Origin of the sequence: Streptomyces sp. ICBB 8177 (assembly GCF_003144095.1) — a bacterium.
Lineage (GTDB): Bacteria > Actinomycetota > Actinomycetes > Streptomycetales > Streptomycetaceae > Streptantibioticus_D.
In genome coordinates, this window is sequence record NZ_NSKH01000003.1 from 418,786 (window position 1) to 534,128 (window position 115,343).

The 115,343-nt window shown below is 72.4% G+C and carries 95 protein-coding genes and 3 tRNA genes (2 of these 98 only partly in view); 54 read left to right on the forward strand and 44 right to left on the reverse strand.

Annotation, left to right across the window (positions count from 1 at the left end; genetic code table 11):
* The 3 genes from CK485_RS04800 to CK485_RS04810 form a co-directional block, all read right to left on the reverse strand.
* Window positions 1-79, reverse strand: partial view of a DUF4865 family protein gene (locus CK485_RS04800; protein WP_109447225.1) — the beginning only. Its footprint begins 530 nt before the window's first position; the window shows 79 of its 609 coding nt (coding positions 1-79); the start codon lies at window positions 77-79; its stop codon lies off the left edge, out of view.
* A 71-nt stretch (window positions 80-150) separates the two neighbouring features.
* On the reverse strand, window positions 151-711 hold the full coding sequence (locus CK485_RS04805) for a TetR/AcrR family transcriptional regulator (protein ID WP_158288158.1): 561 nt from the start codon (window positions 709-711) through the stop codon (window positions 151-153).
* 332 nt (window positions 712-1,043) lie between these two features.
* A tRNA-Arg gene (locus CK485_RS04810) sits at window positions 1,044-1,116 on the reverse strand.
* Between the two features lie 367 nt (window positions 1,117-1,483).
* On the opposite strand from CK485_RS04810, the gene CK485_RS04815 reads away from it, so the two are divergent.
* The 7 genes from CK485_RS04815 to CK485_RS04845 all read left to right on the forward strand — a co-directional run bounded on the left by CK485_RS04815 (window position 1,484) and on the right by CK485_RS04845 (window position 11,277).
* Window positions 1,484-3,148 carry a dynamin family protein gene (locus CK485_RS04815; RefSeq protein WP_109447229.1) on the forward strand — a complete coding sequence of 555 codons (1,665 nt, stop codon included), beginning with the start codon at window positions 1,484-1,486 and terminating at the stop codon, window positions 3,146-3,148.
* A gap of 179 nt (window positions 3,149-3,327) precedes the next feature.
* Complete coding sequence (locus CK485_RS04820) at window positions 3,328-5,019, forward strand: GTPase (protein WP_241968131.1); 1,692 nt, start codon at window positions 3,328-3,330, stop codon at window positions 5,017-5,019.
* 838 nt (window positions 5,020-5,857) lie between these two features.
* Complete coding sequence (gene ssb / locus CK485_RS04825) at window positions 5,858-6,511, forward strand: single-stranded DNA-binding protein (protein WP_241968132.1); 654 nt, start codon at window positions 5,858-5,860, stop codon at window positions 6,509-6,511.
* A 331-nt stretch (window positions 6,512-6,842) separates the two neighbouring features.
* Window positions 6,843-8,231: a Cys-Gln thioester bond-forming surface protein gene (locus CK485_RS04830; RefSeq protein ID WP_109447235.1), complete on the forward strand. Its 1,389-nt coding sequence runs from the start codon at window positions 6,843-6,845 to the stop codon at window positions 8,229-8,231.
* Between the two features lie 211 nt (window positions 8,232-8,442).
* Window positions 8,443-10,107 (forward strand): energy-dependent translational throttle protein EttA, encoded by a 1,665-nt coding sequence (gene ettA / locus CK485_RS04835; RefSeq protein WP_109447237.1) that lies wholly within the window; start codon window positions 8,443-8,445, stop codon window positions 10,105-10,107.
* Window positions 10,108-10,114: 7 nt separating this feature from the next.
* Window positions 10,115-10,576, forward strand: coding sequence for a thioesterase family protein (locus CK485_RS04840; protein ID WP_109447239.1), 462 nt, complete (start codon window positions 10,115-10,117; stop codon window positions 10,574-10,576).
* Window positions 10,573-11,277, forward strand: a complete 705-nt coding sequence (locus CK485_RS04845; protein WP_109447241.1) for a hypothetical protein — start codon at window positions 10,573-10,575, stop codon at window positions 11,275-11,277. Before CK485_RS04840 ends, CK485_RS04845 begins: the two co-directional genes overlap by 4 nt.
* Before the next feature lie 20 nt (window positions 11,278-11,297).
* On the opposite strand, the gene CK485_RS04850 is transcribed toward CK485_RS04845, so the two are convergent.
* Window positions 11,298-11,702, reverse strand: coding sequence for a globin (locus CK485_RS04850; protein ID WP_109447243.1), 405 nt, complete (start codon window positions 11,700-11,702; stop codon window positions 11,298-11,300).
* 70 nt (window positions 11,703-11,772) lie between these two features.
* On the opposite strand from CK485_RS04850, the gene CK485_RS04855 reads away from it, so the two are divergent.
* Together CK485_RS04855 and CK485_RS04860 are read left to right on the forward strand one after the other, a co-directional pair.
* Window positions 11,773-12,918 carry a methyltransferase domain-containing protein gene (locus CK485_RS04855; RefSeq protein WP_241968133.1) on the forward strand — a complete coding sequence of 382 codons (1,146 nt, stop codon included), beginning with the start codon at window positions 11,773-11,775 and terminating at the stop codon, window positions 12,916-12,918.
* Window positions 12,919-13,074: 156 nt separating this feature from the next.
* Window positions 13,075-13,527 (forward strand): lamin tail domain-containing protein, encoded by a 453-nt coding sequence (locus tag CK485_RS04860; protein WP_109447245.1) that lies wholly within the window; start codon window positions 13,075-13,077, stop codon window positions 13,525-13,527.
* A gap of 95 nt (window positions 13,528-13,622) precedes the next feature.
* Here CK485_RS04860 and CK485_RS04865 read toward each other — a convergent pair whose 3' ends face one another.
* The 7 genes from CK485_RS04865 to CK485_RS04890 all read right to left on the reverse strand — a co-directional run bounded on the left by CK485_RS04865 (window position 13,623) and on the right by CK485_RS04890 (window position 23,006).
* The gene (locus CK485_RS04865; RefSeq protein ID WP_109447247.1) at window positions 13,623-14,558 is read right to left on the reverse strand and encodes an FHA domain-containing protein; all 936 of its coding nucleotides are present in this window, start codon (window positions 14,556-14,558) and stop codon (window positions 13,623-13,625) included.
* 46 nt (window positions 14,559-14,604) lie between these two features.
* Window positions 14,605-15,216 (reverse strand): hypothetical protein, encoded by a 612-nt coding sequence (locus CK485_RS04870; protein WP_109447249.1) that lies wholly within the window; start codon window positions 15,214-15,216, stop codon window positions 14,605-14,607.
* 86 nt (window positions 15,217-15,302) lie between these two features.
* Window positions 15,303-16,643 (reverse strand): protein phosphatase 2C domain-containing protein, encoded by a 1,341-nt coding sequence (locus CK485_RS28955; protein ID WP_199239224.1) that lies wholly within the window; start codon window positions 16,641-16,643, stop codon window positions 15,303-15,305.
* Window positions 16,644-16,646: 3 nt separating this feature from the next.
* Window positions 16,647-19,169 (reverse strand): serine/threonine-protein kinase, encoded by a 2,523-nt coding sequence (locus CK485_RS04875; protein ID WP_199239225.1) that lies wholly within the window; start codon window positions 19,167-19,169, stop codon window positions 16,647-16,649.
* Complete coding sequence (locus tag CK485_RS04880) at window positions 19,166-20,473, reverse strand: hypothetical protein (RefSeq protein WP_109447251.1); 1,308 nt, start codon at window positions 20,471-20,473, stop codon at window positions 19,166-19,168. The genes CK485_RS04875 and CK485_RS04880 overlap by 4 nt, the downstream gene beginning before the upstream one ends.
* Before the next feature lie 56 nt (window positions 20,474-20,529).
* Window positions 20,530-21,543 (reverse strand): glutamate ABC transporter substrate-binding protein, encoded by a 1,014-nt coding sequence (locus CK485_RS04885; protein WP_241968134.1) that lies wholly within the window; start codon window positions 21,541-21,543, stop codon window positions 20,530-20,532.
* Between the two features lie 92 nt (window positions 21,544-21,635).
* Window positions 21,636-23,006 carry a hypothetical protein gene (locus tag CK485_RS04890; protein WP_241968135.1) on the reverse strand — a complete coding sequence of 457 codons (1,371 nt, stop codon included), beginning with the start codon at window positions 23,004-23,006 and terminating at the stop codon, window positions 21,636-21,638.
* A gap of 461 nt (window positions 23,007-23,467) precedes the next feature.
* Here CK485_RS04890 and CK485_RS04895 point away from each other — a divergent pair, with 461 nt between their 5' ends.
* On the forward strand, window positions 23,468-24,394 hold the full coding sequence (locus tag CK485_RS04895) for an amidohydrolase family protein (RefSeq protein WP_109447255.1): 927 nt from the start codon (window positions 23,468-23,470) through the stop codon (window positions 24,392-24,394).
* Window positions 24,395-24,489: 95 nt separating this feature from the next.
* Here CK485_RS04895 and CK485_RS04900 read toward each other — a convergent pair whose 3' ends face one another.
* From CK485_RS04900 to CK485_RS04930, 7 genes are all read right to left on the reverse strand, one after another.
* A complete protein-coding gene (locus tag CK485_RS04900) occupies window positions 24,490-25,551 on the reverse strand; it encodes a BadF/BadG/BcrA/BcrD ATPase family protein (protein WP_241968157.1) in 1,062 nt (353 codons plus the stop codon).
* Complete coding sequence (locus CK485_RS04905; protein WP_109447257.1) at window positions 25,548-26,810, reverse strand: 6-phospho-beta-glucosidase; 1,263 nt, start codon at window positions 26,808-26,810, stop codon at window positions 25,548-25,550. Before CK485_RS04905 ends, CK485_RS04900 begins: the two co-directional genes overlap by 4 nt.
* Window positions 26,810-27,712 carry a carbohydrate ABC transporter permease gene (locus tag CK485_RS04910; protein ID WP_109447259.1) on the reverse strand — a complete coding sequence of 301 codons (903 nt, stop codon included), beginning with the start codon at window positions 27,710-27,712 and terminating at the stop codon, window positions 26,810-26,812. The genes CK485_RS04905 and CK485_RS04910 overlap by 1 nt, the downstream gene beginning before the upstream one ends.
* Window positions 27,713-27,718: 6 nt before the next feature.
* Window positions 27,719-28,699: a sugar ABC transporter permease gene (locus tag CK485_RS04915; protein WP_109447261.1), complete on the reverse strand. Its 981-nt coding sequence runs from the start codon at window positions 28,697-28,699 to the stop codon at window positions 27,719-27,721.
* A gap of 2 nt (window positions 28,700-28,701) precedes the next feature.
* Complete coding sequence (locus CK485_RS04920) at window positions 28,702-30,045, reverse strand: ABC transporter substrate-binding protein (RefSeq protein WP_109447263.1); 1,344 nt, start codon at window positions 30,043-30,045, stop codon at window positions 28,702-28,704.
* Window positions 30,046-30,165: 120 nt separating this feature from the next.
* A complete protein-coding gene (locus CK485_RS04925) occupies window positions 30,166-31,305 on the reverse strand; it encodes an ROK family transcriptional regulator (protein ID WP_109447631.1) in 1,140 nt (379 codons plus the stop codon).
* A 292-nt stretch (window positions 31,306-31,597) separates the two neighbouring features.
* On the reverse strand, window positions 31,598-32,821 hold the full coding sequence (locus CK485_RS04930; protein ID WP_199239239.1) for a mechanosensitive ion channel family protein: 1,224 nt from the start codon (window positions 32,819-32,821) through the stop codon (window positions 31,598-31,600).
* A gap of 320 nt (window positions 32,822-33,141) precedes the next feature.
* Between CK485_RS04930 and CK485_RS04935 the strand changes: the two genes are divergently transcribed.
* Window positions 33,142-33,678 carry an HNH endonuclease gene (locus CK485_RS04935; protein ID WP_109447267.1) on the forward strand — a complete coding sequence of 179 codons (537 nt, stop codon included), beginning with the start codon at window positions 33,142-33,144 and terminating at the stop codon, window positions 33,676-33,678.
* A gap of 94 nt (window positions 33,679-33,772) precedes the next feature.
* Here CK485_RS04935 and CK485_RS04940 read toward each other — a convergent pair whose 3' ends face one another.
* Window positions 33,773-34,282: a DinB family protein gene (locus tag CK485_RS04940; RefSeq protein ID WP_109447269.1), complete on the reverse strand. Its 510-nt coding sequence runs from the start codon at window positions 34,280-34,282 to the stop codon at window positions 33,773-33,775.
* Between the two features lie 100 nt (window positions 34,283-34,382).
* Here CK485_RS04940 and CK485_RS04945 point away from each other — a divergent pair, with 100 nt between their 5' ends.
* The 6 genes from CK485_RS04945 to CK485_RS04970 all read left to right on the forward strand — a co-directional run bounded on the left by CK485_RS04945 (window position 34,383) and on the right by CK485_RS04970 (window position 41,100).
* Entirely contained in the window at window positions 34,383-35,561 is a 1,179-nt protein-coding gene (locus CK485_RS04945) for a DUF5954 family protein (protein WP_109447271.1), read from the forward strand.
* Between the two features lie 146 nt (window positions 35,562-35,707).
* Window positions 35,708-36,886: an FAD-dependent monooxygenase gene (locus tag CK485_RS04950; protein WP_109447273.1), complete on the forward strand. Its 1,179-nt coding sequence runs from the start codon at window positions 35,708-35,710 to the stop codon at window positions 36,884-36,886.
* 27 nt (window positions 36,887-36,913) lie between these two features.
* Complete coding sequence (locus CK485_RS04955) at window positions 36,914-38,329, forward strand: amidase (RefSeq protein WP_199239226.1); 1,416 nt, start codon at window positions 36,914-36,916, stop codon at window positions 38,327-38,329.
* A gap of 183 nt (window positions 38,330-38,512) precedes the next feature.
* Window positions 38,513-38,698, forward strand: coding sequence for a hypothetical protein (locus CK485_RS04960; protein WP_109447275.1), 186 nt, complete (start codon window positions 38,513-38,515; stop codon window positions 38,696-38,698).
* A gap of 10 nt (window positions 38,699-38,708) precedes the next feature.
* Window positions 38,709-40,817 (forward strand): 4-alpha-glucanotransferase, encoded by a 2,109-nt coding sequence (malQ, locus tag CK485_RS04965; RefSeq protein WP_109447277.1) that lies wholly within the window; start codon window positions 38,709-38,711, stop codon window positions 40,815-40,817.
* A gap of 58 nt (window positions 40,818-40,875) precedes the next feature.
* Window positions 40,876-41,100 carry a hypothetical protein gene (locus CK485_RS04970; RefSeq protein WP_109447279.1) on the forward strand — a complete coding sequence of 75 codons (225 nt, stop codon included), beginning with the start codon at window positions 40,876-40,878 and terminating at the stop codon, window positions 41,098-41,100.
* A 203-nt stretch (window positions 41,101-41,303) separates the two neighbouring features.
* Here the strand turns inward: CK485_RS04970 and pepN (CK485_RS04975) are convergent, their stop codons facing one another.
* From pepN (CK485_RS04975) to pepN (CK485_RS04985), 3 genes are all read right to left on the reverse strand, one after another.
* Window positions 41,304-43,883, reverse strand: a complete 2,580-nt coding sequence (gene pepN, locus CK485_RS04975) for an aminopeptidase N (RefSeq protein ID WP_109447281.1) — start codon at window positions 43,881-43,883, stop codon at window positions 41,304-41,306.
* Window positions 43,884-44,004: 121 nt separating this feature from the next.
* Window positions 44,005-45,009, reverse strand: coding sequence for a hypothetical protein (locus CK485_RS04980; RefSeq protein ID WP_109447283.1), 1,005 nt, complete (start codon window positions 45,007-45,009; stop codon window positions 44,005-44,007).
* A 188-nt stretch (window positions 45,010-45,197) separates the two neighbouring features.
* Window positions 45,198-47,789 carry an aminopeptidase N gene (gene pepN, locus CK485_RS04985; RefSeq protein ID WP_109447285.1) on the reverse strand — a complete coding sequence of 864 codons (2,592 nt, stop codon included), beginning with the start codon at window positions 47,787-47,789 and terminating at the stop codon, window positions 45,198-45,200.
* A 182-nt stretch (window positions 47,790-47,971) separates the two neighbouring features.
* Between pepN (CK485_RS04985) and CK485_RS04990 the strand changes: the two genes are divergently transcribed.
* Window positions 47,972-48,601, forward strand: coding sequence for a DsbA family protein (locus CK485_RS04990; RefSeq protein WP_109447287.1), 630 nt, complete (start codon window positions 47,972-47,974; stop codon window positions 48,599-48,601).
* Window positions 48,602-48,665: 64 nt separating this feature from the next.
* Here the strand turns inward: CK485_RS04990 and CK485_RS04995 are convergent, their stop codons facing one another.
* Window positions 48,666-49,973, reverse strand: coding sequence for an amino acid permease (locus CK485_RS04995; RefSeq protein WP_199239240.1), 1,308 nt, complete (start codon window positions 49,971-49,973; stop codon window positions 48,666-48,668).
* A gap of 406 nt (window positions 49,974-50,379) precedes the next feature.
* Here CK485_RS04995 and CK485_RS05000 point away from each other — a divergent pair, with 406 nt between their 5' ends.
* Window positions 50,380-50,982, forward strand: coding sequence for a biotin transporter BioY (locus CK485_RS05000; protein WP_109447289.1), 603 nt, complete (start codon window positions 50,380-50,382; stop codon window positions 50,980-50,982).
* Between the two features lie 86 nt (window positions 50,983-51,068).
* On the opposite strand, the gene CK485_RS05005 is transcribed toward CK485_RS05000, so the two are convergent.
* Complete coding sequence (locus CK485_RS05005) at window positions 51,069-52,508, reverse strand: amino acid permease (protein WP_109447291.1); 1,440 nt, start codon at window positions 52,506-52,508, stop codon at window positions 51,069-51,071.
* A gap of 176 nt (window positions 52,509-52,684) precedes the next feature.
* On the opposite strand from CK485_RS05005, the gene CK485_RS05010 reads away from it, so the two are divergent.
* Both CK485_RS05010 and CK485_RS05015 read left to right on the forward strand, forming a co-directional pair.
* Window positions 52,685-53,176: a ribose-5-phosphate isomerase gene (locus CK485_RS05010; protein WP_109447293.1), complete on the forward strand. Its 492-nt coding sequence runs from the start codon at window positions 52,685-52,687 to the stop codon at window positions 53,174-53,176.
* A gap of 7 nt (window positions 53,177-53,183) precedes the next feature.
* Entirely contained in the window at window positions 53,184-53,993 is an 810-nt protein-coding gene (locus CK485_RS05015) for a DNA-formamidopyrimidine glycosylase family protein (protein ID WP_109447295.1), read from the forward strand.
* A gap of 94 nt (window positions 53,994-54,087) precedes the next feature.
* Here CK485_RS05015 and CK485_RS05020 read toward each other — a convergent pair whose 3' ends face one another.
* Window positions 54,088-55,338: a GNAT family N-acetyltransferase gene (locus tag CK485_RS05020; protein ID WP_109447297.1), complete on the reverse strand. Its 1,251-nt coding sequence runs from the start codon at window positions 55,336-55,338 to the stop codon at window positions 54,088-54,090.
* A gap of 156 nt (window positions 55,339-55,494) precedes the next feature.
* Here CK485_RS05020 and CK485_RS05025 point away from each other — a divergent pair, with 156 nt between their 5' ends.
* From CK485_RS05025 to CK485_RS05035, 3 genes are all read left to right on the forward strand, one after another.
* Complete coding sequence (locus CK485_RS05025; protein ID WP_109447299.1) at window positions 55,495-56,655, forward strand: PP2C family protein-serine/threonine phosphatase; 1,161 nt, start codon at window positions 55,495-55,497, stop codon at window positions 56,653-56,655.
* A 128-nt stretch (window positions 56,656-56,783) separates the two neighbouring features.
* A complete protein-coding gene (locus CK485_RS05030; RefSeq protein WP_109447301.1) occupies window positions 56,784-56,978 on the forward strand; it encodes a hypothetical protein in 195 nt (64 codons plus the stop codon).
* Window positions 56,979-57,097: 119 nt separating this feature from the next.
* Window positions 57,098-57,298 carry a hypothetical protein gene (locus tag CK485_RS05035; protein WP_109447303.1) on the forward strand — a complete coding sequence of 67 codons (201 nt, stop codon included), beginning with the start codon at window positions 57,098-57,100 and terminating at the stop codon, window positions 57,296-57,298.
* Window positions 57,299-57,539: 241 nt separating this feature from the next.
* Here the strand turns inward: CK485_RS05035 and CK485_RS05040 are convergent.
* Window positions 57,540-57,610, reverse strand: a tRNA-Gly gene (locus tag CK485_RS05040).
* 135 nt (window positions 57,611-57,745) lie between these two features.
* On the opposite strand from CK485_RS05040, the gene CK485_RS05045 reads away from it, so the two are divergent.
* From CK485_RS05045 to clpX, 5 genes are all read left to right on the forward strand, one after another.
* Window positions 57,746-57,822 (forward strand) — tRNA-Pro (locus CK485_RS05045).
* A 169-nt stretch (window positions 57,823-57,991) separates the two neighbouring features.
* Window positions 57,992-59,386: a trigger factor gene (tig, locus tag CK485_RS05050; RefSeq protein WP_158288159.1), complete on the forward strand. Its 1,395-nt coding sequence runs from the start codon at window positions 57,992-57,994 to the stop codon at window positions 59,384-59,386.
* A gap of 395 nt (window positions 59,387-59,781) precedes the next feature.
* Window positions 59,782-60,384 carry an ATP-dependent Clp protease proteolytic subunit gene (locus CK485_RS05055; protein WP_199239241.1) on the forward strand — a complete coding sequence of 201 codons (603 nt, stop codon included), beginning with the start codon at window positions 59,782-59,784 and terminating at the stop codon, window positions 60,382-60,384.
* A gap of 145 nt (window positions 60,385-60,529) precedes the next feature.
* Entirely contained in the window at window positions 60,530-61,198 is a 669-nt protein-coding gene (locus tag CK485_RS05060; protein ID WP_109447637.1) for an ATP-dependent Clp protease proteolytic subunit, read from the forward strand.
* Window positions 61,199-61,357: 159 nt separating this feature from the next.
* A complete protein-coding gene (gene clpX, locus CK485_RS05065) occupies window positions 61,358-62,641 on the forward strand; it encodes an ATP-dependent Clp protease ATP-binding subunit ClpX (protein ID WP_109447309.1) in 1,284 nt (427 codons plus the stop codon).
* A gap of 63 nt (window positions 62,642-62,704) precedes the next feature.
* Here clpX and CK485_RS05070 read toward each other — a convergent pair whose 3' ends face one another.
* Window positions 62,705-63,688 (reverse strand): hypothetical protein, encoded by a 984-nt coding sequence (locus CK485_RS05070; protein ID WP_109447311.1) that lies wholly within the window; start codon window positions 63,686-63,688, stop codon window positions 62,705-62,707.
* A 137-nt stretch (window positions 63,689-63,825) separates the two neighbouring features.
* On the opposite strand from CK485_RS05070, the gene CK485_RS05075 reads away from it, so the two are divergent.
* From CK485_RS05075 to CK485_RS05125, 10 genes are all read left to right on the forward strand, one after another.
* The gene (locus CK485_RS05075) at window positions 63,826-66,459 is read left to right on the forward strand and encodes a valine--tRNA ligase (protein ID WP_109447312.1); all 2,634 of its coding nucleotides are present in this window, start codon (window positions 63,826-63,828) and stop codon (window positions 66,457-66,459) included.
* Between the two features lie 106 nt (window positions 66,460-66,565).
* Window positions 66,566-68,119 (forward strand): folylpolyglutamate synthase/dihydrofolate synthase family protein, encoded by a 1,554-nt coding sequence (locus CK485_RS05080; RefSeq protein WP_109447314.1) that lies wholly within the window; start codon window positions 66,566-66,568, stop codon window positions 68,117-68,119.
* A gap of 10 nt (window positions 68,120-68,129) precedes the next feature.
* The gene (locus CK485_RS05085; protein ID WP_109447316.1) at window positions 68,130-68,474 is read left to right on the forward strand and encodes a DUF4233 domain-containing protein; all 345 of its coding nucleotides are present in this window, start codon (window positions 68,130-68,132) and stop codon (window positions 68,472-68,474) included.
* A gap of 122 nt (window positions 68,475-68,596) precedes the next feature.
* Window positions 68,597-69,010 (forward strand): nucleoside-diphosphate kinase, encoded by a 414-nt coding sequence (ndk, locus tag CK485_RS05090; protein ID WP_109447318.1) that lies wholly within the window; start codon window positions 68,597-68,599, stop codon window positions 69,008-69,010.
* Window positions 69,011-69,426: 416 nt separating this feature from the next.
* Window positions 69,427-70,446, forward strand: a complete 1,020-nt coding sequence (locus CK485_RS05095; protein WP_109447639.1) for a rod shape-determining protein — start codon at window positions 69,427-69,429, stop codon at window positions 70,444-70,446.
* A gap of 116 nt (window positions 70,447-70,562) precedes the next feature.
* The gene (mreC, locus tag CK485_RS05100; RefSeq protein ID WP_109447320.1) at window positions 70,563-71,558 is read left to right on the forward strand and encodes a rod shape-determining protein MreC; all 996 of its coding nucleotides are present in this window, start codon (window positions 70,563-70,565) and stop codon (window positions 71,556-71,558) included.
* Between the two features lie 3 nt (window positions 71,559-71,561).
* On the forward strand, window positions 71,562-72,209 hold the full coding sequence (gene mreD, locus CK485_RS05105; RefSeq protein ID WP_109447322.1) for a rod shape-determining protein MreD: 648 nt from the start codon (window positions 71,562-71,564) through the stop codon (window positions 72,207-72,209).
* A gap of 96 nt (window positions 72,210-72,305) precedes the next feature.
* On the forward strand, window positions 72,306-74,534 hold the full coding sequence (gene mrdA, locus CK485_RS05115) for a penicillin-binding protein 2 (RefSeq protein ID WP_109447324.1): 2,229 nt from the start codon (window positions 72,306-72,308) through the stop codon (window positions 74,532-74,534).
* Window positions 74,531-75,739 carry a rod shape-determining protein RodA gene (gene rodA / locus CK485_RS05120; protein WP_199239227.1) on the forward strand — a complete coding sequence of 403 codons (1,209 nt, stop codon included), beginning with the start codon at window positions 74,531-74,533 and terminating at the stop codon, window positions 75,737-75,739. Before mrdA ends, rodA begins: the two co-directional genes overlap by 4 nt.
* A 116-nt stretch (window positions 75,740-75,855) precedes the next feature.
* Window positions 75,856-77,817, forward strand: a complete 1,962-nt coding sequence (locus CK485_RS05125; RefSeq protein WP_109447326.1) for a TIGR03960 family B12-binding radical SAM protein — start codon at window positions 75,856-75,858, stop codon at window positions 77,815-77,817.
* 98 nt (window positions 77,818-77,915) lie between these two features.
* Here CK485_RS05125 and CK485_RS05130 read toward each other — a convergent pair whose 3' ends face one another.
* A complete protein-coding gene (locus CK485_RS05130; RefSeq protein ID WP_109447643.1) occupies window positions 77,916-79,505 on the reverse strand; it encodes an MFS transporter in 1,590 nt (529 codons plus the stop codon).
* A gap of 199 nt (window positions 79,506-79,704) precedes the next feature.
* The gene (locus tag CK485_RS05135) at window positions 79,705-80,484 is read right to left on the reverse strand and encodes a YhjD/YihY/BrkB family envelope integrity protein (RefSeq protein WP_241968136.1); all 780 of its coding nucleotides are present in this window, start codon (window positions 80,482-80,484) and stop codon (window positions 79,705-79,707) included.
* A gap of 248 nt (window positions 80,485-80,732) precedes the next feature.
* On the opposite strand from CK485_RS05135, the gene CK485_RS05140 reads away from it, so the two are divergent.
* From CK485_RS05140 to CK485_RS05200, 13 genes are all read left to right on the forward strand, one after another.
* On the forward strand, window positions 80,733-81,140 hold the full coding sequence (locus tag CK485_RS05140; RefSeq protein WP_109447330.1) for an SHOCT domain-containing protein: 408 nt from the start codon (window positions 80,733-80,735) through the stop codon (window positions 81,138-81,140).
* A gap of 705 nt (window positions 81,141-81,845) precedes the next feature.
* Window positions 81,846-82,133: a LysR family transcriptional regulator gene (locus CK485_RS05145; protein ID WP_109447332.1), complete on the forward strand. Its 288-nt coding sequence runs from the start codon at window positions 81,846-81,848 to the stop codon at window positions 82,131-82,133.
* A 410-nt stretch (window positions 82,134-82,543) separates the two neighbouring features.
* Complete coding sequence (locus CK485_RS05150; protein WP_109447334.1) at window positions 82,544-83,794, forward strand: FAD-dependent monooxygenase; 1,251 nt, start codon at window positions 82,544-82,546, stop codon at window positions 83,792-83,794.
* 60 nt (window positions 83,795-83,854) lie between these two features.
* Window positions 83,855-84,196, forward strand: coding sequence for a cupin domain-containing protein (locus tag CK485_RS05155; protein ID WP_109447335.1), 342 nt, complete (start codon window positions 83,855-83,857; stop codon window positions 84,194-84,196).
* An 11-nt stretch (window positions 84,197-84,207) separates the two neighbouring features.
* On the forward strand, window positions 84,208-85,806 hold the full coding sequence (locus tag CK485_RS05160; RefSeq protein WP_109447336.1) for a class I tRNA ligase family protein: 1,599 nt from the start codon (window positions 84,208-84,210) through the stop codon (window positions 85,804-85,806).
* A gap of 134 nt (window positions 85,807-85,940) precedes the next feature.
* On the forward strand, window positions 85,941-86,309 hold the full coding sequence (panD, locus tag CK485_RS05165) for an aspartate 1-decarboxylase (RefSeq protein ID WP_109447337.1): 369 nt from the start codon (window positions 85,941-85,943) through the stop codon (window positions 86,307-86,309).
* A gap of 71 nt (window positions 86,310-86,380) precedes the next feature.
* Window positions 86,381-87,724 (forward strand): SidA/IucD/PvdA family monooxygenase, encoded by a 1,344-nt coding sequence (locus CK485_RS05170; RefSeq protein ID WP_109447338.1) that lies wholly within the window; start codon window positions 86,381-86,383, stop codon window positions 87,722-87,724.
* Window positions 87,721-88,824: an FAD-dependent oxidoreductase gene (locus CK485_RS05175; RefSeq protein WP_241968137.1), complete on the forward strand. Its 1,104-nt coding sequence runs from the start codon at window positions 87,721-87,723 to the stop codon at window positions 88,822-88,824. Before CK485_RS05170 ends, CK485_RS05175 begins: the two co-directional genes overlap by 4 nt.
* On the forward strand, window positions 88,821-90,245 hold the full coding sequence (locus CK485_RS05180) for a hypothetical protein (protein ID WP_199239228.1): 1,425 nt from the start codon (window positions 88,821-88,823) through the stop codon (window positions 90,243-90,245). Before CK485_RS05175 ends, CK485_RS05180 begins: the two co-directional genes overlap by 4 nt.
* Window positions 90,242-91,114: a VOC family protein gene (locus CK485_RS05185; protein WP_109447339.1), complete on the forward strand. Its 873-nt coding sequence runs from the start codon at window positions 90,242-90,244 to the stop codon at window positions 91,112-91,114. Before CK485_RS05180 ends, CK485_RS05185 begins: the two co-directional genes overlap by 4 nt.
* Before the next feature lie 69 nt (window positions 91,115-91,183).
* Window positions 91,184-93,082, forward strand: a complete 1,899-nt coding sequence (locus CK485_RS05190; RefSeq protein WP_109447341.1) for a 2-oxoacid:acceptor oxidoreductase subunit alpha — start codon at window positions 91,184-91,186, stop codon at window positions 93,080-93,082.
* Window positions 93,075-94,223, forward strand: coding sequence for a 2-oxoacid:ferredoxin oxidoreductase subunit beta (locus tag CK485_RS05195; RefSeq protein WP_109447343.1), 1,149 nt, complete (start codon window positions 93,075-93,077; stop codon window positions 94,221-94,223). The genes CK485_RS05190 and CK485_RS05195 overlap by 8 nt, the downstream gene beginning before the upstream one ends.
* Window positions 94,224-94,337: 114 nt before the next feature.
* The gene (locus tag CK485_RS05200) at window positions 94,338-96,317 is read left to right on the forward strand and encodes an APC family permease (RefSeq protein ID WP_109447345.1); all 1,980 of its coding nucleotides are present in this window, start codon (window positions 94,338-94,340) and stop codon (window positions 96,315-96,317) included.
* A gap of 12 nt (window positions 96,318-96,329) precedes the next feature.
* Here CK485_RS05200 and CK485_RS05205 read toward each other — a convergent pair whose 3' ends face one another.
* Genes CK485_RS05205 through CK485_RS05215 form a run of 3 tightly spaced genes read right to left on the reverse strand, consistent with a single transcriptional unit; the run spans window position 96,330 to window position 99,651 of the window.
* The gene (locus CK485_RS05205; protein WP_109447347.1) at window positions 96,330-97,286 is read right to left on the reverse strand and encodes an ABC transporter permease; all 957 of its coding nucleotides are present in this window, start codon (window positions 97,284-97,286) and stop codon (window positions 96,330-96,332) included.
* Window positions 97,273-98,223 carry an ABC transporter ATP-binding protein gene (locus CK485_RS05210; protein ID WP_109447349.1) on the reverse strand — a complete coding sequence of 317 codons (951 nt, stop codon included), beginning with the start codon at window positions 98,221-98,223 and terminating at the stop codon, window positions 97,273-97,275. The genes CK485_RS05205 and CK485_RS05210 overlap by 14 nt, the downstream gene beginning before the upstream one ends.
* A gap of 57 nt (window positions 98,224-98,280) precedes the next feature.
* Window positions 98,281-99,651, reverse strand: a complete 1,371-nt coding sequence (locus CK485_RS05215; protein ID WP_109447351.1) for a DUF2092 domain-containing protein — start codon at window positions 99,649-99,651, stop codon at window positions 98,281-98,283.
* A gap of 287 nt (window positions 99,652-99,938) precedes the next feature.
* Between CK485_RS05215 and CK485_RS05220 the strand changes: the two genes are divergently transcribed.
* Window positions 99,939-100,466 (forward strand): sigma factor-like helix-turn-helix DNA-binding protein, encoded by a 528-nt coding sequence (locus tag CK485_RS05220; protein ID WP_241968138.1) that lies wholly within the window; start codon window positions 99,939-99,941, stop codon window positions 100,464-100,466.
* Window positions 100,463-100,696 (forward strand): zf-HC2 domain-containing protein, encoded by a 234-nt coding sequence (locus CK485_RS05225; protein WP_109447355.1) that lies wholly within the window; start codon window positions 100,463-100,465, stop codon window positions 100,694-100,696. Before CK485_RS05220 ends, CK485_RS05225 begins: the two co-directional genes overlap by 4 nt.
* Window positions 100,697-101,085: 389 nt before the next feature.
* Here CK485_RS05225 and CK485_RS05230 read toward each other — a convergent pair whose 3' ends face one another.
* The 12 genes from CK485_RS05230 to CK485_RS05285 form a co-directional block, all read right to left on the reverse strand.
* Window positions 101,086-102,090, reverse strand: coding sequence for a polyprenyl synthetase family protein (locus CK485_RS05230; RefSeq protein WP_109447357.1), 1,005 nt, complete (start codon window positions 102,088-102,090; stop codon window positions 101,086-101,088).
* 175 nt (window positions 102,091-102,265) lie between these two features.
* Entirely contained in the window at window positions 102,266-103,501 is a 1,236-nt protein-coding gene (locus CK485_RS05235) for an NAD(P)/FAD-dependent oxidoreductase (RefSeq protein ID WP_109447647.1), read from the reverse strand.
* Window positions 103,498-104,835: an ATP-grasp domain-containing protein gene (locus tag CK485_RS05240; RefSeq protein ID WP_241968139.1), complete on the reverse strand. Its 1,338-nt coding sequence runs from the start codon at window positions 104,833-104,835 to the stop codon at window positions 103,498-103,500. The genes CK485_RS05235 and CK485_RS05240 overlap by 4 nt, the downstream gene beginning before the upstream one ends.
* A 238-nt stretch (window positions 104,836-105,073) precedes the next feature.
* A complete protein-coding gene (locus CK485_RS05245; RefSeq protein WP_109447358.1) occupies window positions 105,074-105,529 on the reverse strand; it encodes a hypothetical protein in 456 nt (151 codons plus the stop codon).
* A 163-nt stretch (window positions 105,530-105,692) separates the two neighbouring features.
* A complete protein-coding gene (gene nuoN / locus CK485_RS05250; RefSeq protein WP_109447360.1) occupies window positions 105,693-107,357 on the reverse strand; it encodes an NADH-quinone oxidoreductase subunit NuoN in 1,665 nt (554 codons plus the stop codon).
* Window positions 107,354-108,970, reverse strand: a complete 1,617-nt coding sequence (locus CK485_RS05255) for an NADH-quinone oxidoreductase subunit M (RefSeq protein ID WP_109447362.1) — start codon at window positions 108,968-108,970, stop codon at window positions 107,354-107,356. Before CK485_RS05255 ends, nuoN begins: the two co-directional genes overlap by 4 nt.
* 1 nt (window position 108,971) lies before the next feature.
* On the reverse strand, window positions 108,972-110,951 hold the full coding sequence (nuoL, locus tag CK485_RS05260; protein WP_109447364.1) for an NADH-quinone oxidoreductase subunit L: 1,980 nt from the start codon (window positions 110,949-110,951) through the stop codon (window positions 108,972-108,974).
* 15 nt (window positions 110,952-110,966) lie between these two features.
* Window positions 110,967-111,266: an NADH-quinone oxidoreductase subunit NuoK gene (gene nuoK, locus CK485_RS05265; protein WP_109447366.1), complete on the reverse strand. Its 300-nt coding sequence runs from the start codon at window positions 111,264-111,266 to the stop codon at window positions 110,967-110,969.
* The gene (locus tag CK485_RS05270; protein WP_109447367.1) at window positions 111,263-112,123 is read right to left on the reverse strand and encodes an NADH-quinone oxidoreductase subunit J; all 861 of its coding nucleotides are present in this window, start codon (window positions 112,121-112,123) and stop codon (window positions 111,263-111,265) included. Before CK485_RS05270 ends, nuoK begins: the two co-directional genes overlap by 4 nt.
* Window positions 112,120-112,752: an NADH-quinone oxidoreductase subunit NuoI gene (gene nuoI, locus CK485_RS05275; protein ID WP_109447369.1), complete on the reverse strand. Its 633-nt coding sequence runs from the start codon at window positions 112,750-112,752 to the stop codon at window positions 112,120-112,122. Before nuoI ends, CK485_RS05270 begins: the two co-directional genes overlap by 4 nt.
* Window positions 112,745-114,091: an NADH-quinone oxidoreductase subunit NuoH gene (nuoH, locus tag CK485_RS05280; protein ID WP_109447371.1), complete on the reverse strand. Its 1,347-nt coding sequence runs from the start codon at window positions 114,089-114,091 to the stop codon at window positions 112,745-112,747. The genes nuoI and nuoH overlap by 8 nt, the downstream gene beginning before the upstream one ends.
* A protein-coding gene (locus tag CK485_RS05285) for an NADH-quinone oxidoreductase subunit G (RefSeq protein WP_109447373.1) crosses the window boundary here: on the reverse strand, window positions 114,088-115,343 show its 3' portion. 1,234 nt of this gene lie beyond the right edge of the window; only the last 1,256 of its 2,490 coding nucleotides appear in the window; its start codon lies beyond the right edge, outside the window — the gene reads right to left on this strand; it ends in the stop codon at window positions 114,088-114,090. The genes nuoH and CK485_RS05285 overlap by 4 nt, the downstream gene beginning before the upstream one ends.

The window sequence follows — 115,343 nt, forward strand, 5'->3', positions numbered from 1 at the left end:
CCCGGGACGCCACCCGGCGCCGGATGATCCCCATGTCGTAGTCGGCGGGCAGGGTGATCTCGTACTGCATGGCGTACACGGGTCCCCCTGAGGACGTGAATGGCACGAACGCGGACGCTGACCGGCGCGGCCCCTCCGGCGGGCGGTCCGTCAACGAGTGGCGCCGAGCAGGGCGAGGATCCCGGAGATCGCCCGGTCGAACGGTTCGGCCGAGGCCGAGGCGCGGGCCAGCACGTAGCCGCCCTGCAAGGTCGCCGCGATCGCCGCCGCGGTGTCGGCGGGGTCGAGACCAAGCGCGAACTCGCCGGCCGCCTGCCCCTCGGCGACCAGTGCGCTCAGCCGCTCCCGCAGCCAGGCGAACAACTCCTCCACAGGCCCGCGCAGTTCGGGACTCGCGACGACGTCGGGATCCATGGTGAGCCGTCCGACCGGGCAGCCGCGCAGCACGTCGCGCTCCCGGCGCAGGTAGGCCGTGACCCGTTCCCGCGCGGTCCCGGGCCCGGACAGCAGGGCGTCGACGGTCGCGCGCATCTCGTCCACCGTCCGGCGTTCCGCGGCCAGCGCGAGGTCGGGCTTGCCGGTGAAGTGGTGGTACATGCTGCCCTGCCCGGCCCCCGACCGCTGGAGGATCGCCTTGGGGCTCGTGCCCACGTAGCCGCGCTCCCAGAGGAGTTCGCGTGTGCTCTCGATCAGCCGGTCAGCGGTGTCCATGAGTCGACCGTACATACTAGTAGATACAGATTCAACCCCGGGGTCGCGCCGATGGGCGCCGTACGGGGCCTGGGTGTCGTACGGGACCGGGCTGATGGCGCGAGGAGCGCCGAGGGCGGGGCGCGGCGGCGCGCCAACTGCCGTGGAAGGCGAAGAAATTGCCGACCGGGGGGCCCGGTGTCGGTATCGACGGGCGGTGGTCGCGGCTGCGGGGAGCGGCCGTGGCCGTGCCGAGAACGGGGGCCGGGGCCTCGCCCGGGCCGAGCCTCGGTGGTGTACGCGGAAAGCCCCCTCGCGCGGGTTCGCGGAGGGGCTCGTGGGGGAATGGTGCGTGCCCCCGGCAGGACTCGAACCTGCGGCCAAGCGCTTAGAAGGCGCCTGCTCTATCCACTGAGCTACGGGGGCCGGGACGCGGCCGCGGCGCGGTCTGGGTCCTTGGCCCTGGGGGCTGGGGGCCGACCGGGCCTGAGGGCTCGGTGGGTCCTTGACCTTGCCGGGGACAAGGATAGAGCGCTGCGGACGCCATACCGGTTGCTTCACCTCCGTACCACGATGTGTAGGTTCGGTGAAGCGATCTGATAATCGCAGGGGAGTCCGAATCCCGCACCGCTTTTCGCGCCTTCCGAGCCGGGTGTTGTGCACTCGTTATGCCCGGGGCGCAAGCGACCCTCAGGCCACAGCTGGCTCACGGCGCTCAGCCGCACGGGTCCTGGTCCGTCCGCAGGCGGCGGGTGTGCTTCAAAACAACCTCAAATTCGGTCATTCTTCGCATGTGGCGATCCTCGACGTACGGCCCGAGTTGATTGACGCGTTGACGGTGTTGCGCGACCGAGTCGACGCCGCGCGCTTTCCTCTGGCGCTGCCGGGCGCGGCGCGAGCCCGCAGGACGCGGCGCGAGTTGCTCGACCAGCTCGACGACTACCTGATGCCCCGGTTGCGTTCGCCCGGGGCGCCGTTGCTCGCCGTCGTCGGCGGGTCGACCGGGGCGGGCAAGTCCACGCTGGTCAACTCGCTCGTCGGACGCCGGGTCAGCGAGGCCGGCGTACTGCGGCCGACGACCCGCACGCCGGTGCTGGTCTGCCACCCGCACGACCGGGAGTGGTTCGCCGACGCTCGCGTACTGCCGGGGCTGCCACGCGCTGACGCGGCCAACGCCACCGCCAGCGGTGACGACACCCCCTCGCCGGGCGAACGGCCCGCGCTGTGGCTGGAAGTCGCCGATTCGCTGCCACCCGGCATCGCGCTGCTGGACGCGCCCGACATCGACTCGCTCGTCGGCGCCAACCGCGAACTCGCCGCCGAGCTGCTGTGCGCCGCCGACATCTGGATCCTCGTGACCACCGCCTCCCGCTATGCCGACGCGCTGCCGTGGCACCTGCTGCGCTCCGCCAAGGAGTACGACGTGACGCTCGGCACCGTGCTCGACCGGGTGCCGCACCAGATCGCCGGCGAGGTCTCGGACCACTACGCGGCGCTCCTGGCGCGGGCGGGTCTGGGCGACGTACCCCGGTTCACCGTGCCGGAGTTGCCGGAATCGGCGGACGGCGGCGGGCTGCTGCCGCGCACCGCCGTCGCCCAACTCGCCGACTGGCTGCGGCACTGCGCCGAGGACCCGGCCGCCCGGCACGTCGCCGTACACCGGACCGCGGACGGCGTGCTGGACTCCCTGCGCACCCGGATGCCCGCGCTGGCCGGTGCGTCGGCCGCCCAACACGCCGCCGTCGTCCGCCTGTCGGGCCATGTCGCCGCCGCGTACACCGGCGCCGCCGACCTCGTCGCCGACGCCCTGCGGGACGGCGAGGTGCTGGCCGGGCAGGCGCAGGCGCTGTGGCGGGGGTATCCGGCGTGCGGCCCCGAGGCGTTGCAGGGCGCGCTCGCCGACGGGCTCGCGACGCTGCTGCGGACCGCGGTGGCGGCGGCGGACGAGACGGCGGCCGCGAGTTGGCGCCGGGACCGCGCGGGCTCGGCGGCGCCGCCGTACGACGCCGAACCGCGTGAGGTGGCGGCCCGCATCGCGCGGGCGGTGGAGCGCTGGCGTACCGCGCTCACCGATCTCGCGTACGAGGAGGTGCGTTTCGCCCGCGACGGGACGCGCGTCCCGGCGGACCCGGAGGACGTCGCCGCCCTGCTCGGCGCCGTGCTGCTGGGGGCCCGCCGGGCGGACGGGGCCGGGGAACGGCTGGCGCGACTGCTCGGCGCGCAGGCCGCCGTACGCATGCGGGACCGGGCGCGCCACGAACTCGATGCCGTGCTGGAGGAGTTGATGGACGCAGAGCGGGCCGCGCGGCTCGCGGCGCTGGACGCCCTCGACGTCGCGCCCGGCCAGCAGGCCGCGCTGATCAGCCAGTACTCGGTGCTGCGCAAGTGCTGGACGCGATCGCGGGAGCGGCGGGGGAGCGTGGAGACGATGAGCGGATTTTCGGACAAGTTGTACTGACAAGTGTCGTCATGTGTGGCAGGTCGGTCGATGAGCGAGATGCGCGAGGTGTGTGCCCGGTGACCACGACAGTCGAACCCGCACGACGGGGACCCTCCGGATCCGGGACGGGAGCGGGAGCGGGAGCCGGGCCGGGCGCGGAGGCCGGGGGCCGGACGGGTACGGAGGCCGGTACCGGGTTGGCTCGGCGCGACCCCCTGCAACGGCGTGTCGACGCGCTCGGCGAACTGCTCGGGCTCTCGCGCACCCGGGTCGAACCCGACGCGCTCGTGGCGGCCGGCGCGCTGCTCGACCGGGTCGCGGAGCGCCGCAGACTCTCCCTCGACCACACCGTCGTCGCGCTCGCGGGAGCGACCGGGAGCGGGAAGTCCTCACTGTTCAACGCGCTGACGGGGCTGGAGCTGTCCGAGGTGGGCGTGCGGCGGCCGACCACCGGCGAGCCGTTCGCCTGCGCCTGGGACCCGCGAGGCGCGGCGCCGCTGCTGGACCGGCTGGGCATCGCGCCGCACGCGCGGTTCGCCCGCCGCAGCCTGCTGGACGGCGTGCACACGCGCCCGGGCGGGTCGGACACCGGTCTCACCGGCCTCGTCCTGCTCGACCTGCCCGACCACGACTCCGCGACCGACGAGCACCGGCGGCAGGTGGACCGCGTGCTCGAACTCGTCGACGCCGTGGTGTGGGTGGTCGATCCGGAGAAGTACGCGGACGCCGCGCTGCACGAGCGCTACCTGCGGCCGCTGGCCGGACTCGCCGACGTGACGCTCGTCGTGCTCAACCAGGTGGACCGGCTGCCCACGGAGGCGGCCGAAGCGGTGCTGGACGATCTGCGGGGACTGCTGGACGAGGACGGCCTCGCGCTGGGCGAACACGGCGAGGCGGGCGCGGTGGTGCTGGCCACGTCCGCGCTCACCGGCGAGGGCGTCGCCGAACTGCGGGCCGCGCTGGGCGAGGTGGTCGCCGCCAGCGACGCCGCCGACCGCCGTCTGACCGCCGACCTGGACGACGTGACGGATCGGCTGCGGCCGGTGTACGTCGGGCACGGGGTGACGGGGCTGACGGACGCGGCACGGGAAGGGTTCGTCGCCCGGCTCGCCGACGCGGTGGGCGCCGAGGCGGTCGGCCGCACGACGGAACGCGCCTGGACGGACGCGGGCCGCAGGGCGTGCGGGGTCAGATGGGGGCGGATGAGGCGGCCGTTCAACGGGGGAGGGGCTTCCGGGGCGGCGTCGGGGACGGCGTCGGGAAGCGCGCATGGGGGCGCGGGTTCGGGCGGCCGGGGCGGGCGGCCTCGCGGAGAGCGCCTGGAGCTGCTGGAACGCCCGGAGCGGCTGGAACGCCTGAGCGCCGCACGACCGGTCGTGGCCGAGGCGACCCGCTCGCTGGCCGAGGCCGCCGCGCAGGGGCTGCCGCTGCCATGGGCCCACGCGGTCCACGACGCGGCACGGCGAGGCGAACGAGGGCTTCCTGAGGCGCTGGACGCGGCGATGGCGAAGGCGGACCCCGGCGCCGTGGCCGCTCCGCGCTGGTGGTCCGCCGTGGCCGTGACGCAATGGTGCCTGACGCTGTTGACGGCCGTGGCGGCGGTGGCCTTCGTGGCCGTCGCGGCGAGTACGTCGTCGGTGCCGCTGTGGGTGCCGGCGGGGCTGTGCGGCGTGGGCGCGGCGGGTGGCCCGCTCCTGTCGTGGACCTGCCGCTCCGTCAACCGCGCCCCGGCCCGCCGCCTCGGCCAGCAGGCGGAACGCGCCCTGCGCGACGCCGCGGCGGACTGCGGGAGAGCGCGAGTACTGGAGCCGGTGGCGGCGGAGTTGCTGCGGTATCAGGAGGTCCGCGACCAGTACGCGGTCGCCGCGCTGGGCACGACGGACGTCTGAGGCGGGGGTTTGCGGCGGGCGGGTGGGTGGCCCGGTCCCGGCCCCGGGCCCGTGGGGGCCGGGTAGCGGAGGCGTGAGCGGGAGGGCCCAGCAGCCGCGGCGTCGGCGGCGGCGGCGTGAGGCCGGGGGCGCGGCGGGCGTGCGTCGATCGCAGGGGCGTGGCGGGCGTGCGTCGATCGCGGAGGCGCGAGCCGGAGGCCCGGCAGCGGTGCCGCCGATGGCGGGGGCGCGGGCCGGAGGGCGGGCAGGCGTTCTTCCCGATCGCGGGGGCCAGGGGGCCTGGAGGGCGGGCAGCCGCAGCGTCGATGGCGGGGGCCGCAGGGCCTCAGGGCGAAGGGCCGGAGGCCCAGCAGCCTTGCCGCTGATGGCGGGGGCGTGGGACCGGAGGGCAGGCGGGCGTACCGCCGATCGCGTGGGCCACGGGCCCGGAGGGCTGTCAGCCGCAGCGTTGATGGAAGGGCCGCAAGGCCCCAAGGCGAAGAGCCGCAAAGCCGGAGGCCTGCAGCCGTGCCGCCGATCGCAGGGCCCTGAAGCCGCAGGTGGCAGGCGCTCCACCGCTCTCGTTCCCCCTCCCGGATGGCCAAGTTTTCCACAGATGTTGGCTCATCCCCAGAAATCGGCTGGTTCTCCCACCTCTTGCCAAATCGGCGCAAGCTGGTCCCAACGCGAAGGCAGAAGCAGCACCGGCACCGGCGCGGTCAGCCGGGCCGGAGTCGGCAGAAGTGGAGCGAGAAGCAACAACGGGCCAGAAGCACGAAGCAGGAGGCGCGAAGCAAGACACACAAGCAGGAAGCAAGACGCACGGCCACGAAGCGCGAAGCGCGATGCACGAAGCGCCATGCACGAAGCGGGAAGCGCAAAGCGCAAAGCGCCAAGCACGAAGCGCGAAGCACGACTCAAAAGCCAGAGACAAGAAGCAAAACGCATCCGAAGCAGCGACCGCGGCACCGTCGAAGTGCCGGAGGCCGCCGTGGAGGGGCCAGACCTGAGGGGGATCACCGCCATGGGCGAGACCTTGGTGACCATCGTCGGAAACGTCGCGACGCAGCCCGAGCTGAAGCAGACCTCGACCGGAGTGCCCGTCACCCGGTTCCGGCTGGCGACGACCGAACGCCGCTACGACCGTTCCGAAGAGCGTTGGAGCGACGGCCACACGTCGTTCTACACCGTGTGGGCGTGGCGCACGCTCGGCGAGAACGTCGCGGGATCCGTAGGCATCGGCGAACCGCTTGTCGTCCAAGGGCGACTGCGCGTGCACGAACGGGAGGACAAGGGGCAGAGTTTCGTGTCGGCCAGTATCGACGCCGTAGCCGTTGGCCACGACATGTCGAGGGGGACTTCCGCCTTCCGGCGGGTACTCAAAGCCCGTGCGGATCTGGTGGATCCGCTCCCCGATCCGTCACCGCCCGCCAAGGCGCAGGCCAAGTCCACGAAGGCCGACGCCCAGGAACCCCAACCGCCTGCCAAGGAACGGGAGTTGGTGCCGTCCTGATCGTCCGGAACGCGGGCGCATGCACCGGATCGGGAGTGCTGGCGGAGAATGCTGTTCTTCGCCAGCAGTTAGCCGGATAAAATCCCTGAGGGGCAATTTGCGGCGAGGGCCTGCGAATTCATCCCTTTTGGCGCGACGGAAGTCACCCAACGGATTTATCGATAATCCCGGAATCATGCGTGATTCAAATAACGATTCAGATTCGAATGGGTTCCCGGCTGTGATTACCGATGGTCATGGTGCGGCGGGTTCCTAGGATCCGTCAGGTAGCACGGGGGTCGGATCTGGAGGCGGAACGCCCCGCGGTCTGTCTCGCTCGGAGGGGAAATCCATGTTCACTGTACGGAGGCGGGCCGCCACCCGTCTTGCCGCGGCCGCTCTGGCCTCCGGCCTGGTCGCGGTCGGCGCGGTCACCGGTGCCGGGACCGCGTTCGCCGACCAGACCCCGCAGGCCGGCGGTGCCACGGGCACACTCGGCGGCCTCGTGGCGAAGGGCGCGGCGTACGTCCAGGGCGAGGGCGAGGTCGAGGCCGGCCTCTTCGACATGACGATCGACGGCGGCGGGCACCTCACCACCTACTGCATAGACATCCACCACCCGACCAGCGCGGGCGAGACGTACCAGGAGACCCCCTGGAGCGGCACCTCGCTGGCCACCAACTCCAACGCCGGCAAGATCCGCTGGATCCTCCAGAACTCCTACCCCCAGGTCGACGACCTCTCCAAGCTCGCCTCCGAAGCCGGCGTCGCCCACCTGACCAAGGACGAGGCCGCCGCCGGCACCCAGGTCGCCATCTGGCGCTACTCGGACAATGCCCAGGTCACGGCCGAGGACGCCAAGGCCCAGAAGTTGTCGAAGTGGCTGGACGCGCAGGCCCAGGACCTCTCCGAGCCGTCCGCGTCGCTGACCGTCGGCCCGCCCTCGGTCTCCGGCAAGGCCGGTACCGAGATCGGCCCGGTCACCGTCCACACCAACGCCGCCACGGCCCAGCTCAGCCTGGGCGCCGGGGCGCCCGCCGGTGTGAAGCTGGTCGACAGGAGCGGTCACGCGATCACCAGCGCGACCAACGGCACGCAGGTCTACTTCGACGTTCCGGCCGGTACCGCTCCGAGCAGCGCCGGCCTGACGGTGCAGGCCACCACGACCGTGCCGATCGGGCGGGCGTTCATCGGCGTCGGCCGGTCGGTGGGCAAGCAGACCCAGATCCTCGCGGGCTCTTCCGCCTCGACGGTCGCCGCCCAGGCCACCGCGAGCTGGGCGAAGCAGGGGGCGATACCGGCGGTCTCCGCGATGGTCGACTGCGCCAAGAGCGGCGTGGACGTCACGGCGACCGACCAGGGCGACGACGCGTTCACCTTCTCGCTGGCCGGCAAGACCTACACGATCCAGCCGGGCAAGTCGCAGACCATCACCGTCCCGGTGAAGGAGGGGCAGGCCTACTCCATCACCATCAGCGGTCCGAACGGCTTCAAGAAGACGTTCTCCGGTGTGCTGGACTGCAAGAACACCGGTGGCGGCGGCACCCCGAGCCCGGTCCCGTCGTCGAGCATCACCTCGTCGACCACCGGTGGGGGCACCAGCGGCACCAGCGGCGGCCTGGCCGAGACCGGTAGCAGCAGCGCCACCCCGATCATCGGCGGCATAGCGGTCGTGCTGGTCGTGGTGGGCGGCGGCACCGTCTTCTTCCTGCGCAAGCGCAAGGGCGGCGGCGCGGCCTGATCCGGCCCGGACGCAGGCCCCGGGCCGCCCCCTCCAGGGTGTACCGGGGCCTTCGCGTTATCGCGCGGCCGGAGGATGACGCTGGGTGACCGGCCCGGCCGGGGGCGGGACGCCGGTGGGGGCGGGGCCGGGCGCGGGTTTCCGTGCGGTGCGGGGCGTACGGCAAGATGGGTGTATCTGCCCATCCCCAGATCTGTCCGGACGGTTTCTCTTGGCTGAGTACATCTACACCATGCGCAAGGCCCGCAAGGCCCACGGCGACAAGGTGATCCTCGATGATGTCACGTTGAGCTTCCTGCCCGGAGCGAAGATCGGCGTCGTCGGCCCCAACGGCGCGGGAAAGTCGACCGTCCTGAAGATCATGGCCGGTCTGGAGCAGCCGTCCAACGGTGACGCGTTCCTCGCCCCCGGCTACTCGGTCGGCATGCTGCTGCAGGAGCCGCCGCTGGACGACTCCAAGACCGTGCTGGAGAACGTGCAGGACGGCGCCGCGGACACGATGGCCAAGCTCAAGCGGTTCAACGAGATCGCCGAGCAGATGGCCACCGACTACAGCGACGAGCTGCTGGAGGAGATGGGCAAGCTCCAGGAGCAGCTCGACCACGTCAACGGCTGGGACCTGGACGCGCAGCTGGAGCAGGCGATGGACGCGCTGGGCTGCCCGCCCGGCGACTGGCCGGTGACCAACCTCTCCGGTGGTGAGCGCCGCCGCGTCGCGCTGTGCAAGCTGCTGCTGGAGGCGCCCGACCTGCTGCTGCTCGACGAGCCCACCAACCACCTGGACGCCGAGTCCGTGCAGTGGCTGGAGCAGCACCTCGCCAAGTACGCCGGCACCGTCGTCGCCGTCACCCACGACCGGTACTTCCTGGACAACGTCGCCCAGTGGATCCTGGAGCTGGACCGCGGCCGGGCGCTGCCGTACGAGGGCAACTACTCCACCTACCTGGAGAACAAGGCCGCCCGTCTGAAGGTCGAGGGCCAAAAAGACGCCAAGCGGCAGAAGCGCCTCAAGGAAGAGCTGGAGTGGGTGCGCTCCAACGCCAAGGGGCGGCAGGCCAAGTCCAAGGCGCGTCTGGCGCGTTACGAGGAGATGGCCGCCGAGGCGGACAAGATGCGCAAGCTGGACTTCGAGGAGATCCAGATCCCGCCGGGCCCGCGGCTGGGCAACGTCGTGGTCGAGGTGAGCAACCTGTCCAAGGCGTTCGGCGAGAAGGTCCTCATCGACGACCTGTCCTTCACCCTCCCGCGCAACGGCATCGTCGGCGTGATCGGCCCCAACGGCGCCGGCAAGACCACGCTGTTCAAGATGATCCAGGGCCTGGAGACCCCGGACTCCGGCGAGATCAAGGTCGGCGACACCGTCAAGATCTCCTACGTCGACCAGGGCCGCGCCAACATCGACCCGAAGAAGACGCTGTGGGCCGTCGTCTCCGACGAGCTGGACTACATCAACGTCGGCCAGGTCGAGATGCCGTCGCGCGCCTACGTCTCGGCGTTCGGCTTCAAGGGCCCGGACCAGCAGAAGCCGGCCGGCGTGCTGTCCGGCGGTGAGCGCAACCGCCTCAACCTCGCGCTCACCCTCAAGCAGGGCGGCAACCTGCTGCTCCTCGACGAGCCGACCAACGACCTCGACGTCGAGACCCTCTCGTCGCTGGAGAACGCGCTGCTGGACTTCCCCGGCTGCGCCGTGGTCGTCTCCCACGACCGCTGGTTCCTCGACCGGGTCGCCACCCACATCCTCGCCTACGAGGGCGACTCCAAGTGGTTCTGGTTCGAGGGCAACTTCGAGTCGTACGAGAAGAACAAGGTCGAGCGCCTCGGTGCCGACGCCGCGCGTCCGCACCGGGCCACCTACAAGAAGCTCACCCGGGGCTGAGGACGCGATGGCACGCCACATCTACCGCTGCCCGCTGCGGTGGTCGGACATGGACGCCTTCGGCCACGTCAACAACGCCGTCTTCCTGCGGTACCTGGAGGAGGCGCGCATCGACCTGACGTTCCGGCGGGCGCCCGGCGAGGGGCGCGGGTCGTTCGCGGGCGGCTCGGTGGTCGCCCGGCACGAGATCGACTACCTGCGCCCGCTGGTGCACTCCTACGAGCCGGTGACCATCGAGACGTGGGTGACGCGGATGACCGCCGCGTCGGTGACCTACGCCTACGAGATCAAGGACGCCGAGCAGGTGTACGTGCGGGCCAGGACGGTCGTCGTGCCCTACGACCTGACCGAGGGCCGGCCGCGCCGCCTCACGCCGGAGGAGCGGGAGTTCCTCGAGGGCTACCGGGACGACGAGTGCGCCGGGCCCGACAGCGGTGAGCGCGCGCCGGAGGAGGCCGTGGCGGTATGACCGTGCTCCGGCTGGCCGACGCCGGGGAGGCGGCGGACCTCGCCGCCTTCCTCGGCAGGCTGGTCCGCTGGGACAAGGCCGCGGTGGTGCGCCTGCGGGGGCCGGGGGCGACGCTCGCGGTCTTCGGGCGGCCACCGTTCGGCGAGGTGCTGGCCGTGCGGGCCTACGCGTTCGCCGGGCCCGGAGCGGTCGACGCGACCGTCTCCGCCGGTCAACTCCTGGACGGCGTCGAGGAGTCGGCGGGCGCGGTGGCCGTTCCGCCCGGGGTGACCGGACCGTCGTGGGCCGGCTTGCTGCCGCCGCGCGGCGGCTGGCGCCGGGTCGCCGGCCTCGACCCCGAGGCGCTGCGCCAGCGGGCGCTTGAGGTTGTCGCGGAGTTCAGGACGCGCACCGAGGCGCTGGCGCCGCGGGAGCGGACACGCGCCGGACTGGACGCGCTGGCCGAGGAGATCTGGTCGCGCGGGTACGCGGGCACGCCGCTGCCGTTGCGGGCCGTGCACGCGGCGTACGCGCTGGGCCTGTTGCGCCCGGTGCGCGCCGCGGTCGCCGCCGGGGCCACGGGGGCCCAGGAGGCCGCCGGGCAGGACGAGGGGGTGGCGCTGTTCGCCTCGTGGCCGTGGCTGCGGCTGCGCACTGCGTACGGCTCGATCGTGGTGCGGGCGGGCGGGCCCGGCGTCGGTCTCACCGTCAGCCCGCTCTAGCGGCAGGCCGCCGGGCGCCCTCAGTCCGCGGTGTTGATCATCGAGTTGGCGGCGTACACCAGGTAGTCCCACAACTGCCGCTCGTACTCGGGCGCGAGGTCCAGCTCGTCCACCGCGACCCGCATGTGGCGCAGCCAGGCGTCGTGCGCCGCGCGGTCCACCCGGAACGGGACGTGGCGCATGCGCAGCCGGGGGTGGCCGCGGTTGTCGCTGTAGGTGCGCGGGCCGCCCCAGTACTGCATCAGGAAGAGCGTGAGGCGCTCCTCGGCGGGTCCGAGGTCCTCCTCCGGGTACATCGGCCGCAGCACCGGGTCCTGCGCGACCCCCTCGTAGAAGCGGTGCACGAGCCGCCGGAAGACGGGCTCTCCGCCGACCGCCTCGAAGAACGTCTGCTGCTGCACCGTGCCGCGCGGGATCTCATTCACCCGTCCATGGTGTCAGACGAAGGCGTCCGGTGACTTGGGCCGCCGCTGGATCAGGCCGCACGATGGAGGGGTGAGGACCGATCGCTGGGCGCACACCGCCGACGCGCTGCGGACCCGGCTGGTGCGCCGGATCACCGACTCGGGGCGGCTGGCCGACCCGGCCTGGCGAGCGGCGTTCGAGGCGGTCCCGCGCCACCTGTTCGTGCCGTGCTACTTCCGCCCGCTGCCCGGCGGTGCCGGATACGACCGGCTCGCGGCGGACGACCCCGACGCGCGGCGCAGGACGCGCTGGCTGGCCGGGGCGTACGAGGACGCGCCGCTGGTGACGCGGGTGAGCGGGGGCAGGCTGGTCTCCTCCAGCAGTCAGCCGTCGCTGATGGCGATGATGCTGGAGGCGCTGGAGGTGCGAGAGGGGCACCGGGTGCTGGAGATCGGTGCGGGCACCGGCTACAACGCCGCGCTGCTCGCGCACCGCCTCGGGCCGGAGGCGGTCACCACCGTGGACCTCGACCCGGAGATCACCGACGCCGCGCGCGAGCACCTGGCGGCGGCGGGCTTCGTCCCCCGCCCCGACGGCCCCGGCACGGTGGCCGTGGTGACCGGCGACGGCGCGCTCGGCTGCCCCGAACGCGGCCCCTACGACCGGATCATCGCCACCTGCGAACTCGCCGCGGTCCCGGCGCCGTGGACCCGGCAGTGCGCGCCGGGCGGCGTGGTGCTCGCGCCGCTGGCGAGCGGACTGATCGCGCTGCGGGTGGCGGGGAGGGGGCGGGCGTGGGGCCGCTTCCTGGACACGCCCGCGTGCTTCGTGGCGCTGCGCGGGCCCGGTGCGCACGTGCCGCCGCCGGTCGTGCTCGGCGACGGCGAGCGGGTGCGGCGGACCGGGACGCCGCCCGCGGTGCTGGACGACGACTCCTTCCGCTTCCTGCTGACGCTGGCCGTGGGAGAGCTGGACGTCAACTGGGCCTACGGGGGCCGGGGCGTCGCGCTGAGCGCGGGCGACGGGGCGACCGCGCGGGCCGACCGGGACGGCACCGTCCACCTGGCCGGACCGTACGACCTGTGGACCGAGGTGGAGCGCTGCCACGCGCTGTGGCGGGAGGCCGGGATGCCGGGCCGGGAGCGGTTCGGGCTGACGGTGGAGGGGGACCGGCAGTGGGCGTGGCTGGACGACCCGGACGGCCCGCACACCTGGGAGCTGACCGGGCGCGGCTGAGTCCCGGCACGCCCCCGGATGCCGTAGGTCGCTCGTCCGAAATCCTTATTCTCTGTCCGTTGTGTGGAGATTTGAAGGGGAAATGGCGCTTCGCGTCCGTACGCTCCGTCCGACCACCCTTGAGGTGGCCGCCACACGAGAGCAAGGGAACCGATCATGCGCGCTGTTCGCTTCTTCGGCGTCGGCATCGCCGCCCTCGGCATCGCCGCGACCGCCGCCGCGCCGGTCGCGGCCGAGCCGGGCAGGCCCCAGGCCAACGTCTTCATCGCCCAGGTCCGCTACCTCTCCCCGCCCGGCACCGGCGTCAACGGGGAGTACGTGAAGCTCACCAACGGCCACAACTACAACATCAACCTGGCGAACTGGACGCTCCACGAGCGTGTGCACAACCGCACCTACCGCCTTCCTTCGCACTGGCTGGGCCCCGACGACTCGGTGTGGATCTACTCCGGCCACGGCCGCAACGGCGGAGCCAACCTCTTCTGGGGCTCGAACACCACGGTCTGGGACAACAACGCCGACACCGCGACCGTCCGCAACGGCCGCAACACCACCATCGACACCTGCTCCTGGCGGACGAAGGGTCCGGGGTTCACCAACTGCCCGTAGCCGTTCGTGGGGAAGCGCCGCCGCGAGGGTGCCACGTGGAGGGGTGACCGGACCGGCCGGTCACCTCCGGCCGTGTCACTCCCGGCGTGCCCGCGTCAGTCGCGGCGCAGCGTGATCGTCGTCCAGGCGCCCACGTGCACGCGGTCGCCGTCGGCCAGGTCGACCGGCTGGTAGGGCGCGATGGGGTCGGCGGCGCCGTTGACCGTGGTGCCGTTGGTCGAACTCTGGTCCACCACCGACCAGCCGCCGTCCGGCCTGCGCACCAGCACCGCGTGCCGGTGCGAGACGCCCGGGTCCTCCGGCGGGCGCGACAGGTCGATCTCGGGGGCCTCGCCGGTGCTGTTGCGGCGCCGCCCGATCGCCACCTGCTGCCCGGTGAGGGCGACGCGCAGCTCGGGGGAGTAGGACGGGAAGTACAGGCCCTCGCCCTCCGGACCGCTGCGGGCCATCATCGCCGTGAAGTACGCGCGGTCGGGGGCCACCACCGCGGTCCAGGCCGGCGGCGCCGACGGCTCGGCCGCGGGGGCGGCGGGCTTGCGGCCCGCGCCGGGCGGCGGGAGCAGGAAGTCACCGTCGTCGGCGCCCTCGGCGGCGGAGGAGGTCGTGGCCGCCCGCGCCAGGCTCTCGCCGGTGATCGTGGCGTCCTCCGGGAGCGGTTCCGCGGTGCGGTTGGTCTGCGACGGCCGCGAGGTGGTCCGCTCGTACAGGGGAGAAAAGCCGCCGCCGGGGAAGGTCGCGCCCTGAAACCGCGGCGGGGGCGTCGTGGCGCCGGCCGCACCCGCGCTCGCCGCGCCCGCGTCGGGGAAGTGGTGGCTGCACTCCTCGCAGAACGCCGCCCGCTCCTCGCGCGGGGTGCCGCAGCGCGGGCAGGGCTCGGCGGCGGCCGGGGCGCCGGAGGGCGTCGGGTCGAGGACGGGCAGCGGCTCCGTGGGAGGCAGCGGTGCCGGGGTGGCCGCGCCGGGTATGGGCCGGCCGCACACCTCGCACCACTGGGCGTTCCGTGACGCGTGACCGCCAGGACAAGTCGCCATGTCGATGTATCCCCTCCGGACGCGCGGGCGGGCTCCCGCCGCCCACCTACTTCCTGACGCGGACCGTCACGACCGACCGCGTCGGCGCGCCCGGCCCGCCGGTGTCCGCGACCTCGCGCCTCAGTCGCACAGTACCGTCCGCCGCTCGGCCCTCGTCACCCCCGCCGTCCACCGTGGCCGGCGGCTTCGCGGTCCGCTCCGCGTCTGGCCGGGCCCCGGCCCACACCGCCCGCACCAGCGCCTGGCACAGGACGTGCGGCGTGCCGTCAGGATCGGGCGACGGCGCCAGCAGCGACAGGCGGGCCGCCAGCATCTCCTGCCCCGCTCCGGCGGGCGGCACCCGCACCTGGAGGTCGTAGGCCCTGGCCCCGGAGTCCCAGCGGCCGAGCGGGTAGTCGCCGGTGCGCGGCCCGGTCTCCTCGCGGCGGCCGGTCAGGTCGTCGGGCACGGGCGCCACTTGGCGCAGCCACCGCACCCGCGCGCCGCGCGGCGTCCACAACCGCAGCGCGAGACCGCCGAGCCCGGGCCCGTCGCCTCCCTCGTCGCGTGACGACACCGTCACGACCGCGTGGACGTCCCCGCCGCCCTCCGGCAGGTACGCGTCCTGCCGGACCTCCGCGGTGAAACGCGGAGTCTCCGCTTCGGCACGGCCGTTCATCCGTCAAGCACTCCCCCCGGAGAGGACGGGCGCCCCCGCCCGTCCGCCCGTGCGCGCCGCCTGCACCCCCGCATCCCTCGCGTCCTCTAGACCCGCGCGGGGAAGGGCACCACCGCGACCGTTATGTTGTCGTGCCCGCCGCCGTCGAGTGCCACGCCGACCAGGGCCTGGGCGGCCCGCAGCGGACGGGCGCGGGCGTCCGCCGGGACGACGGCCGCCAACTCGGCGGCGGACTCCGCGTAGTTCCACAGTCCGTCGCTGCACACCACGACCACGCCCGGCAGGTCCGGCTGGAACGAGGCGGTGTGCGGGTCGAGTTCGACCGCGTCGGCGCCGAGCCAGCCGGTGATGGCGTGCGCCCGGGGGTCCGCGTACGCCTCTTCCTGCGACATCAGCCCGGCCTCGACCATCCTGGCCGCCCACGAGTCGTCCTCGGTGAGCCGCGACGGGCGCTCGCCGATACGGTCGTCCGGGATCCAGTACGCGCGGCTGTCGCCGATCCAGCCCACCGTCAGCAGGTCGCCGGTGACGACAGCGCTGACGCAGGTGCAGGCCGGGGCGTTGTGGTGCGGGTCGTCGCGGGTCTCCGGGTCGGCCAGGGCGTTGACCGCCTCCGCCGCGCTCAGCAGCGCGTCGCGCATCGCGGTGCCCGGGTCGCCGCCCGCGGCCAGCGCGATCCGCAGCGACGCCTCGGCCGCCTCGCAGGCCGCGGCGGACGCCTCGTCGGGCCGGGTCGCCGAGGACACGCCGTCGCAGACGACCGCGATCACGGCGGGGGCGCCGTCCGGCAGGTCGGTGCGCGAGACGGCGAAGGCGTCCTCGTTGCGGTGGTGCCGCAGGCCCCGGTCGGTCACCGCGGCGACCTCGGCCAACTCCCGCTCCACGTGATCGCGTTCCTTGGGCTGGACGTGGCCGCAGCGGCGGCAGACGCCGTCCTCGCCCACACCCGGCCCGCCGCCGGAATCGTCCGCGCCGCACGCCACGCAGGCGTCCGGCGCGCCGGCCTCCGTCATCAGCAACTCCTGTCGCGGGTCGGCGGCGCCGGGACGCGGCTGCGGAACGGCGGACGCCGGTTGTCGCGGCGCCGCCGCCGCGACGGGGGGCACCGGGGGCTCCGCGGGCGGTCGCGGCCCGCGCGCGCCGGCACTCTGCGCCGGGGGCGCGAGCCCGTAGTCACCGGAGTGCGCGTCGTCCTCGCCGACGGCCCCGGCCCCGGCCCCGGCCCCGGCCCCGGCCGCGCCGCCGTCGGACGCCGTGCCGTCGGACGGCGCCGTGGCGGGCGCCTGCTGCTGGCGCGGGATCTCCTGACCGGACGCGGGCGCCGCCCCCTGGGGGGAGGCGGCGAGCGCCGTACCGCAGTTGCCGCAGAACCTGTCCTCGGGTTCGAGGTGTTCCGCGCAGGAGGGGCAGACGGTCATTTGCGGCATCGGTCACACCCACGTCCGGGGGCGGAAGCGGTTGGCCGCCTCCACCAGGTTGATCCTGTCCTCACCCCGCTGAGCGAGCCGGGCGAGCGTGCGATACGAGCGCTCCAGGCCGAAGCGCAGATCGCGTTCCTCCACGGCGTCCCCCAGCAGGGCGGTCCGCGGAACGGTACCGGGCGGCGCGCCGTCGCGTCCGGCCAGCACCCAGTCCAGGGCGCTGCCCAGCAACTCCGCCCGCAACGTCTCCCGCCGTACCGCGTCGATTCCCAAACGTCCGAGTTGCTCGATACGTTCCGCCGCGCTCAGCAGATCCGGCAGCAACGGCTCCCGGGGCGAGCGGGCGCGCAGCCGGGCCCGGACGGAGGCGGCGCACGCGGCCGCGTGGTGGACGGAGGACTCAGGCACCGACTCCAGCGCGGCCACCGCGCCCCGCCGGTCGCCCGCCGCCAGCCGCACCCGGGCGAGTCCGAAGGCGGCGCTGACGTAGCCGCGGTCGGTCGTCCACACCAGGTCGTAGTACTCGGCCGCGTTGTCCGCCTGGCCCAGCGCCTCCGCGCAGACCGCCAGCGCCAGCTTCGGCGCGGTCTCGCCGGGGAACGCGTCGTAGACCGCGTCGAAGGCGATCGCGGCGCTCGCGTGGTCGCGGGTCGCCAGCGACACCAGGCCGCGGTACCACACCACCCGCCAGTCGTCGGGCCGTTCGGCCTCCAGCGCGGCCAGCGTCGCCGCGGTGCCCGCGTGGTCGTCCAGCTCCAGCAGGGCGCGCAGTTGGCGCAACCGCTTCTCCGGCGAGGTACCGGGGGAGGCGGCCAGCGCGGTCAGCGTCTCGGCGGGACCGGCGCCGGACAGCCCGGCCAGCAGGCCCGTTTCGGGGTCCTCCGGATCCGGGTAGGGGCGGGGCAGCGCGAGCGCGCAGGCGCGCGGGTCGAGTTCCGCGACGGTGCCGGGCGGCACGGCACCGGGTGGCGCGCCGAAGAGCGGTGCGGCACCGGGGGGCGCGGGGGCGGACGCCTCGTCGCCGTCCGACGTGCGCTGCGCCGGTACGGCCGTACGGCCGCCGAGACGGCGCCGGCGCGGCCTCCTCGCGCCGAGCGCCGAGTGGTTTCCCCGCAGCGGTCGTACCAGCTCGGTGTCAGGGACGCGCAGTTCCGGGCCGAACAGCACCGACAGCGCGGGCCGCGGCTGCCCGGTGTTCAGCGCGACGACCTCCCGCAGCACCCCGGTCAGCTGCTCGGCCATCTCCCGCGCCGACCCGAAGCGCCGCCGCGGATCGGGGTCGGTGGCGCGCACCAGCAGCCGGTAGAACGACTCGTAGCGGGAGAAGACCTCGATCTCGTCCGGCGGCGGCAGGCTGTCGGCGAAGACGCTGGAGTAGCCCTGGAAGTCGAAGGTCAGCACCGCGAGCGTGCGCGCCACGGTGTACAGGTCGGAGGCGACCGAGGGGCCGGCGCTCGCGACCTCGGGGGCCTGGTAGCCGATCGTGCCGTAGACGGGGCTGACCGCGTCGTCCATCCTGCGCACCGCGCCGAGGTCGATCAGCTTGAGCGTGCTGCCCTGCTGGATGGCGTTGTCGACCTTGAAGTCGCAGTACAGCAGCCCGCGTTCGTGCAGGTGGCCGATCGCGTCCAGCGCCTCGATGCCGTACGCGACGGCCTGTTCGACCGGCAGCGGCTCGCGGTGTCCCGAGTCGTCCCGGCTCGCGGCGGCGATCTCCTTCAGCGACCGGCCGCCGACGTACTCCATGACGATGTACCCGTCGAGGCTGCCGGTGCGCGGGTCGAGGTGCTCGACGAAGTTGTAGATGCGCACGATGGTGGCGTGCTCGATCTCGGCGAGGAAGCGCCGTTCGGAGACCGCCGCCGCCAGCGCGTCCTTGTCGCCGGTGTCCAGCAGCCCCTTGAGCACCACCCAGCGGTCGCCGACCGCGTGGTCGAGGGCGAGGTAGATCCAGCCGAGGCCGCCGTGCGCGATGCACCCCGCGACCTCGTACTGCCCGCGCACCACGTCGCCCGGGCGCAACTTGGGCGTGAACGAGTAGGGGTGGCCGCAGCGCGTGCAGTAGCCCTCGGTGCGCCCGGGGCGCTCCCCGCGCGAGCGGCCGACCGGCGCGCCGCACGCGCTGTTGCCGCACCACCGCTTGCGCTCGGCCACCTGGGGGTCGGCCAGCACGGCCGCGCGCGGATCGCTCCTGGGCACCGGCGGCACGGTCACCAGACCGGCGCCCAGCTCACCGCGGCCCGAGGAGCCGCCGCGCGAGTGCGAACCGGAGCCGCGCACCGACACCGAACGCTCGCCGCCCGCGCCAAGGGACCGCGACAACCGCCCGGGGACCGACCGGCGCGAGGACGACGAACGCGACGGCCACGAGCCGCCCGACGAGGCGCTGTCACCGCGGACGGTGGGCTCCCCTTCGTCCATTTCGCCCGGGTCGCCGCCCGGGCCCGGCGCCAGGCCGCAGACGTCGCAGTACGGCGTGGTGCCACCGACGTCCTCGAGACGCCCGTCGCAGCCCGGTCTGCCGCACCTCATCCCTCGGTCCCTCCCCCGTCCGCCGCCCCCTCGGCGGCCGGCGCCTCGGCGACCGCCTCCTGGAAGCGCAGCACCGCGCTCTCCGCCGCCCGCAGATCGCAGGGCGCGCTCCACAACAGACGCCGTGCCTGGTCATAGCGTTCCATCAGCAGCGGATCGTCCGCCGTGCCCTGCCGAATGGCCCGCGCCTTGTACGCGTCGAGCCTGCCGCGCAGTTCCGCGCGGACCGCCAGCGGGGCGGTCACCGCGGTCAACGAGGCCCGTGCGCGCTGGAGTTCCTCGTCGGCCTGCTCCTCCAGGTCGTCAAGGAGCGGGGAGAGCCGGTGCCAGTGGCCCGCCCGGTGGTAGCCGACCGCGACCGCCAGCCGTTCGTGCAGCGCGGCGGACGGACCGCTCACCGCGGGCACCACGGATCCGGCGATCCTCGCCAGCACCTCGCCGCGCGCGGACCTCGCCTCGGTCAGCGTGCGGTCGGCCCGCGAGAGCACGTCGCGCAGGCGCATCAACCGGTGCTCGGCGTCCTCCCGGACGTGCAGCACCGCCTCCACCTCGCGTCGGATGTCCTCCAGTTCGCGTTCCGCCCGCTCGTAGCGCCGGGTGTCGGGGCGGCCGCCGCCCGCCCGGCGGCCCTTGGCGGGCAGCCAGTACGCCAGCGGGTCGGCGACCACCTCGGCGCGCAGCGCGGCGAGTTCGGCGATCAGTTGCTCCAGGTCGTCCCCGGCCGGGTGCTCCGACGGCCGTACGCCCACCGACCGGGCCAGCGACTCGACCCTGCGGGCCTCCGCCGACAGCAGGTCGATCCGGGCGGGCAGCGCCGACCACACCGCGTCGGCCGCCGTGACCACCGCGATGACCTCGGCGTACCAGTCGTTCATCCGCTCGGCCAGCCGCTCCAGGCCGATCGGCTCGGGCAGCAGCACCGGATCTCCCGGCGCGTCGTGCCCGACGTCCGGCAGGACGCCGCCGGGCACCGTGACGCCGTCGCCGCGCAACGTCCGGGTCAGCCGCGCCAGATCGCCGGACGGCGGCCAGCGCCGGTCGCCACGCAGCTCGCGGGCGGTGCGCAGGGCGGCGCCGTAGACCTCGAAGTGGTCCCACAGCGCGGGGATCACGGGCTCGACCGACGCCCAGCGCTCCTTGGTGAGCCCGCTGAGCGCGGTGCCCTCCAGCAGCCTGCGGCCCGCGTGGTCCTGGAGCGCCAGCAGCGAGGCCTCGATCGCCTCGTGCTCGCTGGCCAGCCGCGCCAGGGCGCGGTCGACCTCCTCCCGGCTCATCACCGGCCCGGTGGATCCCGCCACCGTCATCGCACTCCCTTCCCGGCCTCGTCCCCCGCCCCGGCGGCGTCCGCCGCGCGGCGCGGTCAGTCCTCGTAGAGCGGCGCCGGGGGGCCGCTGATCCCCGGCAGGTCGTGCGCGAGCCACTTGTCGTAGGACCGCGTCCACGGGCTGTGCGCGCCACCGGCGCGGTAGGCGTCGAGGACGGCGTTGACCCGGCGTATCAGGTCCGTGTCGCCGAGGTTCATCGCCACGCCGTACGGCTCATGGGTGAGCGGTTGTCCGATCAGATGGACGGCCGGGTCCTGGGCGGCCTGACCTGCGGCGAGCGCGTTGTCCGTCAACACGGCGTCCACCTGACCGAGTTGAAGCCGCACCAGGCAGTCGATCTGATTGGCGACCAGCACGATCCGGGCGCCGTGCGGCTCGGCACGCAGCAGGGCCTCGCCCGTCGAACCGGACGCGGTGCACACCCGCTTCCCCCGCAGGCTGTCGTCGAACCCGGTCACCGTGGTGCCGGTCCTGGGCACCAGCAGCTGCTGGCCCGCCTCGAAGTACGCGGTGGAGAACGCCACTTGCCGGATCCGGTCGCAGGTGACCGACATCGTGCGCACCACCATGTCCACCTCGTGCGAACGCACCGCGGGGATGCGCTGGTCGGTGGGGACGGTGCGGTAGACGATCCTCGGATCGGGGCCAAGGATGTCGCGCGCTATGGCCTTGACCAGGTCGATGTCGAAGCCGACGAGCTGGTTGGTGTTCGGGTCGCGGTACCCCCACAGGTAACTGTCCTGGTCCACACCGACGACGAGGTAGCCACGCTTCTGGATGCGCCGGACCGCGGGGCCCGCCGCGGACGACGGGCGCAGGCTCGCCTCCGGGTGCGCGCACGTCTCGTCGGACGCCGGGCGAGCCCGCGCCACGTCCGGCGCTCCGGGTCCGTCCGCCACGGCCGCCGTTCCGGCCGGCGCGTCCATGGCGGGCTCGCACGGCACGAGCACCAGCGCCGCGGTCAGCGCGAGCGCGCAGGCACCGGCCATCGCGCCCACACCGCCCCAGCCGCGCAGCCGCCGCGTCCGCCTCCCGGCCGCACCGCTCATCGTCGCGTCACCCCGGCCTCCCCGTCGCTCCCGCGTGCCCTGCCGTCCCGTCGCCCCCATCCCTGTACCCACCTCACCGGTGCTCCCAAAGCTCACCGGTACTCCGAAAGCCGCCGGGAGACGCCCATCAGCGAAGCGGCCACGGCCAGCGCCGCGAGCGCCGCCGCACCCTCGGGCAGCCCGGCCAGCGCGTCCCGCGCGGCACCCGCCGACCGCTGGAACTCACCGGTCTCGTGGTCCAGCGCCTGCCGCAGTCCCGCGTCCACCGCGTCGAACGACTGGCCCGTCGTCGCCGATATCAGGTGACCGGCCGAGTCCGTGCCGCCGATGGCGCCCGCCACCGCGGAGACGTAGTCGCCCTTGGTGTCGTCGGCCCGCACGACCTGGTGGCGGGCGCGCCAGGTGACCACGTCGGCGGCCACCGCGCGCACCGGCGCGCGGCCGCCGTTCTCGTCGGCCAGCGCCAGCGCCCGCCCCAGCAGCCCGCCGTCGCCGCCCGGGCCCGGCCCGGCCAGGTCGGTCATCTCCCGTTCGTAGAGCGTCTCGTACTGGGTGTCGCCGCCCCGGGCGACCAACGTCAGGTTCTCGTCGCCGCGGGCTTGGAGGGCGTCGATCCGGGCCGCGTCGAGCACGTCGAGGGAGCGCGCGCCGTGCGCCCAGGAGTCGTGCAGGTCGACGCGCGCGGTCAACTGGCCCCCGGCCAGCCACAGCAGCGCCGCGGCGGTGGCCACGAAGCCCGCCAGCAGGCCCGGGTTGAACACCCTGCGGGTGCGCCGGTACAGCCGCCGCTGCGCCCAGGCGAGCGCGGCCAGCGCGACCGCGCCCAGGCAGAGCGCCGCCCAGGGCACCTGCTCGGCGTGCGCGTAGTCCACGCCGAGGCTGCCGGTCTCGGCCCGGTACAGCTTCTGTGCGGCGGGCAGCAGCGTCCCGGCCATCTGCTCGTTGGCGTAGCGCAGGTAGGCGCCGCCGAGCGGCAGGCCCTGCCGGTTGTCGGCCCGCGCGGTCTCCACCAGGCCGGTGTAGACCGGCAGTCGCTCGCTCAGCAACGTCACCTGGGCCTGCCCGAGCGGCGAACCGGCGTTGTGCGCGGCCGCCTTGGCTATCAGCTGCGCGGCGGTGCGCACGTCCGTGCTGTAGCGGCTGGTCACGTCGGCGGGGGCCGCGCCGCCCACCAGGAAGCCGGTCGCGGCCGTGGTGTCGGCGTCGGCGAGGCTGCGGTAGATCTCGGCCGCGTCGGCGGACAGCGGCTGACTGCTGGTGGCCACCGCCCGGGCCGCGCCGACGCGTTGCGCGGTCTGCCAGGCGGCGACCGCGCCGAACGCCAGCAGCAGCGCCGCCAGCAGCGTGGCGATCAGCCGCAGCCGCCCCGGTTCCGTCGTCGCGGCGGCGCGCAGCCGCTCGGCGCGCGCGGCCCACACGGGGCGGCGCGGTGCGGGCAGCCCGGACAAGGCGGTCGGGCCCACGGGCACCGCACGGCCGCCCGAACCGCGTGACGCCACAAGGCCGTTGCCCGGGGCCGCTGTCGGGCTGCCGCTGGGGGACGCCGCCGGGCCGTCGTTACCGGCGTGCGTCGGCATGCCTGCCACCGTGACCCTCCCCCCTGGGCGCCGCCCTCGCCGTCCGCTCCTGCCGAGCGGACGCCGTACCCGTCACTTCTTACCCAGCAGTATGGCCACCCCCACTGACATCCTCCTAGGCATTTCCGTGATCTTGCCCGGAACGCACGGCCGCGCCCCGGCACGCGACCCGGCACGACGCCCGCGGGACGCCCCGTGGCGTGGCCACCGAGCGGCACCCCCGATCGGGGACCGACGAGCAGGACCACCGAGCAGGATCACAGAGCAGGACCACCGAGCAGGACCACCGAGCAGGATCACAGAGCAGGACCACCGAGCAGGACCACCGAGCAGGACGGAGACGGCCGATGGCGGTGCGGGACCCGGGCGAGGACGACGCCCAGCGCGAGCGCGACGACGCTCAGCGCGACCGTGTGGGCGCGTTCCTGCGGGCGGCCGGCCTGACCTCGCTGGTCGACGTGCACACCCATTTCATGCCCGAACGCGTCCTGGCGAAGGTCCGGGCGTACTTCGACGCCGCGGGGCCGCTGATCGGGCGGGAGTGGCCGATCGCCTACCGCGAGGACGAGGAGACGCGGCTGGCGATCCTGCGCGGCTTCGGCGTGCGGGCGTTCACCTCGATGATCTACCCGCACAAACCCGGCATGGCCGCCTGGCTCAACGACTGGGCCGCCGGGTTCGCCGACCGCGTGCCGGACTGCCTGCACACCGCGACCCTGTATCCGGAGCCGGGCGTCGCCGGATACGTGCGCGAGGCGCTGGAGTCGGGGGCGCGGGTGTTCAAGGCGCACCTCCAGGTCGGCGACTACGACCCCGGCGATCCGTTGCTGGACGGCGCGTGGGGGCTGCTGGAGGACAGCGGCACGCCGGTCGTCACGCACTGCGGTTCGGGCCCCGCGCCGGGCAGGTTCACCGGGCCGGGGCCGATGCGCGCGCTGCTGGCCAGGCATCCGCGGCTGCCGGTGATCGTGGCCCACCTCGGCATGCCGCAGTACGCGGACTTCCTCGCGCTGGCCGAGCGGTACGAGCACGTCCGGCTGGACACCACGATGGCGTTCACGGACTTCGCCGAGCGCACGACGCCGTTCCCGCGCGACCTGCTGCCGAGGCTCGCGGCGCTGGGCGACCGCGTGCTGTTCGGCAGCGACTTCCCCAACATCCCCTATCCGTACGCCCACGCGCTTCAGGCGCTGGCCCGCCTCGACCTCGGCGACGCGTGGCTGCACGCGGTCTGCCACGACAACGCGGCACGGCTGTTCGGGATCAAGGGCTGAAGGCGGCGGGGTCGCCGGACGCCGCCGCTCCCCCCACGGGGCGACGGCGTCCGGCGGCCTGGAGGGCGCTCACGGCCCACGGCGGCCCCGGGACCTCAACACCCCGCCGTATCAACCGCGTCGGCGGGCGCGTCGGCGCCGAAGTGCTCGCGCAGCCGTGCCGAGGCAGCCGGGCCCGCGCCCACCCGGTCCATCCCCAGCAGCGCCGCCCCCAGCACCGGCGGCGCGCTGACCACCCGGGCCACCGCCCGCGGCGCCACCGCCGCCAGCCGGGCGGCGACGTCGTCCAGCAGCAGCGGGTGCCGGGCCGCCAGCACGCCGCCGCCCAGCACCACCACCGCGTCGGACTCCAGCAGGTCCAGCCTGCGCAGCGCCACCCGCGCCAGCGCCGTGATCTCCTGTGCCTGCCGCTCCACGATGCGCCGGGCGACCGGGTCGCCGCCGTCCGCGACGCGGAAGAGCACCGGCACGAGTTCGTGCCGGGCGGCCGCCGGGACCACCTCCAGGTGCAGCGCCTCGATCAGCGCGTACATCGAGGACAGGCCGAAGTGGGCGGGCAGCGCGGTGGCCAGCGCGGTCGGCTCGCCGCGCCCGTCCTCGGCACGCGCCGCCCACCACAGCGCCTCCTCCGACAGGTACGCGCCGCCTCCCCAGTCGCCGGAGATCCGGCCGACGGCGGGGAAGCGCGCGGTGCGCCCGTCGGGCAGCATGCCCACGCAGTTGATGCCCGCCCCGCACACCACGGCGACGCCGCGCGGCTCGGCCACCCCGGCCCGCAGGATCGCGAAGGTGTCGTTGGCGACGTGGGTGCGCCGTCCCCAGCCGTAGGCGCGCAGGGCGAGTTCGAGCTGCTGCTCCTCCACGGGGAAGTCGGCGTTGGCCAGGCACGCGCAGACCTGCTCGACCAGCGGCGGCGCGTCCACCGCGATCCCGGCCTCGTGCGCGGCGAGCGCCACCAGCGGGGCGAGCCCGGCGACCGCCTCGGCCACGCCGACCACCGGGGGCTGGAAGCCGCCGCCGCGGGCGGTGCCGAGCACGGTGCCGTCGGCTGCGACGATGGCCACGTCGGTCTTGCTGTTGCCCGCGTCGATCGCCAGCACGCCGCCCGGCACGGCCGGCCGCTCGGAGGGCGCCGACGGCGGACGGGAAGGGGTCAGGCCCACGCCAGGTGCTCCCGGTTGTGCGCGATCAACTGGTCCGTCAGCGCCTCGGCGTACGCGTACTGGCCGATCAACGGGTGGGCGAGCAGGGCCCGGAAGACCCGCTCGCGCCCGCCGCGCAGCGCCGCGTCCAGCGCCAGGTCCTCGTACGCCGTGACGCCCGCGACCAGTCCCGCGTACAGCGGGTCGAGCGCGGGTACCGGCAGCGGCGCCACCCCCTCGGCGCCCACCGTCGCCTGTGTCTCGATGACCGCGTCGTCGGGCAGGAAGGGCAGCGTGCCGTTGTTGAACGCGTTGACCACCTGGACGTCGCCGGTACCGCGCAGCAGGGACGAGGCGAGGGCGACGGCGGCCTCGGAGTAGAACGCGCCGCCGCGCTTGGCCAGCAGGTCCGGCTTGGTGTCCAGCGCGGGGTCGGCGTACAGGGCGAGCAGTTCGCGTTCCATCGCGGCGACCTCGGCGGCCCGTGACGGCTTCTGGCGCAGTTCGCCCACCACCTCGTCGTGCGCGTAGTAGTAGCGCAGGTAGTACGAGGGCACCACGCCGAGCCGCTCCAGCAGGGGGCGCGGCAGGCTCAGGTCGGCGGCGACCGCGTCCCCGTGCTCGGCGAGCAGCCTGGGCAGCACGTCCTCGCCGCCCGGGCCGCCGAGCCGCACCCCCAGCTCCCAGGTGAGGTGGTTGAGGCCCACGTGGTCCAGGTGCACGTCGGCGGGCGCGACGTCCAGCAGCGCGGCGAACCTGCGCTGGAAGCCGATCGCCACGTTGCACAGCCCCACCGCGCGGTGCCCGGCCTTCAGCAGCGCGCGGGTGACGATGCCGACCGGATTGGTGAAGTCGACGATCCACGCGTCGGGCGCCGCCCGGCGGACCCGGTCGGCGATGTCCAGCACCACCGGGACCGTGCGCAGCGCCTTCGCGAGGCCGCCCGCGCCGGTGGTCTCCTGGCCGACGCAGCCGCACTCCAGCGGCCAGGTCTCGTCCTGCTGCCTGGCCGCCTGGCCGCCGACGCGCAGTTGCAGCAGCACCGCGTCGGCGCCCGCGACGCCGGCGTCCAGGTCGCCGGTGGTCACGACGCGGCCGGGGTGGCCCTGGCGGGCGAAGATCCGCCGGGCCAGTGCCCCGATCAGCTCCAGCCGGTCGGCGGCCGGGTCGATCAGCGTCAGCTCCTCGATGGGCAGCGTCTCGCGCAACCGGGCGAAACCGTCGATGAGTTCGGGGGTGTAGGTGGAACCGCCCCCTACTACGGCGAGCTTCATCAGCCCTTCACTCCTGTCAGTGTGACGCCTTCGACGAACGCCTTCTGGGCGAAGAAGAAGACGATGATCACCGGTGCCATCACGAGCATCGTGGCCGCCATGGTGAGGTTCCAGCTGGTCTGGTGGGCGCCCTTGAACGACTCCAGTCCGTAACTGAGCGTCCAGGCCGCGGGGTTCTCGCTCGCGTAGATCTGCGGGCCGAAGTAGTCGTTCCAGCAGTAGAAGAACTGGAAGAGCGCCACGGCCGCGATCGCGGGCCTGGCCATCGGCAGGATCACCCGCAGCAGGGTGCGCAGCTCACCGCAGCCGTCCACGCGGGCGGCGTCCACGTACTCGTTCGGGATGGTCACCAGGAACTGCCGCAGCAGGAAGATGGTGAACGCGTCGCCGAACGCCATCGGGATGATCAGCGGCCACAGGGTGCCGGTCAGGTGCATCTGGTTGGCCCAGAACAGGTACATCGGCACGATGACCACCTGCGGCGGCAGCATCATCGTCGCGACCACCAGCATCAGCGCGGTGTTGCGGCCCCGGAAGCGGAACTTGGCGAGCGCGTAGGCCACCGGCACGCTGGAGACCACGGTCAGCACGGTGCCCGAGACCGCGTAGACGAGGCTGTTCTTCCACCACGTCAGGAAGCCCGCGGTGTGGAAGACGGTCACGTAGTTGTGCCATGCGAACGGGTGCGGCCACAGCGAGCGGGTCAGCGCCTGGTTGTCGCTCATCAGCGAGGTCAGCAGCACGAAGACGAACGGCAGCACGAAGAACAGCGCCGCGGCGACTGCGAGGGAGTGGACCGCGACCCACTCCAGCGCGGCCCTGCGCCGGGCCGAGCGGGCGGCGCCGCCGGGCGGGGAGGCCGGCGCGGACGCCGGGGCCGGGGCCTTGAGGACGTCGGTCATGGCGGTTCAGTCTCCCGCCTGGATCAGGCCGCCACGGCGGCGCATCAGCAGCGCGGTGAAGGCCATGGCGAGGGCGAACAGGACGAGCGCGATGACACAGGCCGAGCCGGTGTCGAAGTGCTGGAAGCCGAGGTTGTAGACGAGCTGCGGCAGCGTCAGCGTCGACTTGTCGGGGTAGCCGGGCTCGAACTGCTGCCCGGAGTTGCCGATGATCCCGCTGGCGACCTGACCGGCGATCATCGGCTGGGTGTAGTACTGCATGGTCTGGATGACGCCGGTGACGACGGCGAACATCACGATGGGCGAGATGTTCGGCAGCGTGACGAAGCGGAACCGCTGCCAGGCGCCCGCGCCGTCCAGCTCGGCGGCCTCGTACTGCTCCTTCGGCACGTCGAGCAGCGCGGCCATGAAGATCACCATCAGGTCGCCGACGCCCCACAGCGCCAGCATGGTCAGCGCGGGCTTGGACCAGCTCGGGTCGTTGAACCAGCCCGGCTGCGGCAGCCCGACGTCGCCGAGCAGGTGGTCGACCGGCCCGGTGCCGGGGTTGAGCAGGAAGGCGAACGCCATGGTGGCGGCGACCGGGGGCGCCAGGTAGGGCAGGTAGAACGCGGTGCGGAACAGCCCGGTGCCCAGCTTGATCTTCGTGATCAGCAGTCCGACACCCAGCCCGAAGACCACTCGGGTGGTGACCATCACCAGCACCAGCCACAGCGTGTTGCGCAACGCGGGCCAGAACAGCGGGTATTCGGTGAAGACGTACGACCAGTTGCGGGTGCCGTTCCAGGTCGGCGGCCGGAAGCCGTCGTAGTGCATGAAGGAGAAGTACACGGTCGAGACCAGGGGGTAGGCGAAGAAGAACGCGAACCCGATCAGCCAGGGCGCGAGGAACGCCAGCGTGACCAGGGCCGAGCGGCGGCGCTTGGCCTTCGGCGTGACCGTGCGCGCGCAGCGCCCGGCCGACGGGGTGGTGAGGGAGGCGGCCATCGTCACTTCGCCTGCGCGGTGTCTTCGTCGACCTGCTTGTCCACGCCCTTCAGGCCCGCTTCGAGGTCCCGCACCTTGCCCGCCTCGTAGTTGTAGGCGAAGTCCTGCAAAGTGACCTGGTACTGGCCGCCGTTGGGGCTCGCGGGCGTGGTGTTGCTGTTGGGGTTCTCCGCGATGTCCACGAACGTCTGGAAGTTCGGGTCCTGGTCGAGCTTCGGCGACTTGAGCGCGGCCAGGGTGGAGGGCACGTTGTGGATCTCGTTGGAGAAGTTCACCACCGCGTCGGTGTCGGTGGTGATGAACTTGACGAACTCCCAGGCGGCGTTCTGCTTCTGGCTGTGCGCGGCGATGCCGACGATGGTGCCGGTGATGTACCCCTTGCCGTAGGTGTCGGCCTGGTCGTCCGGCACCGGCAGCGGCGCCACCCCGATCGGGAACTTCACGCCCGCCTGCTGGGCCATCCCCAGCCGCCACTCGCCGTCCATGGCCATCGCGACCTGCCCGGTCTGGAACGGGTTCTTCGCGCCGAACTCGTCCCCGAAGGTGCTGCGGTACTTCTCCAGCCTGGTGAACCCGCCGAGCGCGTTCACCAGCCCCTTCTGGTAGGTGAACATCTGGGCGAAGGCGGGGTCCCTGGCGACCTCGGAGTCGCCCTTGGAGTCGAAGTAGGCCGGGCTCCACTGGGCGGCGTAGTGCGCGGGCGTCGACTCGTAGCCGTGGAAGTCCGGCATGAAGCCCAGTTGGGAGTACGAGTCCCCGCTGGACCTGGTCAGCTTGACCGCGTCGGCCTGGAACTGCGACCAGGTGTGCGGTGGCGAGGTGATACCGGCGGCCTTGAACGCGTCCTTGTTGTAGTACAGCCCGTAGGCGTCCCCGAGCAGCGGCAGCGTGCAGCGTGTCCCGTCGTACTGGGTGTAGTCCAGCATCGGCTTGGGGAACGTGCTCTGCGGGTCGATGCCGGACTTCTTCAGGAACGGCCCGAGATCCGCCATCGCCCCCGACGAGCAGAACTTGCCGACGTTGTCGGTGGTGAACGACGAGACCACGTCCGGCGCGTCCGGACCGCCCGCGCGCAGCGCCTGGTTGATCTTGTCGTCGTTGACGTTGGGCACCGCGTGGACGTGGATGTTGGGGTGCGCCTTCTCGAACGCGGCGATGTCGTCGTTGATCGCCTTCAGCTCGCTCGGCGCGCTCCAGCCGTGCCAGAAGTTGATCGTGACGTCCTTGTTCGGGTTGTCGCCCGCCTGGTCGGTGCTCTGCCCGGTACAGGCACTGGCCAGCAGTGTCATCGCGGCGCCGGTGGCGAGGGCGGTGCATATGCGGGCGAATCTGCGGGATGTGGACATGCGGATCCTCCAGGAGGGCATGCGGAAGCAGGGCTCGGTGCGCGGGGGGGTGGGACGAGGTGCGGATGTCGCGCCCGGGGCGCGGTAAGGGGCGGGCCCGGGGTCGTGCTGTCTGCGGCCTTATTCGGCCGTGGTGTCGAAGATCTCGTCGCGGGCGGCGGCCAGCGCCCGCTGGACCGCGCCGACCAGCACCGGGTTGCCGGTCAGCTCGCTGAGCCGCAACGCGGGCTGCGGGATGGCCAGTTCGCGCAGGTGCCGCTCGACCCGGGAGCGCAGTTCCTCGCCGCCCGCGGTCACCACGCCGCCGGACAGCACGACGAGCTGCGGGTCCAGCACGGCGACGACGGAGGCGAGTCCGGTGGCCATCCGGACGGCCAGTTCGTCCAGCACCGCGGCGCCGTCCTGACCGTCGGCCACCGCCTTGGCGATCGCCTCCTGGGGGGTGCGGGCCTTGATGCCGCCCTGCCGGGCGAGCTTCAACACCGCTTCGCCGCCCGCCAGTTCCTGGAAGCCGCCGGTGTTGGCGCGGCTGACGTTGTGCAGGACCGGCGCCCCCGGCAGCGGCATGTAGCCGACCTCGCCCGCGCCGCCGGTGGCGCCGCGGTGCAGCCGGCCGCCGAGCACGACGGCCGCGCCGATGCCCTCCTCGGCCCAGAAGAGCACGAAGTCCTCGCAGCCGACCGCCGCGCCGAGGCGCTGCTCGGCGACGGCCGCCAGGTTGACGTCGTTCTCCACCGTGAGCGGCACGCCCAGGGCGGCGCCGAGTTCGTCGAGCAGGTCGGGGGAGTGCCAGCCCGGCACGTGGCCCGCGTACCGCAGCACGTTGGTCACCGGGTCGAAGGCGCCGGGGAAGCCGATGACGACCCGGTTGAGCCGGGAACGGTCCACCCCGGCCGCCGCGGCCGCCGTGTCGATCGCCTCGGTGACCTGGCTGACGGTGCGGGTGGTGCGCCGGCCCTTGGTCGTCACGGTGTGCTCGCCGCGCACGTCGCCCGCGATGTCGGCGACGGCCGCGGTGATGCGGTCGGGGGTCACGTCCAGCGCCGCGACGTGGCCCGCGTCGGGGTTCACCCGGTACAGCTGGGCGCTCGGGCCCGGCCGGCCGGCCGTCGTGCCGGTGGCGACGACCAGCCCGGCGGCCTCCAGGCGGCCGAGCAACTGGGAGGCGGTGGGCTTGGACAGTCCGGTCAGCTCGCCGATCCGGGTGCGGGAGAGCGGGCCGTGTTCCAGCAGCAGGTCGAGCGCGGCACGGTCGTTCATGGCGCGCAGCACGCGCGGCGTTCCCGGTGTCCCGGCCACGGTCCTGATCCCTCCCTCGTACGGCGTCGACGGCTAACGGTAATGGTCGCGGGCACCGCGCGGCGTGGTGACCGCGAGTGCTCTATTAGGAAACTTTCCTATCGGTGACTGGAAAGTTAAGCCTCCGCATCGGACCCGTCAAGGGGCTACCCGTGAGTACCCGGGCCGTCTCGACCAAAGCGTTACCCGGGGAAACGCCGACGGCCCCCGCGACCGGTGTCGCGGGGGCCGTCGGGGCGGCGGGAACGTGAGGTCACCGCCGCCGGAAGAGCGAGTGGCGGCCGGGGCGCTTCTCGTCGCCCTCCGGGCCCTCGCCGTCCCCGCCGTCCTTTCCGGACGCGCCGGAGGCCTCCGGCGCCTGCGAGGGGTGCGGCGCCTGCGAGACGTGCGGCGGGGTGGACGGGTGCGGTACCGACGTGCCGCCGGTGGTCTCCGGCGCGGGAACGGGGGCGGGGGCGGCCGGGACGGAGACCGCGGCGGCGGAGGCGGGGCCGGTCTCGACCACCGGCGCCTGGGCCGGGTCGGTGCTGGTGGCGTCGGAGGCCGTCGCGCTGCCGCCTGCGATCGTGATGCCCTCCTCGTCGAAGGCCCGCTTGATCCGCCAGCGCAGCTCGCGCGCCACGCCGGTCGCCCTGCCCGGCATGGTCTTCGCCTGCGCCCTTATCACCACGGAGTCCGCGCTGACCGTCTCCAGGCCCAGGACCTGCACCGGCTCCCAGAGCGCCTCGTCCCAGGGCTCCTCCTTGGCCATCTGCTCCGCCGCCGAGGTGATGACGTCCCTGGCCCGGTCCAGGTCCTCGCCGTAGCCGACCTGGATGTCGACCATCGCGGTCGCCCAGCCCTGGCTGAGGTTGCCGATCCGCTTGACCTCGCCGTTGCGCACGTACCAGATCTCGCCGTTGTCGCCGCGCAGCTTGGTCACCCGCAGGCCGACCTCGATCACGGTGCCGGAGGCCACGCCGGCGTCGATCGTGTCGCCGACGCCGTACTGGTCCTCAAGGATCATGAAGACGCCGGAGAGGAAGTCGGTGACCAGGTTGCGGGCGCCGAAGCCGACCGCGACGCCCGCCACCCCGGCGCTGGCCAGCAGCGGGGCCAGGTTGATCTGGAGCACCGACAGCACGGTCAGCGCCGCCGTGCCCAGGATCAGGAACGACGCCACGCTGCGCAGCACCGAGCCGATCGCCTCACTGCGCTGCCTGCGCCGCTCCGCGTTGACCAGCAGCCCGCCGAGGGCGGCGCTGGCGCGGGACTCCGCGGTGCGGTTCATCCGCGCGATCAGCTGGGTGATCATGCGGCGGACCATGGCTCGCAGGACGATCGCGATCGCCAGGATGAGGATGATCCGCAGGGCCGCCTCGACCCAGTTCGCCCAGTGGACCTGCACGTAGTTGGCCGCGTTGGTGGCGGACCGCTGGGCGTGGTCGAGCGTGACGTCGCCCGGGTCGCCGGGACCCGGCGAGGCGGCGGCGATCATGGACCAGGACCAGGACACGGTGGGGGACCTTCCCTAGGGACGGGGGCTTCGGGCTGCGCCGTCCGGACGGGCCCGGAGGGGCCCCGGTCTGCGAACGGCCGGTCAACCACCCTAACGGGGCAATCGCCGCGCCCCCGGACGACGACCGAACGCCTCTCCGGTGACCGGGGGCGTAATGCGTGGATATAAAGAGGTGTGCGGGAAAACACCCTGAGGTCGTTACCCGGTCATGGTGGCGCCACGACCAGGAGTGCGGCGACACTGAGGGGAGATCGTCCCGGCGCGAGCCACGCGCCGCCGGCGTATTAAGGGAGGCATCCGTGCCGCATGTCCTTGTCCTCAACGCGTCGTACGAGCCGCTCGGCGTCGTACCGCTCCGCCGCGCGCTCGTTCTCGTCCTCAACAACAAGGCCGTCTGCCTTGAGGAGTCCGGCGCCCTCATGCACAGCGCGACCCGCGTACTTCCCGCGCCCAGTGTCGTAAAACTCACGAAATTCGTGCGCGTCCCGTTCCGCGGGCCGGTCCCGCTCACCCGGCGCGCGCTCTTCGCCCGGGACGGCGGCAAGTGCGCCTACTGTGGCAGCGCCGCAACCAGCGTCGACCACGTCATCCCGCGCAGCCGGGGCGGCCAGCACTCCTGGGACAACGTGGTGGCGGCCTGCCGCCGCTGCAACCACGTCAAGGCCGACCGCCACGTCGCGGAACTCGGCTGGCGCCTGCGCCATCAGCCCGCCCCGCCCTCCGGCCTGGCCTGGCGCATCATCGGCACCGGCCATAGGGACCCGCGCTGGCTGCCATACCTGCAAGCGTATGGCGCCGAGGACGCCATGGCCCGGATCGACGGCATCTCCGCCTGAGGTCCGGGCCTTCGTCGTAGGTACGCGGAGCACGCCTTCCGAAGGCGGACACGTGGTGGGGGACCGGACCGCGCGGCCCGGCTCCCCACCACCGCTACGCGCCCACCTCGCCGTCGATCGCCTCGCGCAGGAAGTCCGCGTGGCCGTTGTGCCGGGCGTACTCCAGCAGGACGTGGACCATCGCCAGCCGCAGCGAGACCTCCTCGCCCCAGCGCGGCTGGAGCCCGCGGACGTCCAGTGTGGCCGCCGCGCGCTCCACGCGACGGGAGACCTCCACCTCGGCACGCCACGTGCCGAACGCCTCCTCGCGCGTCGAGCCGCTCGCGTCGTACGCAGCCTGGAAGTCCACCTCGTCGGACCACACCATCGGCGCGTCGTTGTCCTCGAAGACCCGGCGGAACCAGGCCCGCTCGACCTCGGCCATGTGCCGCACCAGCCCCAGCAGGGTCAGCGCGGACGGCGGGCAGGAGCGGGTGCGCAGCGCCTCGTCGTCCAGCGCCGCGCACTTCATCTCCAGCGTCGCGCGGTGGTAGTCGAGGAACGCGCGCAGCGTCTCGCGTTCGTCGCCGAAGTGCGGTGGGCCGGTGCGGATGTCGGGGATCACGGCCGGAAGCCAACCACATCCGGCCCGAAATCCCCCTTCCGGGTGCCGAGTTCACCGAATCCCGAAGCGCTCCCCGGCACGCTTCGGGCACAGTCGGTACATGAGCGGCTACAGCAACGGCGGGCCGGGCGGCTTCGAGGACAGCGTGCCCGCCTACCTGACGATCCGGGTCACTGCGCAAAGCGGCCCGATCGCGGCCTTCGCCGAGCAGGAGGCATGGCAGGCCAGGGAGCGCTATCCGCAGGTGATGGGTGTCGGTGCGCCGGAGTTCTTCTGGGCCCGGGAGCACGAGGCGGGCGGATGGGAGCTGTCGGAGTGCGGCGCCGACGCGCCGCAGCAGGCCCGCGACTCGCTGGGTTCGCAGTTCCGCATGCGGTCGCAGGCCGCCGAGCAGGAGGGCGACGCCGAGGCCGCCCGCCGGTGGATGGCCGCCGCGCTGCGCATGGACCGCGAGGTGGTCGACGAACTGGCTGTGCGCGGCGAGCGGTTCAGGATCGTGCGCGCCTCGCACTTCGTGCGCATGGGTCCGAGTGGACCCGAGCCGCCTCGCCCGTCCGATCCCGACCCGGGCGAGGTGGGCGACGGTGACCGGCCCGTCAGCGGCGCCAAGGGCTTCGTCGTGGACCCGTTCACCGGCACCGGCCTGTCTGACGGCCTGCTCAAGCTGGATCTGATGCGCTTCGTGGGCGTCGTGCGCGGCGCGCCGCCCGAGGTGTCCCGGGACGCCCGGCGCGCGGCGCAGGAGTATCCGGGCGGGGTGCTGCTGCCTGCCGTCTTCGCGCTGTCCGAACGGGTCGACGGCGAGTGGCGCAGCCACCGGCCCGGTGTCACGTACGCCACCCCGCAGGGCGCGCGGGACGGTCTGGCGTCCTGGATGCGGGTGATGGCGCCGTTCTCGATGCGGCTGGACGACGAGGAGCGCGCCGTCTACGCGGCCGCCGCCGACCGGCTGGACGGCAAGCGCGCCAACGTCGCCACCGTCGCGGGCCGCCGCTTCCGGGTGACCCGGGTCGAACGGATGGTCCGCGTCGGCCCGGACGGCCCCGAGGGACCGCGCCCGTCGGACTTCGACCCGGAGCCGCCCATCGAGGTCCACGTGCGGCAGCTGAAGGAGGCGGGGGAGTGGAAGGACGAGGACGAGCCGATCGAACTGGACGCCCGCACCCTGGAGTTGAAGGCGCTGTGGGAGCAGGAGGAGGCCCGCAGGATCGCCGCGAAGGAGAAGCGGGAGCGTGAGCGCGGGGAGCGACGCGGGCGGGGGGCCGGGCCGGGGGGCTGAGCCCTCGCGGGCTGAGCGCCTGACAGCCCGCTGACACCGCGGGCGCGGCCCAGCGGGGCTCCCGTCAGCCCACGGTCAGCCCGTTGTCAGCGGCCCGGGGGAGGTTGGACGCGTTAACCCCGGACGACCTCGAACGGAGCATTCCCATGACCGTCGGCACCCGCACCCGTGTCCTGATCTCGGGGTCCGGCATCGCCGGATCCTCCCTCGCCCACTGGCTCGCCCGCCACGGCGGCTTCGACGTCACCGTCGTCGAGCGCGCCCCCGCCTTCCGGCCCGGCGGCCAGGCCATCGACGTGCGCGGCCCCGCCCTGGACGTCGCGGAACGGATGGGAATACTGCCGTCGTTGCGGGAGCACGCCACCGACATGCTCGGGATGTCGGTGGTCGACGGCTCCGGCCGTGAGGTCTACCGCAGCACCGAACGCACACTCACCGGCGGTGAGTTGGCGAGCCCGGACGTCGAGATCATGCGCGATGACCTCAACGAGATCATCCAGCGGGCCTGCCCGGGCGGCGTCGCCTACCGCTACGGCGACTGGGTGATCGCCCTCGACGACCGGGACGAGGAGGGCGTGCGCGTCGCGTTCCGCGAGGCGCCGCCGGAGACCTTCGACCTGGTCGTCGGCGCCGACGGGCTGCACTCGGCGGTGCGCGCGGCCGCCTTCGGGCCGGAGCGGGGCTTCATCCACCACCTCGGCAGCTACCTGGCCGTCTTCACCGCTCCCAACTTCCTGAACCTGGATCGCTGGCAGGTCTTCTGCCGGGCCGGGGAGCCCGGCGCCGAGGTGTTCGGCGGCGTCATGAGCGCCCGGGACAACTCCGAGTCGCGGGTCTACCTCGGCTTCGGGAGCGAGGAGCCGCTGGAGTACGACGTGCGGGACGTCGCCGCCCAGCGGCGGCTGGTAGCCGAGCGGTTGACGGGCGCGGGCTGGGAGTTCGACCGGATCGTGAAGTACCTGTGGGACGCCGCGGACTTCCACTTCGACTCCATGAGCCAGATCCACATGGACAGCTGGTCACGCGGCCGGGTGGTGCTGCTGGGCGACGCGGGCTACTGCGGATCGCCGATGTCGGGCCAGGGCACCAGCATGGCCATGGTCGGCGCGTACGTCCTGGCGGGCGAGCTGAAGACCGCGGCGGGGGAGCACCGGGCCGCGTTCGCCGCGTACGAGGGGGAGTTGCGCGAGTACGTCGCGGGGAACCAGGCGATCGCGCTGACCAGCCGGCAGCGGATGGCCGCGGAGGTGGACGGCACGGCGGACGCCCTCGACCTGCCCCGCCTGGAGGACGTCGTGCACGGCCTGCGGCTCAAGGATTACTGAGCGGCGCGGGCGGCGTAGGGTCGGCCCATGGCGGAACCCCACGAGCTGACCCTGCTGGAACAGGCCGCCGCCGTACGGCACGGCGAGATCTCCGCGGTCGCGCTGACCGAGCACTACCTCGCCCGGATCGAGCGCTTCGACGCCGCCGTGGGCGCGTACCTCACGGTCACCGCCGACCTGGCGCTGGAGCAGGCCCGGCAGGCCGACCGGCTGCGCGCCGCGGGCGGGCCGCTGCCGCCGCTGCTGGGCGTGCCGGTGCCGGTCAAGGACCTGACGCCGGTCGCCGGGGTCCGCTTCACCTCCGGGTCCGCCGCCTTCGCGGACCGCGTGACGCAGGCGTCCGCCCGGGTCCCCGAGCTGCTGCGCGAGGCGGGCACGGTGATGCCGGGCAAGACCAACACCCCGGAGTTCGGGCTGCCCGCCTACACCGAGAGCCGGGTCGGCCCGCCCGCGCGCACGCCGTACGACACCAGCCGCGGCGCCGGGGGCTCCAGCGGGGGCGCCGCGGCGGCGGTGGCGGCCCGGCTCGCCCCGGCGGCGGTCGGCAGCGACGGGGGCGGCTCGATCCGCATCCCGGCGAGCTGCTGCGGCCTGGTCGGGCTCAAGCCCAGCAGGGGCCGGGTCAGCCCCGCACCGCGCGGCGACGTCAGCGGCCTGGCCACGGACGGCCCGCTGGCCCGCACGGTGCGCGACGCCGCCGCGCTGCTCGACGTCATCGCGGCGCGGGTGCCGGGCGACCCGTGGCCCGCGGGCGGGCCGGACCGGCTCTTCCTCGACTGGTGCGGCAGCCGCCCGCGCCGCCTGACGATCGCCCGCTGGGCGGACCCCGACCCGGCCGGGGTCGTGGTCGACCCCGAGGTGCTGGCCGCCTACGACCGCACGGCCGCGCTCCTCGCCGACCTGGGCCACGAGGTCCGCGAGATCCCGCAGCCGCTCGCCCCCGGCGACCGCGACGCGTTCACGCCGGTGTGGTCGGTGCTGGCCGCCCTCACCCCGGTGCCCAGGCGGGACGAGGCGCTACTGATGCCGATGACCCGCTGGTTGCGCGAGCGCGGCGAGGCGGTGACCGGCGTCGAGTACGCGCGGGCGCTGGCCGCGATGCAGACGATCGGGCGGAAGTTCGCCACCGCGATCGACGGCTACGACGCCGTGCTCACCCCGACGCTCGCCCAACTGCCGCAAGCCGTGGGCGCGTTGCGCGACGACGCCGATCCGGAGGCGGACTTCGCGGCGCAGACCGCGTTCACACCCTTCACCGCGCCGTGGAACATCGCCGGGCTGCCCGCCGTTTCGCTGCCGCTGGGCTGGTCGCGCGACGGCCTGCCGATCGGCGTGATGCTGGGTGCCCGGCACGGCGAGGAGGGCCCGCTGCTGGCGCTGGCCGCACAGCTGGAGGAGGCGGCGCCGTGGGCGGAGCGCGCGGTGCCGGAGGGGTTCGCGTAGCGGCCGGACCGGGGACGCGGCACAGGGGGCGCGGCGCCGCGTCGAGCCGTACGCACGACTGGCGTTGATATGACCTAGCGTGTGCGGGCGGTCGCGTGTGGTGAGTGTGGGATGTGCCCGCGGACAGTGGGTAGGGCTCAGACGTCCGACCGTCTCGACCGATCCACCCACCGGAGGCACTCCGTGGCCGTCCCAGCCGATCTTCTGCTGTCCGCTCTGAGCGAGTGCGACTGCGGCTTCGAGGAGCCGCTGACCTCGGAGCCCGCGATGGCGGAGGACGTCCCGCTCACCAGCGAGCCCCCGCTCGCCGTGGAGCCGGCGCTGACCAGCGAGCCCACCGCCGTGGTCGGCGTCGGCGCGGAAGGCTGAGCGGGACGCGATGGGCGGACCCGAGCGGCCGGACCCGGCGTCCGGCCCGGTGGCGGGCGACGCTCTGCGGCGGCTGGCCGCCGCGCACGGAGTGCAGATCCGCTACGAGACCACCCCCGGCACCGTCGTCGACGCCCCCGAAGCGGGCGTCGTCGCCGCGTTGCGGGCCCTGGGCGTCGACGCGTCAGGGCCGGACGCGGTCGCCCGGGCGCTGGCCCGCCACGAGGAGCTGCTCGCGGCGAGGCTGCTGCCGCCCTGCGTGGTGCTGCGCGAGGGCGCGCCGCTCAAGCCGGACGTGCCCGAGGGCACCGCGCTCACCGTCGAGCTGGAGGACGGTACGACGGCCACCCGGGGACCGCTGCCGCTCGGCTACCACCGGCTGCGGGCCCGCGCCGCGGACGGGCGCGAGGCCGACGCCGCCCTGATCGTCGTGCCCGAGCGGCTGCCGGGGCCGCCCCGGCGCGGCTTCGGGTTCATGGTGCAGCTGTACTCACTGCTGTCGGAACGCTCGTGGGGCATGGGTGACCTCGGCGACCTGGCGGAGCTCGCCGCCTGGGCCGGACGGACGCTCGGAGCCGACTTCCTCACCGTCAACCCCCTGCACACCGCCGTCCCGGCCCGTGAGGGCGCGGCCACCGACCCCTCGCCGTACCGCCCCTCCACCCGGCGCTTCCCCGACCCGGTCTACCTTCGGGTGCGGGACGTGCCCGAGTACGCCTACCTGCCCGCCGCCGCCCGCGCCCGGGTGGACCGACTGCTGGAGCGGGCGGGCGAGTTGCGGCGGGCGGTGCTGGAGGACGACGCGCTCATCGACCGGGACGCGGTGTGGCGGCTCAAGCACGAGGCGCTGCGGGCGGTGCGCGAGGTGCCGCTGCCGCCCGGCAGGCGCGCCGCGTACTGCGACTTCCTCGCCGAACGCGGCCGGGAGCTGGAGGACCACGCCACCTGGAGCGCGCTGGCCGAACTCCACGGCCCCGACTGGCGCTCCTGGCCCGAGGACCTGCGCGACCCGCGTTCGGCCGGCACCGAGCGGGCCCGCGCCGAGGTGCTCGACCGGGTGGACTTCCACAGCTGGCTGGCCTGGCTCACCGACGAGCAGCTGACCCGGGCCGCGCGCGCCGCCGAGGACGCCGGGATGGCGGTCGGCGTCGTCCACGACCTCGCGGTGGGCGTGCACCCGGACGGCTCCGACGCGTGGGCCGGACAGGACGTGCTCGCCCCCGGCATGTCGATCGGCGCCCCGCCGGACGCCTTCAACCCGCTCGGCCAGGACTGGGCCCTGCCGCCCTGGCGCCCCGACGCGCTGGCCGCCGCCGGGTACGCGCCCTACCGGGAGCTGCTGCGGTCGGTGCTGCGCCGGGCCGGCGGCCTGCGGGTGGACCACGTGATGGGGCTGTTCCGGCTGTGGTGGGTGCCCGCGGGCCGCCCGCCCTCCGAGGGCGTCTACGTGCGCTACGACGCCGAGGCGATGCTGGGCGTGCTGGCCCTGGAGGCGCACCGGGCCGGCGCGGTCGTCATCGGCGAGGACCTGGGCACCGTCGCGCCTGGTGTCCGCGAACGCCTCGCGGAACGCGGCGTGCTGGGCACCTCCGTGCTGTGGTTCGAACGCGCCGGGGACGGCTCGGGGGCGCCGCTGGCGCCGGAGCGCTGGCGCGCCGACTGCCTGGCCACCGTCACCACGCACGACCTGCCCAGCACCGCCTCCCGCCTGACCGGCGACCACGTGGGGCTGCGCCACCGGCTGGGGCTGCTGACCCGCCCGCTGGAGCAGGAACGCGCCGCCGACGCGGCCGACGTCACCGAGTGGCTGGAACTGCTGCGCGCCGAGGGGCTGCTGCCGGAGGGACCGGACGACGAGGAGGGCGCCATCAAGGCGGTGCACCGCTTCCTGCTGCGCACCCCCGCCCGGATGGTCGGCGTCTGGCTGCCCGACGCGGTCGGCGACCGGCGCCCGCAGAACGTGCCCGGCACGTCCGACGCCTACCCCAACTGGCGGCTGCCGGTCGCGGACGGCCGCGGTCACCCGGTCACGCTGGAGCGGCTGGTGTCCTGCGAGCGGCTGTACGCGCTGGTGGACGAGGTGCGCCGGGGTCTTGGGCGGCCCGTGCCGGACCGGTAGCCCCGCCAAGGAGGACCCCGGGCGCGCGGGCCCGGCGAGGCTTCGCTACGTTTGGACCGTGGTCAACAAGAACGCTCTGCGCGCCGGCACCCTCGCGGCCGGTACGGCACTGATGATGCTGCTGTCGTCCCCCGCCTTCGCGACGGGCGGCGACGACCCCGGCCCCGGTCTGAGCCTCGGCCAGACCCTCGGGCTCTACGTGGGCATTCCCGTCGCCCTCTTCGTGATCATCGCCGGTCTGGTCATCGTGACCGACAAGTCGCGCAAGAAGCCGCAGGACTGAGCCCGCGCGACCGGGCCCGGGGCTGGGTTCCAGGGCCGGCCCGACCGGCTCGGGCGCCCTCGTGAACGACGAAGGCGCCCGGGGGCCGGCCCCCCGGCGGGGCCGCGCCCCCGGGCGCCTTCACGCGTGCCCGGCCCCGGTCGTCACGCGAACGCCGAGAGCCCCCGCGCACCGCTGAACGGTGTGCGGGGGCTCTCGCGACGTCAGGCCCGCCCGCCCGCGGCGCGGTCGGCGGCACGGGCCCGCAGGGCGCGCTCGACGCCCGCGCGCTCCTCGGTCACCAGCCGCCGCAGCGCCGCACCCGGCCCGGCGGAGGCCAGCCAGGTGTCGGTCGCCTCCAGCGTCCGCGGCGCCACCTGGAGCGTCGGGTAGAGCCGGATGGCGATCTGCTGGGCCAGCTCGTGCGAACGCGACTCCCACACGCCCTTGAGGGCCGCGAAGTAGCGGTCCGCGTACGGCGCGATCAGGTCGCGCTGGTCGGCCTGGACGAAGCCGTCGATCACCGCCTCCTGCACCGCGTTCGGCAGCGGCTCGGCGGCCTCCACGACCGCCGCCCACGCCGCGGCCTTCGCCTGCTCGGTCGGGATCGCCGCCCGGCAGGTCGCCGCGTGCCGCTCACCGGCGGCCGTGGCGTCCCGGGCCAGCTCCGCGTCGATCGACGCCTCGTCGGCCCTGCCGGTCGCCGCCAGCCGCTCCAGCAGCGCCCAGCGCAGCTCGTCGTCGACCACGAGGCCGTCCACGCTCGCCGAGCCGTCCAGCAGCCCGGCCAGCAGGTCCAGCTGCTCGTCGGTGCGGGCGGTGGCGGCCAGCGCGCGGGCCCAGGCCAGCTGGTGGTCGCCGCCCGGGGCGGCCGCGCGCAGCCCCTCCACCGTGGCCTCGCTCCACCGGGCGAGCCCGGCCGGACGCCAGGCGGGGTCCGCGTACAGGTCGAGCGCCAGCTTCGCCTGCCGGTGCAGCGACTGCACCACGCCGATGTCGGTCTCCCTGCCGATGCCGGACAGCACCAGCTCCAGGTAGTCGCGGGCGGGCAGTTCGCCGTCGCGGGTCATGTCCCACGCCGACGCCCAGCACAGGGCGCGCGGCAGCGACTCGGTGAAGTCCGCGATGTGCTCGGTGACCACCGCGAGCGACTCCGGGTCGAGGCGGACCTTGGCGTACGACAGGTCGTCGTCGTTGAGCAGGACGACCGCCGGACGGGCCTTGCCGGTGAACTGCGGCACCTCGGTCAGCTCGCCGTCCACGTCCAGCTCGACGCGGTCGGTGCGCACCAGCTTCCCGTCCCGCAGGTCGTACGCGCCGATCGCGATGCGGTGCGGGCGCAGCACCGGCTCGCCCTTCGCGCCCTCCGGCAGCGCGGGCGCCTCCTGCCGCACCGCGAGCGAGGCGATCGTGCCGTCCTCGGCGAGGGTGATCCCGGGCCGCAGCACGTTGATGCCCGCGGTCTCCAGCCACGCCGCCGACCACGCCTTCAGGTCGCGCCCCGAGGTCTCCTCCAGCGCGCCCAGCAGGTCGGTCAACCGGGTGTTGCTCCAGGCGTGCCGCTTGAAGTAGGTCTGCACGCCGCGGAAGAACGCGTCCTCGCCGACGTAGGCCACCAGCTGCTTGAGGACGGAGGCGCCCTTGGCGTACGTGATGCCGTCGAAGTTGACGAGCACGTCGTCCAGGTCGCGGATCTCGGCCATGATCGGGTGGGTGGACGGCAGCTGGTCCTGCCGGTACGCCCAGGTCTTCATGGAGTTGGCGAACGTCGTCCACGAGTGCGGCCAGCGGCTGCCGGGGGCGGCGGCCTGGCAGGCGATGGAGGTGTAGGTGGCGAACGACTCGTTCAGCCACAGGTCGTTCCACCACTCCATGGTGACCAGGTCGCCGAACCACATGTGGGCCAGCTCGTGCAGGATGGTCTCGGCGCGCAGCTCGTACGACGCGTCGGTCACCTTGGAACGGAAGACGTACTGGTCGCGGATGGTCACCGCGCCCGCGTTCTCCATCGCGCCCGCGTTGAACTCCGGCACGAACAGCTGGTCGTACTTGGCGAACGGGTAGTCGTGGTCGAACTTCTCCTGGAACCAGTCGAAGCCCTGCCGGGTGACTTCGAAGATCGCCTCGGCGTCCAGGTGCTCCGCGAGCGAGGGACGGCAGTACAGACCGAGCGGGACGCTGCGGCCGGCGCCCTCCCACGTGCTGTGCACGGCGTGGTACGGGCCGGCGATCAGAGCGGTGATGTACGAGGAGATGCGCGGCGTCGCCTCGAACGTCCACACCCCGTCCACCGGCTCGGGCGTCGGGGAGTTGGACACGACCGTCCAGCCCGCCGGGGCCTTCACGGTGAACTGGAACGACGCCTTGAGGTCCGGCTGCTCGAAGGAGGCGAACACCCGGCGGGCGTCCGGCACCTCGAACTGCGTGTAGAGGTAGGTCTCCTTGTCCACCGGGTCCACGAACCGGTGCAGGCCCTCGCCGCTGTTGGTGTACGCGCAGTCGGCGACGACCGTCAGCTCGTTGCGGCCCCCGCGCAGCGACGGCAGCGCGATGCGGCTGTCGGCGAACACCTCGGCCGGGTCGAGGGACACGCCGTTGAGGGTGACCTCGGCGACGCTCGGCGCGACCAGGTCGATGAAGGTCTCGGCGCCCGCCTCGGCGCTGTCGAAGCGCACCACGGTGACCGAGCGGAAGGTGCCGCCCTCCTTGGCCCCGCTCAGATCCAGATCGACCGCGTAGGAGTCGACGGTCAGCAGGCGCGCCCTGCGGCGCGCCTCGTCACGGGTGAGGTTGGTACCCGGCACGTGTGAGCTCCTTCTGGGAGTGTGCTGTGATCGTCCGATCGGTGGACTGTGGCGCCATCCTGCCACGCGCCCCGGCCGGGCCGACCTGCGCGCCCTCGGCGCCGTCACGCCCCGCCGGGCCTCACCGGGGCAGCACCGCCACGTAGCCGTGCGGCCGCCGGTCGCCCGCCGACAGCAGCGCGGTGCGCACCACCGCCGCCTGCGTCTCCAGCGAGGTCCGCAGCTTCTTCGGGGTGGTGCGGACCACCTCGATGCCGAGCCGGTCCAGGTGCTCGCGGGCCCGGCGCGCCTGCGTCCACAGCTGCGGGTCGTCGTGCCGGGGCGCCCGGGCGTCCAGCTCCAGGGCGACCGCGTGGTCCGGCCAGTAGGCGTCCACGCTGCCCAGGTACGGCCCGCCGGGCAGCCTGAGGTCGACGTTCCACACCGGGTCGGGCAGGCCGTAGCGGCGCACCATCTCGTACAGCCTGCTCTCCGCGATCGCGCGGCCCTCGGCGAGCAGCGCGTCGACCGCGTTCACCACGTGCGGGCGGTCCAGCAGCCGTGCGGTGTTCAACTCCCGCACCACGGCGGCCGGTTCGCAGTCCCCGGTGCGCACCGCCTCGGTGAGCAGCGCCCGTACCGCGGCCGCGTCGTCCAGCATCGCGACGGCGTCGGCCACCGCGCGGGCCACCGGGGCGCACGGCAGTCCCGCGACGTGCAGCGGGCGCGGCAGGGTGTGCGCCCCGCGCACCCGGACCTCCCCGGCGTCCTTGACCTTCCGGCCCCGGCTCACCAGTACGTCGACGCGGTCGAGCGCCTCCAGCGGCGGCACCCCGGCGAGGCCGTGCAGCGCCAGCGCGGCGAGACCGGTGACCATCGCGTCGCCACCGCCCTCCTGCCCCTTCGGCGGCAGGCCCGCGTACAGCAGCGCGGCGTGCACCCGCTCCTCGCCGGAAGCCGGGCCCGCGTGGAGCAGGAAGACCTCCGGCAGGACCTGCTGCCAGGGGCCGCCCGGGCGGCAGCGCTCCTGGAGGACGGCCGCGGGGACGCCGTGCGCACGCAGTTCGCGGGCGGTCATCACCCTGCGGCGGGTGCGCTCCAGGTGAACGAGGGGACGAGGGCCGAGTGGTGTGGCGTCATGGTTCATGCCCTCGCGATTCCCGCCAACTCCCCGTGCTTTAACCGTCGTTACGATCCCGTCGACAAACCGGGACGGTTCAGGGCTAAAGTACGCGCGTTCGATGGCCGACAATGCGCACCGTCAACTCCGGCCGCCGATTCGCCCGTTCGCGGTAGGGAGAGAGGGCCCCTCCCGCCGCCGGTCCCGGGGGCCCCTTACGCCCCCGCCCGCGCGTCGCACTCCTGCGCCCGCAGCGCGCGGGCCAGGTCGTCGCGGCCCTCCGCCACCAGCCTGCGCAGCGCCGCGGGGGCGTCCGCGTGCGCGGCCAGCCACGCGTCGGCCGCGTCCAGCGTGCCGGGGTGCGCCTGGAGCTCGGGGAACAGCCCGCGTACGACGGCCATCCCGATCTCGATCGACCGGCTCGCCCACACGTCCGCGATCGCCTCGAAGTAGCGTGGCGCGTACGGCGCCAGCAGCTCGCGCTGCCCTGGCTGGGCGAAGCCCGCGATGGTGGCCTCCACCAGCGCGTTGGAGAGCGTGTCGGTCTCCACCACGTCGTGCCACGCCGCCGCCTTCACCTCGGCGGACGGCCGCGCGGCCAGACAGCGCACCTGGTGGCGCTTGCCGGAGGCGGTGTCGTCGCGGGCCAGCTCGGCGGCCACCTCCGCCTCCCCGGCGGCGCCCTCGGCGACCAGCGGTTCCAGGAACGCCCAGCGCAGCTCCTGGTCCACGTCGAGCCCGTCGATCGTCTCGCCGCCGTCCAGCAGCCCGGACAGCAGCCGCAGGTCCGCGGCGGAGGAGGCCGCCGACGCGAAGAAGCGGGCCCACGCCAGCTGGTGGCCGCTGCCCGGCGCGGCGGCCCGCAGCTCGCGCAGCGCGCCCTCGGCGACCAGCCGGGCGCCCTCGGGCCGCCAGCCGGGTGCCGCGTAGTGGTCCAGGGCGACGTGCGCCCAGGAGTGCAGCATCTGGAGCACCCCGATGTCCGACTCGCGCCCCGCGAAGCGCAGCACCATGCCCAGGTACTCCCGCGCGGGCAGCAGCCCGTCCCGGGTGAGGTTCCACAGCGCCGACCACACCAGCGCCCGGGCCATCGGGTCGGCCAGGTCGCCCAGGTGGTCGCGGAGGGTGTCCAGCGAGGTCTCGTCGAACCGCACCTTGCAGTACGTCAGGTCCTCGTCGTTGACGAGGATCAGCTCCGGCCGCTCGGCGCCGGCCAGCTCCGTGATCACGGTGCGCTCGCCCGCCACGTCCGCCTCGGCGCGGGCGTAGCGCTCCAGCGCGCCGCTCGCCCCGCGCCGGTACAGGCCGATCGCGACCCGGTGCGGGCGCAGCGTCGGGTGGTCTTCCGACGCGCCCTGGAGCACGGCGAGTTCGGCGATCCGGCCCTGCGCGTCGTCGTACACCGCCTCGGGCGTCAGCGAGTTGACGCCCGCCGTCTGCAACCACGCCCGCGACCAGGTGGCCATGTCCCGCCCCGAGGTCTCCGCCAGCACCGACAGCAGGTCCTCCAGCCGGGTGTTGCCGAAGGCGTGCCGCTTGAAGTACCGGCGGCTCCCCTCGAGGAACGCGTCCCGTCCCACGTAGGCGACCAGTTGCTTGAGGACGGAGGCGCCCTTGGCGTAGGTGATGCCGTCGAAGTTGAGCTTGGCGTCCTGAAGGTCGTGGATGTCGGCGGTGATCGGGTGGGTGGACGGCAACTGGTCGGCGCGGTACGCCCACGCCTTGCGGCGGTTGGCGAAGGTGATCCAGCCGCCGGTGAACCGGGTCGCCTCCACCTGCGAGAAGGCGCCCATGAAGTCGGCGAACGACTCCTTGAGCCACAGGTCGTCCCACCACTTCGGGGTCACCAGGTCGCCGAACCACATGTGCGCCATCTCGTGCAGGATGACGTTGGCCCGGCTCTCGTACGACGACTGCGTGACCTTGCCGCGGAAGACGAACTCCTCGCGGAAGGTGACAAGGCCCGGGTTCTCCATCGCGCCGATGTTGTACTCCGGCACGAACGCCTGGTCGTACTTGCCCCACGGGTAGGGGTAGTCGAAGTGGTCGTGGAAGAAGTCCAGGCCCTGCTTGGTGACGGTGAAGATGTCGTCGGCGTCGAAGTGCTTCGCCAGCGACCTGCGGCACAGCGCGCCGAGCGGGACCCGCAGCCGGGTGCCGTCGGCGAACTCCCTTGTGTACTCGTCGCGTTCGACGTGGTACGGGCCGGCGAGCACCGCGGTGATGTACGTGGACATCGGCTCGGTGGTGGCGAACCGCCAGGTCGCCGCGTCGGTGCCGACCGGCTCCGTCGCGCCCTCCTGCTCGCCGTTGCCCAGCACCGTCCAGCCCGCCGGGGCGGTCACGGTGAGGGTGAACGGCGCCTTGAGGTCGGGCTGTTCGAAGTTGGCGAAGACGCGGCGGGAGTCGGCCGGTTCGTACTGCGTGTAGAGGTAGACCTCGCCGTCCTCGGGGTCGGCGAACCGGTGCAGCCCCTCGCCGGTCCTGCTGTAGGCGGGGCGCGCGTCCACCGTCAGCTCGTTGGTCGCGGCGAGGTCGTCCAGCCTGATCCGCGCGCCGTCGAAGACCTCGGCCGGGTCCAGCTCGCGCCCGTTGAGCGTCACCGTCTCCACGGAAGGGGCGATCAGGTCGACGAACGTGCTCTCGCCGGGCCGCGCGCAGCCGAACCTGACGGTGGTCACCGACCGGAAGGCGGGCTCCTCCAGCCGGACGGCCGAACGCAGGTCGAGTTCCACCTCGTAGCCGTCCACGCGGATCAGCCCGGCCCGCTCGTGGGCCTCGTCGCGGGTCAGGTTCTCGCCGGGCACGGTGACTCCTTCGTCTTCGCTGGCGGTCGCTGCGTTGCGGCACGGCGGGGTGCGCCGTGGTTCCTTCAGGACGGTGAAGGAATCGCATCATCGCATGCGGCACTGAGCAGCGGTATGCAGGGAATGTGGGCCTGGTCACGCGCGTTGCACCGGTCTGACGTGACGACTCACTGGGAGAGACCGTGACCGAGAAGACCCCCGCAGACTTCTGGTTCGACCCGCTGTGCCCCTGGGCCTGGATGACCTCGCGCTGGATGCTGGAGGTGGAGAAGGTCCGGCCCGTGCAGGTGCGCTGGCACGTGATGAGCCTCGCGGTGCTCAACGAGCCGCGCCTCGACGAACTTCCGGAGAAGTACCGCGAGGGCATGAAGCAGGCCTGGGGCCCGGTGCGGGTGTGCGTCGCGGCCGAGCAGAAGTACGGGTCCGACGTGCTCGGCCCGCTCTACACGGCGCTGGGCACCCGCTTCCACAACCGGCAGGAGCCGAAGACCAGGGAGACGCTGGTCGCCGCCCTGGAGGAGGCCGGGCTGCCGGCCGACCTGGCGGACGCCGCCGAGTCGGACGCCTACGACACCGAGCTGCGCGCCTCGCACGAGGCGGGCATCAGCCTGGTCGGCACCGAGGTCGGCACCCCGGTCATCGCGGTGCCCGGTTCGGACGGCGAGCAGATCGCGTTCTTCGGCCCGGTCGTCACCCCCGCCCCGAAGGGCGAGCAGGCGGCCAAGCTGTGGGACGGCACGCTGATGGTCGCCTCGATCCCGGGCTTCTACGAGATCAAGCGGACCCGTACCGTCGGCCCGATCTTCGACTGACCCCCTCGCACGCGGACGGTGTTCCGCGTACGAAGGCCCGCGCGCGGGCCGCCGGGCGGCGCTGTCAGCCCCGGCGGCCCGCGCGCTGCCGCAGGTAGCCGGCCGCCGCGAGCGCCAGCGTCGCGCCACCGGTGAAGTACAGCTGGGTGCGGGTGTCCGGCTGCCGGGCCATCAGCGCCAGCACCGCACCGATGCCCGCCAGCGCCGCCCAGGTCAGGTACGGGTAGGCCCACATCCGCACCACCAGCTTGTGCGGCGCCTCCCGCTCCAGCCGCCGCCGGGTGCGCAGTTGGGCCACCGCGATGAACGCCCAGACCACCAGCACCGCGGCGCCGACCATGTTCAGCAGCCAGCTGAAGACGGTCGTGGGCCACCAGTAGCTCAGCAGGACCGCCAGGAAGCCGAAGGCGCAGGAGGCCACCACCGCCCGGCGCGGCACCCCGCCTGAGGTGCGCCGCAGCGCCCGCGGGCCCTGCCCCCGGTCGACCAGCGAGTACGCCATGCGCGAGGCGCCGTAGACGTTGGCGTTCATCGCGGACATCAGCGCGACCAGGATGACCACGTCCATCACCCGCCCCGCGCCCGGGATGCCGAGGTGGTCCAGCACCGCGACGTACGGGCCGTGGCCGACGACCGCCGGGTCGTTCCACGGGACCAGCGTCACGATGACGGCCATCGAGCCCACGTAGAACACGGCGATCCGCCACATCGCGGTGCGCACCGCGCGCCCCACCCCGGCCACCGGGTCCCGCGACTCCGCCGCCGCGATGGTGACCGTCTCCAGCCCGCCGTACGCGAACACCGACGCCAGCAGTCCGACGATCAGGCCGTTCGCCCCCTTCGGCAGGAATCCGCCGTCACCGGTGAGGTTGGCGGCACCGGGGGCGTGGGCGCCGGGCAGCACGCCGCAGATCGCCAGCACGCACACGATCAGGAAGAGCGAGATCGCCGCGATCTTCAGGGCGGCGAACCAGAACTCGAACTCGCCGAAGTTGCTGACCGCCGCCAGGTTGGAGCCGCAGAAGGCGGCCATCAGGACCGCCACCCACAGCCAGGACGGCGTGCCCGGCAGCCAGCCGCTGACGATCCCGGCCGCACCGATCGCCTCCACCGCCACGCCCACGCACAGCAGCACCCAGAACAGCCAGCCCACCGCGAACCCGGCCCACGGCCCGATCGCGCGCTCGGCGTGCACCGAGAACGAGCCGGACGCCGGACGCGCCGCCGACATCTCGCCCAGCATCCGCATCACCAGCATGACCAGCAGCCCGGACAGCGCGTAGGCGACGACGACGGACGGCCCGGCCGCGGCGATGCCCGCGCCGGAGCCGACGAAGAGCCCGGCGCCGATCACGCCGCCGAGCGCGATCATCGACAGGTGCCGCTGCTTGAGCCCGTGTCCGAGGTGTTCGCCCGCGACCGGTCCGGTCGCCGGGGCCGCCTCGGTGGGCCCGGATATCCGCTTCAAGGCTCGATCCGTCCAGGGGGTCGGGGGCGGTTCGGGACCGCCACAGTCTGCGGGAAGGCACCGCCCGGCAGGCCGTCCGGTTCGCTATCCGGACACTTCGTTGACGCAATGTGTCCGGAACGTCGTCAGCTGTTGACCACCACTCGCAGTGGTGGCGGGATCCGGTGTCACCGGCCGCGCCGGCCGGGAGTTTGTACGGATGCCACCAAGCCGCCCGAGCGGCCTTGTGGCCGACTGACCGTGTTCCGCTCGAGTGCGCCGGGTTACGGTCACCTGGTCCGACCCGTACCTCGCCCCGACCGGAGACCCGATGACCACCGCCACCGCAGCCGCCCGCCCCGGAACGGTCCTCGCCGACCTGCTCCCCGCCTCCACCGACGTCCGCGCCCGGTTGCGGGACGTCGCGCTGGTGGCCGGTGGCGCGGCGCTCACCGGGCTCGCCGCGCAGCTGTCCGTGCACATCCCCGGCTCCCCGGTCCCGGTGACCGGCCAGACCTTCGCCGCGCTGCTGGTCGGCACCGCGCTCGGCGCCCGGCGCGGCATGCTCTCGCTGCTGCTGTACGCGGTCGCGGGCGTCGCGGGCGTGCCGTGGTTCGCCGGCGGCGCCTCGGGTGCCGCGGGCGTCAGCTTCGGCTACGTGCTCGGCATGGTGCTGGCCTCCGCCGCGGTCGGCGCGCTGGCCCGGCGCGGCGCGGACCGCTCGGTGGCGCGCACCGCGGGCGTGATGGTCCTGGGCGAGGCGATCATCTACGCGGTCGGCGTGCCCTACCTGGCGGTGGCCGCCCACCTGTCGGTGAACCAGGCGATCGCCGAGGGCCTGACCCCGTTCCTGCTGGGTGACGCGGTGAAGGCGGCGCTGGCCATGGGCGCGCTGCCGGCCGCCTGGAAGCTGCTGGAGCGCCGCGGCCGGTGAGCCGAGGCGGCAAGCGGTAGGCCGCACGACGCGGAAGGGCCCCGGAGGAAACGATCCTCCGGGGCCCTTCGCCGTCGTCCGCGGGGTCAGTCCTGCGGTGCCCGCTTGCGCATCCGGTCCCGCACCACCGCCACGACCAGCACGATCGCCGCGGCCAGCAGCGACATGACCATCTGCTCGCGACCGCTGGAGTCGGTGAACATGTAGCCGATCACGAAGAGGATCAGCGCGATCGTCGCCCAGGTCAGGTACGGGTAGCCCCACATCCGCACGGTCAGCCGCTCCGGGGCCTCCCGCTCGATGATCCGCCGCATCCGCAGCTGCGAGAAGCAGATGACCAGCCACACGAACAGCGCGACCGCGCCGGAGGAGTTCAGCAGGAACTGGAAGACGGAGTTCGGATAGGCGTAGTCGAAGAAGACCGCGACGAAGCCGAAGACCACCGAGGACAGGATCGCCACCGCGGGCACGCCGCGCGAGGTGGTCCTGGTGAACGCCCGCGGCGCGTCCCCGCGCCCGCCGAGCGAGAACGCCATCCGGGAGGCGGTGTAGAGCCCGGAGTTGAGGCAGGAGAGCACCGCGGTCAGCACGATCACGTTCATCGCCTGACCGGCGTGCGCGATCCCGATGTGGTCCAGCACCGCCACGTACGGGCTCTTGGCGACCGCCGGGCTGTCCCACGGCAGCACGCTGACGATGATCAGGATCGAGCCCAGGTAGAACACCGCGATCCGCCAGATCACGCTGTTGGTGGCCTTGGTGACCGCCTTGCGCGGGTCGGGCGACTCGCCCGCGGCCAGCGTGACGATCTCACTGCCCATGAAGGAGAAGACCACCAGCAGCACACCGGTGAGCACCGCGCCCGGGCCCTTGGGGAAGAAGCCGTGGTGCCCGGTGAGGTTGGTCAGTCCCACCGCCTGGTCGTGCGTGCCCGGCAGCACGCCGAACGCGGCCAGCCCGCCCAGCACCACGAACGCGGCGATCGCCACGACCTTGATGCCGGCGAACCAGAACTCGAACTCGCCGTAGGAGGCGACCGAGAAGAGGTTGGTGGCGGTCAGCACGACCATCACGATCAGCGCCCAGGCCCACTGCGGCACCGCGGAGACCCAGCCGTGCAGGATGCCCGCGCCCGCGGTCGCCTCGACCGCCAGCACCACCACCCAGAAGAACCAGTACAGCCAGCCGATGGTGAAGCCCGCCCAGCGGCCGAGCGCCCGGTCGGCGTACGCGGAGAACGAGCCGGAGACCGGGTGGGCCGCGGCCATCTCGCCCAGCATCCGCATCACCAGGACGACCAGCGCGCCCACCAGCGCGTAGGACAGCAGGATCGCCGGGCCGGCGGCCGCGATGCCCGCGCCCGACCCCACGAACAGGCCGGCGCCGATCACCCCGCCGATGGCGATCATGGACAGGTGGCGGTTCTTCAGTCCGGCCTGGAGGCCGTGCCCGGTGGGGGCGGAAGCGGCGGTTCCGGGGTGACCGGAGTCCAGGCCGTCCTTTGTTACGGGTGGCTGCGCGCCCATGCGCCGTTTCCTTCTCTCTCGGGTCACGAGTTCAGGCATGGAATCGCAGGCGTGACCGCGAATGGAATACCTGTGTCCGAATCGTTGCGTCCACTACCCGTTTGTGTCACCGGTATGTGCGGAGGGTGTCGCGGGGGTCCGCGCGGGGCCGCCGGGGCGCATGACAGACTGCACGCATGCGCGTGTACCTCGGCTCCGACCATGCCGGTTACGAACTCAAGAACCACCTCGTCGAATGGCTCAAGGGCGCCGGCCACGAGCCGGTCGACTGCGGCCCGCACGTCTACGACGCCCAGGACGACTACCCGCCCTTCTGCCTGCGCGCCGCCGAGCGCACCGCGGCGGACGACGACGGCGCCCTCGGCATCGTGATCGGCGGCTCCGGCAACGGCGAGGCCATGGCCGCCAACAAGGTCAAGGGGGTGCGCGCGGCCCTGGCCTGGAGCGAGGAGACCGCCGCCCTCGGCCGCGAGCACAACAACGCCAACGTGGTCAGCATCGGCGCCCGCATGCACACCACCGAGGAGGCGGTGCGCTTCGTCGAGGTCTTCCTCGACACCCCGTTCTCCGAGGGCGAGCGGCACATCCGCCGCATCGACATGCTCAGCTCCTACGAGCTGACCGGCAAGCTCCCCGAGATCCCGGCGCACCACCCGCGCCAGGACTGAGCGGCGCATGCCGGAGGGGCACACCATCCACCGGCTGGCCGCCGACCACCGCGAGCGGTTCGGCGGCCGCCCGGTGCGGGCGTCCAGCCCGCAGGGCAAGTTCGCGGACGGCGCCGCCCTCGTCGACGGCCAGGTGCTCGACGGCGCCGAGGCGCACGGCAAGCACCTGTTCCTCGACTTCGGCCCCACCGGCTGGATCCACGTCCACCTCGGCCTGTTCGGCAAGTACGCGCACGGCCCCGGAACCGCGCCGCCCGCCGGCGACACCGTGCGGCTGCGGCTGACCGGCCCCGGCGGCTGGGCCGACCTGCGCGGGCCGACCGCCTGCGAGCTGATCACCGACGCCGACAAGGCCGCGATACACGACCGCCTCGGCCCCGACCCGCTGCGCGAGGACGACGACGGCGAGCGGGCCTGGACCCGCATCTCCCGCAGCCGCACCACGGTCGCCGCGCTGCTGATGGACCAGAAGGTCGTCGCGGGCGTCGGCAACGTCTACCGCGCCGAAGTCCTCTTCCGGCACGGCATCGACCCGTACCGCACCGGCCGTGAGCTGCGGCGCGCCGAATGGGACGCCGTCTGGGACGATTTGGCGGCCCTGATGCGCGAGGGCGTGAAGGCGAACCGCATCGACACCGTCCGCCCCGAGCACACCCCCGAGGCGATGGGACGGCCGCCCAGGGTGGACGACCACGGCGGCGAGGTCTACGTCTACCGGCGCGCCGGGCAGCCCTGCCTGGTCTGCGGCACCGAGGTGCGCACCGCCGACCTCGGCAACCGCAACCTCTTCTGGTGCCCGCGCTGCCAGAGCCGCTGAAACCCGGGCCCGCGGGCCCGCGGCGATTTTCGGCCAGAAGCACCGCGCGCGACGACGACGGCCCACGCCCACGCCCGCGCCGGGCCCGCGCCCGTCAGAAGCCGTGCGGCAGCCACGGCTCCACGTCCGAGCCGAACGCCAGGGACGCCGCCGCCAGCGCGCCCGGCCGCTCCTCGACGACCCGCCCGGCCCCCGCGAGCGACGCCAGCGAAGGACCGCCCAGGTAGGCGGCGGCCAACGCGCCCGTCGGCAACGACAGTTCGGCCGCGTCCGAGGTCCGCTCGCACACCGCGCCCTTCGCGTCCCCGGTCAGCCGCCAACGCCCCGCGTTCCACGGGCAGAACGCGTCCGCCACCTCCAGCACCACGTCCACCGGCGCCGCGTAGGCCCGCGCCGACAGGGCGGCGCCGAGGTCCACCAGCCGCAGGTGCAGCGAGTCCACCACGCGCAGGCGCAGCCGCCGGATGTCGGGGACCAGGTGCAGCAGCGGGTCGTCGACCGGCCGGTCGCGGCACGTGAGTGCCGAGACCAGGTCCAGCGCGAACAGGTAGCGCCACAGCGCCGCGTACGAGGCCGCGTCCAGCGCGTCGACAACCTCCACCCGCGCCGTGCCGTCCTGCCCGCCGGGGGAGTGGTCGAGCCGCGTGGCGTACCGCGCGTAGCCGCTCACCCGGCCGTCCCGCTCGGCCAGCACGCACACCCGTTCCCCGAATCCCTCGCGATCGCGCTCCGGATCGAGCAGCGGCAGCTCCTCCCAGCCCGGCCGCCGCGCGAGCATCCCCGGCCTGCGCGGCACCAGCGCCGCGTACACCGCCTCGCAGGCCCCGAGCGCCTCGCGCGGGTCGGCCAGCCGCAGCCGCACGTCGTCCGTGCCCTGCGGCCCGACCGGCGCCACCCGCCGCGTCTCCGCCTCGATCCGCAGCTTCCGGGTCGCCACGCCGTACCCGAACCGTCCGTAGATCGCCGGTTCCGAGGCGGTCAGCACCGCCAGCGACTCCCCGCGCTCGCGCACGTCGTCCAGTTGCCGCCGCATCAACGAGGTCAGCACCCCGCGCCGCCGGTACGTCGGGGTCACCGCGACCATCGTCACCCCGGCCGCCGGGACCACCATCCCGCCAGGCACCGACAGCCGGAACGAGAACGCCGAGGCGCCGCCCGCGACCACGTCGCCGTCCAGGGCAACCAGTGACCGGTCGCACTCGGTCAGCCCGCGCCACAGCGCCCGCTCCTCGGGAGCTTCGGGCGGACCGCCGAAGGCCCGCTCCAGGGCGCCGTACCACTCCTCCCACCGCCCGGGATCCAGCACCTCGATGCGCGGCCCGGTCGTCTGCGCTGCTGTCGTCATACCCCCTGCCTACCAGCGCCCTCAGCTGTCGCCCACCGAATTTCCCGCGCCCGCCCCCGGGACCCGTCCGGCGCCGCGAGCCCGGTCCGGATCCAGCCGGTACCCGGCGGGTCGCGAATCGACGCGCCGCCGAACGGGTGGATAGGGTCGCCGCACATGACTGACGGGCGGGTGACCGCGGAGGGTATCGTGGCGCGGTGGCGCGGGGCGCTGCACCGGGCCAGGACCGTCCTGCGCAAGTCCGCCGTCGACTACTTCCGGGGCGACGCCGCCGAGTGGCTGCCGCTGACCACCCTGCTGCTCACGGTGCCCGCCCTCGCCTGGACCACCACCGTGCTGCCCGCCTGGTGCCCGCCCACCGCGCTGGTCTTCCCCATGCTGCTGGGCGGGCTGCTGCTGCGCCCGGCGAGCCTGCTGCTGCTCTACACCGCCGCCGCCACCGCGCTCGTCGTCGAGGACGCCGTCCTCGGGCCCTACCCGGTCGCCGCCGCGCGGGCGGTGACCCCGGGCACGGTACTGGTGGTCAGCGCGGTCGCGTTCGCCGGGCTGCTGATCGCGCAGTTCCGCAGCAGGGTCGGCGTGCCCTGGCGGCGCGGCGGCACCATGCTGTTCGACCTGCGCGAACGCATCCGCGTCCAGAGCCAGTTGCCCGAACTGCCGCCCGGCTGGCACGCGCAGATGGCGCTGCGCCCGGCCGGCGGGCAGTCCTTCTCCGGCGACTTCGTGGTCGCGGGCCGCACCGGCGGCGGCGAGATCCTGGAGGCCGTCCTGACCGACGTCTCCGGCAAGGGGATGGACGCGGGCTCGCGGGCGCTGCTGCTGTCCGGCGCGTTCGGCGGGCTACTCGGCTCGCTGCCGCCGCACCGCTTCCTGCCGGCCGCCAACGGCTATCTGCTGCGGCAGGACTGGGACGAGGGGTTCGCCACCTCGATCCACCTGGTGCTCGATCTCGACAGCGGTGACTACGAGTTGCTCTCCGCCGGCCACCTGCCCGCCGTCCAGCTGCACGCGGGCACCGGACGCTGGGAGGAGAAGGCGGCCGAGGGACTGATGCTCGGGGTCCTGGACGAGGCCCAGTTCGACGGCGTGAAGGGGACGTTGCGACCGGGCGACGTACTGCTGCTGTTCACCGACGGACTGGTCGAGGCGCCCGGCCGCGAACTGGCCGAGGGGATCGACCGCTTGATCGGCGCGGCGGACCGTTTCGTGGCCCGCGGCTTCGACGGCGCGGCCTGGCCGCTGATCGACGCGGTCGCCAAGGACGTCAACGACGACCGTGCCCTTTTGATCATCTCGCGTGACCGATTGGCCAGTTGACCCCGTGTCAATGCGTGGTCGGGTCCACTGGAGGGCGCGTTGGTGGCACGATGGACGGCGCGGGGGAGCACGGTGGCGGCGCACCCCCGGTCCGGTGTGAGGCGTAGCGAGCGAGGATGTGATCCCTGGTGGCCATCTCCCTGTCCGTAGTGGTGCTGTTGGCGGTCGTGCTGGCGGTGATGATCCGCAGTGGGTCCATCAAGGGCGGAGGGGCGATCGTGGCGATCCTCTTCGGCTTCTTCCTGGCGTCGACCGGCATGGCCCCCGGCATCCAGCGCTTCCTCAACTCACTGGCCAGTTCCATCGCCCAGATAAAGTTCTGAGCCCCGCCTGCCCCCGCCGGGCGCGCGTATGCCGCGCGCCCGCGTTCCCGCGCGCCGCCCCGTACGGGCTCGGCCCTGGCCCGTACGGTGAGCGTGGGACGACGAGCGACGAGAGCCGCATGACCGTCACGTCCACGCGCCTGCTGTCGGGGGAGGCCGAGGACGGCGCCTGGATCGAGCGGGTCTTCGCCCTCGCCGAGCGCGAGGCGCCCGAGGACCTCACGCTCGAACTCGTCGAAGGGGAGATCGTCGTCAGCGGCGCTCCTGACGGCAACCACGAGCGGATCGTCTCCCGCGTCAACCGGCAGATCACCCGCTGAAGTGCAAGCGCCACTGCTGCGCCCGCGCGGACATCCCGCTGTACCTGCCGGCCGACCGCGAGCGCCGCGAGGCGGTCCTCTTCTCCGACCCCGAAGCGGGCGACCACACCCGGCGCCTCACGTTGCCGTTCGGCAAGGACGTCGACCTGCCGGAGCCCTTCGGCTTCGCGCTCTCCACCGCGGACTTCTGACCGCCGGAAACACGAAGACCCCCTGTCACCAGGGGGTCTTCGGCTTGCAGAGCGGGCGACGGGAATCGAACCCGCGTAGCCAGTTTGGAAGACTGGGGCTCTACCATTGAGCTACGCCCGCAACGGCCAGTCATTCTGGCACACCGAATCGTAGCCGGTCGATCCGCCCCCCGTCGCCACCCCGTCCCGCGTCACCGTCGCCATAATGTGGCGGCCGACGCGTGCGGAGGCATGTACTCTACGTGTCGCACTGAAACGGGGTGTGGCGCAGCTTGGTAGCGCGTCCGCTTTGGGAGCGGAAGGCCGTCGGTTCGAATCCGGCCACCCCGACCATTTGTTCGAGTCTTTCCGGGCGGCGGGACAGCTCTGCCGTGGCTACCGGTACTATGCAAGCTGGCCCTGTACACGGGGCGACGTAGGGGCGCGGGACTCCGGGAAGCCCCAGGCAGTACGTCTCGTCGGCCACGCAGACCCCCAAATGTCAGCCCAAGGAGACCCAACCGTGAAGAGCGCCGTCGAGACTCTGAACCCCACCCGGGTTCGACTCACCGTCGAGGTGCCCTTCGAGGAGCTCAAGCCCAGCCTCGACGCGGCGTACAAGAAGATCAACCAGCAGGTCACGGTGCCGGGATTCCGCAAGGGCAAGATCCCCGCGCGCATCATCGACCAGCGGTTCGGCCGCGGTGCGGTCCTCGAAGAGGCCATCAACGACGCGTTGCCGAAGTTCTACACGGAGGCGGTCAACGAGGGTGAGCTGAACGTCCTCGGACAGCCCGAGATCGACATCACCGAGTTCAACGACAACGAGGAGCTGAAGTTCACCGCCGAGGTGGACGTCCGCCCCGCGATCGAGATCCCGGACTTCTCCGGCATCGAGGTCACCGTCGACGCGGTCGAGGTCTCCGACGAGGACGTCGAGCAGTCGATCGAGCAGCTGCGTGAGCGCTTCGCCTCCACCTCCCCGGTCGAGCGCGCCGCCGCCGACGGCGACGTGGTCGTGGTCGACCTCGAGGCCAGGGTCGACGGCGAGGTGCTGGAGGACGGCGTCGCCAAGGGCGTCAGCTACACCATCGGCTCCGGCCAGCTGCTCGACGGCATCGACGAGGCCGTCACCGGCCTGGAGGCCGGCGGCTCCGCCACCTTCACCTCCGAGCTCAAGGGCGGCTCGGCGGCCGGCAAGAACGCCGAGGTCAAGGTCGACGTCACCGCCGTGCAGGCCCGCGAGCTGCCCGAGCTGGACGACGACTTCGCCCAGCTGGCGAGCGAGTTCGACACCCTCGAGGAGCTGCGCGCCGACAGCGTCAAGCGCCTGGAGCGGATGAAGAAGTACGACCAGGCCACCCAGGCCCAGGAGAAGGTGCTCGACGCCCTCCTGGAGCTCGTCGAGGTCCCGGTCCCGGAGAAGCTCCTCAAGGACGAGGTCGAGACCCGCAAGCACAACCTGGAGCACCACCAGTTCCCGATGATGGGGCTGACCTGGGAGAGCTTCCTGGAGCGCGAGGGCAAGACCCAGGAGGAGTACGACGCCGAGGTCGAGGAGCAGGCGAAGAAGGGCATCAAGACCCAGTTCGTCCTGGACGAGCTGGTGAAGAAGGAAGAGCTGTCGGTCAACCAGGAGGAGCTCACCGAGCACCTCATGCGCCGCGCCGCCTCCTCCGGCATGAGCCCCGACCAGTTCGCCCAGGCCGTCGTCGAGGGCGGCCAGGTGCCGCTGCTGGTCGGCGAGGTCGCCCGCGGCAAGGCCCTGGCCACCGTGGTCGAGGGCGCCAAGGTCGTCGACACCAACGGTGCCGAGGTCGACCTGGACGACGAGGAGGAGGACGAGACCGCCGAGACGGTCGAGGCCACCACCGAGGAGACCGCGAGCGCCGAGAGCGCCGAGGACACCGAGGCCTGACAGCCACCCCACCGGCGCCCCGGGGCGGACCACCCCCGGGGAGCCGCCGGTCCGGCGAAGGTCGACCGGTACTCCTGCCGCACCACGTACAACGGGCCCGAGCACGCATACGCGCGTGTCCGGGTCCGTTGTCGTACCGGCGACGGCACCGTCACCACAGCCTGCGCTCACAGCGAACAGTTCAGCGTGCGGGATCGCTGGGCCCGACCTGCGCGTTAGGGTCCGTAGTAACGAGGGCAGGGGAGACCCTTGAACGAAGCCGGAGCACGATGCGGGAACGCAGCGGCGAGGCTCTCCCCGGCACTCAGGTCAGAACGCGAAGACGGTGTGTCGCCGTCCGACAACGAGCAGGTGGATACGTGACGACTCCGCAGATCCAGACGCCGGGACATCTGATGCCCACCGCGAACGGCGCGCCGGCCGGAGCCGGCCTCGGCGACGCGGTCTACAACCGACTGCTCGACGAACGCATCATCTTCCTCGGCCAGGCCGTGGACGATGACATCGCGAACCGGATCTGCGCGCAGATGCTGCTGCTCGCCGCGGACCCGGACAAGGACATCTACCTCTACATCAACTCGCCCGGCGGCTCGGTCACCGCCGGCTTCGCGATCTACGACACCATGCAGTACATCAAGAACGACGTGGTGACGATCGCGATGGGCCTGGCGGCCTCCATGGGCCAGTTCCTGCTGACCGCGGGCACCCCGGGCAAGCGCTTCGCGCTGCCCAACGCGGACATCCTGATGCACCAGGGCTCGGCGGGCCTGGGCGGCTCCGCGTCCGACATCAAGATCCAGGCCGAGCAGCTGCTGCGCACCAAGAAGCGCATGGAGCAGCTGACCGCCATGCACAGCGGCCAGACCGTCGAGACGATCAACCGGGACGCCGACCGCGACCGCTGGTTCACCGCGGAAGAGGCCAAGGAGTACGGGCTGATCGACCAGGTGATGCACACCGCCGCCGACGTGCCCGGTGGCGGCGGCACCGGCGCGTGACCACCGCGGGAGAGCGCCCGGGCCCCTCGTGGCCCGCGGCGCCCGGCCCCCGCGTGTACCGCGCCGCAGTGACCGCACACCCCGTGTCCGCCCACGCCCCACTTCCAGGACGGTGAACCCCACCATGATCAACCCGGTGAACCCCATGGTCGCCCCCAGCCAGCTCGCCCAGCCGGGCCTGGCCCCCCGCGCCGCGTACGGCATGGAGTCGCGCTACATCGTGCCGCGCTTCGTCGAGCGCACCTCGCAGGGCGTGCGCGAGTACGACCCGTACGCCAAGCTCTTCGAGGAGCGGGTGATCTTCCTCGGCGTCCAGATCGACGACGCCTCCGCCAACGACGTGATGGCGCAGCTGCTGTGCCTGGAGTCGATGGACCCGGACCGCGACATCTCGATCTACATCAACTCGCCCGGCGGCTCCTTCACCGCCATGACGGCGATCTACGACACCATGCAGTTCGTCAAGCCGGACATCGCGACCGTCTGCCTGGGCCAGGCGGCCTCGGCGGCGGCGGTGCTGCTGGCCGCGGGCACCCCCGGCAAGCGCATGGCGCTGCCCAACGCCCGGGTGCTGATCCACCAGCCGTACACGGAGACCGGCCGGGCGCAGATCTCGGACCTGGAGATCCAGGCCAACGAGATCACCCGCATCCGCGCCCAGATGGAGGAGATGCTGGCCAAGCACAGCAACCGCTCCGCCGAACAGATCCGTGAGGACATCGAGCGCGACAACATCCTGACGGCCGAGGACGCCCTGTCCTACGGTTTCGTCGACCAGATCACGGCCTCCCGGAAGGCCGGGGTCTCGGCCTGACGGAGCCGGCGACCCCTTGAGCCGGCGTCGAACCGTGGCACGTCCCACGGACGAGTCGGCTCAAGGGGGGCCCGCACGAGGGCCTCGGCAAGGTACCGTCGGATATTAGGCACCAGGCCCTGTCGAACTGACGGGACCCAGGCGAAGGGGAAGCACCTCGTGGCACGCATCGGTGACGGCGGCGACCTGCTCAAGTGCTCGTTCTGCGGAAAGAGCCAGAAGCAGGTGAAGAAGCTCATCGCAGGGCCGGGTGTGTACATCTGCGACGAGTGCATCGACTTGTGCAACGAGATCATCGAGGAGGAGCTCGCCGAGTCCTCCGAGGTGCGGTGGGAGGACCTCCCCAAGCCCCGCGAGATCTACGAGTTCCTCGAGGGCTACGTCGTCGGCCAGGAGCCGGCGAAGAAGGCCCTGTCGGTCGCGGTCTACAACCACTACAAGCGCGTCCAGGCGGGCGAGAACGGCCGCCCCGGGCACGACGACGGCATCGAGCTGGCGAAGTCCAACATCCTGCTGCTCGGCCCGACCGGCTCCGGCAAGACGCTGCTGGCGCAGACCCTGGCCCGCATGCTGAACGTGCCGTTCGCCATCGCGGACGCCACGGCGCTCACCGAGGCGGGCTACGTCGGCGAGGACGTCGAGAACATCCTGCTCAAGCTGATCCAGGCGGCCGACTACGACGTCAAGAAGGCCGAGACCGGGATCATCTACATCGACGAGATCGACAAGGTCGCCCGCAAGAGTGAGAACCCGTCGATCACCCGTGACGTCTCAGGCGAGGGCGTCCAGCAGGCGCTGCTGAAGATCCTGGAGGGCACCACGGCCTCCGTGCCGCCGCAGGGCGGCCGCAAGCACCCGCACCAGGAGTTCATCCAGATCGACACGACGAACGTGCTGTTCATCGTGGGCGGCGCGTTCGCGGGCCTGGAGAAGATCATCGAGTCCCGGGCCGGTGCCAAGGGCATCGGCTTCGGCGCGACGATCCGCTCCAAGCGGGACCTGGACTCGGTGGACCAGTTCGCCGAGATCATGCCGGAGGACCTGGTGAAGTTCGGGATGATCCCGGAGTTCATCGGCCGCCTGCCGGTCATCACCTCGGTGCACAACCTCGACCGCGAGGCGCTGCTGAAGATCCTGGTCGAGCCGCGCAACGCGCTGGTCAAGCAGTACCAGCGGCTCTTCGAACTCGACGGTGTGGAGCTGGAGTTCGACCGTCCGGCGCTGGAGGCCATCGCCGACCAGGCGATCCTGCGCGGCACCGGCGCCCGGGGCCTGCGCGCCATCATGGAAGAGGTCCTGATGTCGGTGATGTACGAGGTGCCGTCCCGCAAGGACGTCGCCCGCGTCGTCATCACCCAGGATGTCGTCCACTCGAACGTGAACCCCACGCTGGTGCCGCGCAACCGCGGCGGCGAGACGGAGCGGCACGAGAAGAGCGCGTAGCACGGCATGGGAAAGGGGCGCCCGGACCGACGGTCCGGGCGCCCCTTCGTCGTACCCGTCAGGTCAGGACGCCTTGACCTCGGAGGCCTGCTTGATCTTCGCGGCCAGCGAGGCGGAGTCGCTCAGCGACATCGCACCGCCCGGCGTCATCTGGATCGGCACGACCTCGCCCTCGTCGCTGGAGTCCGCCCAGACGCAGACCGGGATCGTGCTGCCCGAACCGGCGCCGCTGCCCGTGATGGCGAAGGACTGGCACTTCATGACGCTGCCGGACGGCAACCCGGCCGGGCTCTCCTGCTGCGGCGAACCCTGCCCGGTCATGGTGAAGCCCGAGTTGCTGCCGTTGCTGGCCGCCATGCTCGCCTTGAGGGCCGTGAAGGTCCCGTCCACCGCGGACGCCGGGTCGCTGACGCTGCCGTACGAGCCCACGACGCTCATCGACGTGGTCCCCGCCGTGTAGCCCTTGGAGACGGCGGTGCCCCCGGAGACGCCCGCGAACAGCACGGCGGCCTTGGCCTGCTGGTCGGACTGCGACTGGCTGCTCTGGTTCGGCACCGCCGCGTAACCGCCCGGCAGCGAGTCCGGCAGGACCAGCTTGTACTTCACCGACGACGTGCCGCCGCCCCCGCCGCCTCCGGCGGTGCCGCCGCTGCCGCCCTTGGCGGTGTCACCGCTGCTGCCGCCGCTCGCGTCGACCGCGATCGCGACGCCGCCGCCGACCACCACGACCACCGCCGCGATGATGGCGATCACCTTGCCGGTGTTCTTCTTCGGCGGCCCCGGGGGCGGCGGGACCTGCTGGCCGCCCCAACCGGGCTGCTGGCCGTACGGGTTGGGCTGCGGCGGCTGGCCGTAGGGGCCCGGCGCGGGCGCGCCCTGCTGCGGATAGCCGTAGGGCTGCTGGGGCGGCGGGGGCTGCTGCGGGTAGCCGTACCCGGGCTGCGGGGGCTGGGCGCCGTAGCCGGGCTGCTGCGGGGGCTGACCGCCGTACCCGGGCTGCGGAGGCTGACCGCCGTAGGGGTTCGGCGGCGGCTGGTTGTAGCTCATGGACTTCCGGTTCCTCCCGTTGACTTCGTGCGCGCACATCCTTCCGGATGATCCGCGCCCGCAGAAACCCGGGGCCCGTGCTGTTACCCGGTTAAAGCCGTTCGAGGACACCGGCGTGCCGCCTCTAGAATTGCGGCGTGACCGACACGAACCAGCGCCCGGGCGGCGCCGCCCCCAGCTCTCCCGACGATCTGCCGACCCAGTACGTCCCGGCCGAGGTAGAGGGGACGCTGTACGAGCGCTGGGTGGAGCGCGGTTACTTCGAGGCCGACGCCAAGAGCGACAAGCCCCCGTACACCATCGTCATCCCGCCGCCGAACGTCACCGGCAGCCTGCACCTGGGCCACGCGTTCGAGCACACGCTGATCGACGCGCTGACCCGCCGCAAGCGCATGCAGGGCTTCGAGACGCTGTGGCAGCCCGGCATGGACCACGCCGGCATCGCCACGCAGAACGTGGTCGAGCGCGAGCTGGCCAAGGAGGGCAAGTCCCGCCACGACCTCGGCCGCGAGGCGTTCGTCGAGCGGGTCTGGCAGTGGAAGGCGGAGTCCGGCGGCCAGATCTCCGGGCAGATGCGCCGCCTCGGCGACGGCGTTGACTGGTCGCGCGAGCGCTTCACCATGGACGAGGGCCTGTCCCAGGCCGTCCAGACCATCTTCAAGAAGCTCTACGACGACGGCCTGATCTACCGCGCCGAGCGCATCATCAACTGGTGCCCGCGCTGTCTGACCGCCATCTCCGACATCGAGGTCGAATACCAGGACGACGACGGCGAACTGGTCTCCATCCGCTACGGCGACGGGGACGACGCGATCGTGGTCGCCACCACCCGGGCCGAGACGATGCTCGGTGACACCGCCGTCGCCGTCCATCCCGAGGACGAGCGCTACCGGCACCTGGTCGGCACCGAGATCGAGCTTCCGCTCACCGGTCGCCGCATCCCGATCGTCGCCGACGCCCACGTCGACCCGGAGTTCGGCACCGGTGCGGTCAAGGTCACCCCGGCCCACGACCCCAACGACTTCGAGATCGGGCAGCGCCACGACCTGCCGTCGCTCAACGTCCTGGACGAGCACGGCGTCATCACCGCGCACGGCCCGTTCCAGGGCCTGGACCGCTTCGAGGCCCGGTCCGCGATCGTCGCCGCGCTGCGCGCCGAGGGCCGGATCGTCGCCGAGAAGCGCCCGTACACCCACTCGGTGGGCCACTGCTCACGCTGCAAGACCACCATCGAACCGCGCCTGTCGCTCCAGTGGTGGGTCAAGGTCGGCCCGCTCGCCGAGGCCGCCGGTGACGCGGTGCGCGACGGCCGGGTCGCCATCCACCCCAAGGAGATGGAGTCCCGCTACTTCGGCTGGGTCGACAACCTCCACGACTGGTGCATCTCGCGGCAGTTGTGGTGGGGCCACCGCATCCCCGTCTGGTACGGGCCGAACGGCGAGGTCGTCTGCGTCGGACCGGACGAGGAACCGCCGTCCGGCGAGGGCTGGACGCAGGACTCCGACGTCCTCGACACCTGGTTCTCTTCCGGCCTGTGGCCGTTCTCCACCCTCGGCTGGCCGGAGAGCACCGAGAGCCTGGCGAAGTTCTACCCGAACTCCGTCCTGGTCACCGGCTACGACATCCTCTTCTTCTGGGTCGCCCGGATGATGATGTTCGGTCTGTACGCGATGGACGGCACGCCGCCGTTCCACACCATCGCGCTGCACGGCATGGTCCGCGACCAGTTCGGCAAGAAGATGTCGAAGTCCTTCGGCAACGCGGTCAACCCGCTGGACTGGATGGACGCCTACGGTTCCGACGCGGTCCGCTTCACGCTGGCCCGCGGCGCCAACCCGGGGACCGACGTGCCCATCGGCGAGGACTGGGTCCAGGGCTCGCGCAACTTCGCCAACAAGATCTGGAACGCCACCCGCTTCGCGCTGATGAACGGCGCCACGATCGAGGGCGAACTGCCGTCCGTCGAGCGGCAGTCGGCGGCCGACCGGTGGATCCTGTCCCGCCTCAACTCGGTCGTCGCCGAAGTCGACGCGTACTACGAGGACTTCCAGTTCGCGAAGCTGTCGGACGCGCTGTTCCACTTCGCGTGGGACGAGGTCTTCGACTGGTACGTGGAGCTGTCCAAGACCACGTTCGCGGCCGGCGGCGACGCGGCGGACGTCTCGCGGCGCGTCCTCGGTGAGGTGCTCGACGTGACGCTGCGCCTGCTTCACCCGATCGTGCCCTTCGTCACCGAGCAGTTGTGGACCACGCTGACCGGGCGCGAGTCCGTGGTGATCGCCGAGTGGCCGAAGGACAGCGGCTTCCGCGACGCCGCCGCGGAGGCCGAGATCGCCACCCTCCAGCAGGTCATCACCGAGGTCCGCCGCTTCCGCGCCGACCAGGGCCTCCAGCCCGGCCAGCGCGTCCCGGCCCGCCTCACGCTGGCCGGCACGCCGCTCGCGCCGCACGAGGACGCGATCCGCGCGCTGCTGCGCCTGCAACCGGTCGAGGAGGGCTTCACCGCGACCGCGTCGCTGCCGGTGGCCGGAGCCAGGGTCGAACTCGACCTGTCCGGCGCCATCGACTTCGCCGCCGAACGCAAGCGCCTGACGAAGGACCTGGCGGTGGCGGAGAAGGAGCAGAAGCAGGCGACCGCCAAGCTCGGCAACGCGGGCTTCCTCGCCAAGGCCCCGGAGAAGGTGGTCGAGGGCATCCGCGCCCGCCTGGCCACCGCCGAGGCGGACATCGAGCGCATCAACGCCCAGCTGGCCTCGCTGCCCGAGGCGTAGGACGGCAGGCGAACCGCCGCAGACGTCACCGGACCCCCGTCCGCCCCTCGCGGGGCGCGCGGGGGTCCGGCCGTTTTCGGGCGCGGGGCTCCGTAGACTGGTCCGCGTGAGCGAGCGCCCCCGTGACGAAGAGCCGGTTCCCGACGACTCCGCCCTCGACGCCTTCGACGAGATGGTGGACGACGAGACCCGGCGGGACCCCGATCTCGCGGTGATCGAGGCCGGCAGCCGCACCCTGCGCGCCGGCGTGCCGCTCAGCCAGGCCGCCGGCGCCCCCGCGGGCCCGCGCACCCCCGAGGAGGCCCAGGCGCTGCGCGAGGTGGAGGCGGAGCTGGCCGGCCGCTGGGGCGAGACCAAGCTCGAACCGTCGCTGACGCGCATCCGTCGCCTGATGGACATCCTCGGCGAGCCGCAGCGCGCCTACCCGGCGATCCACATCACCGGCACCAACGGCAAGACCAGCACCGCCCGCATGATCGAGACGCTGCTGCGCGCCTTCGAACTGCGCACCGGCCGCTACACCAGCCCGCACGTCGAGTCGGTCACCGAGCGCATCAGCCTGGACGGCGCGCCCATCCCCGTGGACCGCTTCGTCGCCACCTACCAGGACGTCAAGCCGTACGTGGAGATGGTCGACGCGGCGCAGGAGCACCGGCTGTCGTTCTTCGAGGTCCTGACCGGCATGGCCTACGCGGCGTTCGCCGACGCGCCGGTGGACGTGGCCGTGGTCGAGGTCGGCATGGGCGGCAGCTGGGACGCGACCAACGTGATCGACGGCCAGGTCGCCGTCGTCACCCCCATCTCGCTCGACCACACCGACCGGCTGGGCGGCACGCCCGGCGAGATCGCCCAGGAGAAGGCGGGCATCATCAAGCCCAGGGGCGACGCCGAGGGCGCGGCCGGGGCGACCGTGGTGCTGGCCCAGCAGCCGGTGGACGCGGCGCAGGTGCTGCTCAAGCGGGCGGTCGAGGCGGACGCCACGGTGGCGCGCGAGGGCATGGAGTTCGGCGTCACGGCGCGCGAGGTGGCGGTCGGCGGACAGATGCTGACGCTGCGCGGCCTGGGCGGCGACTACGAACAGGTCTTCCTGCCGCTGCACGGCGCCCACCAGGCGCACAACGCGGCGGTGGCGCTGGCGGCCGTCGAGGCGTTCTTCGGGGTCGGCGCGAACGGCCCGGCCCGGCCGCTGGACCTGGAGACGGTGCGCGGCGCGTTCGCCGCCGTCACCTCGCCGGGCCGCATGGAGGTGGTGCGCCGCAGCCCCACCGTCGTACTCGACGCCGCGCACAACCCCTCCGGCGCGCAGGCCACCGCCGAGGCCGTGCGGGAGGCGTTCGCCTTCACCCACCTCGTCGGCGTGATCGCGCCCAGCGCGGACAAGGACGTGCGCGGGGTGCTCGAAGCGTTCGAGCCGATCTTCGCCGAGGTCGTGGTGACCCGTAACTCCAGCTTCCGCGCGATGGACGTGGACGAACTGGCCGCGGTCGCCGTGGAGGTGTTCGGCGCCGAGCGGGTCCAGGTGGAGCCGCGGCTCGACGACGCGCTGGAGGCGGCGATCACCCTCGCCGAGGAGGAGGGTGAGTACGCGGGCGCCGGCGTCCTGGTCGCCGGGTCCGTGATCACCGTGGGAGAGGCCCGGCTGCTGCTGGGCCGGAAGTGAGACGGCGGACATGCGAACCCTGTGTGCCAGCACCCTGATCGGGGAGGCCTTCGTCATCGGCCTGGCCGGTCTGGTCGCGATGAACCTCTCCGGCTATGCCTCCGGCACCGTGTGGGCGGTGTGCGGCAGCGCGATGGCGCTGTGCGTGCTGCTGTGCGGCCTGGTGACGCGCCCGGGCGGGGTGGCGGTCGGCTGGGTGCTCCAGGCCGCGCTGGTGGCGTCCGGTCTGGTGATCCCGATGATGTTCTTCCTGGGCGCGTCGTTCGCCGGCCTGTGGTGGGCCGCGGTGCACTTCGGGCGCAGGATCGACGAGTTCAAGCGCCGAGCGGAGCAGCCCGCGGCGACGACCGCGTAGCCGCCGCTCGCCCGGACAGCTTCGCCCGGTAGGGTCGGCGGTCCGGGCCGCGGTGCCGACGCCGTGACCCCGTCCCACCAGGCAGTACGCAGCAACGTCGCAGTACGTCAAGGAGCCGCAGCATGAGCCAGCGCACCCTCGTCCTTCTCAAGCCCGACGCCGTTCGCCGGGGCCTGGTGGGCGAGATCATCGGCCGCATCGAGCGTAAGGCGGGATGGAGCCTGCGCGCGCTGGAGCTGCGCACGCTGGACCTGGCCACCCTTGAGCAGCACTACAGCGAACACCGGGGCAAGCCCTTCTACGAGCCCCTGGTGGAGTTCATGTCCTCCGGCCCCTCGGTCGCGCTGGTCGTCGAGGGGGAGCGGGTGATCGAGGGCCTGCGCGCGCTGGCCGGGTCGACCGACCCGATCGCCGCGGCGCCCGGCAGCATCCGCGGTGACTTCGGCACGATCGTGCGGGAGAACCTGGTGCACGCGTCCGACTCGCCGGAGTCCGCTGACCGCGAGATCAAGATCTTCTTCCCCGAACTGGGCTGACGGCGTCGAACGCGGCGCGTCGCAGGCGAGTGCGCGCCCGACCCCGACGGGGGAATCCGGGGTGCGCCGATCGGGCGGTTCCCGGCGGCGCCGGGCCGTGCGGGGGAGCCGGTGCCGGGCCGCCCGCCTACCTGACGAGTCGTCATGCGACGACCGGTTGACACCGGCCGCCGGGTGGCATATGCCGGAGGATTCAGGGAACCATTCGCTCCGACACGTCGTCACCATTACAGGGGAAGCGCGGTGTGTTCCGCTGACAATGGCCGAGGCGCCCTCACCCCCGGTCCGGCGGGCGCACTTAAGATGGAACCTCCGCTACGGACCCCGCAGCACGCAGCACCGTCGCGCCCTCACACCCCCCATCGCTCCAGTCGCTCCAGCTCGGGAAGGCCAGACGTATCCTCATGGCGAACAACATGTCGTTCATCGGCCGTGACATGGCTGTCGACCTCGGCACCGCCAACACGCTGGTGTACGTCAGGGGTCGCGGGATCGTCCTCAACGAACCGTCTGTCGTCGCCATCAACACCAACACCGGCGGCATCCTGGCGGTCGGCGCCGAAGCCAAGAAGATGATCGGCCGCACCCCTGGCAACATCGTGGCGGTCCGTCCGCTCAAGGACGGCGTCATCGCCGACTTCGAGATCACCGAGCGGATGCTCAGGTACTTCATCCTGAAGATCCACAAGCGCCGCTATCTCGCCCGCCCCCGCGTCGTCGTGTGCGTGCCCTCGGGCATCACCGGCGTCGAGCGCCGCGCCGTCATCGAGGCCTCCAGCCAGGCCGGCGCCCGCCAGGTGCACATCATCGAGGAGCCGATGGCCGCCGCGATCGGCGCGGGCCTGCCGGTGCACGAGGCCACCGGCAACATGGTCGTCGACATCGGCGGCGGCACCACCGAGGTCGCCGTCATCTCGCTGGGCGGCATCGTGACCGCGCAGTCCATCCGGGTCGCCGGCGACGAACTGGACAACGCCATCATCCAGCACGTCAAGAAGGAGTACAGCCTGCTGCTCGGCGAGCGCACCGCCGAACAGATCAAGATCACCATCGGTTCGGCCTACGACGTCGACCAGGACGAGCACACCGAGATCCGCGGCCGCGACCTGGTCAGCGGTCTGCCCAAGACCGTGGTCATCTCCGCGGGCGAGGTCCGCAAGGCCATCGAGGAGCCGGTCAACGCGATCGTCGACGCGGTCAAGACCACCCTCGACAAGTGCCCGCCCGAGCTGTCCGGCGACATCATGGACCGCGGCATCGTGCTGACCGGCGGCGGCGCCATGCTGCGCGGCCTGGACGAACGGCTGCGCCGCGAGACCGGCATGCCGATCCACATCGCAGAAGACCCGCTGGACTCGGTCGCCCTCGGGTCCGGCAAGTGCGTCGAGGAGTTCGAGGCGCTCCAGCAGGTACTGGACGCCCAGCCCCGCCGATAGGCACGCGGCGTCCGCCGGGCGTTCACCGCCCGGCGGACGCCGACCCGCACACGACATCGCTGACCGGCCTGGTCCCGTAGCCGACCGGTCCGACGAGGAAGGCACGGCCGCCGCACGTGAGGGACACGAAAGAGAGCCGGCTGCTCTTGGTCCTGCTGGTCGCCATCGCGTTCGCCCTGATCACCGCGGACATCCGCGGCGGCGACCAGTCCCCCCTGAACGGCGCGCGCAGCGCGGCCGCCGCCGTCTTCGGCCCGGTCGAGAACGGGGTCGCCTCCGCCGTCAACCCGGTCGGCAACGCCATAGCGGCCGTCCGGGACTCAGGCTCCCGCCACGACCGCATCGCCCAGCTGCAGTTGCAGAACGAGAAGCTCAAGCAGCAGCTCGGCTCCAGCGCGCTGACCCGCAACCGCGCGAACGAACTGGACAAGCTGCTCAAGACCGCGGGCGCCGGCCAGTACGGCATCAAGGGCGCCCAGGTCATCGCCATAGGAGCGGCCCAGGGCTTCTCCTGGACCATCACCATCGACGCGGGCACCAACGACGGCATCCAGCGCGACATGACCGTCATCAACGGCGACGGCCTGGTCGGCCGGGTCACCACGGCCAGCGCCACCACCTCCACCGTGCTGCTCGCCTGCGACCCCGACTTCACCGTCGGCACCCGCATGGAGAAGTCGATGGAGCTGGGCTTCGGCACCGGCCAGGGCGACCGCCCCATGAAGGTCCAACTGCTGGACGGCCGCGCCGACGTGCACGTCGGCGACCGCCTGGTCACCTTCGGCTCGCAAGGCGACAAGCCCTTCGTGCCCGGCGTGCCGGTCGGGAAGGTCGTGCGGATAGACCCGGGCGCGGGCGAGCTGACCCGCACCGTCGAGGTCCAGCCGTTCGTCTCCTTCTCCGAACTGGACATCGTCGGCGTGGTCGTCGTGCCGCCCAGGACCGACCCGCGCGACACCGTGCTGCCGCCCAAGCCGCAGGTGAAGCCGACGCCGACGGTCACCGTCACCGTCGGCCCCTCCGGCGCACCCTCGGGCAAGCCGTCCGGCGCGCCCTCCGGAGCGCCGAGCGACACACCGTCCGAGAGCCCCGACTCACAGGACGGATTCTGACCGATGCGCGTCAACCGGATCCTGCTCCCCGCCGTCCTCGTCGTCCTGGCCCTGGTGATCCAGGTCAGCGTGCTGGCCCGGCTGCACCTGCCGGGCGCGGTCCCCGACCTGCTGATGCTGGTCGTCCTGGGCCTGGCGATGACCTACGGGCACGTGGCGGGCTGCCTGATCGGCTTCTTCGCCGGGCTGCTGGCCGACCTCGCCCCGCCGGCCGACCACGCCGCCGGGCGCTACGCCCTCGTGCTGTGCGTCATCGGCTACCTGGCCGGCCTGGCCAAGCCGGAGAACGGGCAACTGCGCTCCGCCGCGCTGCCGATGACGGTCGTCGCAGGAGCCGCCGTGCTGTCCACCCTGCTGTACGCGAGCGTGGGCGCCCTGGTCGGTGACACCGCCGCCCGCCACGTCGGCATCGTCAGCCTGCTGTTCACCGCTCTCGTCTACGACCTGCTGCTGGCACCGTTCACCGTGCCGTGGATCATGGCGCTGGCGCGACGGCTGGACCGCGACCCGATGGCCGCGGACTCCGGCGCCGCGGGCGGCAGCCCGTACCGCTGGATGAGCCCGGGCAACGCCCGCTCGGGGAGCCGGCTGACCCGCATCCGCCCCGGCGGCCAGCGCGACAGCCTGCTCAAGGGAGGCCGCAAGCTGTGAGTTCCCACCCGTCGCCCGCCACCACCCTCAGCGGAAGCGCTACGCGCCATTCCCACCCGTCGCCCGCCACCACCCTCAGCGGAAGCGCTACGCGCCATGTCTAATATCCCCGAGACGGGTCGCACCCAGCGGGTGACGATCCGTCTGGTCATCCTCCAGATCCTCGTCGTCTCGCTGCTGCTGACGCTCGGCGGCAGGCTGTGGTACCTCCAGATCCGCGACGGGCAGCAGTACACCGCGGAAGCCGCGAGCAACAACATCCAGAACGTCGTCGACCCCGCCGTGCGCGGCTCGATACTCGACGACCGCGGCGTGCCGCTCGCGGACAACCAGACCAAGCTGGTCGTCACCGTCAACCGCACCGACATGATGCAGATGAAGGACGGCGGCAAGGCGGTGCTGACCCGGCTGGCCGGTGTGCTGGGCATGTCGTACCAGGACATCGCCGACCAGGTCCGGCTCTGCGACGCGCACACCCCCCGCCCGTGCTGGAACGGCTCGCCCTTCCAGCCGGTCCCGATCACCGACAAGGCCACCAGCCAGCAGGCGCTGGAGATCATGGAGCGCCGGGAGGACTTCCCCGGCATCACCGCCCAGCCCACCGCCGTACGGCACTACGGCGCCCCCAGCGGTGCCAGCGCCGCCCAGGTGCTCGGCTACCTCTCGCCGGTCACCGACCAGGAGATCCAGGCGTCCATGAAGAACGGACAGCCCACCCTGGAGCGCTCCGACCAGGTGGGCCGCTCGGGCCTGGAGCACACCTACGACAGCGAGCTGCGCGGCAAGAACGGTGTGACCCGCTACCAGGTCGACAACCGCGGCCGGGTCATCGGCAACGCCGGTGACACCCCGGCGCAGCCCGGCAACGACCTGGTCACCAGCCTCGACTCGCGCGTGCAGGCCCTCACCGAGAAGGACCTGAACCAGGCGATGCAGGAGGCCCGCAAGACCTACGACCCGGTCACCCACGAAAACTTCAAGGCGGACTCCGGCGCCGCGGTCGTGATGGACGTGCACACCGGCCAGGTCATCGCGATGGCCAGCGAGCCGACGTACGACCCCAACGAGTGGGTCGGCGGCATCTCGGAGAAGGACTACCAGGCACTGACCGACCCCTCCTCCGACTACCCGCTGCTCAACCGCGCGATCCAGGGCCAGTCGGCGCCCGGTTCGACCTTCAAGGTCATCTCCACCTCGGCCGCGGCACAGGCCGGTTACGACCTCGGCGCCAGCGACTACCCCTGCACCTCCAGCTTCTCCATCGGCAACCAGGTCTTCCACAACGACGAGAACGAGTCCTACGGCGACATCAGCATCGGCCGCGCGCTGGAGGTCTCCTGCGACACCGTCTTCTACCGGCTCGCCTACGACCAGTGGCTCAAGGACGGCGGGAACAACCCGAAGAACCCCAAGGACTGGTTCTACAAGACCGCCCACGAGTTCCACCTCGGCGAGCCGACCGGCATCGACCTGCCGGGCGAGGTGGGCGGCCGCGTCCCGGACCGGCAGTGGAAGAAGGACTACTACCAGGAGATGAAGAAGTCGTGGTGCGCCCAGGCCAAGACGGGCAAGCACGACTACAGCACCGACATCGCCCGCGAGGACTGCGCCGACGGCTACCTGATGCGCGCCGGTGACTCCGTCAACTACGCGATCGGTCAGGGCGACACCCTGGTCACCCCGATCCAGGAGGCGATGATCTACTCGGCCATCGCCAACGGCGGCACCCTCTACCAGCCGACCATAGGGAAGGCCGTGGTCAGCGCCGACGGCAAGAAGGTCAGCCCGATCGCGCCGAAGGCGGTCGGCAAGCTCCCGGACTCCCCGTCCACGCTGAAGTACATCGACAACGCGCTGGCCGGCGTCATCACCGACGGTACGGCGGAGTGGAAGTTCGGCGGCTGGCCGCAGAACAAGATCACCCTGCACGCCAAGACCGGTACCGCGGAGGTCTACGGCAAGCAGACCACCTCGTGGTTCTCCACGTACACCAAGGACTACGCGATCGTGATGACGATCTCGCAGGGTGGTACCGGTTCCGGTGGCTCCGGTCTGGCGGTGCGCGACATCTACAGCCACCTGTACGGCGTCCAGTCCAACGGCTCGATCGACCCCGGCAAGGGCATGATGCCCACGCCGCAGGTCGCGCTGCCGAAGATCAACGCCGACGGGCTCGTCTCCCAGGCGTCCTACGACGTCCCCGGCCCCGACGCCTTCGTCAACTCCCTGGAGGGCGGCTCGTCCGGGCCGGGCACGGACACCCTGACCGCGCTGGAACCCGACCGCCACCAGAAGCTGCCGTTCGCCCGGAGGTACCAGACGTGACGAGCGGCACCGGCTTCGGTGACTTCACCGTCCGCCGCTTCAGCCCCGAGCGCGGCACGCTGTCCAAGCTGCTGGCCCGCGACTCCGCGGTGCGGCGGATGGACTGGGTGATGCTGGCCGCGGCCCTCGCGCTGTCCGGCGTCGGCTCGCTGCTGGTGTGGTCGGCGACCCGCGGCCGTACCTCCATCAACCACGGCGACCCGCAGTACTTCCTGATCCGCCACCTGATGAACATGGCCATAGGGATAGGGCTGTGCGTCGGGACCATCGTGCTGGGCCACCGCAGGATGCGCGGGATAATCCCCATCCTCTACGGCATCGTGATCGTCATGCTGCTGGCGGTGCTCTCGCCGCTGGGCTCGACGGTCAACGGCGCGCACTCCTGGATCGTGCTGGGCGGCGGATTCTCGCTCCAGCCGTCCGAGTTCGCCAAGATCGCCATCGTGCTGAGCATGGCGATGGTGCTGTCGGCCAAGGTGGACGCGGGCGACCAGCTCAACCCCGACCACCGCACCGTGCTGCAGGCGCTGGGGTTCGCGGTGCTGCCGATGTGCATCATCCTGCTCATGCCCGACCTGGGCTCGACCATGGTGCTGGTCGTCATCGTGCTCGGCGTGCTGCTGTCCTCCGGTGCCTCCAAGCGCTGGGTCTTCGGGCTGATCGGCGCGGGCACGGCCGGGGCGCTGGCGGTCTGGAAGCTCGACCTGCTGAACAAGTACCAGATCGACCGCTTCGCCGCCTTCGCCAACCCCGCCCTCGACCCCTCCGGCGTCGGCTACAACACCGCGCAGGCCCGCATCGCCATCGGCTCCGGCGGGCTGCTCGGCGAGGGGCTGTTCCACGGTTCTCAGACCACCGGCCAGTTCGTGCCCGAGCAGCAGACCGACTTCGTCTTCACGGTCGCCGGCGAGGAACTGGGCTTCGTGGGCTCGATCGCGATCATCCTGCTGATCGGGGTCATCCTCTGGCGCGCCTGCCGGGTCGCCCGCCAGGCCACCGACCTGTACGGGACGATCATCGCGGCCGGCGTCGTCGCCTGGTTCTCCTTCCAGTCCTTCGAGAACATCGGGATGACGCTCGGCATCATGCCGGTCGCCGGCATCCCGCTGCCGTTCGTCAGTTACGGCGGGTCGTCGATGTTCGCGATCTGGATCGGGCTGGGTCTGCTCCAGTCGGTCCGCATGCAGCGTCCGATGTCCGCGTAAGGCACGCCCGAGGCGTGCGAGGGGCCCGGGGCCGCCCGCGAAGGCGCGGCCCCGGGCCCCGACGCGTTACGCTGGATGGTCCCCTGCCAGCACACGAGAGACACCGAGACACTCTGATGCCTGTCGAGTCGGTCTTCCCGCGCCTGGAAGCACTCCTCCCGCACGTCCAGAAGCCGATCCAGTACGTCGGAGGAGAGCTCAACTCCACCGTCAAGGACTGGGACGCCTGCGACGTGCGCTGGGCCCTGATGTACCCGGACGCGTACGAGGTGGGCCTGCCCAACCAGGGCGTCATGATCCTCTACGAGGTGCTCAACGAGCGCGAGGGCGTGCTGGCCGAGCGCACCTACAGCGTCTGGCCGGACCTCGAAGCGCTGATGCGCGAGCACGGCGTCCCGCAGTTCACCGTGGACGCGCACCGCCCGCTCAAGGCGTTCGACGTCTTCGGCGTCTCGTTCTCCACCGAGCTGGGCTACACCAACCTGCTCACCGCCCTCGACCTGGCCGGCATCCCGCTGAACGCCGAGGACCGCGGCATCGACGACCCGGTGGTGCTCGCCGGCGGGCACGCCGCGTTCAACCCGGAGCCGATCGCCGACTTCATCGACGCCGCCGTCATCGGTGACGGCGAGCAGGCGGTCCTGGAGATCACCGACGTCGTGCGCGCGTGGAAGGCGGAGGGCCGCCCCGGCGGGCGCGAGGAGCTGCTGCTGCGCCTGGCGAAGACCGGCGGCGTCTACGTGCCGCGCTTCTACGACGTCGAGTACCTGCCGGACGGCCGCATCGCGCGGGTCGTGCCGAACGCGTCGGGCGTGCCGTGGCGTGTGTCCAAGCACACCGTGATGGACCTGGACGAGTGGCCGTACCCGAAGCAGCCGCTGGTGCCGCTGGCCGAGACGGTGCACGAGCGGATGTCGGTGGAGATCTTCCGCGGCTGCACCCGCGGCTGCCGTTTCTGCCAGGCGGGCATGATCACCAGGCCGGTGCGCGAGCGCAGCATCACCGGCATCGGCGACATGGTCGAGAAGGGCCTGAAGGCGACCGGCTTCGAGGAGGTCGGCCTGCTGTCGCTGTCGTCGGCCGACCACAGCGAGATCGGCGACATCGCCAAGGGCCTGGCCGACCGCTACACCGACGACAAGATCGGCCTGTCCCTGCCGTCGACCCGGGTCGACGCGTTCAACATCGACCTGGCCGACGAACTGACCCGCAACGGCCGCCGCTCCGGCCTGACCTTCGCCCCCGAGGGCGGCAGCGAGCGCATCCGCAAGGTCATCAACAAGATGGTCTCGGAGGAGGACCTGATCCGCACGGTCGCCACGGCCTACGGCAACGGCTGGCGTCAGGTGAAGCTGTACTTCATGTGCGGTCTGCCCACCGAGACCGACGAGGACGTCCTCCAGATCGCCGACATGGCGACCAGGGTGATCGCCAAGGGCCGCGAGGTCTCCGGCTCCAACGACATCCGCTGCACGGTCTCCATCGGCGGTTTCGTGCCCAAGCCGCACACGCCGTTCCAGTGGGCCCCGCAGCTCAGCTCCGAGGAGACCGACGCGCGGCTGGAGAAGCTGCGCGACAAGATCCGCGGTGACAAGAAGTACGGCCGGTCCATCGGCTTCCGCTACCACGACGGCAAGCCCGGCATCGTCGAGGGCCTGCTGTCGCGCGGCGACCGCCGCCTCGGCGCGGTGATCCGCGCGGTCTACGAGGACGGCGGCCGCTTCGACGGCTGGCGCGAGTTCTTCTCGTACGACCGCTGGATGGAGTGCGCGGGCAAGGTGCTGCCCGCCTTCGGCGTGGACGTCGACTGGTACACCACCCGCGAGCGCGGCTACGAGGAGGTCCTGCCCTGGGACCACCTGGACTCCGGTCTGGACAAGGACTGGCTCTGGGAGGACTGGCAGGACTCCCTCGACGAGACCGAGGTCGAGGACTGCCGCTGGACCCCGTGCTTCGACTGCGGGGTGTGCCCGCAGATGGACACCCACATCCAGATCGGGCCCACGGGCAAGAAGCTGCTGCCGCTGACGGTGAAGAACGCCGGCCCGGAACCCGCGTCGAGCGGCCACGCCCACTGACACGAGGGGGGCTCGGGACTTCGCCGACGTTGCCGTGGTCCGCCGCAGACGCGCCCTTGAGTAAGTGAAGACGGGTTTGGACAGGCACGGGCCTTCGGTCAGGAGGCCGTCGGACTCGTGAACCGGTTATCGGGCAGGCTGCGGGTGAACGCGAAGCCGGTGAGCGTGATGGCGGCGACCGCGAGGATGGCAGCCTTGAGACTGTCGAGTTGAGCGGTGGCGTAGGCATCGGCGATGGCATCGACCTCTTGCTGCGGCAGCTTGGCGTGTTCGGCGGCAGCGCGCACCTGGTCGGTGCTGACGAAGCTGACGCCGGCTTCGACGGCGATTCCGGTCTGCTGCCGTGCGGCGTCGGAGATGAGGGGGTTGTCGGCGATCCGGGTTGTGAACGCGTTCACCAAGGCGCCGATGAGAATCGCGCCGATGAGAGCGGTGCCGAGGGAGGATCCCAGGTTCTGGGCGGTGTACTGGAGGCCGCCCGCCTCGCTGCGTTCCGATTCCCCGACAGCGGACTGGACCACGTTGCCGAGTTGCGAGGCGAGGAGGCCCATCCCGAGGCCCAGGACAGCCATCGCGAGCGCGAACGAGAGATCATCGATGTGGGGCCTGATGGTCGCCAGCAGCCACACGGCGGCGATGAGCAGCACCAGCAGGCCGATCCGTACTACGGTGCGCGGGCCGGCGATGCGGCCCAGGAGCGGGCCGGTCATGGAGGACACCAGCATGGTGACCGACACCGGCAGCAGTCGCAGGCCCGTCTGGAAGGCATCGAAGCCCTGGACGACCTGAAGGTAGAGGGGGACGACGAAGAACAGTCCGAGCAGGATGAGGTTCTGGTTGAGCAGCATGGCCAGGCCGGAGCGCAGGGGCCGGATGGCGAACAACGAGAATCGGATGAGTGGTTCGCGCCCCCGAGCTTCCTGGCGCCGTTCCCAGGCCCGGAACAGGCCCAGGACGACGGCTCCGGCCGCGATGACGAAGACGGTGAGGGAGAAGCCGACGATCGTGATCGGGGAGTTGCGGGGCTTGAGCCACCCCCAGGAGCTGCTCTGCAGGACGCCCAGCACCACCAGAGCCAGTCCGAGGGCGGACAGCACGGTGCCGCCCGTGTCCAGGCGGGGCCGTGGCTCAGGGCGGGGGTGATCCTCGATCAACCGCACGAAGCAGAGAAGGGCCGCCACCACGACGACCTCAGCGGCGAAGACGAGCCGCCAGGTCAGGTATGTCGTGACCCATCCACCGAGCAGCGGACCGACAGCGATGCCCGCCCCCGCCAGACCGCCGATGACCCCGTAAGCCACGGCACGGTCCCGGCCGGTGTAGGCGCCGGCCACCAGTGCAGCCAGCGCCGGAAGAACGAGTGCGGCGCCGAGTCCCTCGATGATCGACCACCCGAGCGCGAGCACCCAGAGCACAGGCGCCGCCGCGGTGAGCGCTGATCCGGTGCCGTACACCACCAGCCCGATGCCGAAGGCGCGGCGGCGCCCGAGCATGTCGCCGAGCTTGCCGCCAGTGATCATGAAGGCGGCCATGACCAGGGTGTAGAGGGTGATGACGGCCTGGATCGCGGTGACCTCTGTGTGGAAGTCCTCGACGAGTCGGCTGATCGAGACGTTCATCACCGAGGTGTCCAGAACCATCAGGAACTGGGCTGTGCCGAGAATGATCAGAGCCCGCCAGCGTCCCACCGCGTGCACCTCCACAGATCCCGGCCTGCCCACACCGCGAGCCGCGGCGCAATCATAGAGTGACGGGGGTCGTACGTTTCGCAGTCGTGGCGGTCAAGTCACCCGGCCAGGCCTTCGGACGCTCGCCTCGGGCCCACCGGAGCGGGCCGGCATCTCAGACCGGACAACCGGTCTGCAAGCGCCTCCGCCTGACTCGCAGTCAGGAGGCTGTCCGGGAGCGGTGCTCGAGATACAGGCACCCGACGACCGATCCCAGGTGCACGACCACGCCGACCGCGACCAGCCAGGACAGGATGACCATGACCACACCGATGGGACCGTAGCTCTGCTCGTTGGCCACGATCGTCGCGGAGAAGTAGTGGGCGGAGAACCCGCCGAGGCCCACCCAGCACACACCTGTGGCCAGGGCGGCGGGGAACAAGGTGCGCCAGCGCACCGCGCCGGAAAGGAGCAGTTTCATGCTCCACCACCAGAAGAACGTCGCCAGGGCGAATCCGAACAGGCCCTGCCACACGGGCCCGCCGACGGTACCGATCGTGCGTCCGGCGAAAGTCTGCGCAGCGGAGTAGGCGAGAAGTGCCCCGAGCCAGTACAGGCAGGCGGCGAGGTCGTGCCAGCCCCGGCGGGGGACGCCGAATACCGTCTGGTACCAGCTTTGCAGCGTGCCCGCGACAGCCATGGCGCCGAGGACCAGTAGGCACGCGCTGGTCAGCGTGAGTGTGCCCGGGGTGGCTCCAGGCTTGAAGAGAGTGGTTACGGCTTGTGCCGCGCGCTGGTCGAGCCCCAGCCATCCGACGACCGACGCTGCGGTGTCCCGGCCCGTCGCCGCGGCGACAACGATCAGAAAGGGGAAGAAACACAAGATCGCCAACGCGGCCAGCTGGAACGAGTGTCCGAAGAAGTCGATCGCGCTGAGCCGGTTCCACAGCCCGCTCGCCGTCCGTAGACGTCTGCCAACCGCACGTTTCCCGTCCTCCAAAGCCGTGAGCCTCGAGCGTCCGCTCCGGCGCCCACCGCGAGGCCCGGCCAGTTTCCGGCGGCTTGTCATGAACGACAGTGAACCCGCTCGCCCGGGCATGGCCCGCCGAGGCACGCGGAAAGGCGGGTGGGCGGCCGATGGGAGCCTCTTCGCCCAGGTCTACTGGACCGCCACCAAGTGGCAAAGGCCCTCCGACGGGACGAACCTGGAAAGGAGCCAGAACATCCCTCGCACGTAGGGAGAGAGCGATGGGCGCCCATGTGCAGCTTGCGTACGACTACCCGGTGCTCGGGGTCTTCTTGAGCATCATGTGGTTCTTCCTGTGGGTCCTGTGGCTGGTGGTCCTGTTCCGGGCCGTGGTCGACATCTTCCGGGACCGGGAGCTGAGCGGCTGGGGCAAAGCCGGATGGCTGCTGTTCGTCCTGATCCTGCCGTTCTTGGGAGTCTTGGTGTACCTGATCGCCCGCGGTCGCGGGATGGGGGAACGCGAAACGCGGCATGCCCAGGAACAGCAGCAGGCATTCGATGCCTACGTCCGGCAGACCGTCGGCACTACGTCGAGCGCGGACGAGCTGACCAGGCTCTCGGAACTCAGGGCCCAGGGTGAACTCACCGACGCAGAGTTCGAGCGGGCGAAGGAGAAGATCCTCAGCTGAGCCACGCACCAAGCCCGCGTACTGGTCCGGCCGACCCACCGGGGTCCCCCGACCTGGCGTTGCCTGCGGTCCGCATCTGATGCCTGGCCGAAACGACGGAGGCACGCACGTGAACGGTTGGGGGGAGTTCCGGGCGTGGCCGCTCGCCGGCACAGGAGGCGGACCTCTGCGGGCAGGACTTGATCGAGCGGAAGCGCGCGGAAGCGGTGGCGGTGATGCGGTAGGCGAATCGGACGCGGTCGGCGCCGGCGGGGAGTTCCTCCAGCAAGAGGGTCTGCTCGTGCTCGCCCTCCCTTCGCCCGTGCCGTGGTTCCGGCAGCGCCGCCTGGCCCGGCCGGCCCAGGTGATCGAGTGCGACGCCGCTCTCCGGAAGCCGGATCGGGGACGGGGTCGGCGTCCGCTCGGCACGAGCCGTGAGGGTACGCCGTCGGGCACCGGGGGACGGCCGTGTGCCCATGCCCGGACCGCGTGGCTGAAAAGTGACGGTCGGGCAGGTGGGGGCGCGGGAGACGCGTGGCGTGAGCCGTAGTGGGTAGCTGGGAATCTGGTGTCCACTTCAGTTGCCGAACGGCTCCAGTGCGGCTGTTCCCGTTCGCGACGGCCCGTGCCGATGGTATGTGCCGGCGGTACGCGGCTCGGTGGAGGTCGGTCGTCGTGGGACTCGCCCGGGGCGACCGATGGGACCGACACGGGGGTGTCCGGATCATGGACGTGCACGGAAGAGTCGTCAGGGCCTTCGTCGTGCTGGCCGAGGAACTGCACTTCTCGCGGGCCGCACGGATCCTGTTCGTCTCCCAGCCCACGCTGAGCAAGCAGATGAAGGCGCTGGAACGGACGCTCGGCGTACCGCTCTTCGTCCGCGACCACGCGGGGGTGCGGCTCGCGCCGTCCGGTGAGGCGTTCCTGCCGCACGCCCGCCAGATACTGCTCGCCTGGGAGGGCGCACGGCAGGCGGTCGAGGGGTGCGCGCGGGAGCCCGACGAAGGCGCGTGAGCCACGACCGCGGTCACGCCCCAAGGCGTCACGCTCCCGCACGCGATGCCCTTTCCGCATGGCGACCGCGCCACGCGAATGTCGCCCCGATTTCGCGTCCGCGTCCTTCTCCCGTGCTGCGCGCATAAGAAATCCACCAGGAATCCGATGGTCGGAAGCAGTCGTTCCGGCTGGTAGTAGCGGATCACCAGGAATGATTACGCTGGGTGCGGAACGACGGCATCCGGCCATATTGCGATCGCTTCTCTGCCTAATCAGATCGGCCCTGACCGAAACTGCATGCAAAGTGTCGCCTCCCGATCTCGTCACGAATGACGGGATCCAGCAAGTATTTCGACTGTCGCTGAGACGGCCGACCGCCGGGCCATCGGCACCCGGCGAGCGCACTTGATGGTGAAAGGGAGGAATCGATGGCGAACACCGGTCGCGTCGACGCCGTGGTGGTAGGCGGCGGAATCGCGGGTTCTGCCCTGGCCGCCGCGCTCGCGGGCGACGGTTACGACGTGGTTCTCCTGGAGCGGCAGACCGTTTACCGGGACAAGGTCCGCGGTGAGGTCATCAACTGCTGGGGTGTCGAGGAACTCATGCAACTCGGCCTGGAGAAGTGCGTCCTGGCCGCGGGCGGCACCTATGTCAACCGCTTCGTCGGCTTCGACGAGACGGTCGACCCGGACACCGCCACGGCCAAGGCCCTGCACCTGGACGAGATGCTGCCCGGCATACGCGGCGTGCTCGACGTCGGCCACCCGGAGGCCTGCGAGGCGCTGGCCACGGCCGCCGAGGAGGCCGGGGCCGGCGTGGTGCGCGGCGTCGGCGACGTCATGGTGACCGCCGGGTCGACCCCTTCCGTGCGCTACGAACTCGACGGCATGGAGTACGAGGTGCCCTGCCGGCTGGTGGTCGGCGCCGACGGGCGGATGTCCACCGTGCGCAGGCAGTTGGGCATCACGCTCACCCAGACCCCGCCGAATTCACTCGGCGGCGGAATGCTCGTCAAGGACCTGCCGGACTGGCCGGTGAATGTCACCTCCATCGGCACCGAAGGCGACCTGCTGTATTTCGTCTTTCCGCGCGCGGGCGCGCAGGCGCGTCTGTACCTCCTGCACGACCCCACGCAGAAAGGCCGCTTCTCCGGTCCCAACCGGCACGCGGAATTCCTGGAGGCATTTCGTTTCTCCTGCATTCCGAACAGCGAGATGTTCGCCGCGGCGACCCCTTCCGCGTCCTGCGCCTTCTACCCGATGAACGATTCGTGGACCGACACGCCGCCGTACACCGAGGGCGCGGTGCTGATCGGCGACGCCGCGGGCTGGACCGACCCGGTCATCGGCCAGGGGCTGTCCATCGCGCTGCGTGACGCACGCATGATCTGGGACATCCTGCGCACCAGCACCGACTGGTCCGACGCGGACACCTTCGGCTCGTACGGGCACGAACGCAGGGTGCGGATGGCCAGGTTGCGGGTCTCCGCCCGAGTCCGGACCACGATCAACATGACGTTCACCCCCGAGGGCGCCGCCCGCCGCAAGGCCTACGCCGCCGCCTGGCCCACGGACGAGGTGCTGGCCGGATCGCGCATCGCCACCTTCAAGGGGCCGTTCAACGTGCCCAGCCAGTCGTTCGAACCCGAGGTGATCGAGCGCATCTTCGCGCTCCGCTAACCGCCGCACCGTCACGCAACACGCCCACGCCCCACGCCTTACGGAAGGACGGAAGCCCGCATGTACGTCAAGACCGCGGACAGCGACGAGCAGATCCGCAAGAACGGCTGCGACCTGCGCCAGCTCTACCCCTGGGACGGGGTGGTCGTGCCGCCGTGGAACAGCACCCTGTGCTCGATCCGCCCCACCGAGTCCAGCACCCCCCACGAGCACGCCACCGACGAGACGTTCATCTTCACCGGCGGCGAGGGCCACGTGCGCATCGGCACCGAGGAGCGGGACGTGGCGGCCGGCGACGTCATCTACATCCCCAACGGCACCAACCACATCGTCACCAACACCAGTGACGCCGACGCGCTCACGTTCGTCAGCATCTACTGGCTCCAGCCCAACGAGCGGTGAGGCGGCCAGAGATGACGGCTCGTCAGGTACCACGCACCGGTGGCGGACGCCGGATCGACGTGACGTTCTCGCCGCCCACCCCCAACGGCGACCTGCACCTGGGCCACCTGGCGGGGCCGGTCCTCGGCAGCGACGTCTGCGCCCGCTCGCAGAAGATCCTCGGCCACGACGTCGCCTTCGGCACCAGCACCGACGACAACCAGACGTACGTCGTCACCACCGCGCAACGCCTCGGCACCGATCCCGAGTCGCTGATCGCCGAGGCCTACGAGAAGGTCACCGCCTCGCTCGGCCTGGCCGGCGTCGAGGTCGACCTCTTCGCACGCCCCGACGAGCGCTACACCGCGTTCGTCCGGGACTTCTTCACCCACCTGTGGCGGCACGGCGCCTTCGACCGCCGCACGGTCGAACTGCCGTACTGCGCCGATACCGGTGAGTACAAGGCCGAGGCGTTCGTCACCGGCCGCTGCCCGACCTGCCTCGCCCACGCCAGGGCCGGGGTCTGCGAGGCGTGCGGGCTGTACAACCTGCCCGGCGCGCTGCTGCCGGTCGCCGACACCGCCTCCGCGCTGCCCCGCCGGGCCGTGCCGATCTGGGTGCTGGACCTGGAGCGCCACCGCTCGCTGCTGACCAACTTCTACCGCAGCAACGACGTGCCGCTGCGGCCCGACCTGGCCCGCGTGGTCGAGCAGACCCTCGCCGGACGGCTCCCGTACGTCCCCATCACGTACCCGAGCAACTGGGGCATCACCGTCGACTGGGACGGCGAGCCGGACGCCCCGCCGCAGGCCGTCAACGCGTGGCCGGAGATCTACGTCGGCCACCTGTACTGGCTGGCCCGGGCCCGCGACGGACGCACGGCGGGCTGCGACGAACTCGTGCAGTTCATCGGCATCGACAACGGCTTCTACAACGCCTTCGTCTACGTCGCCCTGAAGCTGCTCGCCGCACAGCACGGCCTGCCCGTCGGCCTGCCCAGGACCCGCACGCTCACCAACCAGTACTTCATGCTGGAGGGCCGCAAGTTCTCCACCAGCAAGGGCGACGTGCGCTGGGCGGGGGAGTACCTGGAGAGCGTCGGCCGGGACCGGGCGCGCTTCGTCCTGGCGCTGAGCAGCCCGGAGTTGCAGCAGGCCGAGTTCAGCGAGCCCATCGCCGCGGCCCGGCTCACCGAGCGCTACGACACCCCCCTCGCCGTCGTCGCCTCCCGCTTCAACGGCACCCTGAAGGACCGCGCCGCCGACGCGCCGCCCTCCCCGTGGTGGGCCGCCGCCATCGAGGCGTCCACGCGGCGCTTCGAAGAGGCCTACCGCCTTGAGACGTTCTCCATCCGCAAGGCCGCCGAAGCGCTCGCCCTGCACCTGGAGGTGCTGGCGTTGCGCTGCGAGGACATCGCGCTGGAGGACAGCGGTGACGTCTGCGGCGCGCTGCTGTTCCTGTGGACGCTGCGCTCGCTGGCCTGGCCGGTCACCCCGGACCTGGCCGGGCGGGTCGCCGCCGCGTTCGGCGCCCGGGACGAGCCCGGCGAGCCGCCGTTGCTGGCCGACGCCGCCACCGCGCCCTCCGGCGCCTTCCGCGGCCTCGACCTGCCGCCGCACCCGGCCGCCTAGCCGCAGCCACCCCCGGGCGGCGCACCCCACGACCGACCACCGCACCCCGCACGCACGACCGCACCGCGCACGACCGCACCGCGCGCCACCGCACCACGCACACACGACACCCGCATCGGACAAGGAGTCACACCATGCTGCGCACCTTCATGCACTCGAAGATCCACCGCGCCACCGTCACCGACAGCAACCTCAACTACGTGGGCTCGATCACCGTCTCGCCCGAACTGCTGGAGGCCGCCGAGATCGGCGTCCACGAACTCGTGCAGGTCGTCAACATCAACAACGGCGCCCGCTTCGAGACGTACACCATCCTCGGCCGCCCCGAGGCCAACGAGGTCGTCGTCAACGGCGCCGCCGCCCGCCTCGTCGAGACCGGCGACAAGGTCATCATCATCAGCTACGCCCAGCTGAACGAGACGGAGCTGGAAGGCCACAAGTCCCGCGTCGTGCACGTCGACGACGAGAACCGCATCACCGAGTCGGTCCTGCTCAGCGGCTGACGCGGGGGGCGCCCGTCCCCTGCCCAGGCGATGTCCCTTCCAGTTCCCTTCCAGCCGAGGATGCGTGAAGAGTGACGAAACACCAGGTCCATCCAGTACTCGGGGTCGGGTTCGGGCCGGCGAACCTCTCCCTAGCGGTGGCGCTCGACGAGCACGGCCTGCTGGACCAGGCCCACTTCATCGAGCGGGCGGGCGCCTTCCAGTGGCAGGACGAACAGCTCCTGCCCGGTGCCGACATCCAGAACAACCCGTTCCGCGATCTCGTCATGCCCCGCAACCCCTACAGCCGCCACACGTTCGTCAACTACCTGGCGGAACGCGGGATGCTCACCGGCTACCTGCACCTGAACGCCAAGTTCCCGCTGCGCAGGGAGTACGCGGGCTACCTGGCGTGGGTGGCCGAGGCGTTCGGGCGGTCGGTGGAGTACGGCCGCCCGGCCACCGGGCTGACGTTGGCCGAAGACGCCGAGGACGCAGAGGGCCAGGAGGTGCTCGCCGTCGAGACCGCCGCGGGGGAGCGCTACCTGTCCCGCAACGTGGTCATCGGCACCGGGCGTTCGCCCCGGATACCGGCCGCCTTCGCGCAGCGGTTGGGCGCCACGGTCTTCCACTCCACCCGGTACCTGTCCTCCGTCAAGGGCCTGGCCGGGCGCAAGGCCAGGGTCGCGGTGGTCGGCGCGAGCCAGAGCGCGATCGAGATCGTGCTCGACCTGCTCGACCGGCCCGAGATCGAACAGGTCGTCTCCATCCAGCGGGGCATCGGCTTCCGGCTGAAGGACACCAGTCCCTACAGCCGCCAGGTCTTCCTGCCGGAGTTCGTGGACTACTTCCACCCGCTGCCCAGTGCCACCAGGCGCCGCATCCGGCAGGAGCTGCGCTCCATCAACTACGCGGCGTGCGACCAGGACGTCATCGACCGGCTCGTCGGCCTCCAGCGCGAGTACGAGCTGACCGGGTGCGACCGGTTCAGGATGGTGCCGTTCAGCGAGGTCACCGAGGTGCTGGGGGCGCCGGGCGGCGGACACCGGCTGGTGGTGCGCGACGTCAACTACGCCAAGCGCGACACGGTCGACGTCGACGTCGTCGTCCTGGCCACCGGATTCCGCGACTTCGGCACCGGCCCCGGCGACGAGCCCTACCACCCGCTGCTGCGGGAGATCGCCCACCGGCTGCCGATGGACTCCGACGGCGTCCCGGTGGTCGCCCGCGACTACTCCATCACCCTGCGGCCGCGCACCCCCGGTGCTCCCGCGCCGCGCGTCTACCTCAACGGGCTGTGCGAGGCCAGCCACGGCATGGGCGACGCGGGGGCGCTGGCCATGCTGTCGGTGCGCTCCACCGACATCGCCGGCTCGCTCGCCGAACGCGTCGGCACCGGCAGCGACGCACCCCTGGTCGCCGGAGCCCTGCGATGACGCGAGGCGCCGGGGCGGCGGTGACGCGAGCCGTCGCCTCGGCGGACGTCGCCGTCGTCGGCTGCGGCATCGCGGGACTCGCCGCGGCCGAACGGCTCTGTCGCGACGGGCTGACCGTCGTGATGGCCGACCCGGCCGGCATCGCCTCCGGCGCCACCGGTGCCTCCGGCGGGCTGGTCCGCGCCCTCGACCTGTCCCGCCGGTACGGCGACCGGGCCGCCGAGAGCCTCGACGTGTACCTGCGCCGGGGCCCCCGCGGCCACTGGCCCGCGGTCCGCGAGGACGGCAGCCTGACCCTCTTCGGCGCGGGCGACCTGCGCGCCGCGCACGAGGCGGCCGGGCGGCTGCGGGCGGCGGGGCACGCGGTGGAGCTGCTGACGGCGGCCGACGTCGCCGCCCGCTTCCCCGCGCTCTCCCCGGCCGGCGTGCTCGGCGGCGTCCTGGAACCCCGGGCGGGCTGGCTGCCCGCCCGGGAGGTCGCCGCCGCCCTGGTCCGCGACGCGGGAGGTCGCCTGCTCGTCCTCGAGGCCCGCGCGACCCGGCTGCTGACCCGCGCGGGCCGGGTCACCGGCGTCCGCACGAGCGCGGGCGACGTGACCGCCGGGGCCGTGCTGCTGGCCGCCGGGGTCGGCAGCGTGCCGCTGGCCGCCCAGGTCGGCGTCGACCTGCCGCTGTGCACGCGGTCGGTCGGCTACTGCCTCTTCGCGCCCGACGACACCGCCGCGGCCACCGGACTGCCGACCGTCGTGGACGCCACCACCGGTGCCTGGCTGCGGCGCTGGGACGACGGCGTGCTGCTCGCGGGCGTCACCTCCAAGGAGACCGACGTGCCCGCCCGCGTCACCCACCACGTCACCGACGCCGAACGGCACCGGGTCCACGACGTCGTGCGGCGGCTGTGCCCCGCGCTGGCCCGGGCCCGGTTCACCGGCGGGGTCACCGCGTACGACGCCATGTTCACCGACGGACCCGGGGCCGTCACCGCCTGGCCCGCCGCGCCGGGACTGGTCACCGCCGTCGGCTGGAACGGCGGCGGCTTCAAACTCGCCCCCGCCGTCGGCGCCGAGGCGGCCGCCCTGCTGAAGGAGGCGATGGCATGAGCCCGCGCGGCACCTGGCGGCTCGGCCCCACCGACGAGATGCTGCGCGACTCCGCCCGCGCCCTGGGCTCCGCGCGTACCGTCCAACTGCTGTGGCGCTTCCCCGGACCGGTCAGCGCCGACGCGCTGGACGCCGAGTGGCGGCGGCTGGACCGCGGCCGGCTCAGCCGCCGCATCGTCCCGGCCGGCGTCCCCGGCGCCCGCGACCGCTGGGCCCCGGCGCACAACGAGGAACCCCCGCGCCACGACGACGTGCCGCTGACCGGCACCACCGTGCGCGGCTGGCTCGACGACCAGGTCCGCGCGCCGCTGCCGGTCGACTCCGGCGCGCTGTGGCGGCTGTCGGCGGCGCCCTACCGCGACGGGAGCCTGGTCTCGCTGTGCGTGCCGCACTTCCGCTGCGACGGCATGGGCCTCTTCCGCGCCCTCGCCGAACGCACCGACCCGCCCGCACCGCGCCACCGCATACCCGGGCCCCTGGCCGGGGACCTCGCGGACGCCGCCTCGGGCGTCGCCGCCGCCCTCACCCGCACCCCACCGTGGGCCGCCGCCCTGTTCACCCACCCCGAACGGCTGCGGCGGCTCGCCCGGGCGCTGCGCCCCGCGGGCCCGGCGCCCGCCGCGAGCGCGCCGCGCTACTTCTCCTGGGACGTCTTCGAGGTCGACGCCGCCGCGTGGGAGGAACGCGCCCGCGCCCACGGCGGCACCGTCAACAGCCTGTTCGTCGAGATCGCCGCCAACCTGGTGCGCGCCGCCGTCCCCCGCGACGCCGAGGCCGACGTGGCGATCGGCGTCCCCGTGGACCGCCGCACCTCACCCGGCGACGGCCGGGCCAACGCCCTCGTCGTCGTCCCCGTGGCCGTCGCGGGCGGCCCGCCCCGCCACGACGGCCTGCGTCCCACCCGCCGGGCCACCAAGGCCGCCCTCGCCGACCCGCAGCTCCAGGCCGCCACGCTCGTGCCGGAACGCCTGTGGCACCTGCTGCCCGGCGGCCTCGCGGGTGCCCTGAAGACCCCCGGCGCCCAGCAGACGGACGCGGTCGCCTCCAACTTCGGCGCCGCCCCCGAGGCGGTGACCCTCTTCGCCGGGGCCCGCGCGGACGCCGTGGCGCTGCGCACGATGAACGTGCCCGGCGTGGTGCCCGAGCGCGCCCGGCTGCGCGCCTCGTTGTGCCTGCTGCGCACCGGCGACCGCTTCCACGTCACCGTCACCGGCATGCCCGACCACTTCGGCGACGGAGACACGCTGCATCGGCTGGCCCGCGAGGAGTTCGCCGCCTGGGACCTGCAGGCCCGCGGCTGGTGGGAACCGGCGCCGTACGACGACCGGTTGCCGCCCGTTCGCTCAACGGCGGTGCGTGGTGCGGCCGTTGGTGTCGCCCATCGCGGTGCCCGTCCTGTCACCGGAGGAAGTGAACGATGACCGCGACCCCCCGTGCGGCGGCGCTCCCCGAGCGCTGGTTCCGTACGCTCCCCGACGCGTCCGGGCTCGAACGGTCCCGCGTGCTCGCCCGGTCCCTCATACCGCTCGCCGAACTCGACCGGCACATCGCCTTCCACGAGGACCTGCTCGGCGTGCCCGCCTCGCTGCGCATGCCCATACCGGACTTCGGCGGGCTCGAACTGGCCGCCGTGGGCGACCTGTTGCTCATCGCCAGCGAGCGTCCGTTCACCCCGGTGCAGCGGCGGACCGCGTACTCCCTCATCGTGCCGTCGCTCGCCGACGAGCTGGCGCGGCTGGAGGGTACCGGCACGACCGTCCTCGAACCGGTGGAGGACATCCTGCCCGGCGCCCGCGCCCGGGTGCGCTACCCCGACGGCACGCTCGCCGAACTCGTCGAGCACCGCCCCCGGCCCGGCGAGACCCCGTGCCCGCCGGCCGTCCCCGAAGGCCGCGTGCCCTCCGGCGTGCGTGTGCTGGCCCGGCGAGCGGTGCCACGCGCGGGATTCACCGAAATGGTGGCGCTGTACGAGGAGTTGCTCGCGACGGCGGCCGGTCCGCGCGGTCGTGGCGCGGCAGCCGTCGGGAACGTGCTGGTGGTCGCCGACGACGCCGCTTCCCACGACGGCGGTGCGGGCGACGAGGGTGCGCGGGCGGCGTTGCTGGCGCCGGACGCGGCAGCGGCCGATGCCCTACGGCAACTCGTCGCGGTGGGTGGTTCCTTCGGGCGGAACGCGACCCGGACGGTCACCCTCATCGGCGGGACCCCGGCGGAGGTCTGGAACGCGGACGACCTGGGCGATCCCGGCGCCGTCGCGGCCCCGGCCGGGTCGGCGCACCGGCCGGGATGACGGCCGGCGGGTCCGCAGAGACGACAACTGCCCGGGAACGACGGCGGCGTACACGAGAGGGACGACGAGATGAGCACGGCGACCGTCCGGCGGTTGGATCGGGTGATCATCCGGTTCGCTGGTGATTCCGGTGATGGGATGCAGCTGACGGGTGACCGGTTCACTTCGGAGACGGCGTCGTTCGGTAACGACCTGTCGACGCTGCCGAACTTTCCGGCGGAGATCCGGGCTCCGGCGGGTACGTTGCCGGGTGTCTCGTCGTTCCAGTTGCATTTCGCCGATCATGACATTCTCACGCCGGGTGATGCGCCGGATGTGCTGGTGGCGATGAACCCGGCGGCGTTGAAGGCGAACATCGGTGATCTGCCGGCGGGTGCGCAGGTCATCGTCAACACCGATGAGTTCACCCGGCGGGCGTTGCAGAAGGTCGGCTACGCGGCGGATCCGTTGCAGGACGGGTCGCTGGAGGCGTTCCGGGTGCATCCGGTGCCGTTGACGACGTTGACGGTCGAGGCGCTGTCCGGCTATGACCTGTCGCGGAAGGAGGCCGAGCGGAGCAAGAACATGTTCGCGTTGGGCCTGCTGTCGTGGATGTACCACCGCCCGACCGCGTCGACGGAAGGTTTCCTGCGGGCGAAGTTCGCGAAGAAGCCCGCGATCGCGGAGGCGAACATCACCGCGTATCGGGCGGGGTGGAATTTCGGGGAGACCACGGAGGAGTTCGCCACCGTCTATGAGGTGGCCCCGGCGTCGAAGGCGTTCAGCCCGGGCACCTACCGCAACATCTCCGGGAACCTGGCGCTGGCCTATGGTCTGATCGCGGCCGGCCGGCAGGCGGACCTGCCGCTGTTTTTGGGTTCGTATCCGATCACTCCGGCCTCCGACATCCTGCACGAGTTGTCGCGGCACAAGAACTTCGGGGTGCGCACCTTCCAGGCGGAGGACGAGATCGCCGGGATCGGTGCCGCTTTGGGTGCGGCCTTCGGCGGCTCGCTGGCGGTGACGACGACGTCGGGGCCGGGGGTGGCGTTGAAGTCGGAGACGATCGGGCTGGCGGTCTCGCTGGAGTTGCCGCTGCTGATCGTCGACATCCAGCGCGGTGGGCCGTCCACCGGCCTGCCCACCAAGACCGAGCAGGCTGATCTGCTGCAGGCGATGTACGGGCGCAACGGTGAGGCGCCGGTGCCGATCGTGGCACCGGCGACGCCGGGGGACTGTTTCACCGCCGCCCTGGAAGCCGCCCGCATCGCCTTGACCTACCGCACCCCGGTCTTCCTGCTCTCCGACGGGTATCTGGCCAACGGCTCCGAACCGTGGCGGGTCCCGCAGCTCGATGAACTGCCGGATCTGCGGGTGCGGTTCGCGACCACGCCGAATCATGACGGGGAGTTTTGGCCGTATCTGCGGGACCCGGTCACGCTGGCGCGGCCGTGGGCGGTGCCGGGCACGCCGGGTCTTGAGCACCGGATCGGGGGCATCGAGAAACAGGACGGCAGCGGGAACATCTCCTACGACCCGGCCAACCACGACCTGATGGTCCGCACCCGCCAGGCCAAAATCGACGGCATCACCGTCGAGGACATCGAAGTCGACGACCCCGACGGGGACGCGACCACGTTGGTCATCGGCTGGGGCTCCACCTACGGCCCCATCACCGCCGCGGTGCGGCGGGTACGGCGCGCGGGCGGGAAGGTCGCGCAGGCGCATCTGCGGCACATCAACCCCTTCCCCGCCAACCTCGGCCAGGTCCTGAAGGCCTACGAGAAGGTGATCGTGCCGGAGATGAACCTCGGCCAGCTCGCCACCCTGCTACGCGCCAGATACCTGGTCGACGCCCACTCCCACACCCAGGTGACCGGCCTGCCCTTCAAAGCCGAACAACTGGCCACCGCCATCACCCACACCATCAACCAGCAGCAGTTGCATGCCAGCGGCAACGGGCACGAGGGGGACAGCGCGCATGTCTGAGGCACCCGTCATCGACCACCAGCCCACCAACAGCACCGCCCCCGCCACCGCGGCCACCGCGGCCACCGCGGCCACCGCGGCCACCGCGGGCGGCCTGCCGGCGTTGTCGCTGGTGCCGAAGGCCGACGCACAGCAGTCCGCCCGCGACTTCAAGTCCGACCAGGAAGTGCGCTGGTGCCCCGGCTGCGGCGACTACGCCATCCTCGCCGCCGTCCAGGGCTTCCTGCCCGAACTCGGCCTGGCCCGCGAGAACATCGTGTTCATCTCCGGCATCGGCTGCTCCTCCCGCTTCCCCTACTACATGAACACCTACGGGATGCACTCCATCCACGGCCGCGCCCCCGCCATCGCCACCGGACTTGCCACCACCCGCCCCGACCTGTCCGTCTGGGTCGTCACCGGCGACGGCGACGCCCTGTCCATCGGCGGCAACCACCTCATCCACGCCCTGCGCCGCAACGTCAACCTCAAAATCCTGCTGTTCAACAACCGCATCTACGGCCTCACCAAAGGCCAGTACTCCCCCACCTCGGAAACCGGCAAGATCACCAAATCCACGCCGATGGGATCCCTCGACGCCCCGTTCAACCCCCTCTCCCTCGCCCTCGGAGCGGAAGCGGGGTTCGTCGCCCGCACCATCGACTCCGACCGCAAACACCTCACCACCGTCCTGCGCGCCGCAGCCGCCCACCCCGGCACCGCACTCGTGGAGATCTACCAGAACTGCAACATCTTCAACGACGGCGCCTTCGACGCCCTCAAAGACAACACCACCGCGCAAGAAGCCCTCATCCGCCTCGAACACGGCCAGCCCATCCGCTTCGGCACCAACGGCGACAAGGGCGTCATCCGCGACCCCCACAGCGGAGAACTGACCATCACCGACGTCACCGACGCCAACGCCCACCAGATCCTGGTGCACGACGCCCACGCCACCTCACCCACCACCGCCTTCGCCCTCACCCGCCTCGCCGACCCCACCACCCTCCACCACACCCCCATCGGCATCCTCCGCGACACCACCCGCACCGTCTACGACACCGCCATGACCCACCAACTCGACACCGCCGTCGAACAACACGGCAAGGGCGACCTGAGCGCGCTGCTGGCGGGCAAGGACACCTGGACGGTCGTCGGCTGACCGCCCGGCCGACCGCCGGCGGCTCCGGCGATCGGCGGCGGAGGGACCACCGTCCCGGTGCCCGGCCGTCGCGTCCCCGTGACTCGGCGGCCGGGCGGCCGTATTCCTTGACGCATGGCCGCCACCGAGCCCGTGCCCCCGTCGCACGACCGACCGCTGTACCGCGTCAAACGGCTGCTGCTCGGCCCGCCGCTGATCACGGAGGAGTTGCGCACCGAGAAGCTGTCGAACCCGATGGCGCTCGGGGTGCTCGCCTCCGACTGCATGTCGTCGACCGCGTACGGGCCGGAGGAGATCCTGCGCGCGCTCGTCCCGGTGATCGGGGCGGCCGCGTTCTCGTTGCTGCTGCCGATCACCGGGGTGGTGATCCTGGTGCTGCTCCTGCTGACGCTCTGTTACCGGGACGTGGTCACCGTCTACACCCGGGCGGGCGGCAGTTACGTGGTGGCGCGGGAGAACTTCGGGCCCAACGTCGCGCAGATCGCGGCGGTCGCGCTGCTCATCGACTACGTGGTGACGGTCGCCGTACAGACGGCGGCAGGGACGGACGCGCTGGTGTCGCTGGCGCATCTGGCGGGCGGCGGGTTCACCGGGTTCGACCGCTTCAGGACGCCGTTGAGCGTCCTGGTGGTGCTGGTCCTGATGTACGGCAACCTGCGCGGGATCCGCGAGGCGGGGCGGGCGTTCGCGCTGCCCGCGTACCTGTTCATGGTGGCGGTCGGCGCGATGCTGGTGACCGGCGCGGTGCGGCTCGCCGTCGACGGACGGCTGCCACACGCCTACCTGCACGCGTCGGGGGCGGTGCCGCTGGGCAGTCCGGGCGGCGGGGCGCTGTACGGGGCGTCGCTGTTCATCGTGCTGCGCGCGTTCGCCAACGGCGGGTCCTCGCTGACCGGCCTGGAGGCGATCTCCAACGGCGTGTCGGCCTTCCGTGAGCCGCAAGGCGTCAACGCGCGCCGCACGCTGGTGGCGATGAGCTGCACGCTGGGCGTGATGGTGCTGGGTGTGTCGCTGCTGGCCCGCGCCACGCACGCGATCCCCTACACGGACGGCAACCCGACGGTGATCGCGCAGGAGGCGCACCTGCTGTTCGGGTCGGGCTGGTTCGGCACGGTGGGGTTGATCTACGTGCAGCTGGCGACCGCGCTGATCCTCTACACCGGGGCCAACACGCCGTTCACCGGTTTCCCGTTCCTGGCCAGCTTCGTGGCCGAGGACTCCTTCCTGCCCCGGCAGCTGACCCGGCGCGGGCACCGGCTGGCCTTCTCCAACGGAATCATCGTGCTGACCGCGCTGGCGCTGGCCCTGCTGCTGGTGACCGGCGGCAGCGTGGACCGGCTGGTGGCGCTGTACGCGATCGGGGTGTTCACCGGGTTCACCATGGCGGCGGCCGGGCTGACCGCGTACCACTTCAGGCGGCGCGAGCCGGGGCGCCGGTTCAAGCTGCTGGTCAACGCGGCGGCGGGTGTCGCGTCGGCGCTGGTCGTGCTGATCTTCGCGGTCACCAAGTTCGCGGAGGGTGCCTGGCTGGTGGTGATCCTCTTCCCGCTGGGCGTCGGCGCGCTCGTCCGGATCAACCGTCAGTACCGCGCGGAGGCCGCCGCGATGGACCAACTGCCCGCGCCCGGCGCCGATCGCGCGCCCTGGCGGCGGCACGTGGTCTACGTGCTGGTGGACAGCCTGGACCTGGCCACGTTCAAGGCGCTGCGGTACGCGCACGGGCTGGCGCCGGACGAGATCCGGGCCATCCACTTCATGATCGACGAGCGGCACGCGCGGGCCCTGATGGAACGCTGGACAGACTCGATGGGGACCACGGTGCCGCTGGAGGTCATCGCCTGCCCGGACCGGCGGCTGAACCAGGCGGTGCGCACGCTGGCCCGCGAGACCACGCACGGCGGCGGGACCGCGCTGACGCTGCTGGTGCCGCGCCGCACCTACGGCTCTGTCCTCGGCCACATCCTGCACCGGGACACCGGTGACGCGATCGGCAAGGCGGTCGACCTGCCGGACGTCGCGGTGACGATCCTGCCGTTCGACGTGGACGCGGCGGTCCGGCGCCTGGAGTCGGGGCGCCGCGCGCGTTCGGCGTGAGCGGCCGGAGCGTCAGGCCGTCACGTCGCGGGTGGTCAGCCGGGCCCAGGCGGCCGAGACGAAGACGGCCGCGTACAGGGCCTGGAGTCCGGCGTTCCTGGCGATCGCGCCCCCGACGACCGGGGCGCGCAGCAGGTCGGCGAAGCTCATCCAGTAGTGCGGGAACAGGTAGGGCTGGACGGCGTGCAGTTGCGGGACCGCGCCGAGGATCTGCACGGTGAGCAGGACGCCGACGGTGGTGGCCATGGCCGCGATGGCGCTGTCGGTGAGCGTGGAGACGAACAGGCCGAGCGCCGCGACGCCGACCAGCGAGACGGCCACCGTGCCCGCGATGGCCAGTGCCCGCAGCAGGCCGTCGCCCAGCGACACGGTCTGCCCGGAGATCAGCGTGATGTCGCCGAACGGGAAGAGGGCGGCGCCGGTCACCAGCGCGGCCAGGGACACCACCAGCGTCGCGGCCGCGCAGAACACCAGCACGCAGGCGTACTTGGTGAGCAGCAGCCGGGTCCGCCCGGCCGGGGCGACCAGCAGATAGCGCAGCGTGCCGGCGTTGGCCTCGCCCGCGACGGAGTCGCCCGCCACCACGCCGACCGCCATCGGCAGGAAGAACGGCAGGGTGACGGCGAGCGAGGTGAAGACCAGGAACAGGCCGTTGTTGGTGACGTCGGCGATGAAGGCGGGGCCGTCGCCCGCGCCCTGTCGGTCGCCGCGGGTCTGGAGCTTCACCGCGGCACCGACCAGCACCGGGATCGCGGCCAGGACGCCCAGCAGCGCGGCGGTGCGCCAGCGGCGGAAGACGATGCGCAGTTCGCCACGGAACAGGCCCAGCGACCGCAGTGCCCGCGCCGCCCTGGAAGCGCTCGGCGTGGTCGCCGAGGCCGGCTCGCCCGTCGCGGGACCGGTCCCCGCCGTCTGCGCCCCGGCTCCCGCCGCCGCGTCGGCGGTCGTGTGCGCCTCAGCCCGCGACATCGAAGCCCTCCCCGGTCAGCGCCACGAAGGCGTCCTCCAGCGACGCGCGTTCGGTGCCGAAGGCGCGCACCCGTACCCCGGCGGCGACCAGGGCGGCGTTCAGCTCGGCCACGTCCGCGGCAGGCTGCGGCAGCTCACCGATGACCCGGTCGGAGTCGGTCGCGAGACCGGTCAGGCCATGTTCCCTCAGGACGCGGACGGCCTCGGCCACGTCCGGCGTGGTGACGGCGAGCCGACCGCGCGCGCCCGCGGACAACTCGGCGACCTCGCCCTGGACGACCAGCTCGCCCCGGGACATCACCGCGGCGTGCGTGCAGACCTGCTCGATCTCGTCCAGCAGGTGGGAGGAGAGGAAGACGGTGGTGCCCTCGGCGGCGACCTCGCGCACCAGCGTGCGGATCTCCCGCATGCCCTGCGGGTCGAGGCCGTTGGTCGGCTCGTCCAGCACCAGCAGCTCGCGCGGCCGCAGCAGCGCGCGGGCCAGGCCCAGGCGCTGCTTCATGCCCAGCGAGTACACCCGCGCCTTCTTGCCCGACGCCGCGCCGAGCCCGACGCGTTCCAGCGCGGCGCCGACCCGCGCCGTCCGGGTGGCCGGATCGGCGGTGGGGTCGGCGGCGTCGTAGCGCAGCAGGTTCTCCCTGCCGGTGAGGAACCCGTACAGCGCGGGGCCCTCGATGAGCGCGCCGACCCTGGGCAGCACCTGGCGGGCGGCGCGCGGCATGGGCTCGCCCAACACGCGCGCGCCGCCCGAGGTCGGCTCGACCAGCCCCAGCAGCATGCGGATGGTGGTGGTCTTGCCCGAGCCGTTGGGCCCGAGGAAGCCGAAGACGCTGCCGCGCGGCACGGTCAGGTCGAGACCGCGTACCGCGAACTGCCCGCCCCGGAAGCGCTTGGTCAGCCCTCGCGTGGCGATCGCGGGGTCGGGCGGCCCGTCCATCCGGTTCCTCCTAGCTGCTCGGCCGCGGCCCGCGCGGGGCCGCGGCCGGGGCGACGGTCACCCGGCGGCCGCGTTCGCCGCCTCGACCAGGCCCTCCTGGGTGACGGCGCCCGCGTAGACGGCGCCCTTGTCGGTCACCAGCACGTTGACCAGGCGGGTGCTGATCACCGTACCGGAGCCGAAGCGGCCGGAGACGTGGTGACCGAGCGTGCCGAGCAGCCCTTCGACCCCGGCCGGGCCCTGGCCGCTCGGGCTGTTCCCGGCGCTGCCGCCGCCGCTCTTGCCGGCCGCGCCCGACGGCGCCTTCAGCTCGGCGATCGTGGTCCAGCCGGTGCCGGTCAGCTCGGGGCCCGAGGCTCCGCCCGGCAGCTTCGCCGCGCCGGAGCCCGCCGCACCGTTCTGCCCGCCGGGGCGCTCGCCGTGGTCCTGCTTGCCCTGCGTCACCTTGGCGCCCTTGGGCACGGTGAAGGTGAAGTCGCTCGCCGACGGCTTGCCGAAGTCGACGCGGGTGTAGGCGATGTCCACCGCCGCCTTGCCGCCGCCCTTCGGGGTGAGGGTGAAGGCGAGCGGTGTGCCGGTGGCGGAGTCCACCGCGACGCGGACCGAGTCGATCGTGCTGTCGGCCTGCTTGGGCCGCACCAGCAGCTCGTACGCGCTGCGCCCGGCGACGCGCGCGGTGCCGTCCACCGTCATCGCGGTGGTCGGCCCGGCGGCCTTCAGCAGCTGGTCCACCGCGGCCTGCGGGGTCGCCGGCACCCCGGCCCGGGGCTGCTTGGCGTGCGCGGTCCTGGCGGTGTGCGCGGGCTCGGTGGCGTGGTAGACGGAGTTGGCGCCGCTGTCGTACGCCCACACCTGGGTGCCGTCGTGGATGACGGTGTACTGCGAGGTGTCGTCGACGATCGACAGCCGCTGGCGGTCCGGGCCGTCGGCGGCCACCTGGAGGGTGTGAGTCCCCGACAGCAGCTCGGACAGCTTGGCCGCCGGGTCGGCGTCGGAGGAGGCCGAGGGGCTGGAGGAGCCCGGTCCGGACGCGCCCGAGGCCGAGGAGCCCCCACTGAACGGGGCCGAGGAGCCGGCCGAGCCGCTCGCGCCACCGGCGACACCGCTCAGCAGCCCGCCGGACAGGCCCGAGGGCAGGCCGAGGTCCGTGCTGACGCGGACCGAGCCGGACAGCGTGCTGGTGTCGGACGCCGCCATCTTGTCCAGCAGCTGGCGCACCGTCAGGTGGGGCAGGGACGGGCCGCTGCCGGTGCTGGCCAGCGCGGTGCCCAGGCCGATGGTGGTCGCGGCCACCGCGGCGACCGCGACCGGCACCGCGTAACGCGTCAGCGCGCGGCGCCGCCGGGCCCTGGCCTCGCCGTCGACGTCGCCGAAGTCCGCGTACCCCCCGAAGTCCCCCTCAGGTCGCGGCGATTCGTTCCGTGCCATTGCCTACCTCCGTCGTTGGCGGCGGTACCGGACCATTGTCACCCCGGCCCCCCTTCGTCCGCTGTGTTCCATCCCACCAAACGGGTCCGCCGTCCACATCCCCCCACGGGATCAACCTCGGGTACGCCCCGGGGATGACGGGGCGGGGCCGCCGTCCCCTAGGGGCGGCGGCTCGCCCCCGGCCTCGCTGAACGGGTGCGCCGAGGTGGGCCGGCACTCCGGCCTGATCTCTCGGATCTCCAACTACCCCTCTCGACCTGGGGGTTCGAGTGCGACAGGATGCGGGCGTGAGCGAGCACCGACCCTCCAGGGGCCAGCACAGACGGTCCACCGGCCCGGAGCCGGACGAGGAGTTGATACGCGCCCTGCACGCCACGCACGCGGCACCGCTGTACGCGTTCGTGCTGCGGCTGGTGGGGGGTGACCGGGACCGCGCGCAGGACGTGGTGCGCGAGACGCTGCTGACCGCCTGGCGGGAGACCGAACGGCTGGAGCGCGGGCCGGGGGCGTTGCGGCCCTGGCTGGTGAGCGTGGCCCGGCGGATCGCGCTGGGCCCCTCGGGCGGCCGGGCGCCTGCGCCCGTGCCGGAACCCGGGGAGGTCGACGGCGCGCTGCGGATGATGGCGGTCTGCGACGCGCTGGCGGACCTGACGGAAAGCCACCGCGAGGCGCTGACCGCGACGTACTTCTCGGGGCGGACGGCCGCTCAGGCGGCCCAGGAGCTGGGGGTGCCGGCGCAGGAGGTGCGGACCCGGGCCTTCTACGCGCTGCGCAGGCTGAAGATCGCGCTGGAGGAACGCGGGGTGTCGTCGTGACCGCCGGCGATCGGCACCACGTGGACGTCGGGGCGTATGCCCTGGGTCTGCTGGAGGAGGCGGACGCGGACCGGTTCGAGGAGCACCTCGCCCAGTGCGGGCGCTGCGCGGACCTGCTGGAGGACTTCGTCGGCCTTGAGCCCCTGCTGGCGGCCTACGCGGCGCGGCAGGGCACGGCGAGCGCGGCGAGCGCGGCGGACGCCGCGCAACGGGGGCCGGGAGGACGGTGACCGTCTTCGGCGGTGCGGCGGGTTTCGGCGGTACGCGGGGTTCCGGCGGTGCGCCGGGCCACACGGTGCGGCGGGGTCGGCGGTGCGGCCGGTTCCGGCGGTGCGCCGGAGCGGGCACGCGGCGGGATCGGTGGGCTCGGCACCGCCGGACAGCTGCGTGCCTGTTGCTCGCCGTCGCGGCGGAAGAAATGGGTGCGGCGGAAGGAAATGGGTGCGGCGGAAGGGAACGGGGCCGACAGCCGTGGCGCTGCTCCGCCGGTCCGGTCGGCTCGGCACCGCCGGACAGCTACGTGCCTCTTGCTCGCCGTCGCGGCGGAAAGAAATGGGTGCGGCAGCCGTGGCGATCATGCCGCCGTCGCGGCGGAGGACAGGCGGCGCCCCGCTCGCACTCAGCCCGCCCGGTGCACCACCGCGTCGCACAAAGCCTCCAGGGCGTTCTTCGCGGGGCAGTCCGGCAGGGGGGACAGGGACGCGCGGGCCAGGTCGGCGTAGCGGATCGCGTCGCGGCGGGCCATCTCCAGCGCGGGGTGCGCCCGCAGCAGGGCGAGCGCTTCCGCGTGGCGGGCGTCGTCCGTCAGGTCGCCCTCCAGCAGCGCGACCAGGCGGCGGTCGTCGGGGCTGTCGAAGGCGCCGGAGCGCAGGTGCAGCACCGGCAGCGTGGCGATGCCCTCGCGCAGGTCGGTGCCCGGGGTCTTACCGGACTCGTGGCCGTCGCTTGCGATGTCCAGCACGTCGTCCACGAGCTGGAAGGCGATGCCGATGCGCTCGCCGTACTGGGTGAGGGTGTCCACCACCGCGTCGTCCGCGCCGGACATCATCGCGCCGAACCGCCCGGACACCGCCATCAGCGAGCCGGTCTTGCCGGCCAGCACCTCCAGGTAGTGGTCGATGGCGTCGCGCCCGTCCTGCGGGCCCGCGGTCTCCAGGATCTGGCCGGTGACCAGCCGCTCGAACGCCTCGGCCTGGATGCGCACGGCCTCCGGGCCCAGGTCGGCCAGTATGTGCGAGGCGCGGGCGAAGACGAAGTCGCCGGTCAGCACGGCCACCGAGTTGTCCCAGCGGGCGTTGGCGGTGGGCACGCCGCGCCGCACGTCCGCCTCGTCCATGACGTCGTCGTGGTAGAGCGTGGCCAGGTGGGTCAGCTCCACGACGACCGCCGCGGGCACCACGCCGGGCGCGTACGGGTCGCCGAACTGCGCGGCCAGCAGTACGACCAGCGGCCGGAAACGCTTGCCCCCGGCCCGCACCAGGTGCTGCGCGGCGTTCGTGATGAACGGCACGTCGCTCTTGGTGGCCTCCAGCAGGCCCTCTTCGACCTCCGCGAGACCGACACGGATGTCGGTGTCGAGGACCTGGTCGCGCACGTTCAGCCCGAAGGGCCCGACGACGGTCACGAGGGGAACTCCTGTCGCTGATTCGGTCGTGGCCTGAAGTGCCATTGGTTGCAGCGTATCCGGTCCCCTGTGGATCACTGGCGGCCGGTGCGCCGGACACCGTGGTGAGCTGCCAGGTGAAACGGCCGTTCCGGGGGTTGCTCGACGGCGCCCGCCGCCCCCGCCGCGGGGGTCCTCAGCCGGCGCCCGCCGCCCCCGCCCCGCGCACCCGTGCCGTCACCGCCGCCGCCAGCCGGGGCGAGGCGTACCGGGTGCCGCACACGAAGCGCATGAGCGGCCCGAAGGTCGCGGCGGACGGCAGGCCGGTGAAGTACAGGCCCGGCACCGATCCCACGTAGCCGCGGTCCAGCAGCGGGGAGCCGCCGGTGCGGGTCAGCCGGGCGCGCAAGCCCGGCCCGAGGAAGTCCAGCGCGTCGACGTCCACCCGGTAGCCGGTGGCGGCGAGCACGTGGTCGGCGGAGAAGTCGCGCGAGTTCCCCTCGGCACCGCCTCGTGTCGTCAAGATCACGCGGTTGGTGGCGGGGTCGAGCCGGGTGGCTACCGGTTCACGGCCCTGGACGACGGGTGCGCGGCCCTCGAAGCGGTCGTGCAGCCACCAGGCGCCACGCGGCCCGAGCACCTTGCGCACCAGCCACAGCCGGGTGGGTTCCGGCAGGTAGCGGAAGGCGGAGGGGCCGGGCACGTTGCTGAACGCGTAGAGGGACCAGGCGCGGCCGACCGGCGAGTCGGGCTTCCACTGGATGCCCTCGCGCGGCGGCGCGCCGAAGCCGACGCTGCCGCGCCGCCGGGCCAGCACGGTGACCGACGCGCCGCCCTCGGCGAGCAGCGCGGCGCTCTCCAGCGCGGACTGCCCGGCGCCGACGACCAGGACGTCGCGTCCGGCGAAGCGGTCGAGGTCGGTGTGCTGGCTGCTGTGGGAGACCGGGCCGGTGGCGGACGGGCCCCCGGGGGCGGCGCCGAGCAGCGCCTCGGGCACGTGGGCGAAGCCGCTCAGGCCGCTGGCGACGACGACCGCCGGGGCGGTCAGCTCCTCGCCGGACTCCAGCTTGACCCGGAACTCCCGCGCGTCGCGGTCCACCGAGGCGACCCGTACGCGTTCGACCTCGGGCACGAGGCGTTCGGTGAACCACTCGCCGTAGCGGACGAAGAACTCCAGGGTCACCAGGTCCCGCTCGGTGACCAGCCGGGGCTCCCCCACCGCGTCGCAGAAGTCCTGGAGGGTGTGGCCGCGGCCGGGCGCGGAGATGGTGGAGGCGTCCGGGGTGGACTTCAGCACCATCTTCTGCGGCATCGTCTCCGTCCAGCTGGACATCGGGGTGCCGAAGATCCGGATTGGGACGCCGCGCGCCTTCAGGTGCGCCGCGGTGGACAGGCCGTACGGCCCGGCGCCGATCACCACCACTGGGTTCATGCCGGATCCCCTTCCGGAACGGATGTCGTGCGGGCCGATGTCGTGTGGGCCGAGGCGGTACGGGCGGCGGGTGGCGGCGCGGGCGGCCTCACCGACCGGTTGCGGCGCCGGGTCCGCCACAGCTGGAGCAGGTGCTTGGCGCCCGGTCCGCCGAACCGGGCGAGCATGGTGAGGAAGGGCTTGACGTCGTCGGCCGAGAACCAGGCGAGTTCGGTGCCGGTGGCGCGGCGCGGGGCGTGCGGGGTGGTGTAGGCGCCGCGGCGGTAGGCGATCAGGGCGGGCAGATCGATGTTCTCCACGACGAAGCGGCGGCCGTCCAGCTGGGCCGCCTCCGGGACATGACGGCCCGTCAGATCGAGGTGGTGGGCGCGGACGACGTCGATGCCCGCGGCGTTCTCGAAGAGCCGGAACTGCGCGCCGACGCGGGGGTTGAAGTCCAGCAGCTTGTAGCGCCCGTCGCGGCGGTCGAAGCGCAGGTCGAGGTCGGCGCTGCCGCAAAAACCGATCCGCTTGACGAACTGGGCGGCCAGATCGGCGAGTTCGGGGTTGGGCACGACGTAGGCGCAGGCGGTCATCCCCGCGTGCGGCGGCCAGGAGCGGACCTTGACGCCGGTGAACAGGGCTGCGGGCGCGTGGTCGGCGTCGAAGTAGCCGTGCACGATCCAGTCCTCGGCCTGCTCGCGCGGCAGGTACTCCTGGAGGATCACGCCGGGCCGCTCGCCCCAGCCGCGCGCCAGCGCCAGCAGTTCGCGCGGTCCGGCGATGCGGGTGGTGCCGGGCACGACGGGGGCGCGGCGGCGTTCGAACGCGTCGCGGTTCTTGGCGACCACGGGGAAGCGCGCCTCCTGCGCGAACTCCCTGATGTCGTCCTGGCTTTCGGGGAACGCGGCGCGCGGGGTGGGCACGCCGTGCGTCAGGCACAGGTCGTGCAGGCCGCGCTTGCTGGCGAGCCGCCGGGGCAGCGCCGGGTCGACGCGGGGCAGCAGGAAGCGGGCGGACAGCTCGGCCGCGTGCTCGGCGACGAGCACGGCGGCCTCCTCGTCGGTGGGGATCAGCACGCTGGGTCTGCCGATCCTGCGCCCGACGTCGAGCAGTCCGGCGACCAGCCGCTCGGGTTCCTCCAGGCCGGTGGTGGGCCACACATAGCCATGGGTGAGGTAGCGGGAGGAGGCCGCCGGGGTGCAGCGGTCCTCGGTGACCGCGTACATCGGGACGCCCAGCCTGCCGAGACTGCGGATGGCGCCGACACCGCCGTGGTGCAGCGGGTAGTTGCCGATCTTCACTATGAGGCCCGGTACGGACCTGTCCACCGCGAACGACGGCGCACTCGCCACATGACCCCCCTCGGTCGCGGGAGGTCTCCCCCCTCCCCGCGGCGTTCCCAGGACGCTACTGGCGGACCGTCGGGCCCAGCAACCGGTTCGGCCATATTGCGAACACGATGTCGGGCATTGGCCCGATCGTGTCATCAGGGCCCGTTCGTGCCGTCCGGCACTCCGCACGGGGAGCGCCGGACGGCACGCACAGGACGGTCTCCGCGTGCCGGGGACGGCCGGCGCGACGGCTGGCGGGTCAGCTCCACAGCGGGTACGACACATGGCGCGCACTGTGGTCCGGGCGGGCGCCCGGGTAGGTCAACTCCAGCGTGGTGAACCGCTGTTGGCCGTGGTGCCCGGCCCACGGCCTCGGGTTCGCCAGCTTCACGTCGACGGCGTAGGAGTGGAACGTGCCGGCCGCGCAGTAGGGCTTGCAGTCGTTGACGACGTCGGTGCCGGTCGCCGTGGCCGACGAGGCGCTCCAGGACTTCCAGTGCAGCCTGACGAGGCCGTTGTTGCCGTCCGCGCAGGCCAGCAGGTAGGTGCCGGGACGGACCTGCGCCTTGAAGGAGCAGTCGACCACCACCGGCCGCGCACCTGAGGTATGCGTATCGGAAGGGGCCCGGGTGGCGGCGGTCGCCGGCAAGGAGGCTCCGGCGAGGGCGGCGCCCGCGCAGAGTATGACCGCGATCTTCAGGTGACGACCTCGCATGGGTCCTCCCCGGGTTGGGACGTGAATGCCGGGTACGACCCTACGACCCGATTCGGCGGAATACCAACCAATCTGGTCATAGGTTCGTAACGACATTTACGGTGACAGAAAGGGACGAGTGGCAACCATGTGTGACGGGCGCCACAACGGGCCTCCTGCCCTGTCAGCGCACGAAGACACCCGCCTTTCCGGCCAGGTCCAGGAAGTACTGCGGAGCGACACCCAGCACCAGCGTCACCGCCACGCCCAGCGCGATCGCGGTGGAGGTCAGCGGGCTGGGGATGGCCACCGTGGGGCCCTGCGGCTGCGGCTCCTGGAAGAACATCATGACGATGACCCTGATGTAGAAGAACGCGGCGATGGCCGAGGAGATCACACCGATGACGACCAGCGGGACCGCGCCCGCCTGCGCCGCCGCCTTGAAGACCGCGAACTTCCCCGAGAACCCGGCGGTCAGCGGAATGCCGGCGAAGGACAGCAGGAAGACCGCGAACACGGCGGCCAGCAGCGGTGAACGCCGCCCGAGACCGGCCCACTTGGACAGGTGCGTCGCCTCGCCGCCCGCGTCGCGCACCAGCGTGACCACGGCGAAGCCGCCCAGCGTCACGAAGGAGTAGGCGACGAGGTAGAACAGCACCGACGACACACCGCTGGGCGAGACCGCGATGACCCCGGTGAGCAGGAAGCCCGCGTGCGCGATCGAGGAGTAGGCCAGCAGCCGCTTCACGTCGGTCTGGGTGACCGCGATGATCGCACCGACCACCATGGTGACGATGGCGACGCCCCACATCACCGGCCGCCAGTCCCACCGCATCCCCGGCAGCACCACGTACAGCAGCCGCAGCAGAGCGCCGAACGCCGCGACCTTCACCGCTGCCGCCATGAAGCCGGTGACCGGGGTCGGCGCGCCCTGGTACACGTCGGGCGTCCACATGTGGAACGGCACCGCCGCGACCTTGAACAGCAGGCCCATCACCACCATCGCGCCGCCGATCAGCAGCAGCGCGTCGTTGCCCGTGGTGTTGGCCAGCGCGGGCGTCAGCTTGGCGGTGCCGTCGACCACGTCCGCGATGCCGCCGTACGAGACCGTGCCCGCGTAGCCGTACAGCAGCGCGACGCCGAACAGCAGGATGGCGGAGGAGAACGCGCCCAGCAGGAAGTACTTGACCGACGCCTCCTGCGACATCAGCCTGCGGCGGCGGGCCAGCGCGCACAGCAGGTACAGCGGGAGGGAGAAGACCTCCAGCGAGACGAAGAGCGTCAGCAGGTCGTTGGCGGCGGGGAAGATCATCATGCCGGCGACCGCGAACAGCAGCAGCGGGAAGACCTCGGTGGTGGTGAACCCGGCGCGTACCGCCCTCTGTTCCTGCTCGCCGCCGGGCACCGCGGAGCCCTGCGCGGCGAAGGAGTCCACCCGGTTGCCGTGGGCCACCGGGTCGAGCCGGCGTTCGGCGAAGGTGAACGTGGCGACCAGCGCGATCAGCACGATCGTGCCCTGGAGGAAGAGCGCGGGCCCGTCGACCGCGACCGCGCCCATCGCGGCGACGTGCGACCGCCCTTGCGCGTAGCCGTCGGCGGCCAGCGCCACCAGGGCGGCGAAGGCGGCCGCCAACCCCACGACGGACACCGCGAGTTGGCAGGCGTAACGGGCGGCGCGGGGGGCGAACGCCTCGATCAGCACGCCGAGCACGGCGGCGCCGAAGACGATCAGCACCGGGGAGAGCTGGGCGTACTCGATGTGCGGGGTGGGAATGGCGGGGGTCGCGGCGGTGTCCGCGAGGGCCCGCGTCGTCCACAGGCTGTGGACGGCTGCTGCCGTGGCGCTCACTTGGCGTTCTCCTTCGCTGCGGCGACCGCCGGCACGGTGACCTTCGGCGGGGGGTCGGTGCGGTGGACGTCGGAGAGGGTGTCCTTGACCGCCGGGTTGATCACGTCGGTCACCGGTTTGGGATAGACCCCGAGGAAGAGCAGCAGCGCGATCAGCGGCGCCACCACCACGAGTTCACGTGCCTTGAGGTCCTTCATGCCCTCGATGCCCGCCCGGACGGGGCCGGTCATGGTGCGCTGGTAGAGCACCAGCACGTACAGCGCGGCCAGCACGATGCCGAGGGTGGCGATCACACCGAGCGCCGGGTAGCGGGTGAAGGTGCCGACCAGCACCAGGAACTCGCTGACGAACGGCCCGAGTCCGGGCAGCGACAGCGTCGCCAGGCCGCCGATCAGGAAGGTGCCGGCGAGCAGCGGCGCGACCTTCTGCACGCCGCCGAAGTCGGCGATCCTGCGCGAGCCGCGCCTGCTGATCAGGAAGCCCGCGACCAGCAGCAGCGCGGCGGTGGAGACACCGTGGTTGACCATGTAGAGCGTCGCGCCGGACTGGCCCTGGGAGGTCATCGCGAAGACGCCCAGGATGATGAAGCCGAAGTGCGAGATCGACGCGTACGCGATCAGCCGCTTGATGTCGCGCTGGCCGACCGCGAGCAGCGCGCCGTAGATGATGCCGATCACGGCCAGCACCAGGATCACCGGCGTCGCCCACTTCGAGGCGGCCGGGAAGAGCTGGAGGCAGTAGCGCAGCATCGCGAAGGTGCCGACCTTGTCCACGACCGCGGTGATCAGGACGGCGACCGGTGCGGTGGACTCGCCCATGGCGTTGGGCAGCCAGGTGTGCAGCGGCCACAACGGCGCCTTGACCGCGAAGGCGAAGAAGAAGCCCAGGAAGATCCAGCGCTCGGCGGTCGTGGACAGCGTCAGCGTGCCGTTGGCCCGGTCGTGCAGGATCTGCGGCAACGAGAAGGTGCCCGCGCCGAGTTGGTGTGCGGTGACCGCGTACAGGCCGATCACCGCGGCCAGCATCACCAGGCCGCCGACCAGGTTGTAGAGCAGGAACTTCACGGCCGCGTAGGAGCGTTGGCGGGCCTGCTCGTCCTCGCCGTGCGCGCCCGCCTGGTCGCCGAAGCCGCCGATGAGGAAGTACATCGGGATCAGCATGGCTTCGAAGAAGACGTAGAAGAGGAAGACGTCCGTGGACTCGAAGGCGATCACCACCATCGCCTCGACCAGCAGGATCAGCGCGAAGAACCCCTGCGTGGGACGCCAGCGGCGGTCACGGGTCTCCAGGGGGTCGGCGTCGTGCCAGCCCGCCAGCATCACGAACGGCACCAGCACCGCGGTCAGCAGCACCAGCACCACCGCGATGCCGTCCACCCCGAGTTCGTAGCGCACCCCGAACGCGGTGATCCAGGCGTGCGACTCGGTGAGTTGGTAGCGCGGGCCGCCCGGCGAGAAGCGGGCGGTGACCACGGCCGCGAGCACCAGCGTGGCCAGCGCGAAGGCCAGCGCCGTCCACTTGGCCGCGGTGCGCCGGGCGGCCGGCACCGCGGCGGTCACCACCGCGCCGGCCGCGGGCACCACGGCGGTGGCGGTGAGGAGCGGGAAGGACATGTCAGACACCCCTCATCAGCAGGGTCGCGGCGACCAGCACGGCCGTGCCGCCGAGCATCGAGACCGCGTACGACCTCACGAAGCCGTTCTGGAGCCTGCGCAGCCGCCCCGACAGGCCGCCGACGCCGGCCGCCGTGCCGTTGACCGCGCCGTCGACGAGCGTGTGGTCGAGGTAGACCAGGCTGCGGGTCAGGTGCTCGCCGCCGCGCACCAGGACCACGTGGTTGAAGTCGTCCTGGAGCAGGTCGCGTCGGGCGGCCCGGGTGAGCAGCGAACCGCGCGGCGCGACGGCGGGGACGGCCTGCCGTCCGTACTGCTGCCAGGCGAGGGCGACGCCGAGGACCAGCACGACCAGCGTGGCCACCGTGACCTCCCAGGTGGCGACCGGCGAGTGGCCGTCGCTGTGGCCGGTGACCGGCTGGAGCCACTTGAGGAAGGCGGAGTTGATGGAGAGCAGCCCGCCCGCGAAGACCGAGCCGAAGGCCAGAATGCACATCGGGATCGTCATGATCTTCGGCGACTCGTGCGGGTGCGGCATCTCGCCCTCGCCGTGCGTCGCGCCGAGTTCGTGCGGCTGGCCGGCGCCGTGCGTCTCGGCGGCGGCCGGCTCCGCGCTGGGGCGGTCCGGCGACGGTGCGGGCTGCCAGCGCTTGTCGCCGAAGAACGTCATCAGCATGACGCGGGTCATGTAGAACGCGGTGATGCCCGCGCCGACCAGGGCCACCGCGCCGAGGATCCAGCCCTCGCCGCCGCCCTTGGCGAACGCCGCCTCGATGATCTTGTCCTTGGACCAGTAGCCGGACAGCCCGGGGAAGCCGATGATCGCCAGGTAGCCCAGGCCGAACGTCACGTAGGTGACGGGCATGTACTTGCGCAGCGCGCCGAACTTGCGCATGTCCACCTCGTCGTTCATCCCGTGCATCACGGAACCGGCGCCGAGGAACAGGCCCGCCTTGAAGAAGCCGTGGGTGACCAGGTGCATGATGGCGAAGACGTAGCCGATCGGGCCCAGCCCGGCGGCCAGCATCATGTAGCCGATCTGCGACATCGTGGAGCCCGCAAGCGCCTTCTTGATGTCGTCCTTGGCGCAACCGACGATCGCACCGAAGACCAGCGTGACCGCCCCGACCACGCAGACCGCCAGCTGCGCGGTGGGCGCCGCGTTGAAGATCGCGCCGGAGCGCACCACCAGGTAGACGCCCGCGGTCACCATGGTCGCCGCGTGGATGAGCGCCGAGACCGGGGTCGGGCCCTCCATCGCGTCACCGAGCCAGGACTGGAGCGGCACCTGGGCCGACTTGCCGCAGGCGGCCAGCAGGAGCAGCAGCCCGATGGTGGTCAGCCGCCCCTGTGAGACGTCGCCGACGTGCGCGAAGACCGGGCGGAAGGCGAAGGAGCCGAACGTGGTGAACATGACCATGATGGCGATCGACAGGCCCATGTCGCCGACCCGGTTGACCAGGAACGCCTTCTTGGCCGCCGTCGCCGCGCTGGGCTTGTGCTGCCAGAAGCCGATCAGCAGGTACGAGGCGAGGCCCACGCCCTCCCAGCCGACGTACAGCAGCAGGTAGTTGTCGGCCAGCACCAGCAGCAGCATCGCCGCGAGGAAGAGGTTGAGGTAGCCGAAGAACTTGCGGCGGTTCTCGTCGTGCTCCATGTAGCCGACCGAGTAGATGTGGATCAGCGTGCCCACACCGGTGATCAGCAGCACGAAGGTCATCGACAGCTGGTCGAGCTGGAAGCCGACGTCCGCCTGGAAGCCCGCCACCGGCACCCAGGTGAACAGGTGGGAGGTCAGCGTCCGCTGGGCCGGGCTCCTGGAGAGCAGGTCGGCGAAGAGGACGACGCCGATGACGAAGGAGACGGCCGCCCACAGGCAGCCGATCCAGTGTCCGGTGCGGTCGAGCCGCCTGCCGCCCACGAGCAGGATGCCCGCCCCGAGCAGCGGTGCCCCGACCAGGGCTCCGATGAGAGGATCCACGTCGAGTGCTCCTGTCTACAGCTTCATCAGGTCGGCGTCATCGACCGAGGCCGAGTGGCGTGAGCGGAAGAAGGTCACGATGATCGCGAGGCCCACCACGACCTCGGCCGCCGCCACGACCATCGTGAAGAAGGCGATGATCTGGCCGTCGAGGTTGCCGTGCAGCCGGGAGAAGGTGACGAACGCCAGGTTGCAGGCGTTCAGCATCAGCTCGACGCACATGAAGACGATGATCGCGTTGCGCCGGACGAGGACCCCGGCGGCGCCGATGGTGAACAACAGGGCGGACAAATACAGGTAGTTGGCGGGATTCACTTGGCGGCTCCCTCGGCGTGGTTCGCCCCGTCGTTGTCGCCCGAGCGGTCCTGGCCGCCCTCCGGCTCGCTCTCGCCCTCGGTCACGCCCTCGACGTACTCGTCCGAGCGCTGCTCCAACCGCCGTACCCGGCGCAGCTGTTCGCCGCCCACGTCGCGGACCTGACCTCGGGCACGCAGCGTCTGGTTGACCGTCAGCTCCGACGGGGTGCCGTCGGGCAGCAGGCCGGGGACGTCGACCGCGTTGTGCCGGGCGTAGACGCCGGGGGCCGGGAGCGGGGTGACGTTGCGGCCCTCGCGGACCCGGGCCTCGGACTGCTCGCGCTGGGTGGCGGGGCGCTCGGTGCGCTCGCGGTGGGTGAGGACCATCGCGCCGACCGCCGCGGTGATCAGCAGCGCGCCGGTGATCTCGAAGGCCCACACGTAGGTGGTGAACACCAGCCGGGCCAGGCCCTCGACGTTGCCGCCCGCGTTGGCCTGGGCGAGGCCGGTGAACTGGTGCAGCGAGGCGTTGGCGATGCCCGCGATCAGCAGGATGCCGAAGCCGATCCCGCACAGCACGGCCGCCGCGCGCTGGCCGCGGATGGTCTCCCTCAGCGAGTCGGCGGCGGTGATGCCGACCAGCATGACGACGAAGAGGAACAGCATCATGACCGCGCCGGTGTAGACGACGATCTGCACGATGCCCAGGAAGTAGGCGCCCTGCGCGAGGTAGAAGACGGCCAGCACGATCATCGTGCCGGCCAGGCAGAGGGCGCTGTGCACCGCCTTTCTCATGCCGACGGTGCCGAGCGCGCCGAGCACCGCGACGACGCCGAGGACCCAGAACTGGATCGCCTCGCCGGTGGATGTGGTCATCGGGTCGCTCCTCCCGGGTGCGCGGTGGTCTCGGGTCCGGCGACGCGCGCCTCGTCCCCGCCCACCTCGTCCGCCCGCTTCTCGCCCTTGCTGAGCGCGGGCTGCCGGACGGTGCCGGGCGCGGCCTCGGTGACCTTGCCGAGGTAGTAGTCCTGCTCGTCGGTGCCGGGGTAGATGGCGTGCGGGGTGTCGACCATGCCGTCGGTGAGCCCTGCGAGCAGTTCGTCCTTGGTGTAGATCAGGGAGGCGCGGGTGCGGTCGGCGAGTTCGTACTCGTTGGTCATGGTCAGCGCCCGGGTGGGGCACGCCTCGATGCACAGCCCGCACAGGATGCAGCGGGCGTAGTTGATCTGGTAGACGCGGCCGTAGCGCTCGCCGGGCGAGTAGCGCTCCTCGTCGGTGTTGTCCGCGCCCTCGACGTAGATGGCGTCGGCGGGGCAGGCCCAGGCGCACAGTTCGCAGCCCACGCACTTCTCCAGGCCGTCCGGGTGCCGGTTGAGCTGGTGGCGGCCGTGGAAGCGGGGCGCGGTCGGCTTCTTCTGCTCCGGGTACTGCTCGGTCAGCCGCTTCTTGAACATGGCCTTGAAGGTCACGCCGAAGCCGGCCACCGGGTTTTCGAAGTCAGGCATCGTCGCCGTCCTTGCCTACGAGTTGGTGTTCGGCGGCCTCGGGGGCTCGCGAGCGCCTGCGAGGCACCGGTGGCAGCGTCTGTCCCGGTTTCGGCGGCACGGGGAAGCCGCCCGCCATCGGGTCGAACCGGTCGCCGGCGGCGTCCTGCGGGGCCTGCCCGGCCTCGGCCTTCTTCGCCGCGCGGTCCCGGAAGACGTCGGCGGCCAGCGAGATCAGCAGCACCGCGAGCACGCCGCCGCCCACGTAGAGCAGGACCCGCTGGAAGTCGTAGTTCTCGTTGCGCAGCGCCCGTACCGAGGCGACCAGCATCAGCCAGACCATGGACACCGGGATGAGGACCTTCCAGCCCAGCTTCATGAACTGGTCGTAGCGCATGCGCGGGAGCGTGCCGCGCAGCCAGATGAACAGGAACAGCAGCAGCTGGATCTTGACCGTGAACCACAGCAGCGGCCACCAGCCGTGGTTGGCGCCGGCCCAGAAGGTGCTGATCGGCCAGGGGGCGCGCCAGCCGCCGAGGAAGAGGGTGGTGGCGACCGCGGAGACGGTGACCATGTTGACGTACTCGGCGAGCATGAACATCGCGAACTTGATCGACGAGTACTCGGTGTTGAAGCCGCCGACCAGCTCGCCCTCGGCCTCGGGCAGGTCGAAGGGGGCGCGGTTGGTCTCGCCGACCATCGAGACGATGTAGACGAGGAAGGAGACCGGCAGCAGCAGCACGTACCAGGTGTGCTGCTGGGTGGCGACGATCTGCGAGGTCGACATGGAGTGGGAGTAGAGGAAGACCGCGGCGAACGAGATGCCCATCGCGATCTCGTACGAGATCATCTGCGCGGTCGAGCGCAGGCCGCCCAGCAGCGGATAGGTCGAGCCGGACGACCAGCCGGCCAGCACGATGCCGTAGATGCCGACCGAGGCGGTGGCCAGGATGTACAGCACGCCCACCGGCAGGTCGGTCAGCTGCATCGGGGTGCGGTGGCCGAAGACCGAGATCTCGTTGTCGGCCGGGCCGAAGGGCACCACCGCGAACGACATGAACGCCGGGATCGCGGCGACGACCGGCGCCAGGACGTAGACGAACTTGTCGGCGCCCTTGACGACCACGTCCTCCTTGAGCATCAGCTTGATGCCGTCGGCGAGCGACTGGAGCATGCCCCAGGGGCCGTGCCGGTTGGGGCCGATGCGCAGCTGCATCCAGGCGACGACCTTGCGCTCCCAGACGATGGAGAACAGCACGGTCAGCATCGCGAACGCGAAGCAGAAGACCGCCTTGACGACGACCAGCCACCACGGGTCGCGCCCGAAGTAGGCCAGGTCGTCCACTGCCAGGCTGATCACTTGGTCACCTCCGCGGCGGCGGCGCCGATCGTGACGACATGGCCGGGTACCGCGCCGAGGTCCGCGGGGACGCCGCCGCCCACCGAGTCCAGCGGCAGCCAGACCACCCGGTCCGGCATGGCGGTGACGGCCAGCGGCAGGGTGACCGCGCCGGCCGGTCCTGTGACGGTGAGCGGGTCCCCGTCCTTCACGCCGATCTCGTCGGCGGTGGCGGGCGACAATCGGGCGAGCGCCGCGTGCCGGGTGCCGGCCAGCGCGTCGTCGCCCTCCTGGAGACGGCCGCGGTCCAGCAGCAGCCGGTGTCCCGCGAGCACGGCCTGCCCGGCCTCGGGTCGCGGCAGCAGCCCGGAGGAGTGGTCGGGCCCGGCCGGGCGGGCGCCGGTCCAAACCCCCAGGCGCCGCAGTTCGTCGCGGGCGGCGCGCGCGTCGGGCAGCCCGAGGTGGACGTCCATCGCGTCGGCGACCATGTTCAGCACCCGGGTGTCCGACTGGAGGTGCCGCTGCGTCAACTGGTCGGGTTTCAGGGCGGCTTCGAACGGCCGGGCCCTGCCTTCCCAGTCCAGGAACGTACCCGCCTTCTCGGCGACCGCGGCCACCGGCAGCACCACGTCGGCGTGGGCCGTGACCTCACTGGGCCGCAGTTCCAGGCTGACCAGGAAGCCGACCTCGGCGAGCGCCTCGCGGGCCCGCGCCGGGTCCGGCAGGTCGGCCGGGTCGACGCCCGCGACCACCAGCGCCGCCAGCGACCCGTCCGCGGCGGCCGACACGATGCCGGACGCGTCGCGCCCGAAGCGGGACGGCAGCGACGCCACCCGCCACACGTCGGCCACCTCGTCGCGGGCGGCCGGGTCGGTCAACGGGCGCCCGCCGGGCAGCAGTCCGGGCAGCGCGCCCGCCTCCAGCGCGCCGCGTTCGCCCGCGCGGCGCGGGATCCACGCCAGGCGCGCGCCGGTCGCGGCGGCGAAGCGCACGGCCGCGGTCAGCGCGCCGGGCACCGCGGCGAGCCGTTCGCCGACGAGCACCACCGCGCCGTCCTGGCGCAGGTCGGCGGCGGCGCGCTCGCCGGTCTCGTCCAGGCCGCCACCGGAGGCCAGGGCGTCCAGCCACTCCGGCTCGGTGCCGGGGGCGGCCGGGAGCAGGGTGCCGCCCGCCTTGGTCAGGCCACGGGTGGCGTGGGTGGCGAGCGCGTAGGTGCGCTGGCCGTGCTTGCGCCAGGCCTTGCGCAGCCGCAGGAAGACGCCGGGCGCCTCCT

Bases quoted from the DNA above. Each gene is read 5' to 3' on its own strand.
- CK485_RS04905 (WP_109447257.1), bottom strand. From the start codon at position 26,810: ATGAAGCTCGCCGTAGTAGGGGGCGGTTCCACCTACACCCCCGAACTC.
- CK485_RS05145 (WP_109447332.1), top strand. From the start codon at position 81,846: ATGGACGTGCACGGAAGAGTCGTCAGGGCCTTCGTCGTGCTGGCCGAG.
- CK485_RS05010 (WP_109447293.1), top strand. From the start codon at position 52,685: ATGCGCGTGTACCTCGGCTCCGACCATGCCGGTTACGAACTCAAGAAC.
- CK485_RS04955 (WP_199239226.1), top strand. From the start codon at position 36,914: ATGGCGGAACCCCACGAGCTGACCCTGCTGGAACAGGCCGCCGCCGTA.
- panD (WP_109447337.1), top strand. From the start codon at position 85,941: ATGCTGCGCACCTTCATGCACTCGAAGATCCACCGCGCCACCGTCACC.
- CK485_RS05025 (WP_109447299.1), top strand. From the start codon at position 55,495: ATGACTGACGGGCGGGTGACCGCGGAGGGTATCGTGGCGCGGTGGCGC.
- CK485_RS04945 (WP_109447271.1), top strand. From the start codon at position 34,383: ATGAGCGGCTACAGCAACGGCGGGCCGGGCGGCTTCGAGGACAGCGTG.
- CK485_RS05140 (WP_109447330.1), top strand. From the start codon at position 80,733: ATGGGCGCCCATGTGCAGCTTGCGTACGACTACCCGGTGCTCGGGGTC.
- CK485_RS05245 (WP_109447358.1), bottom strand. From the start codon at position 105,529: ATGCGAGGTCGTCACCTGAAGATCGCGGTCATACTCTGCGCGGGCGCC.
- malQ (WP_109447277.1), top strand. From the start codon at position 38,709: ATGGGCGGACCCGAGCGGCCGGACCCGGCGTCCGGCCCGGTGGCGGGC.
- CK485_RS05085 (WP_109447316.1), top strand. From the start codon at position 68,130: ATGCGAACCCTGTGTGCCAGCACCCTGATCGGGGAGGCCTTCGTCATC.
- CK485_RS05005 (WP_109447291.1), bottom strand. From the start codon at position 52,508: ATGGGCGCGCAGCCACCCGTAACAAAGGACGGCCTGGACTCCGGTCAC.
- mreD (WP_109447322.1), top strand. From the start codon at position 71,562: ATGCGCGTCAACCGGATCCTGCTCCCCGCCGTCCTCGTCGTCCTGGCC.
- CK485_RS05020 (WP_109447297.1), bottom strand. From the start codon at position 55,338: ATGACGACAGCAGCGCAGACGACCGGGCCGCGCATCGAGGTGCTGGAT.
- CK485_RS04895 (WP_109447255.1), top strand. From the start codon at position 23,468: ATGGCGGTGCGGGACCCGGGCGAGGACGACGCCCAGCGCGAGCGCGAC.
- CK485_RS05160 (WP_109447336.1), top strand. From the start codon at position 84,208: ATGACGGCTCGTCAGGTACCACGCACCGGTGGCGGACGCCGGATCGAC.
- CK485_RS05210 (WP_109447349.1), bottom strand. From the start codon at position 98,223: ATGGACGGGCCGCCCGACCCCGCGATCGCCACGCGAGGGCTGACCAAG.
- CK485_RS05070 (WP_109447311.1), bottom strand. From the start codon at position 63,688: ATGAGCTACAACCAGCCGCCGCCGAACCCCTACGGCGGTCAGCCTCCG.
- CK485_RS05125 (WP_109447326.1), top strand. From the start codon at position 75,856: ATGCCTGTCGAGTCGGTCTTCCCGCGCCTGGAAGCACTCCTCCCGCAC.
- CK485_RS05185 (WP_109447339.1), top strand. From the start codon at position 90,242: ATGACCGCGACCCCCCGTGCGGCGGCGCTCCCCGAGCGCTGGTTCCGT.
- CK485_RS05060 (WP_109447637.1), top strand. From the start codon at position 60,530: ATGGTCGCCCCCAGCCAGCTCGCCCAGCCGGGCCTGGCCCCCCGCGCC.
- CK485_RS04930 (WP_199239239.1), bottom strand. From the start codon at position 32,821: ATGATCGCCGCCGCCTCGCCGGGTCCCGGCGACCCGGGCGACGTCACG.
- CK485_RS05195 (WP_109447343.1), top strand. From the start codon at position 93,075: ATGTCTGAGGCACCCGTCATCGACCACCAGCCCACCAACAGCACCGCC.
- CK485_RS04915 (WP_109447261.1), bottom strand. From the start codon at position 28,699: ATGGCCGCCTCCCTCACCACCCCGTCGGCCGGGCGCTGCGCGCGCACG.
- CK485_RS05200 (WP_109447345.1), top strand. From the start codon at position 94,338: ATGGCCGCCACCGAGCCCGTGCCCCCGTCGCACGACCGACCGCTGTAC.
- CK485_RS05255 (WP_109447362.1), bottom strand. From the start codon at position 108,970: ATGTCCTTCCCGCTCCTCACCGCCACCGCCGTGGTGCCCGCGGCCGGC.
- CK485_RS05000 (WP_109447289.1), top strand. From the start codon at position 50,380: ATGACCACCGCCACCGCAGCCGCCCGCCCCGGAACGGTCCTCGCCGAC.
- CK485_RS05270 (WP_109447367.1), bottom strand. From the start codon at position 112,123: ATGACCACATCCACCGGCGAGGCGATCCAGTTCTGGGTCCTCGGCGTC.
- CK485_RS04980 (WP_109447283.1), bottom strand. From the start codon at position 45,009: ATGAACCATGACGCCACACCACTCGGCCCTCGTCCCCTCGTTCACCTG.
- CK485_RS04950 (WP_109447273.1), top strand. From the start codon at position 35,708: ATGACCGTCGGCACCCGCACCCGTGTCCTGATCTCGGGGTCCGGCATC.
- CK485_RS04845 (WP_109447241.1), top strand. From the start codon at position 10,573: ATGACCGTGCTCCGGCTGGCCGACGCCGGGGAGGCGGCGGACCTCGCC.
- CK485_RS04860 (WP_109447245.1), top strand. From the start codon at position 13,075: ATGCGCGCTGTTCGCTTCTTCGGCGTCGGCATCGCCGCCCTCGGCATC.
- CK485_RS04880 (WP_109447251.1), bottom strand. From the start codon at position 20,473: ATGACGGTGGCGGGATCCACCGGGCCGGTGATGAGCCGGGAGGAGGTC.
- CK485_RS05035 (WP_109447303.1), top strand. From the start codon at position 57,098: ATGACCGTCACGTCCACGCGCCTGCTGTCGGGGGAGGCCGAGGACGGC.
- CK485_RS05175 (WP_241968137.1), top strand. From the start codon at position 87,721: ATGACGCGAGGCGCCGGGGCGGCGGTGACGCGAGCCGTCGCCTCGGCG.
- mrdA (WP_109447324.1), top strand. From the start codon at position 72,306: ATGTCTAATATCCCCGAGACGGGTCGCACCCAGCGGGTGACGATCCGT.
- CK485_RS04920 (WP_109447263.1), bottom strand. From the start codon at position 30,045: ATGTCCACATCCCGCAGATTCGCCCGCATATGCACCGCCCTCGCCACC.
- CK485_RS05150 (WP_109447334.1), top strand. From the start codon at position 82,544: ATGGCGAACACCGGTCGCGTCGACGCCGTGGTGGTAGGCGGCGGAATC.
- ssb (WP_241968132.1), top strand. From the start codon at position 5,858: ATGCACGAAGCGGGAAGCGCAAAGCGCAAAGCGCCAAGCACGAAGCGC.
- CK485_RS05155 (WP_109447335.1), top strand. From the start codon at position 83,855: ATGTACGTCAAGACCGCGGACAGCGACGAGCAGATCCGCAAGAACGGC.
- CK485_RS04870 (WP_109447249.1), bottom strand. From the start codon at position 15,216: ATGAACGGCCGTGCCGAAGCGGAGACTCCGCGTTTCACCGCGGAGGTC.
- CK485_RS04830 (WP_109447235.1), top strand. From the start codon at position 6,843: ATGTTCACTGTACGGAGGCGGGCCGCCACCCGTCTTGCCGCGGCCGCT.
- CK485_RS04865 (WP_109447247.1), bottom strand. From the start codon at position 14,558: ATGGCGACTTGTCCTGGCGGTCACGCGTCACGGAACGCCCAGTGGTGC.
- CK485_RS05205 (WP_109447347.1), bottom strand. From the start codon at position 97,286: ATGTCGCGGGCTGAGGCGCACACGACCGCCGACGCGGCGGCGGGAGCC.
- CK485_RS04910 (WP_109447259.1), bottom strand. From the start codon at position 27,712: ATGACCGACGTCCTCAAGGCCCCGGCCCCGGCGTCCGCGCCGGCCTCC.
- CK485_RS04995 (WP_199239240.1), bottom strand. From the start codon at position 49,973: ATGATCGCGCTCGGCGGCGTGATCGGCGCCGGGCTCTTCGTCGGCTCC.
- CK485_RS04925 (WP_109447631.1), bottom strand. From the start codon at position 31,305: ATGAACGACCGTGCCGCGCTCGACCTGCTGCTGGAACACGGCCCGCTC.
- CK485_RS04840 (WP_109447239.1), top strand. From the start codon at position 10,115: ATGGCACGCCACATCTACCGCTGCCCGCTGCGGTGGTCGGACATGGAC.
- CK485_RS05055 (WP_199239241.1), top strand. From the start codon at position 59,782: ATGCCCACCGCGAACGGCGCGCCGGCCGGAGCCGGCCTCGGCGACGCG.
- CK485_RS05215 (WP_109447351.1), bottom strand. From the start codon at position 99,651: ATGGCACGGAACGAATCGCCGCGACCTGAGGGGGACTTCGGGGGGTAC.
- CK485_RS05015 (WP_109447295.1), top strand. From the start codon at position 53,184: ATGCCGGAGGGGCACACCATCCACCGGCTGGCCGCCGACCACCGCGAG.
- CK485_RS04805 (WP_158288158.1), bottom strand. From the start codon at position 711: ATGGACACCGCTGACCGGCTGATCGAGAGCACACGCGAACTCCTCTGG.
- CK485_RS04875 (WP_199239225.1), bottom strand. From the start codon at position 19,169: ATGAGGTGCGGCAGACCGGGCTGCGACGGGCGTCTCGAGGACGTCGGT.
- CK485_RS05235 (WP_109447647.1), bottom strand. From the start codon at position 103,501: ATGAACCCAGTGGTGGTGATCGGCGCCGGGCCGTACGGCCTGTCCACC.
- nuoI (WP_109447369.1), bottom strand. From the start codon at position 112,752: ATGCCTGACTTCGAAAACCCGGTGGCCGGCTTCGGCGTGACCTTCAAG.
- ndk (WP_109447318.1), top strand. From the start codon at position 68,597: ATGAGCCAGCGCACCCTCGTCCTTCTCAAGCCCGACGCCGTTCGCCGG.
- CK485_RS05095 (WP_109447639.1), top strand. From the start codon at position 69,427: ATGTCGTTCATCGGCCGTGACATGGCTGTCGACCTCGGCACCGCCAAC.
- CK485_RS05190 (WP_109447341.1), top strand. From the start codon at position 91,184: ATGAGCACGGCGACCGTCCGGCGGTTGGATCGGGTGATCATCCGGTTC.
- CK485_RS28955 (WP_199239224.1), bottom strand. From the start codon at position 16,643: ATGCCGCAAATGACCGTCTGCCCCTCCTGCGCGGAACACCTCGAACCC.
- CK485_RS04885 (WP_241968134.1), bottom strand. From the start codon at position 21,543: ATGAGCGGTGCGGCCGGGAGGCGGACGCGGCGGCTGCGCGGCTGGGGC.
- CK485_RS05180 (WP_199239228.1), top strand. From the start codon at position 88,821: ATGAGCCCGCGCGGCACCTGGCGGCTCGGCCCCACCGACGAGATGCTG.